Source organism: Lapidilactobacillus bayanensis (assembly GCF_003946695.1).
GTDB lineage: Bacteria > Bacillota > Bacilli > Lactobacillales > Lactobacillaceae > Lapidilactobacillus > Lapidilactobacillus bayanensis.
Map to the genome: position 1 here is coordinate 1 of NZ_RHOX01000004.1, position 111,629 is coordinate 111,629.

At 41.0% G+C, this 111,629-nt stretch carries 109 protein-coding genes, 2 tRNA genes and 1 other annotated feature; of the genes, 17 read left to right on the top strand and 94 right to left on the bottom strand.

Annotated features, from left to right (window positions below; all coding sequences use genetic code 11):
• Nucleotides 1-496: 496 nt before the first annotated feature.
• The 5 genes from EKM65_RS11140 to EKM65_RS02225 all read right to left on the bottom strand — a co-directional run bounded on the left by EKM65_RS11140 (nucleotide 497) and on the right by EKM65_RS02225 (nucleotide 3,436).
• Nucleotides 497-655 carry a hypothetical protein gene (locus EKM65_RS11140; RefSeq protein ID WP_164506780.1) on the bottom strand — a complete coding sequence of 53 codons (159 nt, stop codon included), beginning with the start codon at nucleotides 653-655 and terminating at the stop codon, nucleotides 497-499.
• Between the two features lie 110 nt (nucleotides 656-765).
• Entirely contained in the window at nucleotides 766-1,278 is a 513-nt protein-coding gene (locus EKM65_RS02210) for a GNAT family N-acetyltransferase (RefSeq protein ID WP_125605065.1), read from the bottom strand.
• Nucleotides 1,279-1,283: 5 nt separating this feature from the next.
• Nucleotides 1,284-1,946, bottom strand: a complete 663-nt coding sequence (locus tag EKM65_RS02215) for an HAD family hydrolase (protein WP_125605067.1) — start codon at nucleotides 1,944-1,946, stop codon at nucleotides 1,284-1,286.
• Nucleotides 1,947-1,967: 21 nt separating this feature from the next.
• Nucleotides 1,968-2,945 carry a DUF2785 domain-containing protein gene (locus EKM65_RS02220; RefSeq protein ID WP_125605069.1) on the bottom strand — a complete coding sequence of 326 codons (978 nt, stop codon included), beginning with the start codon at nucleotides 2,943-2,945 and terminating at the stop codon, nucleotides 1,968-1,970.
• Between the two features lie 20 nt (nucleotides 2,946-2,965).
• Nucleotides 2,966-3,436: a flavodoxin domain-containing protein gene (locus tag EKM65_RS02225; protein ID WP_125605071.1), complete on the bottom strand. Its 471-nt coding sequence runs from the start codon at nucleotides 3,434-3,436 to the stop codon at nucleotides 2,966-2,968.
• Nucleotides 3,437-3,664: 228 nt separating this feature from the next.
• Between EKM65_RS02225 and EKM65_RS02230 the strand changes: the two genes are divergently transcribed.
• Nucleotides 3,665-3,853: a hypothetical protein gene (locus EKM65_RS02230; protein ID WP_125605073.1), complete on the top strand. Its 189-nt coding sequence runs from the start codon at nucleotides 3,665-3,667 to the stop codon at nucleotides 3,851-3,853.
• A gap of 237 nt (nucleotides 3,854-4,090) precedes the next feature.
• Here the strand turns inward: EKM65_RS02230 and EKM65_RS02235 are convergent, their stop codons facing one another.
• The 13 genes from EKM65_RS02235 to EKM65_RS02295 all read right to left on the bottom strand — a co-directional run bounded on the left by EKM65_RS02235 (nucleotide 4,091) and on the right by EKM65_RS02295 (nucleotide 16,783).
• Entirely contained in the window at nucleotides 4,091-4,732 is a 642-nt protein-coding gene (locus EKM65_RS02235) for an ABC transporter ATP-binding protein (RefSeq protein WP_125605075.1), read from the bottom strand.
• Nucleotides 4,729-5,472, bottom strand: a complete 744-nt coding sequence (locus EKM65_RS02240) for a hypothetical protein (RefSeq protein WP_125605077.1) — start codon at nucleotides 5,470-5,472, stop codon at nucleotides 4,729-4,731. Before EKM65_RS02240 ends, EKM65_RS02235 begins: the two co-directional genes overlap by 4 nt.
• A complete protein-coding gene (locus EKM65_RS02245) occupies nucleotides 5,465-6,244 on the bottom strand; it encodes a hypothetical protein (protein ID WP_125605079.1) in 780 nt (259 codons plus the stop codon). The genes EKM65_RS02240 and EKM65_RS02245 overlap by 8 nt, the downstream gene beginning before the upstream one ends.
• The gene (locus EKM65_RS02250; RefSeq protein WP_125605081.1) at nucleotides 6,232-6,999 is read right to left on the bottom strand and encodes a hypothetical protein; all 768 of its coding nucleotides are present in this window, start codon (nucleotides 6,997-6,999) and stop codon (nucleotides 6,232-6,234) included. Before EKM65_RS02250 ends, EKM65_RS02245 begins: the two co-directional genes overlap by 13 nt.
• 128 nt (nucleotides 7,000-7,127) lie before the next feature.
• Nucleotides 7,128-7,523 carry a hypothetical protein gene (locus tag EKM65_RS02255; RefSeq protein WP_125605083.1) on the bottom strand — a complete coding sequence of 132 codons (396 nt, stop codon included), beginning with the start codon at nucleotides 7,521-7,523 and terminating at the stop codon, nucleotides 7,128-7,130.
• A 717-nt stretch (nucleotides 7,524-8,240) separates the two neighbouring features.
• A complete protein-coding gene (locus tag EKM65_RS02260) occupies nucleotides 8,241-9,215 on the bottom strand; it encodes an aliphatic sulfonate ABC transporter substrate-binding protein (protein WP_125605085.1) in 975 nt (324 codons plus the stop codon).
• Nucleotides 9,212-10,756 (bottom strand): AMP-binding protein, encoded by a 1,545-nt coding sequence (locus EKM65_RS02265; protein ID WP_125605087.1) that lies wholly within the window; start codon nucleotides 10,754-10,756, stop codon nucleotides 9,212-9,214. The genes EKM65_RS02260 and EKM65_RS02265 overlap by 4 nt, the downstream gene beginning before the upstream one ends.
• A 61-nt stretch (nucleotides 10,757-10,817) precedes the next feature.
• On the bottom strand, nucleotides 10,818-12,080 hold the full coding sequence (locus EKM65_RS02270; RefSeq protein WP_125605089.1) for an acyltransferase: 1,263 nt from the start codon (nucleotides 12,078-12,080) through the stop codon (nucleotides 10,818-10,820).
• Nucleotides 12,080-12,784: an ABC transporter ATP-binding protein gene (locus EKM65_RS02275; protein ID WP_125605091.1), complete on the bottom strand. Its 705-nt coding sequence runs from the start codon at nucleotides 12,782-12,784 to the stop codon at nucleotides 12,080-12,082. Before EKM65_RS02275 ends, EKM65_RS02270 begins: the two co-directional genes overlap by 1 nt.
• On the bottom strand, nucleotides 12,777-13,616 hold the full coding sequence (locus EKM65_RS02280) for an ABC transporter permease subunit (protein WP_125605093.1): 840 nt from the start codon (nucleotides 13,614-13,616) through the stop codon (nucleotides 12,777-12,779). The genes EKM65_RS02275 and EKM65_RS02280 overlap by 8 nt, the downstream gene beginning before the upstream one ends.
• 656 nt (nucleotides 13,617-14,272) lie before the next feature.
• Nucleotides 14,273-15,058, bottom strand: coding sequence for an ABC-2 family transporter protein (locus tag EKM65_RS02285; RefSeq protein ID WP_125605095.1), 786 nt, complete (start codon nucleotides 15,056-15,058; stop codon nucleotides 14,273-14,275).
• 23 nt (nucleotides 15,059-15,081) lie between these two features.
• Nucleotides 15,082-15,888: an ABC-2 family transporter protein gene (locus EKM65_RS02290; protein WP_125605097.1), complete on the bottom strand. Its 807-nt coding sequence runs from the start codon at nucleotides 15,886-15,888 to the stop codon at nucleotides 15,082-15,084.
• Complete coding sequence (locus EKM65_RS02295; RefSeq protein WP_125605099.1) at nucleotides 15,872-16,783, bottom strand: ATP-binding cassette domain-containing protein; 912 nt, start codon at nucleotides 16,781-16,783, stop codon at nucleotides 15,872-15,874. The genes EKM65_RS02290 and EKM65_RS02295 overlap by 17 nt, the downstream gene beginning before the upstream one ends.
• 369 nt (nucleotides 16,784-17,152) lie before the next feature.
• Here EKM65_RS02295 and EKM65_RS02300 point away from each other — a divergent pair, with 369 nt between their 5' ends.
• Nucleotides 17,153-17,995, top strand: a complete 843-nt coding sequence (locus tag EKM65_RS02300) for an Rgg/GadR/MutR family transcriptional regulator (protein ID WP_125605101.1) — start codon at nucleotides 17,153-17,155, stop codon at nucleotides 17,993-17,995.
• Between the two features lie 311 nt (nucleotides 17,996-18,306).
• Here the strand turns inward: EKM65_RS02300 and EKM65_RS02305 are convergent.
• From EKM65_RS02305 to EKM65_RS02345, 9 genes are all read right to left on the bottom strand, one after another.
• A tRNA-Gly gene (locus EKM65_RS02305) sits at nucleotides 18,307-18,377 on the bottom strand.
• Between the two features lie 46 nt (nucleotides 18,378-18,423).
• Nucleotides 18,424-18,507, bottom strand: a tRNA-Leu gene (locus tag EKM65_RS02310).
• Nucleotides 18,508-18,579: 72 nt separating this feature from the next.
• Complete coding sequence (locus EKM65_RS02315; RefSeq protein ID WP_125605103.1) at nucleotides 18,580-19,401, bottom strand: HAD family hydrolase; 822 nt, start codon at nucleotides 19,399-19,401, stop codon at nucleotides 18,580-18,582.
• 120 nt (nucleotides 19,402-19,521) lie between these two features.
• The gene (locus EKM65_RS02320) at nucleotides 19,522-21,255 is read right to left on the bottom strand and encodes a hypothetical protein (protein WP_125605105.1); all 1,734 of its coding nucleotides are present in this window, start codon (nucleotides 21,253-21,255) and stop codon (nucleotides 19,522-19,524) included.
• A gap of 321 nt (nucleotides 21,256-21,576) precedes the next feature.
• On the bottom strand, nucleotides 21,577-23,391 hold the full coding sequence (locus tag EKM65_RS02325; RefSeq protein ID WP_125605107.1) for a DUF2264 domain-containing protein: 1,815 nt from the start codon (nucleotides 23,389-23,391) through the stop codon (nucleotides 21,577-21,579).
• 16 nt (nucleotides 23,392-23,407) lie between these two features.
• Nucleotides 23,408-24,547 (bottom strand): glycoside hydrolase family 88 protein, encoded by a 1,140-nt coding sequence (locus tag EKM65_RS02330; protein ID WP_225420375.1) that lies wholly within the window; start codon nucleotides 24,545-24,547, stop codon nucleotides 23,408-23,410.
• A 31-nt stretch (nucleotides 24,548-24,578) separates the two neighbouring features.
• Nucleotides 24,579-25,934, bottom strand: a complete 1,356-nt coding sequence (locus EKM65_RS02335) for an extracellular solute-binding protein (RefSeq protein ID WP_125605109.1) — start codon at nucleotides 25,932-25,934, stop codon at nucleotides 24,579-24,581.
• A 24-nt stretch (nucleotides 25,935-25,958) separates the two neighbouring features.
• Nucleotides 25,959-26,816 (bottom strand): carbohydrate ABC transporter permease, encoded by an 858-nt coding sequence (locus tag EKM65_RS02340; RefSeq protein WP_125605111.1) that lies wholly within the window; start codon nucleotides 26,814-26,816, stop codon nucleotides 25,959-25,961.
• Nucleotides 26,813-27,760 (bottom strand): carbohydrate ABC transporter permease, encoded by a 948-nt coding sequence (locus EKM65_RS02345; RefSeq protein WP_125605113.1) that lies wholly within the window; start codon nucleotides 27,758-27,760, stop codon nucleotides 26,813-26,815. Before EKM65_RS02345 ends, EKM65_RS02340 begins: the two co-directional genes overlap by 4 nt.
• Before the next feature lie 357 nt (nucleotides 27,761-28,117).
• Here EKM65_RS02345 and EKM65_RS02350 point away from each other — a divergent pair, with 357 nt between their 5' ends.
• Nucleotides 28,118-29,110, top strand: coding sequence for a LacI family DNA-binding transcriptional regulator (locus EKM65_RS02350; protein WP_125605115.1), 993 nt, complete (start codon nucleotides 28,118-28,120; stop codon nucleotides 29,108-29,110).
• 193 nt (nucleotides 29,111-29,303) lie between these two features.
• Here the strand turns inward: EKM65_RS02350 and EKM65_RS11145 are convergent, their stop codons facing one another.
• Nucleotides 29,304-29,987 carry a histidine phosphatase family protein gene (locus EKM65_RS11145; RefSeq protein ID WP_164506781.1) on the bottom strand — a complete coding sequence of 228 codons (684 nt, stop codon included), beginning with the start codon at nucleotides 29,985-29,987 and terminating at the stop codon, nucleotides 29,304-29,306.
• 262 nt (nucleotides 29,988-30,249) lie between these two features.
• Here EKM65_RS11145 and EKM65_RS11150 point away from each other — a divergent pair, with 262 nt between their 5' ends.
• Nucleotides 30,250-30,450, top strand: coding sequence for a hypothetical protein (locus tag EKM65_RS11150; RefSeq protein ID WP_164506782.1), 201 nt, complete (start codon nucleotides 30,250-30,252; stop codon nucleotides 30,448-30,450).
• Between the two features lie 255 nt (nucleotides 30,451-30,705).
• On the opposite strand, the gene EKM65_RS02360 is transcribed toward EKM65_RS11150, so the two are convergent.
• A complete protein-coding gene (locus EKM65_RS02360) occupies nucleotides 30,706-31,515 on the bottom strand; it encodes a Cof-type HAD-IIB family hydrolase (RefSeq protein ID WP_125605119.1) in 810 nt (269 codons plus the stop codon).
• 200 nt (nucleotides 31,516-31,715) lie between these two features.
• Between EKM65_RS02360 and EKM65_RS02365 the strand changes: the two genes are divergently transcribed.
• On the top strand, nucleotides 31,716-32,417 hold the full coding sequence (locus EKM65_RS02365) for an SGNH/GDSL hydrolase family protein (RefSeq protein WP_125605121.1): 702 nt from the start codon (nucleotides 31,716-31,718) through the stop codon (nucleotides 32,415-32,417).
• A gap of 337 nt (nucleotides 32,418-32,754) precedes the next feature.
• Here EKM65_RS02365 and EKM65_RS02370 read toward each other — a convergent pair whose 3' ends face one another.
• A complete protein-coding gene (locus EKM65_RS02370) occupies nucleotides 32,755-33,444 on the bottom strand; it encodes a VTT domain-containing protein (RefSeq protein WP_125605123.1) in 690 nt (229 codons plus the stop codon).
• A 184-nt stretch (nucleotides 33,445-33,628) separates the two neighbouring features.
• On the opposite strand from EKM65_RS02370, the gene EKM65_RS02375 reads away from it, so the two are divergent.
• Complete coding sequence (locus EKM65_RS02375; protein ID WP_125605124.1) at nucleotides 33,629-34,501, top strand: NAD(P)H-hydrate dehydratase; 873 nt, start codon at nucleotides 33,629-33,631, stop codon at nucleotides 34,499-34,501.
• Nucleotides 34,502-34,776: 275 nt separating this feature from the next.
• Here the strand turns inward: EKM65_RS02375 and EKM65_RS11595 are convergent, their stop codons facing one another.
• From EKM65_RS11595 to leuS, 5 genes are all read right to left on the bottom strand, one after another.
• Nucleotides 34,777-34,851, bottom strand: a complete 75-nt coding sequence (locus tag EKM65_RS11595; RefSeq protein WP_404803118.1) for a putative holin-like toxin — start codon at nucleotides 34,849-34,851, stop codon at nucleotides 34,777-34,779.
• Nucleotides 34,844-34,990 (bottom strand): hypothetical protein, encoded by a 147-nt coding sequence (locus EKM65_RS11155; RefSeq protein WP_164506779.1) that lies wholly within the window; start codon nucleotides 34,988-34,990, stop codon nucleotides 34,844-34,846. The genes EKM65_RS11595 and EKM65_RS11155 overlap by 8 nt, the downstream gene beginning before the upstream one ends.
• 358 nt (nucleotides 34,991-35,348) lie before the next feature.
• Nucleotides 35,349-36,062 (bottom strand): pseudouridine synthase, encoded by a 714-nt coding sequence (locus tag EKM65_RS02385; RefSeq protein ID WP_125605128.1) that lies wholly within the window; start codon nucleotides 36,060-36,062, stop codon nucleotides 35,349-35,351.
• The gene (locus EKM65_RS02390; protein WP_125605130.1) at nucleotides 36,059-37,723 is read right to left on the bottom strand and encodes a putative polysaccharide biosynthesis protein; all 1,665 of its coding nucleotides are present in this window, start codon (nucleotides 37,721-37,723) and stop codon (nucleotides 36,059-36,061) included. The genes EKM65_RS02385 and EKM65_RS02390 overlap by 4 nt, the downstream gene beginning before the upstream one ends.
• A gap of 803 nt (nucleotides 37,724-38,526) precedes the next feature.
• Nucleotides 38,527-40,950: a leucine--tRNA ligase gene (leuS, locus tag EKM65_RS02395; RefSeq protein WP_125605132.1), complete on the bottom strand. Its 2,424-nt coding sequence runs from the start codon at nucleotides 40,948-40,950 to the stop codon at nucleotides 38,527-38,529.
• 901 nt (nucleotides 40,951-41,851) lie between these two features.
• On the opposite strand from leuS, the gene EKM65_RS02400 reads away from it, so the two are divergent.
• From EKM65_RS02400 to EKM65_RS02410, 3 genes are all read left to right on the top strand, one after another.
• Nucleotides 41,852-42,781, top strand: coding sequence for a serine hydrolase (locus EKM65_RS02400; protein ID WP_125605134.1), 930 nt, complete (start codon nucleotides 41,852-41,854; stop codon nucleotides 42,779-42,781).
• Between the two features lie 401 nt (nucleotides 42,782-43,182).
• Nucleotides 43,183-45,270, top strand: coding sequence for a serine hydrolase (locus EKM65_RS02405; protein WP_125605136.1), 2,088 nt, complete (start codon nucleotides 43,183-43,185; stop codon nucleotides 45,268-45,270).
• A 105-nt stretch (nucleotides 45,271-45,375) separates the two neighbouring features.
• Complete coding sequence (locus EKM65_RS02410) at nucleotides 45,376-45,912, top strand: sugar O-acetyltransferase (protein ID WP_164506789.1); 537 nt, start codon at nucleotides 45,376-45,378, stop codon at nucleotides 45,910-45,912.
• 316 nt (nucleotides 45,913-46,228) lie between these two features.
• Here the strand turns inward: EKM65_RS02410 and EKM65_RS02415 are convergent, their stop codons facing one another.
• The 27 genes from EKM65_RS02415 to EKM65_RS02545 form a co-directional block, all read right to left on the bottom strand.
• Nucleotides 46,229-47,305 (bottom strand): glycosyltransferase, encoded by a 1,077-nt coding sequence (locus EKM65_RS02415; RefSeq protein WP_164506784.1) that lies wholly within the window; start codon nucleotides 47,303-47,305, stop codon nucleotides 46,229-46,231.
• A gap of 230 nt (nucleotides 47,306-47,535) precedes the next feature.
• Entirely contained in the window at nucleotides 47,536-48,153 is a 618-nt protein-coding gene (locus tag EKM65_RS02420; RefSeq protein ID WP_125605141.1) for a hypothetical protein, read from the bottom strand.
• A 316-nt stretch (nucleotides 48,154-48,469) separates the two neighbouring features.
• Entirely contained in the window at nucleotides 48,470-49,912 is a 1,443-nt protein-coding gene (gene sufB, locus EKM65_RS02425; protein ID WP_125605143.1) for a Fe-S cluster assembly protein SufB, read from the bottom strand.
• Nucleotides 49,905-50,354, bottom strand: a complete 450-nt coding sequence (gene sufU / locus EKM65_RS02430; RefSeq protein WP_125605145.1) for a Fe-S cluster assembly sulfur transfer protein SufU — start codon at nucleotides 50,352-50,354, stop codon at nucleotides 49,905-49,907. The genes sufB and sufU overlap by 8 nt, the downstream gene beginning before the upstream one ends.
• Nucleotides 50,351-51,577 carry an aminotransferase class V-fold PLP-dependent enzyme gene (locus EKM65_RS02435; protein ID WP_125605147.1) on the bottom strand — a complete coding sequence of 409 codons (1,227 nt, stop codon included), beginning with the start codon at nucleotides 51,575-51,577 and terminating at the stop codon, nucleotides 50,351-50,353. The genes sufU and EKM65_RS02435 overlap by 4 nt, the downstream gene beginning before the upstream one ends.
• Nucleotides 51,546-52,832 (bottom strand): Fe-S cluster assembly protein SufD, encoded by a 1,287-nt coding sequence (gene sufD / locus EKM65_RS02440; protein ID WP_225420376.1) that lies wholly within the window; start codon nucleotides 52,830-52,832, stop codon nucleotides 51,546-51,548. The genes EKM65_RS02435 and sufD overlap by 32 nt, the downstream gene beginning before the upstream one ends.
• Before the next feature lie 12 nt (nucleotides 52,833-52,844).
• A complete protein-coding gene (sufC, locus tag EKM65_RS02445) occupies nucleotides 52,845-53,633 on the bottom strand; it encodes a Fe-S cluster assembly ATPase SufC (protein ID WP_125605149.1) in 789 nt (262 codons plus the stop codon).
• A 963-nt stretch (nucleotides 53,634-54,596) separates the two neighbouring features.
• A complete protein-coding gene (locus tag EKM65_RS02450; protein WP_125605151.1) occupies nucleotides 54,597-55,796 on the bottom strand; it encodes an FtsW/RodA/SpoVE family cell cycle protein in 1,200 nt (399 codons plus the stop codon).
• A gap of 81 nt (nucleotides 55,797-55,877) precedes the next feature.
• Entirely contained in the window at nucleotides 55,878-56,099 is a 222-nt protein-coding gene (locus EKM65_RS02455; RefSeq protein ID WP_125605153.1) for a DUF2969 family protein, read from the bottom strand.
• A 3-nt stretch (nucleotides 56,100-56,102) separates the two neighbouring features.
• The gene (gene yidD, locus EKM65_RS02460; RefSeq protein WP_125605155.1) at nucleotides 56,103-56,408 is read right to left on the bottom strand and encodes a membrane protein insertion efficiency factor YidD; all 306 of its coding nucleotides are present in this window, start codon (nucleotides 56,406-56,408) and stop codon (nucleotides 56,103-56,105) included.
• Nucleotides 56,409-56,419: 11 nt separating this feature from the next.
• Entirely contained in the window at nucleotides 56,420-56,605 is a 186-nt protein-coding gene (locus EKM65_RS02465; RefSeq protein WP_125605157.1) for a DNA-directed RNA polymerase subunit beta, read from the bottom strand.
• A gap of 30 nt (nucleotides 56,606-56,635) precedes the next feature.
• Nucleotides 56,636-57,955, bottom strand: coding sequence for a UDP-N-acetylglucosamine 1-carboxyvinyltransferase (gene murA, locus EKM65_RS02470; protein ID WP_125605159.1), 1,320 nt, complete (start codon nucleotides 57,953-57,955; stop codon nucleotides 56,636-56,638).
• Nucleotides 57,956-57,969: 14 nt separating this feature from the next.
• Nucleotides 57,970-58,200, bottom strand: a complete 231-nt coding sequence (locus EKM65_RS02475) for a DUF1146 family protein (protein WP_125605160.1) — start codon at nucleotides 58,198-58,200, stop codon at nucleotides 57,970-57,972.
• Between the two features lie 385 nt (nucleotides 58,201-58,585).
• The gene (locus tag EKM65_RS02480) at nucleotides 58,586-59,023 is read right to left on the bottom strand and encodes a F0F1 ATP synthase subunit epsilon (RefSeq protein WP_125605162.1); all 438 of its coding nucleotides are present in this window, start codon (nucleotides 59,021-59,023) and stop codon (nucleotides 58,586-58,588) included.
• 13 nt (nucleotides 59,024-59,036) lie between these two features.
• Nucleotides 59,037-60,452 (bottom strand): F0F1 ATP synthase subunit beta, encoded by a 1,416-nt coding sequence (atpD, locus tag EKM65_RS02485; RefSeq protein WP_125605164.1) that lies wholly within the window; start codon nucleotides 60,450-60,452, stop codon nucleotides 59,037-59,039.
• Nucleotides 60,453-60,484: 32 nt separating this feature from the next.
• Nucleotides 60,485-61,417: a F0F1 ATP synthase subunit gamma gene (locus tag EKM65_RS02490; RefSeq protein ID WP_125605166.1), complete on the bottom strand. Its 933-nt coding sequence runs from the start codon at nucleotides 61,415-61,417 to the stop codon at nucleotides 60,485-60,487.
• Nucleotides 61,418-61,459: 42 nt separating this feature from the next.
• Nucleotides 61,460-62,974, bottom strand: a complete 1,515-nt coding sequence (atpA, locus tag EKM65_RS02495; RefSeq protein WP_125605168.1) for a F0F1 ATP synthase subunit alpha — start codon at nucleotides 62,972-62,974, stop codon at nucleotides 61,460-61,462.
• A gap of 23 nt (nucleotides 62,975-62,997) precedes the next feature.
• Entirely contained in the window at nucleotides 62,998-63,549 is a 552-nt protein-coding gene (gene atpH / locus EKM65_RS02500; RefSeq protein ID WP_125605170.1) for an ATP synthase F1 subunit delta, read from the bottom strand.
• Entirely contained in the window at nucleotides 63,536-64,054 is a 519-nt protein-coding gene (gene atpF / locus EKM65_RS02505; RefSeq protein WP_125605172.1) for a F0F1 ATP synthase subunit B, read from the bottom strand. Before atpF ends, atpH begins: the two co-directional genes overlap by 14 nt.
• Nucleotides 64,055-64,103: 49 nt before the next feature.
• Nucleotides 64,104-64,319 carry a F0F1 ATP synthase subunit C gene (gene atpE, locus EKM65_RS02510; RefSeq protein WP_125605174.1) on the bottom strand — a complete coding sequence of 72 codons (216 nt, stop codon included), beginning with the start codon at nucleotides 64,317-64,319 and terminating at the stop codon, nucleotides 64,104-64,106.
• Between the two features lie 24 nt (nucleotides 64,320-64,343).
• Entirely contained in the window at nucleotides 64,344-65,057 is a 714-nt protein-coding gene (gene atpB, locus EKM65_RS02515) for a F0F1 ATP synthase subunit A (protein ID WP_125605175.1), read from the bottom strand.
• A gap of 252 nt (nucleotides 65,058-65,309) precedes the next feature.
• A complete protein-coding gene (gene upp, locus EKM65_RS02520; protein ID WP_125605177.1) occupies nucleotides 65,310-65,939 on the bottom strand; it encodes a uracil phosphoribosyltransferase in 630 nt (209 codons plus the stop codon).
• A gap of 68 nt (nucleotides 65,940-66,007) precedes the next feature.
• The gene (gene glyA, locus EKM65_RS02525) at nucleotides 66,008-67,246 is read right to left on the bottom strand and encodes a serine hydroxymethyltransferase (RefSeq protein WP_125605179.1); all 1,239 of its coding nucleotides are present in this window, start codon (nucleotides 67,244-67,246) and stop codon (nucleotides 66,008-66,010) included.
• Nucleotides 67,247-68,243: 997 nt separating this feature from the next.
• Entirely contained in the window at nucleotides 68,244-69,284 is a 1,041-nt protein-coding gene (locus tag EKM65_RS02530) for an L-threonylcarbamoyladenylate synthase (protein ID WP_125605253.1), read from the bottom strand.
• Between the two features lie 20 nt (nucleotides 69,285-69,304).
• Entirely contained in the window at nucleotides 69,305-70,150 is an 846-nt protein-coding gene (prmC, locus tag EKM65_RS02535; RefSeq protein ID WP_125605181.1) for a peptide chain release factor N(5)-glutamine methyltransferase, read from the bottom strand.
• On the bottom strand, nucleotides 70,131-71,225 hold the full coding sequence (gene prfA, locus EKM65_RS02540) for a peptide chain release factor 1 (RefSeq protein WP_125605182.1): 1,095 nt from the start codon (nucleotides 71,223-71,225) through the stop codon (nucleotides 70,131-70,133). The genes prmC and prfA overlap by 20 nt, the downstream gene beginning before the upstream one ends.
• Entirely contained in the window at nucleotides 71,225-71,827 is a 603-nt protein-coding gene (locus EKM65_RS02545) for a thymidine kinase (protein ID WP_125605184.1), read from the bottom strand. The genes prfA and EKM65_RS02545 overlap by 1 nt, the downstream gene beginning before the upstream one ends.
• Nucleotides 71,828-71,999: 172 nt before the next feature.
• Here EKM65_RS02545 and EKM65_RS02550 point away from each other — a divergent pair, with 172 nt between their 5' ends.
• Nucleotides 72,000-73,346: a Mur ligase family protein gene (locus EKM65_RS02550; protein WP_125605186.1), complete on the top strand. Its 1,347-nt coding sequence runs from the start codon at nucleotides 72,000-72,002 to the stop codon at nucleotides 73,344-73,346.
• A gap of 427 nt (nucleotides 73,347-73,773) precedes the next feature.
• On the opposite strand, the gene EKM65_RS02555 is transcribed toward EKM65_RS02550, so the two are convergent.
• The 6 genes from EKM65_RS02555 to recQ all read right to left on the bottom strand — a co-directional run bounded on the left by EKM65_RS02555 (nucleotide 73,774) and on the right by recQ (nucleotide 80,052).
• The gene (locus tag EKM65_RS02555) at nucleotides 73,774-73,992 is read right to left on the bottom strand and encodes a hypothetical protein (RefSeq protein WP_125605189.1); all 219 of its coding nucleotides are present in this window, start codon (nucleotides 73,990-73,992) and stop codon (nucleotides 73,774-73,776) included.
• Between the two features lie 192 nt (nucleotides 73,993-74,184).
• Nucleotides 74,185-75,198, bottom strand: coding sequence for a serine hydrolase domain-containing protein (locus tag EKM65_RS02560; RefSeq protein ID WP_125605191.1), 1,014 nt, complete (start codon nucleotides 75,196-75,198; stop codon nucleotides 74,185-74,187).
• Between the two features lie 216 nt (nucleotides 75,199-75,414).
• Nucleotides 75,415-76,305, bottom strand: coding sequence for a helix-turn-helix domain-containing protein (locus tag EKM65_RS02565; RefSeq protein WP_225420377.1), 891 nt, complete (start codon nucleotides 76,303-76,305; stop codon nucleotides 75,415-75,417).
• Between the two features lie 171 nt (nucleotides 76,306-76,476).
• Nucleotides 76,477-77,268: an alpha/beta fold hydrolase gene (locus EKM65_RS02570; RefSeq protein ID WP_125605193.1), complete on the bottom strand. Its 792-nt coding sequence runs from the start codon at nucleotides 77,266-77,268 to the stop codon at nucleotides 76,477-76,479.
• Between the two features lie 69 nt (nucleotides 77,269-77,337).
• The gene (locus tag EKM65_RS02575) at nucleotides 77,338-78,222 is read right to left on the bottom strand and encodes an RluA family pseudouridine synthase (protein WP_125605195.1); all 885 of its coding nucleotides are present in this window, start codon (nucleotides 78,220-78,222) and stop codon (nucleotides 77,338-77,340) included.
• A 39-nt stretch (nucleotides 78,223-78,261) separates the two neighbouring features.
• Nucleotides 78,262-80,052 (bottom strand): DNA helicase RecQ, encoded by a 1,791-nt coding sequence (recQ, locus tag EKM65_RS02580; protein ID WP_125605197.1) that lies wholly within the window; start codon nucleotides 80,050-80,052, stop codon nucleotides 78,262-78,264.
• A gap of 283 nt (nucleotides 80,053-80,335) precedes the next feature.
• Between recQ and EKM65_RS02585 the strand changes: the two genes are divergently transcribed.
• Nucleotides 80,336-80,686, top strand: coding sequence for a hypothetical protein (locus EKM65_RS02585; RefSeq protein WP_125605199.1), 351 nt, complete (start codon nucleotides 80,336-80,338; stop codon nucleotides 80,684-80,686).
• Between the two features lie 64 nt (nucleotides 80,687-80,750).
• Here the strand turns inward: EKM65_RS02585 and EKM65_RS11160 are convergent, their stop codons facing one another.
• The 9 genes from EKM65_RS11160 to EKM65_RS02625 all read right to left on the bottom strand — a co-directional run bounded on the left by EKM65_RS11160 (nucleotide 80,751) and on the right by EKM65_RS02625 (nucleotide 87,277).
• On the bottom strand, nucleotides 80,751-80,906 hold the full coding sequence (locus EKM65_RS11160) for a hypothetical protein (RefSeq protein ID WP_164506785.1): 156 nt from the start codon (nucleotides 80,904-80,906) through the stop codon (nucleotides 80,751-80,753).
• A 125-nt stretch (nucleotides 80,907-81,031) separates the two neighbouring features.
• Nucleotides 81,032-81,646, bottom strand: a complete 615-nt coding sequence (locus EKM65_RS02590) for an NAD(P)H-binding protein (RefSeq protein ID WP_318531107.1) — start codon at nucleotides 81,644-81,646, stop codon at nucleotides 81,032-81,034.
• Nucleotides 81,647-81,683: 37 nt separating this feature from the next.
• Nucleotides 81,684-82,484, bottom strand: a complete 801-nt coding sequence (locus EKM65_RS02595; protein WP_125605201.1) for a fumarylacetoacetate hydrolase family protein — start codon at nucleotides 82,482-82,484, stop codon at nucleotides 81,684-81,686.
• Nucleotides 82,485-82,606: 122 nt separating this feature from the next.
• Nucleotides 82,607-82,927 (bottom strand): DUF898 family protein, encoded by a 321-nt coding sequence (locus tag EKM65_RS02600; protein ID WP_125605203.1) that lies wholly within the window; start codon nucleotides 82,925-82,927, stop codon nucleotides 82,607-82,609.
• Between the two features lie 691 nt (nucleotides 82,928-83,618).
• Complete coding sequence (locus EKM65_RS02605) at nucleotides 83,619-84,383, bottom strand: ABC transporter permease (RefSeq protein WP_125605205.1); 765 nt, start codon at nucleotides 84,381-84,383, stop codon at nucleotides 83,619-83,621.
• Entirely contained in the window at nucleotides 84,380-85,285 is a 906-nt protein-coding gene (locus EKM65_RS02610) for an ABC transporter ATP-binding protein (protein ID WP_125605259.1), read from the bottom strand. The genes EKM65_RS02605 and EKM65_RS02610 overlap by 4 nt, the downstream gene beginning before the upstream one ends.
• Nucleotides 85,285-85,494, bottom strand: coding sequence for a PLD nuclease N-terminal domain-containing protein (locus EKM65_RS02615; protein WP_125605207.1), 210 nt, complete (start codon nucleotides 85,492-85,494; stop codon nucleotides 85,285-85,287). The genes EKM65_RS02610 and EKM65_RS02615 overlap by 1 nt, the downstream gene beginning before the upstream one ends.
• On the bottom strand, nucleotides 85,491-86,615 hold the full coding sequence (locus EKM65_RS02620; RefSeq protein WP_164506786.1) for a helix-turn-helix domain-containing protein: 1,125 nt from the start codon (nucleotides 86,613-86,615) through the stop codon (nucleotides 85,491-85,493). Before EKM65_RS02620 ends, EKM65_RS02615 begins: the two co-directional genes overlap by 4 nt.
• Before the next feature lie 221 nt (nucleotides 86,616-86,836).
• Nucleotides 86,837-87,277, bottom strand: coding sequence for a MerR family transcriptional regulator (locus EKM65_RS02625; RefSeq protein WP_125605211.1), 441 nt, complete (start codon nucleotides 87,275-87,277; stop codon nucleotides 86,837-86,839).
• A 227-nt stretch (nucleotides 87,278-87,504) separates the two neighbouring features.
• On the opposite strand from EKM65_RS02625, the gene EKM65_RS02630 reads away from it, so the two are divergent.
• From EKM65_RS02630 to EKM65_RS02645, 4 genes are all read left to right on the top strand, one after another.
• A complete protein-coding gene (locus tag EKM65_RS02630; RefSeq protein WP_125605213.1) occupies nucleotides 87,505-88,530 on the top strand; it encodes an NAD-dependent epimerase/dehydratase family protein in 1,026 nt (341 codons plus the stop codon).
• Nucleotides 88,531-88,761: 231 nt separating this feature from the next.
• Nucleotides 88,762-89,145: an iron-sulfur cluster biosynthesis family protein gene (locus EKM65_RS02635; RefSeq protein ID WP_125605215.1), complete on the top strand. Its 384-nt coding sequence runs from the start codon at nucleotides 88,762-88,764 to the stop codon at nucleotides 89,143-89,145.
• A 232-nt stretch (nucleotides 89,146-89,377) separates the two neighbouring features.
• Entirely contained in the window at nucleotides 89,378-90,025 is a 648-nt protein-coding gene (gene folE, locus EKM65_RS02640) for a GTP cyclohydrolase I FolE (RefSeq protein ID WP_125605217.1), read from the top strand.
• Nucleotides 90,026-90,035: 10 nt separating this feature from the next.
• On the top strand, nucleotides 90,036-90,818 hold the full coding sequence (locus tag EKM65_RS02645; protein ID WP_125605219.1) for an SDR family oxidoreductase: 783 nt from the start codon (nucleotides 90,036-90,038) through the stop codon (nucleotides 90,816-90,818).
• A 112-nt stretch (nucleotides 90,819-90,930) separates the two neighbouring features.
• Here EKM65_RS02645 and EKM65_RS02650 read toward each other — a convergent pair whose 3' ends face one another.
• The 6 genes from EKM65_RS02650 to EKM65_RS02675 all read right to left on the bottom strand — a co-directional run bounded on the left by EKM65_RS02650 (nucleotide 90,931) and on the right by EKM65_RS02675 (nucleotide 99,022).
• Nucleotides 90,931-92,937, bottom strand: coding sequence for a right-handed parallel beta-helix repeat-containing protein (locus EKM65_RS02650; protein ID WP_125605221.1), 2,007 nt, complete (start codon nucleotides 92,935-92,937; stop codon nucleotides 90,931-90,933).
• 277 nt (nucleotides 92,938-93,214) lie between these two features.
• Nucleotides 93,215-94,837: an ABC-F family ATP-binding cassette domain-containing protein gene (locus EKM65_RS02655; protein WP_125605223.1), complete on the bottom strand. Its 1,623-nt coding sequence runs from the start codon at nucleotides 94,835-94,837 to the stop codon at nucleotides 93,215-93,217.
• Between the two features lie 682 nt (nucleotides 94,838-95,519).
• A complete protein-coding gene (locus EKM65_RS02660; RefSeq protein WP_164506787.1) occupies nucleotides 95,520-96,401 on the bottom strand; it encodes a sensor histidine kinase in 882 nt (293 codons plus the stop codon).
• A gap of 15 nt (nucleotides 96,402-96,416) precedes the next feature.
• Entirely contained in the window at nucleotides 96,417-97,094 is a 678-nt protein-coding gene (locus EKM65_RS02665) for a response regulator transcription factor (RefSeq protein ID WP_125605225.1), read from the bottom strand.
• A 240-nt stretch (nucleotides 97,095-97,334) separates the two neighbouring features.
• On the bottom strand, nucleotides 97,335-98,105 hold the full coding sequence (locus EKM65_RS02670) for an ABC transporter permease (protein ID WP_125605227.1): 771 nt from the start codon (nucleotides 98,103-98,105) through the stop codon (nucleotides 97,335-97,337).
• On the bottom strand, nucleotides 98,102-99,022 hold the full coding sequence (locus tag EKM65_RS02675; protein WP_125605229.1) for an ATP-binding cassette domain-containing protein: 921 nt from the start codon (nucleotides 99,020-99,022) through the stop codon (nucleotides 98,102-98,104). The genes EKM65_RS02670 and EKM65_RS02675 overlap by 4 nt, the downstream gene beginning before the upstream one ends.
• A 366-nt stretch (nucleotides 99,023-99,388) precedes the next feature.
• Between EKM65_RS02675 and EKM65_RS02680 the strand changes: the two genes are divergently transcribed.
• Both EKM65_RS02680 and EKM65_RS02685 read left to right on the top strand, forming a co-directional pair.
• Nucleotides 99,389-99,595 carry a helix-turn-helix transcriptional regulator gene (locus EKM65_RS02680; protein ID WP_125605231.1) on the top strand — a complete coding sequence of 69 codons (207 nt, stop codon included), beginning with the start codon at nucleotides 99,389-99,391 and terminating at the stop codon, nucleotides 99,593-99,595.
• The gene (locus EKM65_RS02685) at nucleotides 99,579-100,130 is read left to right on the top strand and encodes a DUF3278 domain-containing protein (RefSeq protein ID WP_125605233.1); all 552 of its coding nucleotides are present in this window, start codon (nucleotides 99,579-99,581) and stop codon (nucleotides 100,128-100,130) included. Before EKM65_RS02680 ends, EKM65_RS02685 begins: the two co-directional genes overlap by 17 nt.
• A gap of 167 nt (nucleotides 100,131-100,297) precedes the next feature.
• Here the strand turns inward: EKM65_RS02685 and EKM65_RS02690 are convergent, their stop codons facing one another.
• From EKM65_RS02690 to EKM65_RS02730, 11 genes are all read right to left on the bottom strand, one after another.
• The gene (locus EKM65_RS02690; protein ID WP_125605235.1) at nucleotides 100,298-101,467 is read right to left on the bottom strand and encodes a trans-sulfuration enzyme family protein; all 1,170 of its coding nucleotides are present in this window, start codon (nucleotides 101,465-101,467) and stop codon (nucleotides 100,298-100,300) included.
• Nucleotides 101,468-101,481: 14 nt separating this feature from the next.
• Complete coding sequence (locus EKM65_RS02695) at nucleotides 101,482-102,681, bottom strand: MalY/PatB family protein (protein WP_225420379.1); 1,200 nt, start codon at nucleotides 102,679-102,681, stop codon at nucleotides 101,482-101,484.
• A gap of 29 nt (nucleotides 102,682-102,710) precedes the next feature.
• The gene (locus EKM65_RS02700; protein ID WP_125605237.1) at nucleotides 102,711-103,856 is read right to left on the bottom strand and encodes a 5-methyltetrahydropteroyltriglutamate--homocysteine S-methyltransferase; all 1,146 of its coding nucleotides are present in this window, start codon (nucleotides 103,854-103,856) and stop codon (nucleotides 102,711-102,713) included.
• A 230-nt stretch (nucleotides 103,857-104,086) separates the two neighbouring features.
• Nucleotides 104,087-104,325 (bottom strand) — a binding site (T-box leader).
• A 649-nt stretch (nucleotides 104,326-104,974) separates the two neighbouring features.
• On the bottom strand, nucleotides 104,975-105,961 hold the full coding sequence (locus tag EKM65_RS02705; protein WP_125605239.1) for an Abi family protein: 987 nt from the start codon (nucleotides 105,959-105,961) through the stop codon (nucleotides 104,975-104,977).
• Between the two features lie 364 nt (nucleotides 105,962-106,325).
• The gene (locus EKM65_RS02710) at nucleotides 106,326-107,159 is read right to left on the bottom strand and encodes an N-acetylmuramoyl-L-alanine amidase (protein ID WP_125605241.1); all 834 of its coding nucleotides are present in this window, start codon (nucleotides 107,157-107,159) and stop codon (nucleotides 106,326-106,328) included.
• Nucleotides 107,159-107,362, bottom strand: coding sequence for a phage holin (locus EKM65_RS02715; RefSeq protein WP_125605243.1), 204 nt, complete (start codon nucleotides 107,360-107,362; stop codon nucleotides 107,159-107,161). Before EKM65_RS02715 ends, EKM65_RS02710 begins: the two co-directional genes overlap by 1 nt.
• A 13-nt stretch (nucleotides 107,363-107,375) precedes the next feature.
• On the bottom strand, nucleotides 107,376-107,684 hold the full coding sequence (locus EKM65_RS02720; RefSeq protein WP_125604248.1) for a dsRNA-binding motif domain-containing protein: 309 nt from the start codon (nucleotides 107,682-107,684) through the stop codon (nucleotides 107,376-107,378).
• Between the two features lie 48 nt (nucleotides 107,685-107,732).
• Nucleotides 107,733-107,876 (bottom strand): hypothetical protein, encoded by a 144-nt coding sequence (locus EKM65_RS11165; protein WP_164506788.1) that lies wholly within the window; start codon nucleotides 107,874-107,876, stop codon nucleotides 107,733-107,735.
• Complete coding sequence (locus tag EKM65_RS11530) at nucleotides 107,869-108,000, bottom strand: CD1375 family protein (protein WP_263853603.1); 132 nt, start codon at nucleotides 107,998-108,000, stop codon at nucleotides 107,869-107,871. The genes EKM65_RS11165 and EKM65_RS11530 overlap by 8 nt, the downstream gene beginning before the upstream one ends.
• A complete protein-coding gene (locus tag EKM65_RS02725; protein WP_125605245.1) occupies nucleotides 107,997-108,311 on the bottom strand; it encodes a hypothetical protein in 315 nt (104 codons plus the stop codon). The genes EKM65_RS11530 and EKM65_RS02725 overlap by 4 nt, the downstream gene beginning before the upstream one ends.
• Nucleotides 108,312-108,319: 8 nt before the next feature.
• On the bottom strand, nucleotides 108,320-111,629 hold a 3,310-nt coding region (locus EKM65_RS02730), incomplete at its 5' end, for a phage tail spike protein (protein ID WP_125605247.1).

Genomic DNA, 111,629 nt, shown 5'->3' on the forward strand with positions numbered 1-111,629 from the left:
TAATAACACAGCACGCCCCGTTTCGATCAAAGCCGAAACGGGGCGTGTTTACTTTCAATGACGGTCGATTATTAACTGCTTACAACAGTTTCTTTACGGTCGTCGAAAAATACGCGGATGAAACTGCTGCGAGAAATCACAAAACCTAGAACTGTTATGCTGTGATTCTCCGTGCCTGCGGGAAATACGCTGGTGGAACGCCGCAAGCACTATTGAAATGATAAAACCTAGAACTGTCATGCTACGTTTCTTCGTGCCTGCGAGAAATACGCTGGTGGAACGCTGTGGGCTCGACTTTAAGCCAATCTGCGATTGTCTTAAAGCTCGGCCTTGTCGTAAGCGATAAATCGCAAACGACAATTTCACAGCTGACCGCGATTTCCCTCCAGCACTGACTAAAGTGCGTTAGTGCAGCTTAAATGCAAATTTGTACTTCTTAAAATTGGAAGGTGATTCAACCACTCGTTACTTTAGCGCTTGCGCAAAGGTTGCCCTCTTACCCGTCTAGTGGCGGTAAATAAATACCGCTCAGTAGTGACATTAATGTTGGCAATTTATTGCTTACATTAAGGCTCGCATTTGAGACGATTTGCACTTCAATCGGCTCAAATCGACGCCCACTACGTTCCAGCGACACGTATTTATTTGCCGCCACGGCAACGCGCACGTTCCATATGCAACCTTTGCGCAAGCGGAAGAACCGCAACAAAACAGTTTTAGTATCTAGCGTATTAACTCAGTGGCAAAAAAATATCACTCACCCACTCAAAATACTAATTCAAATGCAATACGCGGTGCGCCATCGGCCATCCAAACAGTACCGCACTGTTTAAACTGATATTTCTCAGCCAAATGGCGCATACCGTGATTCTTTTCATGGGTGTCCAGTCGTAACGACACTTTACCTTGCTGCCGTGCCATTTGAATAGCGAAGGCAAAAGCAGCATCAGCATCGCCATGACCCGCTACTGAACGAGTTACCGCAATCCGATGCAGCACTAAATAATGATTCGAAGATTGTTGCCAAGTTCCGGCTATCTTTTGGTAATTAGGGTCTGGCCCATTCATTAAGGTTAGCATCATGACGACTTGACCATTCTCCACACCAACATAAAGTGCCTGTTGGCTAATATCAGCCCTGAATACCGACTGATCTGGATAGCCATTTTGCCATTGCGGGATGCCTTGATGATGCAGAAATAGCCGTGCACCGTCAACAATATTCATAATCACCGGTAAATCAGCAGTCGTTGCTAAACGAAATTGAATCCTTGTCATGACGCTTACTCCAAATGCCCTCTCATTAAAGTTACTGCTCCTGTTAATTGGCCAAGTTTACGCAAACGATAATCTGCTTGACTCTGGTCAGTGGCAACACGCGGATCAGCAACCGCCACCGCAAAAGTAAAGATCCCAGCAGCTTTAGCAGCCGCAATTCCCATTTCTGAATCTTCGACTGCTGCAGCGTCCTTAGCATCGATCTGCAGTTTTGCTAACGCAGTCAAATAAATACTTGGATCTGGCTTACTTCGTTCGAAATCTTCACCACTTAAGGTTACTTCGAAGAACTCACCTAAACCAGTTGTCGTTAACATCGTATCAATTGTTTGACGATCACTTGATGAAGCCAACGCCATGCGAACACCTTGCTGCTGTAAATGGGTCAACGTCTTAAGCGCATCGGGCATTAAAGTCGCCTTAAAATCTTGCGGATGTTGTAATTTGAAATAACGATAGCCCTTGCGCATTTGTTCGTAATCTGTCGGTGTTCTCCCCGGTAAAAGCTGCGGTAAAACGAGCTTCATATTTCCTCCGGTCATATTAGCAATCCGCTCATCAGAAATATTAAGACCCAACAGTTTGAAGTAAGCAATCCGTTGTTGTAAATAATAAGGTTCGCTATTAATCAGAACGCCATCCATATCAAAAATAACTGCTTTTAACACCTTTTCACCCTTACCTGCCTATTAATTCGGCATTTTTTTAATAAAATCAATCAATGCTTCTGGAATATCCGGCATCACCATTAAATTAACAAAGTAATGATTTCGATTGTACCATTTCGTCCAAAAATCATAGCCGTTAGCTTGTGGATTCGCTGGTGTTCGTTTCGACCAAATCTGAAAAATACGAATTAAATAATCCGCATAAAATTTCTCTTTATCGGCCAACGCTAAAGTCGCGGTCGCCATTCGTTGATCTTCTCCAAAGGCAAATGGCTGATCGGCCTGCTGATAACCTACCATTGCACCGGTCAAGAATAATAACTTTTGGGCCCGCGTCAAGCGACTCTCAGAAACCTCTGCGAGTACATTGCCGATGTGCGTGTAAGCATGTGCCCAACCGGCATCTGGAACGAATCCACGGACGTCACGTTCGAGAAGTGTATATAAAGTCAATTGCGAAACAACCTGCCAATATTGAGCATCGGTTAAGACACCACCATAAGAACGATCGGCCACCAGAAAAACCGAGCACAACAAAACAGCCATTGAACGACTAAAGACGGCACTATTCTGTGGTTCTAAAATATGAGCAAATAAAACCTCGTCTTGTGTTAAAAATTGCAACGACGACCAGATTTGTTCCGGCCGCAAGTCACCCCGATTCATCAAACTACTGATCGTGAAAAAGATGCCGCGGTCACGAACATTCTCGTTTAACAGACCAATGTTGTGCAACAACAACGTTAATTCATCGTCGCTAATTTCAATATCGTCGTTATTTTGACTAACTGCCTGACCAACTTTCTTCAAGATTGTCTGTAGTTCTTCTACAGAACCCTTGGTCAATGGCACAACTTTAGTTCGCCGTTGGGCATAGACAATTGACTGATATAAATCAGTCATTTGGTCAGGTAAGGTTGCAAAATTCAAACCACGATTAAAATCTTTATAAAGTTGATTCAATTGCATACGGACCTTATCAATTGTTGTTACCGTCAATATGATTACCTACTCTTAATTTAAACTAAATGTTGTGCTTGTAACTGATTAAAATCAATGACTTGTTGACACAGTGCATCCAAACGCGCTAAATCAGCACGATTAGCATCCTGATCAATCTTTAGAATGGCACTGGCGCGAAAAGCCCCTAGATGAACCAACTGTTGATCTAAATAATCTAAGGCCCGCCCGAAATATTCATGTTTAATTGAACTTGAACCGGTTAATGCATAAGGCTTACCGGTTAAATCAACCGTCTGTAAATCGTCGAAAAAATCTAGAGCCTCGTCAGGAATTTGACCATCATGGTAAGTGTAACTCACAATGATGAACGAACGATAAGTCAACAACTTCTCTGTATCAAACTGCGAGATTTCGTGGCGGTCAACATCTTGACCTAACTTAGTCAACTGTTGTGCTAAATATTCAGAAATTCGTTCGTTGCGGCCCGACATACTAGCATAAATGATCCCAATCTGTGAATTCATCATATCACTCCGTTCATATTTTACGATTAAGTTTAGTTTAACATAACACCATTATAATTGAGTAAAATTACTTATTTAAACGTCAGCCACGAGAAAAAACGAATCAAAGTCGAATTACCGAGACATCATCAAATAAATTTAGCAATTAATTGATGGCATTCTTGACAAACATTCAGACAGGCGTACTATTACCATTGAAACCGATTTCAAAAAATGGACAAGGAGAATCTGATGATTAAACGTATTGGATTCGTAACTGTCTTACAGCTAATTGTCAGTACGCTGATGATACTCACAATGTGGTTACTGCCATTAGAGCTGTCACTTAGAATAAAATTGGTGATTGCTTTTATCATTATAGAAGTTGTCATCATCATTGGGACGATTTATGACTTAATTATCCACACGCGAAAAAGATAACGGTTTTCCGCTGACTACAGGATAACAGTACGTTTGAAATTAAATTCGATAAAACAAAATCGAGATAAAATACAAGACTAGGGATCTAATTCCCGAGACCATTTAACCGACAAACACCGCATAAGACGATTCCGTTAAAAACAACAGGGTCCAAATCCATCTTTCAGATTGGAACCCTGTTGTTTTTGATCATTTAGTTTTCATGATTCAAATATTTGATTGCTATCAGTACAAACACTATTGCCGGATAATGCGCCGCTCTTGAATCTCAAACACTTCTTGGCATAAACTCTTAATATCATCAGATTGATGACTGGTCAGCAATACTGCGCGATGCTCCACTGCAGCCAAATCTTGAATCACTTGCCTAGTTAACGCCGCACTGTGTTCATCAAGAGCATTCATTGGCTCATCCAAAATCACAACCGTTTGCTGTTCCATAATAGCTTGAATAATCGCAAGTTTTTTCTTCATACCCAAACTATAGGTTTTTACCGCCTGCCGATCTGTTGGTAATCCAAACTTCTGCAAATAAGCTACAATCTCTCGCTCCGTAATGAGATTTTTAATACTTGCTAGCAACAATAAATTGTCGAGACCAGATAAATTCGCGATGAAGTAAGGCTCTTCGATTAAAGAACCCACATTTGGGGGAAACCTAGTCGAACGTAACAGCTGTTCGTCATTTACAATGACATTTTTACCAGTGCCGCGAACAAATCCGGAAATAATTTTAAAGAGCACGCTTTTACCTGAACCATTTGGTCCGACTAATCCAGTCACCTTGCCATAATCAGCCTTAAAATTTGCCTCATCAAAGATTTGATTACCGCCTAACGTGACGGAAAGCTGTTCGATCAGGACTGCCGGATTTTTCATATCATTTCTCCTCCATGAATACGAAATATGGTCAAAATTGTACCAAGCAAAATGAGTACTTTGATTAAACCTAATCCAAGATAGCGACTGCTGTGAACAATCAGATCGCCTGGTGTTAAAATCATAAACTGAACTGGTGAAATAAGGTTAGCTAGATCAGGATTTAAAGCTGAAAATACAACAAATAATCCCATTAAGCATAGAAGCACTGTCAGGGAGGTACTTTTAGCAATCCCAACTGTCCGGGCTAACTCATAATCAAATACTAGAATCAGGGTCGAAACGCAATGCACTACCAACGATAAGCATGCCATGGCAATGGTCGACATCAAATTAATGCTTTCACCGATGAAAACAATTCTGAACCAAATTAACCCCAACACCGCATATAATAGCCAAAAACAAAGCGTTAATAATAACTGAGCCAAAAAGACACTCAACAACCGACTGCTATAATGCGGTAATCTCTGTGCAATTAACTCCCTGTTGCCTTCTCCATCCAAATCAATCATCAATAAATACAAAATGTAAGGAAAAATGCAAAAGATAATATCCAGTAATCTGACGGATTCTTGCCAGATCACATCTGTTAGCAGTGAACGAATAAACAGTCTTCCAGTTGTATAATAAGCTAGACGGCCAATCATAGTGAGACTAATCAATACTAACAAGGCAAAAATTCGGTTCCTGCTAACGCTCAGACGCATATTTAGTAAAATCGTCCTTTTTAAATTAACCATAAGATACCTGTTTGCGCCGCATAATCACCGCGGTTAAAACAAGAGTTAAACTAGCAAGAGCGACTAGCCAATAACTCAGTAAATTCACGATAGACTGACGAGATGCCCCAGTAAAATAATAAATATAAAAACGTGCGGGCAACCAATCTGCTTCAAATAAGCCATTTTTTAAAATCGTCGTCTGAATAAACACTAAGAGAACTGTTCCTGCAAAACTCAGGCGAATACTGACTAATGCATAGTGAATAATTTCAAAAAGCAGCCCTAATGCGGTCAAATAAGCCACTAATTGCAATGTAAAAAGGAAACATTGAAACTGTAATGGAAACGTCAGTTCAGGATTCGTTTGGAAAAAGTCTTTAAACTCATGAATCAAAAGCCGTGACCATTGCCAACCTGTGAATAAAGTAGTGGGAGCAATTAAAAACATGGTCACTAAAGAAACGCTGCCAACAATCAAAGCTGCTAGTCCAGCTGTCATAGTAGCCGATCGAACTAACGCCCATCGTCCCGGAAGGCGAGCCAAGGTGCTACTATTTAGCAAATGATTATTCTCCAGTAACGTTAGGAAAGCAACATAAATCAGTGGAATCCCATAGCCGATAATCGAAGCCGAATTGTAGTTATCTGTTAACCACAATAAATCCGATAGATGATCAGTTGTGCGCAAAAAATCGAACCGGCTAAGTAATAAAATAACGACTAACAAAGTATAAATGATCATGACCATTTTTTTACTGGTTGTTTTTAACTTAAGCCTTAAGAGAGCCATTGTTCTGCCTTTCTGATCTTAGCAACCAATAAGGTACTAGTGAGTGCTCCTACAAATAATAAGCCACCATAAACAGTCAGATAGGTTGATCCGGGATCGAGATTAATGATAAAAGTCATCGTCGGTTCAAAGCGGCTCAGTCCCAGATATGGGAAAACGAATGACGGTAAAAGATACGCCAGAAACGGGATTGCGATTACCGCATAAGTTTTCTCAATATAGAGTGAGACGACTAGGGCAAGATCCGCATAGATGAAACCAAAAAGACCTGAATGTCCAATCAGTAGTAGACAAAACAAAAGTGGCCGCGTGTTGTACAAGGATGAAAACGGCCCTGCTACAGTCATTAGATCAGGAACTTTGTTGTTCTTCAAGAAAACCAAATTAATCAACAACCACAAGAATAGGGGCAACATTAAAACCAATGCTCCTAAAATCCCCGTAACCAACATCTTCGTCCGCCAATACTGTTGTGGCGTCATCCGATTCATCACACCCCACAGAAAATGATGGTCTTTATCCTGCAAGTAAGATTGACTAAATGGTAACGCAGCAATGATTGGTGCGAAAACTGGCAATAAAGCCACCGCTCCAAAAAATAACACCGAATAGAATAAATAATAGCCGTGTGCATTCTCAATCGTAAACCGATTGTACCAGAAAGAAAACATAAAGAATGCCAAACATAACAGGCAAGCAATCCAAAAATTAAGCGATTTAAAACCGCGAACAAGCTCTCTGCTAAAGTATCTCATTATTCCCTCTCCTCAAAAATAAAAACTTGCCTATGCCAATGGCCCACATAGGCAAGAATTGTTCCATAAAAACAAGCGGTTATACGTTTGAAATCTACATTTTGAAGTTTTTTTATATAATTAAAATATTAGTTTGGAGTCCACGAGCCTGTATTATGAACTGACGATAGTTCCAGTAGTGGCGTCGATAAAGCTAACGTTGTATTCTTACCCTTAACCGTTGATGCCGCCTTGTAATCCAAAGTAACTGTCGAATCATCTTTCGATGTCTGCCGTGTACTTGTCACGTTGGCATTATTACTAGTCGTTCTAATTGCCATAACAACCGTTGAACTACCACCGATCGTTCCCACCTTATTATAAGCACTACCTGTTGTTGTTTTCTTAATAGTTCCAGTCGTCATAGAACCAAGCTTAGGAATATGAACATCGTAACCCTTATATGTGGCAGCAGATACGTTCACAGCTGCACCCACACTAACAACAATACCTGCCATAGCAAGAATTGAATCGATCTTCTTCATGAAAATCTTTCTTTTTCTATCCGTCTATTCTCAATATTAATAATATCATAACAAATTAGTTTTGCAAACGCTGTCATTACCTTATTATTAAGGAGACTTTTTATCCCCTTTTAAAAACAAAATGGTTCAAATTTTTTCAGTGGTTGCTGTTAAAGTAACCTTTTATTTGTATTTTGTGTATCCTTCGCCATGTGGGAATAAATACTAAAACTATTATTATGGTGCTTCTCCGTGCCTACGGAAAATACACTGGTGGAACGCTGCGAGCATTGGTTTGAGCCGAATCAAAACCAATTCGTCTCAAACGCAAGCTTTCTTGTAAATGGTAAACCATTAACAAGAATTCCGCGGCTGACCGCGATTTTCCTTCGGCACTGACGAAAGTGATGATATGGTGTGATTTAACCGCAAATTTTTGCTTCTAAAAATGAGAAGGCAATTCACCCACTCGTCAATTCAGCGCTTGCACAAAGGTTGCACTCTTGTTAGCTTAGTGGTGGGAAATAAATACCGCTCAGTAGTGACATTAATGTTGGCAATTTATTGCTTACATTAAGGCTTGTATTTGAGACGATTTGTATTTCAATCGGCTCAAATCAACGCCCACTACGTTCCAGCGACTAGTATTTATTTCCCACCACGGTACCTCGCACGTTCCATCCGCAACCTTTGCGCAAGCACGAAGAACCACGGCAAAAACAGTTTTAGTTGCCATCACTAATCACTCGTATAAGCAACTGCATCCTTAATCGTCAACTTCTTCTTAATCAAACCTGCTTCATAGAAGAGATCGGCAATATCTTGTTCCTCTTTAATCACAGTTTGATTAATGGCAGTCATTGAGAACGACCGCCGTGCTACCATCCGTTTAACAATTTTGGTTGATAAATTAAGCGAGTCACTCAGCATCTTCACTAATTGAGTTGAATGCTTATTCGCCCAAGTCATGTCTGCTGATAAATATTTAACTAAGAGCGCAGAAACTTCTTCATTGTTCTTAGCAAATGATGCCGTTGAGAGCACATAATCGCGGTTACTGCTGACACCATTCTCACCAGTCACCAACAACTTGGCGTTTTGTGTAAGCTCGGCAGTTGAAGTCATAGGATCCCAAGTGGCCCACGCATCAACCTTGCCTTTATTAAAAGCAACACTGGCAGCGGCGTTATCTAAGTTAACCCACTTAATATCACTGGCACTCATTCCGGCCTTCTTCAACGCACTCAAAATCAAATAGTTAGAACTTGTTCCTTTCGTATAAGCAACCCGTTTACCTTTTAAATCTTTGATGGACTTAATCGTTGAGTTCTTCTTAACCAGAATTCCCGAACCAGCAGCCTTGGTAGAACCAGCGGCGATGTAGACAAAGCTGGCACCAGCAGCTAAATTAACAACTGGTGGCGTATCACCAATCCGTGCATAATCAATACTACCTGATTTCAACGCTTGTAATTCAGCAGCGCCGTCTTGGAATTGTTTCCAAACAATCTTGTAACCTTTGGCTTTCATCTTTTTAGCTAAAACACCCCGTTGTCGCGCAATGTCAAACGGATCAGCTTTTTGATAGCCTAAGGTAATCGTTTTGAGCGTTGTTTGCTCATCGTTAACTTGTTGATAACCATAAAAAGCCACGGCTAACCAAACAAGCAGCAACAGCACCAGGCCAGTTTTACGCGTACGTTGTTTGGTCATCGCGCTTCACCGGCCGTTGTTTGCAATAGTTGTTGGCGTAATTGATTGCGGACAACTTTGCCAGTTGCATTCAATGGAAACTGGTCAACGAAATAAACTTGCGTCGGTCGTTGGTAACGGGCCAATTTTTCAGCCGCGTAGGCCAAAATTTGTTCCCGTTCGGCTTTAAAGTCATGCACCTGATCTTGAGTGGGAATAACCACTGCTGTAACGGCTTCACCATAAATATCATCGGGTAAGCCGATAACGACAACTTGACCAATAAAATCGAGTTGATTCAATTCGTTCTCAACCGTCGCTGGAGCAACTTTCTCACCACCGCGACTAATCATTTCCTTAATGCGACCTTTAATAAAAAGGTAGCCATCATGATCAAAGTAGCCTAAATCACCGGTTAAGAACCAACCGTCCATAAATGAATCATGATGAGGATCCAAGTAATCGTGAATAACATGATCACCTTTAACCGCAATCTCACCAACTTGATACGGTTGCTGAGTCAACTGACCATTAATTAAAAAGGCAATTTCCGTTCGATATGGTTTTCCTGCCGAACCAATTCTCGGGGCATCAAATGGATTAATCGTACATTGACTCGTTGTTTCCGTCATTCCGTAACCTTCCAGAATCTGCGTTTTAAAACGCCGTTCAAAAGCACAAAATTTATCTTCGGGCAATGAGAATGACGAACTACGTACGAAACGCAGATGATTAAACTGGGCATATTTATGATATTGTTCATTGGCCGTTTGATTTAACAATAAGATTGAGATAATCGTGGGAACGACCGACGTCCACGTAATTTGATTTTCAGCAATTTGTTGCCAAAAACGACTCGCACTAAATTTCGGAGCGACGACAATTTTGCCATCGACCAGTCGCATCGCTAAGACAGAAATCACTTGGGCATTAATATGGAACATTGGCATCGTAATTAACGTTGTGTCTTGTGCGGTCATCTGCTGACTCTCTGCATCATGCATGGCACCGTTATAGAGCATGCTGTGGGTTAAACCGACTCGTTTAGGCTTGCCGGTTGTTCCAGATGTGTTCAAAATCAAAGCCAAATCATCTTCTTGAATTGGCGCGGTCGGTGCAGAATTCCGCATGAGTAATTTTTCAGTAGCGGTTAAAAGTTTAAGGCCTGAAGCACTGCTTAATTGTAATGTCGTTGTATTAAGTGGTAACCGCGCCAGAATTTCTGTCTCCAAATGCGGTGCGATAATTAAGGCCAGGTAATCTTGTTCTTGCCACTCGGCTAATAACTGTGCGGCTGGCGTTGAGGCAGAAACAGGATGTACGGCAATTCCTAACGCCCACATTGCTTGCATTAATTCCGGGTAAGCACAAGAATTATCTAGGCAAACCAATACTTGATCATGATAACCAACCTTGACATTAGTCAGTGCCGACATGATACGCGTCACATCAGCCCGAAATTCACCTTTCGTCAGCCACTCAGTTGTGTTAACTGACTTGATTAAGGGCCGTTCAGGATCAGTTAGTAGTTGTTTAGTTAATGCTGTTGTTAATTTTGTCATCGTAAATCACTCCTTTAAATTTCATTAGGTACTTTTTGCAGTCAGTAAAATTGGGAAATGATTAAATTTTCTTCGTTAATAAATGATCCGTCTGTGTTCGCTGTTGCTGGGTCACGACAACGTTCGCGGTTTTAAACTTGCGTCGTTGCGGACGTCCAATTAAAATGCCAAACGGCTGCACACGATAACAGAAATAAGAAATCCCGAAAGCACTGCCTAAGACAAATAAATAACCCAACGGCAACATGATTAATAAAAACCACGCTGGTAAGTAACTCAGGTAACCCAAAATACCGTTAAGTAGTAACAAAGGAATCGTCTGGGCCAAATAAATTCCGAAAGAAATTTTTGAACCCAGCTTGATGAAATGATCGACAGCTGGGTCTAGACTCGTGGTGCGAACGTCAGCGTACTTTAATCCGATCAAGAAAACCAGCGCAATCATGACCAGCGCATAAAACATAATATATGGTTGATGAACAATTTCCGTGTGCTGAAAATCTAATTTCAAAACATTCTGATTGAAGAAGTACAGACCAACTGTCCCTACTGCCAAAATTCCTGCCAACGCCTGAATCAATCTTGTATGAGCCTTTAACCAGTGCACCACTTGTTGATAGTGGATGGCGCTAAACGCACCGCAAATAAAATATGCTTGATACACAATAAGATTCATGCCGTAAGACTTAAACCAGTATGGCCAACTGGAACGATCAACACCCGGCAACCAATATTTAATACCCACAAGTAGCACCAGTTGAATCGCCAGACTAATGATAAGAATTTGCAAATGCCGCTGCGGATGATCTTTAAATAACTTCACCAGAACAGGAAAGATTAAATACAATTGAAAAATGACGAACACATAATATAAGTAGAACTGATCACCATGAATCACTGCTTGATATAACTCAGTTAAATAAGTCGTTCCATTAAAGGCAACACCACTGCTTACAGTGACGATCAATAATAGTAATGCATTCCAAGCTAAGTACGGAATACCGACACTGGTATAACGCTTCTTCCAAAAGAGCCACCAATTCTGATGTTCACGCTGATAATAATTGAGGAAGAGAACCAGGCCGGTCATAAACATGAACCCCATACGGGTGAAGTGGAGGGCCAAATGGGTAGCATGTAATAGGAGCTGACTCCAAGAACCCGCAGCCATATGTGTAGCAAACGCTGAAGTTGTATGATTCAACAACACACCAAAGATAAAAATATTCCGCATCAAATCAACTTCATGTAAATAAGGTCGCTTCTTTTTAACTAAGGTGGTGGTGCCATCCGCCGGGACAGCTAATGTAGGTTGACTTGCCATTATGACACCTCTTCATCAATAATATGGTGCAAAATCCGATCGGCAACAACGCCAACTTGAGCAGCGTCTTCTTTTTGTGGGCCTTGTTCTTCATATAAATTCGTTCCTTTCTTAATGACAATAATGCGTTCAGCCATTCGAGCCGCTTCTTGAACATCATGGGTGACGAGAATAGTCGTTAAATGTTGGTGCTGACAAACGTCAAGAATTAAATCCTGCATCTTACGGCGCGTTAACGCGTCCAATGCGCCTAACGGTTCATCAAGTAATAATAATTGCGGTTCGGCCATCAACGCTCTTGCTAATGCAACCCGTTGTTTTTGACCACCGGATAATTGACCAGGATAATGATCGGCTAATTCGGCCAAACCAACCAAACGCAACATCTCTTGAGCACGATTCAACATTTGCGGTGCTTTCTTCTGAAATGTCACATTATCTAAAACTGTCAGCCATGGAAGTAAGCGATCATTTTGAAACATAACGCGAATAACAGGTTGGTGGGTCTTTTTAAAGGTGATCTCACCCGCAGTTGGTCGTTCTAAACCGGCGATTAAGCGTAACAAAGTACTCTTACCGCCACCACTCATGCCGACCAACGCAATAAACTCGCCTTGATTAATCGTTAAATTCACATCGTGGAGTGCAACGTTGTCGCCGTAAGTTCGGCCTAATTCATGAACGGTTAAGATTTCCTCAGTCATGAGACTTCACTTCTTTCACATCTCGCCAAGCTAATACAATACTCTCGATATTCTTGGCGATTAAATCTGATAATTTACCTAATAACGCATAGATCACGATACAAACAATAATTGTTTTCATATCCATAAAGTCTTCTGCATTCGTTGACATGTAACCAATTCCTGAATCAGAGGCAATCGTCTCGGCCACAATCAACGTTGTCCACATCACGCCTAAAGCGTAGCGAACTCCCATGAGGATAGTCGGCAAAGCGCTAGGAAAAATAATCTTGCTGAAAAGTTCGCGCTTGCTTAGTCCATAAGACTGACCCATCTCTAATAAATCGGGATCAACAGACTGGATGCCATGGAGTGTATTAATATAAATGGGAAACATCACGCCAATTGCGACTAAAGAAATCTTGGCACTTTCATCGATACCAATCGCAATAATAATTAATGGAATTAAAGACAGATGAGGAATATTGCGGAGCATTTGAATCGAGCTATCAAATAACGACCGTGAAAATCGTGATACACCATTTAAAACGCCGAAAAAGAAACCGAACGCTCCACCAATCAAAAAACCGACTGTGGCACGATATAAACTGATACTAATATTCTTCTGTAAGGTACCGTTTTGCACCAACGTCACGGTGTCTTGAAACACCGCCAGTGGTGATGGCAAAGTTGAACTCGCTAAGATACCGAACGTACTTGCAGCTTGCCAAATGACAACGACACTAACGGGAATAACCCACGGTAATAGTTGTGACCAGCCAATTGTAAGATGTCGTTTCTTAGGCGCTTTGATTTTAATTGCTGTCTTGTTGCTGGGAATTGATGAATCCATCTGTACATCTCCATTCGTAGCATTTAAATAACCTTTGTTTTGATTAATTAACAGTCTAGAACGTGAATGCGAATTTTTAGGCGCCGAACTGCGAACAATTCAGCAAGAAAATGTGATGATTTTTCGACCTTGTTCTCTGAACGCGCGAATTGCCAAGATTTAATTGAAGTTTTCTCGACGATATCAATCGCAGTGAGTGGACCAAAAAAGCCGTTAGTTCAAGTTAAAAACTTGTACTAACGGCGTAAAAAATATTAACGTTTTTAAAAATGACTAACTAGAAGTAGCCAGTGTTTGATAACTGAGTTTTTAATAGCCCCCTATTTGTGGTAAGCAAGTGGTGTTTAATTTAATTGACCAACTATACTTCAAAGAGCTAATGACCAATACGACAAGCATCATTTAACAACACGAATACATTACCGCACTATTAACCTAAATGATGTGAAACTTTTAAAACAAAAAAGAAAAATTTAGACAAAAAAATGAAGCGTTAGAATCCGTTTTTTATGAATTATTCTATTAACCAGTACTGAGACCTCAGTATTAAAATTTCTTGATCGACTCTTAAAGCAAGCCCATAATTTTATTATTCTAAGTAATTTAGTTTAATCATCAGCAGTGTACACATAAAAGACGAATACACGAGATACCACCTATGCACCTTGAGTAACGTGGTCGTGACTACCATAATGCCACGCTAACATCAAAATGGCCTGCAACAACATAACCCAGAAAAGTTGCACACACAGAAGCATCGGGAGATTTAAATCCGTGGTTTGCCCACTGAGTATTTTAGTCGGCAGATAGTAAATGTACGGCGTCGGTGTGAAAAAAGAGAGTCGTTGAATGATCTGTGGTGTCAAATCAATCGGTAAAACAAAGCCGCCTAGCAAAAAGAGCAGACTCATGATGGTATCTCGCAATACGATTACTTTTTTCAGCCAAAAAGTTAATGTGCCAATAATGAATTGAATTTGAAATAAGAGCAGAAATCCTAATAAACTACTCAAAATACCGATAAGAAAAGTTATGATAGCAAAGTGATAACCAACAAACCAGAATACGGTAAATGTGATAACTAGAGAGGCTAAAAAGTTCATTAAAAATTGGGCAATTTTTTGCGCGAAAACATACAACGGATAATAGATAGGTCGATTCAGCCAAGTAATAATCGTCCCTTGATTGATTTCTTGCCAAAGTTCGTAAGTAACATACATAGCAGAACCAAAACTGATTTGTAAAATTCCCATCACGAAATAGTAAATCAACAACGAATTAACCGTAATCAAACGGGAACTCTCACTCAAATTAAGTCGCCGCCAGAAAAAATAGGTAACCAAAATTTGAATAGGAATCGCAATGAAACTCAAATAGAAGTCCAATTTAAATAGATGAATATTTTTGATACTAAGTAAAAATGTACGGCAGTATTTAGACATGCTAGTCACCTCCTCCCTTACATTTACGAGCCGGTTGATTCATATCTTCTTAAGGCATGCTGCAGCACAACTTTGAATATGACAATAAAGATGACAAATAAGCCTAGCGCCAAAATAAAATAGCGAATCGGATTTTGATAAGTGCCCAACAATATTTTTGTCGGAATTGTGATCATTAATGAGAGCGGAACGACATACGTAAAGAAGCCCAGAATCGTTTTAGGAAAGACGTCCAGGGGATATTTTTTAGCATCCGCAAAAGAAAATAAAATTTCTCTTGCCATATAAATCTTCCCAAACCAAAATGCGAGTAGCGAAACTAGGCCATATAGCAACTGAAAGGCACAAGTTCCAATAATCATGACGGCAAATCCAATCAATGCGTGATGTAGAACTACTCTGCCAGATGCTAGCAAATAAATTAAGGAACTACTCGCTAGGATTAAACTTAAGAGACCACCAAAAAAGTTGGTTTGGCTGAGGATGTACCCCATAATTGGGTGAAGTGGTCGCACCAGAAATTGATCAAAGCTACCGTCAAGTAAATGAAATTCTAAATCACGAAAACCACGGGCGAAGCGGCTAATAACATCGGAGAAAATACTGATTGTCAAAAAGAGCAATAGTTCGTCACCCGACCATTTTCCAACAATGATTCCTAATTTGAAGAGTGACCACCAGAAGAGTGCTAATTCACCCGTCTGGAATAAAAGATCAACGAAACTCATTAAGAAGTCTAGTGGAAATTGCAAGTTTTCAACAATTGAAAGCCGTAAATAGCGATAGAATAGTCGCGCGTAGTGTTGTAAAGCGTTACTGAAAGAAGTCATAAAGGATATCCTCCAGTTCTGGCCGTAAAACTTGAATCTGTAGGTCTGACTGGCACGCCATTAATTGGGTTAGAAACTCGGTCTTACTTGCATTAGGAAGGACAAACTTGTACCACTCTGGATTTTCTTCACGTAAAAATGGCTGAGCGGTTAAGTCAGAAGTATTCTCTTCACGCCTGACCTGAATGACGGCCTGTTGAGAAATCATTGCTTGAAAATCTGTTTTAGTTGAGTCCAGTAACTTCTTACCATGATTGATTAAAACGATGCGATCACAAATCTTAGCAACATCTTGAATATCATGTGTTGTGAGGATAACAGTCGTTTGCTCAACCCGCGCTAATTCAACTAAGATAGAACGAAAATGATTCTTAGAAACGATATCTAGTCCCAAGGTTGGCTCATCTAAAATTAAAATCTTCGGTTGATGCAGGATTGTCACCAGTAACTCAATTCGAATCCGCTGGCCTAATGACATTTCTCGAACAGGCTTCTGTAAAATATCACTCACTTCAAGTATGTGGGAATATTTGTTTAAACGTTCCTTAAAAAGTGTTTGGTCAATTTGGTAAATATCTCGCATCAAATAAACCGATTCAATCGCGGGGATATTGAACCACAAGCTAGAGCGATTCCCAAACATAACTCCGATGTTTTGGGTGAGCAGATGGCGATTACGATCTGGTTGCCAGCCGAGAACTGAAATTTTTCCAAATGTCGGCGTCAGAATTCCACAAAGCAATTTAACAAACGTACTTTTTCCAGCACCGTTCGGCCCAACCAGACCGATAATTTCGCCCGGATCGGCTGTAAAATCTAAATTGACTAGTGCTTCCACAGTTTTACTTTTCTGTTTGTAATTCTTAGAAACGTCATTCAAAGTAATTGTCGGCATTGATAATCCTCCATCATACTAAAAGCACAGGATGGCTAACATAGTAGCCCCCGTGCTTTCCGATATGAACTCTTTTGAATCAAATATGCATAGTTGAAATAATGAATTTAGTTCTGTGTTATCTTGTCTAATGAAAGTGTGGGTAAATACCGACCAGAATGAGAACAGCCCAAGTTCCCCGCTGGTAAATCATTGATCGCCAATTATTTTAGGCATTCGTGATAATTGTACAATAAAAAAATCAGGAAATTTATTTTGACGAGAAATTACACACGAGTTTTATGGCAATTTTGTGTATTCTCTAGTAATATTCACATTTTGGGTTCATAATTATGTACAACAACATTCTTTCTATAAAGGAGTAAATCGATGGAGCAAAACCAATTACTGCGCAAGCTCAGAATTGAGCGAAAATTGACTCAACAACAATTATCCACGGGTATTTCTACGAGAACCACCTTGAACTCATATGAACATGATGGTTCAAAAATCTCCTTTTATATTTTGAGTCAATATTTACAACGTATGAATATTTCTTTTGAAGAATTCGAGTATATGCTGAATGATGACAACTTTAATTTTCGAAAAAAATTAGCAAATCAGACTAGAAGCGCCTTAGATTCCAAGTTTGATCCCGAATTTGCAGAAAATTTACTCTCTCTTTATCACGAGAATTATGATTTTTACTTTTACGGCCTATACGCACAGTATTACTTAGTTCGTTGGTTTAAAAAGGATAAGCTGGAAGATGACACAATTGATGAAATCAAGGACAACGTTAGGAATTATCTAGATGGAATTGACACTTGGGGAAGATTTGAACTTTCTCTATTTTCTAATTGCTTGTTCATTTTTGACCAGAACTATATTAACTTTCAGTTTAAAGAAACAATTGTCTACATGAAGCTATATTCTGACAGTTCAAATTTATCTGGAGATCGCCTCAAATTTGTTATCAATGCATCGATCTTGGCATACACGCGCAATGATTATGAGGGCATGACTATTTTTTTAAAAGAATTGAGAATAATTGCCCAGACATCTAATAGCCTAGAAGCAAGAGTCGTCATTAAGGTACTTGGTTTATTAAATGCAAATAAAAACGGATCAGATAATCAAACTGAGAAGGACAAATTACTGCGAACTTTGAATTATCTTGACGAGAAAGGATGGGCCAATTTCTTGCGCAAGCACTACATTACTCGAGATTGATAGTTGCAGTAACCGCAAATCATCTTTTAAAGCAACACAACGACTATTTACACGAATGTCTATCAAGAAGCAAGAATTGAATAATTGAAATATTTTCATGAGTCATTTTGTTAGTCAGGTAAAAGTGTTTAAAGCGATTTCTTACAATCAATCTTTTGTTCGATTCTTTTCTGTTTTTGACAATATTTTGAGTGCTGGCACTATACTGATTTTAAAAATGCTTGGTGCAATCTGACATTCAATATAATCTATTGCATTCAAAATTTTGGGCAAAAAAAATAGAACCCTGATAAATCAAGGTTCTCAACTGAAGCGGGCAACGAGAATCGGACTCGCGACTCCAGCTTGGGAAGCTAACGTTTTACCACTAAACTATGCCCGCATCATAAAACAGCTGCAATGTAAACAACTATTTTATTATTTGAAAGTGCCGCTGGCAGGGGTCGAACCTGTACATCCTTGCGAATACAGCGACCTGAACGCTGCGCGTCTGCCAATTCCGCCACAGCGGCAACAACACTCTTAATTTTAGCAGATTTTCGCTAAATGCCAAGTGTTTTCCGTTAAAATTGCCTATTTAATTGTCATAACGCGGCTGATTTTGCTAGTAAGTAATTCTCGATCCCATAGCCGACGCCATTTTCATTGTTACTCGGGACAATTGTATCGGCTACTGCTTTAATTTCTGGTAACGCATTAGCCATCACTAAAGCATGACCGACCATTTGCAGCATCGGTAAATCATTATGACCGTCCCCAAAAGCGGCTGTTTCGGCAATCGTTAATTGTTCACGCGCAATAATATAGTCAATCCCCTTAGACTTCACTGCTGCAGCATTGGTAACTTCCAAGTAAGTCGTTCCTGATTGGGCGAATGCAATGCCTGGTAAAGCTAAATCATTGAGAAACATCAATAAATCCTTCATTCGTGCTTCGCTAAAGGTGACCAACATAATCTTAAAAATTTCTCGTGATTCGGCCAAATAGTCGGTAAAGTTAACCAAGTCAGGTGAAATTTTTGTAATTTTGGCTTCGAATTTAATTGCTGCATCAATTCGATCAGTATACCAACGATTCAAGTCATAAATACTAATACTTAAATCTGGAAATTCCGCCTTCAAGTGTGTCACTAAAGTTTTAGCCGTCTTAAACGCCAGTAAGTTTTTCTCAATTACTTGCCAATCATTAGCCCCTTTTTGAAAGATCAAACCACCATTATAACCAATTTGTGGCCCAGTTAATTGCAACTGATCAATCGCCGCACTCATTTCCATTGGTGAACGAGCCGAAACTAGCGTGAAGGGAATGCCTGCCTCGCGAATAATACGCGCGTTCTCAGGAGAAACGTCACCTGCACTATTTAATAATGTCCCATCCATATCCGAAAAAATCTGTCTGATTGTCATCTGGCACCTCGCTAAAAATGATAATTTCATCATACCATGATGAGCCTCAGCTCGCATCTAGAAATTAAGGCTTTAAAACGACGGCGATTAAACAGCTATTCAAATTAAGACTAGAACCGCTCAAACTAACTTGAAAGTAATCAAAAGTGGTTCTTCTTTGACAGCAACGGTAACATTTAAATATTGAAAACCACCGGTAGGATTAAAGTGCCGCGCTAGCCCATCGGCACGACTTGTATCACGTTCAACTTTCCAATCACCTGCAATTTGCACTTGCAACTTTTGCCCTTGACGGTAGAGCAACAGCCCTTGCTGCTGCACGACACTTTGATCTGTTGCGGCAGCAATCAGTGGTAATTGTAATTGTGCGCCAATCGCCGTAGTTGCCACTTTAATTTGCATTTCAGCTGCCGTTAATGTGTAAGTTAAGGTATAACGATTCCCATCGGCAAAATAACCAGTCGCACGGATTTCTTCTTGATCACCTGCAGCAGTTTGTTGCAAGGTTGCTTGTGGATTCGTAACTGTTTGCTCACCTTGATAAATTAGCCGCATCGTCTGACAGGTGACCGGTTCATCAAGTGGGTATTGCATATTGGTTGGTTCCGGCAGACTATAGTCGGTCATTGTCGCGGCTAAAATCGGGCCAAATTGGCGATGATGCAGTAATGTCAACGACCCACCTGTTGGCGTTGAATCTTTGGTATAAACATAATCACTGACACAAGCGCTGGCTGACCAGTCACCTTTTCTTAACGTGGCAACTTGTTGGTTATTCCAAAGTTGAGTTGTTTCCGGTAAGACTAATTGCGCCGCCGACGCTGAATTAATCTCATGTCCTTCAAGTAAACATAAGGTTAAAGCTTTGGCATGACTGAAAGTATGATGAATACAAGTCGGTTGTCCTGCTGCAGTGAACATTGGTCCGCCCGTTAATAAACCATCATGTGTACAAGACTGCAACAATTGTAAATTACGAGCAGCAACTGCTTGAAATTCAGGCTCAGGAAAATAAGCATATGCCCCCTGACAACCATCAGAGGTGCGGCTCCCCCAGTAACTCCACTTAGCATTGCGATTGCCAAAACTATTATTCCAGCCACCATCTGCTAGGAAAAAATTCAAATGCGTTTTGAGGACCTTTTTAAGCGTTTCTAGTAATTCTGGGTCATTCATGAGTAAAGCATAATGAACAAGACTAGGCAGGCTCTCTTCAACGTTATAACCGACATCAAAGGCCAACGCACCTTTAGCTGACTGATCGCTTAAATGAAGATCATGGGCACGACCCTCACCGACTAATAAACCATCCGCTTGAATAAACGGTTTAATCTTACTCATCGCTTGTTGTGCCTGTTTAATTAATTCCGGCCGTTGTAAGAATTTACCTGCCAAAGCCAAGGCAAAGGTTCCTGCACACCAATAATTAATATTCGTTTCGACAGTGCTCATAAAGTTCTCAATGAAAGGTAATGACGTGTTAATTTGCGCTAAAATTGCTTGCTTAGTTTTTGCTGATAAGACATTGCCGAAATAGGTCAAACAATCGATATAATTGGTGATTGTAAAAATCGTTGTCCCTTTCCACGGGTGACCAGGATCGTTAACAAAACTACCATCATGCGCGGCAACATTACGTTGACTCCACCAGAATAAAGCTTCAGCACTCTCAAGATAAGAGGGATCATTCAATTGAACCCCAGCGTATAACAATGGCAACATCGCATCCATGCTGCGTCCATGCATTCGTAAACATGCCGGACACAAAATACCACCATCAAAAACTGAATGATGACGGCGCAACTGATGTTCTTTTAATGTTTGAGCCCAAGTCAATACTAATTCTTTATGCATAACTTCTTCTCTTCCCTTTTAGAAAAGGATTGGCGATCAAATAAGTTCTTCAACCCAACCCTTATTTTTTGTTGCACCTTGCAATGAATCTGCTATTAAGTTTTGCGCATTTCATGACAAATGGCCTTGAGAGAATCCAAAAATCCGGATTTCCTCAAGGCCACCTTCATGATCGCTGTCAAAACCGACTTTTGTCTTGAAGCTCTTTAAATGCGCTTATCCAATTTTTTTACTTATTCAGCAACGATGCTCACATCTGAATCGCTTAAAAATTTAATTAACTGAATGCAACGACAACAGTAACATTGACTAACTTAACCGTTAATTTACTAATGGTTGCAGTGGTACGGTTACTTTTTGATTGTGCCAAGTAACCTCAATCTGATCAGCGTGGCGTTCAACGATTGGTTGTTGTGTCGGCACGTTAGAACCACCATAGTAAGCACCAATTAATAAATGTTCACCAACTGCTAATTCAGCGTTGGCAGCCAAGAGCACCGTGTTGGGATAGAGCAAGTTGGTATTGGGCGCTGGAAAAACCGGTTCAACTTGATCAAAGTTAGCTAAATTAACAACTGCCGCAACCCCAACTTCAGATTGAAAAGCTAAACCATTGGAAATTTTAATAGCTGGATGCCGATCTTCATGGCTATCATTAACTGGGCTACTAAAACCACCATCGCTAACGAGTAAGGGACGTTTCGTTATGAGTTGATGAATTCGAACATGCCATTCACCTAACGGAATAATCGTGCTGCGAATTTCAACATCTGGCAATGGCGACCAGTCATGCCGCAACCAAGTATCAGTTACCACGGCCTTCTGATCCAATGGTTTATGAACGAACAAGTCTGTTCCCGCTTCTGCAACAGCTAAGACGCTGTCAAAAGCACCAGCAACTAGACCATGTTTATCATTTGCCACACTAAAACCAAACTTAGCAGAATAAACAAACTTACTATATTTCTCATCGGCATGAGCTTGGTTCGTCCATTGTGCACTGGGATATAACATCGCGTTGTAGCCAGCTTGGTTGGTAATAATCATCTTAGCGGGCTTGATATGAATCATCTCAGCACGTTCTGGCTGAACTGCTGTGGCGGACCAGAAAGGATGATCAGCAGGCACACCTAATAATACGAAAGTTTTGAAGGCCCAATATGGTGAGCCTGGACCGTTGTAGTGCTCAGACATATAAAGATTTTCGTAACCATAGCCAATGCTTAAGACACCATCAGCTTTAGTCATAGCGAATTGTTGCCAATAATTAAGGTGATCAAAGATAATCGCCTTAATTTCACCCCAAGGTAAAACTTCAACATTGGTGAAGACACAGGCTGACCAAAATGCTACCTGTGCAAAACGATACGTTAAGCTACGACCAAAGGCAACGCCGGCGCCATCTCGATCGAACCAATACTTGAAGCTCTGTGCAAATTCTTGAGCACGCTTAACAAAACGAGCGGCACGCTGAGGATCTTCGGCAGCCATATAATGTGCATATAACAAGCCATAGAAATGCATCGCCCAAGGAATATAATAATCCATTTGATATTCATTGCCGTCATAATACCAGCCTTCTGGTAAGGCCATCGATTCCAAATCCACTAAATCCTGCGTCATGCGCTGACGGTCAGCTTTGCGCCCTAACTTAATCTCAGCAACATTAACTAAAACTCGGAAGAACCGCCAATTATTTTTATGAACACCGACGTGGTTAATTTGATCAATCCAATTGTAAATATTATCTTGATCATTAACCGTTAATTTATCCCAGAACTTCTCCTTCGTCTCAATTAATGTCACTGCGAAAGCGGCCATCTCAACAATTAATTGATCAAAGTCACGAATGTCACCCCAATAATATGGGCTCTCTGGATTAACTCCGTTGAGGATTGCGTCAGCGTAATAAGCAAAGTCGGCATTGTTCAATGTGCCGGCACCATACATTGGCCCAACTGCCCATAGATTACGTAAAAAGCCTTCTATTTGTGCTTGATCAACACTGTAATGGGTTGTGCTACTACCAAGATTCAAACGTCCGTTACCTTGTTGACGATATTGCTTAGTTGGATCAAGCAAACCGTTGAAAAAAGTTAACAATGTTGCGCGATCAACAATTTTTTCTGTCTTCAATCTTTTTAGCCATCCTTTACCAAATCAAAAACGATTTATTAAGTAAGCGTAGAATTCCTTCTATTAAGAAGTAATCGCCATAAACAATCTTAACATGAGTTTCTGCTGCCTGATGATACGAATGACTGACCATGCCAACAATGCCATCTTGATTAAGATCCCAATAGCACCAATGATCAACCGTTGCTCTCAGAATCTTTTCGGCGGCATGGCGGTACAATCCTGCTTCATATTCACCTACTTGATCGGCAATTTCTAACATACCGCAGGCCGCGCACAAACCAGCACTTGAATCATATTTTTTAGTTTCGTATGGTGCACGAAAATCAACTAAAGATAAATAATCTTCCTGACTGACATTGGCAATATAATAATGAGCAATCCGCTTCGCTGCGTCTAAATAACGCTGCGCCTTAGTATGATGATAACTCAATGCATAACCATACAACGCCCAAGCTTGTCCGCGCGACCAAGCTGATTGAGCATCATAACCTTGACCACCACGCAGACCTAAAAACTCACCAGTTTGCGGATCAAATGTTGCAACATGACCGACTGAATCGTCTGAACGAACCAAGCATTCCAATAAACGGTCGGCATGCCGCATACCAATTTCTTGATAACGAGGATCGTTGGTCTCACTAGTAGCCCAGAATAACAGTGAAATATTCATGAGACTGTCAACAATCGTCCAACCAGCACGCTCTGGCTGATTCCATGAACGAATGAAATTACCATTAACATTGAAGCGTCCTGCTAAAATATCAGCAGCGTGTAACCCCCGCTTACGAGCAGTTTCATCACCAGTTAAGCGATAATCTGCAACCGCACTGTGTAAGAACATAAAACCCACATCATGTTGTAATCCGTAATAATCAGCAAATGTTTGATCTAATAATACTTCAATTTTTCGAGCGTTATCTTTGTACGCCGTTTCAGCAGTCGCATGATAAAGTTGCCATAGACTACCAGCAAAGAACCCATTCGTCCACCAAGACACGTTTTCTGTTGCCATATTGTTATAGTGACCATCACGAACAAGATAGGGAATTTGGTTTTCATTACGCCGATTAACGACGCGCATTTTCTCGTCAATGCGTTTTAGGATGGTTGTCGCCCATTGTTGGGTTGTGGTGTTTTCGTTATTCGTACTCAAGATGAACTTGTTCCCCCTGCATCAATGTCTGCTATTTATAAGCGTTTTTTACCGTTAATTCTGGATAAGCGCCTTTAACTTCGTCGCCCAATTTCTTTAGGGCTTGTTCTTTAGTAATATTGCCAGCACCATAGTCCTTGATTAAATCGCCCATAAATCCACTAACAGTTGAATCATATTTAGTAACAATGTCTTTATAAGCAGCGTCTTGAACCTTTTGTTGTTTAGCATACATATCATAAACCTTTTGTTCGCCAAGTAATGGTTCTTTGTAACCACTATCTACTAGCTTTTTAGCAGCAAGTTTGCTCGATGGATAACCAACCTTAGACTTCTGATCGTTATAAAGATTATCTGTGTTGACAGTCTGTGACTTGATGTAATTCCAAGCACTCTTCTTATGTTTAGAAGTCTTAGTCATGAAGAAGTAACTACCGCCACGTGCATAACTCATTGTTGGTTGTGTAACTCCCCAGTTACCAGCACCAGATTTGTCAGTAATTTGTGGAACTAACTTAGATGAGAAGCCCCATGTTGGTAAGAAGCTAACGAAGAACGTATTGCTATTGTAACCTGCTTGATAAGCCTCGTCTTCTGCTTGACTAACAAACATCTTATCTTGATACCAAGTCTTGGTTGTATCAAAAATTTTAGCCATATCTTTGGTAATTGTAAATGTGTTGTTCTTGACATATGGTGTTTTACGCTGTGCGAATAATAAGTTTGTTGAATCTACTGTGTTACCAAACAACTTAGTTTTGCCATCATATTTAGCCTTAAGTTTGTTATTAACTGTTTTCCATTTGTCTAAAGTATTTAAGCTCTTAGCAACCTCGGCTGGATCATCAGTACCTAAAATATCCTTAGCAATCTTACGGTTGTAGAACATCATGCCAATGGGCTCTTCACCAGTCATACCAACTAAGTTACCCTTAGGATCAAGTCCTAATTGATAAACATCATTGAATGTGTTCTTCTTATATTTGGCAGCATCAGATTTGAACGTTTCTGAATAATTAACCGTTACACTCGTTCGTGCAGCCCAGTCTTTAACGAAGTCACGTGAAACGATGAAAACATCAGGCGCGGTTGAAGGATCATTGACTTGTTGTTTTAATTTTTTGTCAAAATCAACTGTCGGAACAACGACAACTTTAACCGTTTTACCAGCTTTCTTTGCCCACTTCTCAGCACTTTCCTTCATAACGTTAGATGAAGTCCAGATTGTGATTGGACCCTTCTTATCTTCATCAGTAACTTTTGCGGCGCTAGCTGAACCTGATTTGCTACTGCTATCTTTTGAGCTACTGCTACACGCGGTTAATACTGCTGTACTCAAGAGAATTGTGCTTGCGATAATCAAATGCTTCCAAAAACTTTTTTTCATAATTAACCTCTCCTTATAAGGTGACTACCCTTTGTCGCCACCGGCATTTACACCGTCAATAATGTAACGAGAAAACATGAAGAAAACAATCATAATTGGAACAACTGAAATTGCAATTGCAAGGTACATACCACCAACCGTTCGGTCTTGAGCATCAGCGTTCAACGCACGAATAATTAATGGCAAAGTGAATTTCTTTGGATCAGAAAGTAAAATCAAAGGCATCATATAATTATTCCAACTTGCAATGAAGCCTGTAATACCCATTGTAAAAATGGCGGGAGAAAGCATTGGTAAACCAATTCTATTAAAAATCATAAACTCACTCGCACCATCAATTCTTGCTGATTCAATCGCACTTCTTGATAAGGCTGTCTCGGCATACTGTTTAATAAAGAAAACGGTTGTCGCCGAGGAAATTGATGGTAAAATCAAAGGCCAGAATGTATTAACCATATTCAACCCTTTGCACATTTTGTAGAAACCAACGATACTAACCTGCCCAGGAATCATCATGATCACAAGCAGGATTGTAAAGATAACCCCTTTACCGCGAAAATCATAAGCAACAAAACCGTAAGCAGTTAACGCTGAGAAGTAACATGTTAACAGTGTGCTAAACCCAGAAATAATCAAACTATTTTTAAATGCCGCAATGACATCAACACGTTGCTGAATTTCACGAAAGTTCTGGGCAATATTATTACCTGGGAAAAATGAAAAGCCAGAAACAATGTCACCTGTGCTACGGGTTGCGTTAGTCAGCATTAAATAAAATGGTGCAAAACTGACAAGTGCTAACAAAATCAGACAGACGTACATGCCAACTTTTCTAGAATGGATTTTTTGATGATTTAATTTAACATCTGCCTCATTATTCATGATTTTGATTTACCTCCTCTAAAGCGACCAATGAAGACAACTAAAGAAATAATGACAATGAAGAAGAATAAGTAATACGATATTGCCGCTGAATAACCATAGTTGTTATATTGGAACGCCGTATTGTAGAGATACATGACAACAGTCAATAATTTACCCTGAGGAGCACCAGAACCACCAGTCAAGATTTGTTGAACATCGAAACTTTGTAAACCACCAATCATTGATGTTAAGAAAACATACAATGTTATTGGACGAAGTAACGGCATCGTAATCTTCCAGAAAATGTTCCAAGAATTCGCACCGTCGATTCTTGCAGCTTCATACAAGCTTGGTGAAATTGCAGTCATTCCCGCCATAACCATAATCATGGTATTGCCATAATACATCCACCAGTGGATGAAACCGACGGAACCTTGTGCAAAAATTGGGTTTGACAAAAAGTTAATTGAATCATGAATCAAACCGGTTTTCAATAAGAACTGATTTAGCAAACCTGATGGATAACTTAAAAATTGGTTAAACAATGCGGAAATTGAAACGGCTGTTACTAAGCGTGGTAAATAGTACAACGCTCGCAACGCACCTTTTGCCTTAATTCGGTTATAAGAAAAAATTGCGGATAATGCAAAGGCAAAGATAAATTGTGGAATAACACCCATAACCCACATAATCAATGTATTTTTCAATGCTTCATAAAATTGTGGATCTTTAAAAACTCGCATGTAGTTTACTGACCCGATAATTTGTGGATCCGCAAAACCATCGTATGACGTAAAACTTAAGTACAATGTATAAAGGATTGGATACAATCCAAAAATTAAAAAGACAATGAAGAACGGTGCGATGAAGAAGTAGCCATAATAATTTTTATCAAGTTTACTGTGACGCTTCCGACTCACTTTTTTTTGCGACACCTTTGAAAAATTTACCGTTTGCTGCATTATAACCTCCCCTTTCGCAGCGGATGACTTTTCAAATACGAAATTATTACAGTTATCGCATAAATTAAAGCCGCTACTGCAATGATGTATCTTAGAATCTGATTGATTGGTAATTGCCATATCAGCAGTAACATGATGATAAATGTCACAATCTCGCATGGAAACTTCCAGCCCTCATATCTGTCTGGAATGATGAAGCCTGAAAGAATCAATGCAATGACGAGAAAAAAGTCATTTGTCCACCTCCACGATGTATTGAAATCGAAAATATAATTTTAAAATTTAAACGTTTAAACTATAACAGCAATTTAATGTGTTATAATTATAGCAATCAATCTTAAGGAGTACCCAGTGCTAATGACCGCCAAAAAAGCAACACTTAAACAAATCGCAAGGCTTGCAAATGTCTCTGTCGCAACTGTCTCTTATGTCATGAACGGTCGCGATATTGTAAGCAAAGTCACAAAAGAAAAAGTCCTTGCAATTGCCAATCAACTAAACTATACACCTGACATTATGGCTCAAAGTCTGCGCACACAAAACTCGAAGCTTGTTTTCGCCTTAGTCAACACACTATCAAGTGTATTTAACACGAGTATTTTGTCAGAAATAGAAGAAGACTTTGAACAACGAGGTTATCAACTTCTAGTCTTACAAGGTGAGCTACCAGCTGTACTTAAAACTAATATTTTTGATGGTGGCATCATTTTAAACCGTGATTTTCCAACTGATCAGTTAGAAACGCTAACCGATCTTTTTCAAAATAAAATAATACTATTATCTGACATCGATCGTCTTAATAACTCCAATGTTGTTCAAATGGACAATACATTGGGCATGGAATTAGCCGTGTCTGAAATCTATAAGTCACGACATCAACGAGTTTGTTTTATTCAAGGTCTGCCAACTTCGGCCAATGACATTGAACGTTATTCTAGTGCGGAAAAGGCATATCAGCAGTTGTATCAACGCGATGATTTCCAAATTCGCATTTTCGATGCGCACTTTATAACTGAAAATGCCTATTCAATTGCAAAGCATTTATTAGAAAATCAACTTTATGATGCGTTTGTTTGCTTCAACGACGGCATGGCTCTTGGTGTTTATCAAGCTGCTGCGGATCTTAATTTAACTGTGGGCAAAGACATTAGTGTAATTGGTTTCGATAACAGCTTCTTTGCTAAACACTTAACACCAGCACTAACAACCATTAACATTGATAAAAAACTATGGGCTCATGAAATTGTTAATAGTTATTTGACCGTTTCTCAGCCAAATCACCAACAAAAGATTACTGTTCCAACCACATTGATGCAGCGACATTCGATTGCCTTTGCAAAACCAAATTAATTGGTTAGTACAAAAAATGAATCAAAATCTAAGTAGTGTTGCTAATTAATAAGATCGCTCAGCTTGACCAGATTTTTGGTCGAACAGAGCGATCTCGTTAAAACCTTCGCGTTTGAGTTTTTATCCTACGGTAAGATAAACAAACAGAATTACAATTTTATCTCATTTTTTTAAACTTCATTCATGCCATTTACTAAAAGAGTTGTTCTTTGCCCTGCTCAATATAACCAACATCGTCCATAGCTGCTACTTTAATACCGTCGGCTTCTGGAACGAGAATGGAAACACTGGCGTTGTGCAATGGCTCGGTCAATTGTTGGCCTAATGTATTCAAGATGGTCGTAATCGCATTGCCATGAGAAACAATCAGAACTTTTTCATATTGACTTTGTTTTGCTGCATTGATGACAGACTGCAAGCCGTGCATCAATCGCTTTTGTAAAACAACGTAGCTTTCACCTTCTTCAGGTGTTTGCGCATTGAATTTAGTCGCAATCCCGTCAGCAAGATCGCGCATGGTTTTGTGATAAGTAGTTACTGCGGCGCGATACGAGTCGATCTTGAATAATTCTTGAGACATGACATTTGCTGTTTCGCCCTCAAAATAGCCGAAACATTCTTCTCGAAAATCCGCACTCGTTTGCAAAGTTAGCTCATCTTGGTGAATTTCATGTAAAACTAACTTAGCCGTTGTGACAGCGCGTGTTAGATCGCTGCTATAAGCAGCATCAAAACGTAAATTCTGTTGGTTTAAGCCACGGCCTAAAGCAATCGCATCCGTACGTCCCTTAGTCGTCAACAAAGCATCCGACCAGCCTTGAGCTCGATTCGTTCGATTTAATAAAGTCTGACCATGACGCGTTAAATAAATTTGCAATGAACTAAATCCCTTTCTATTATTGCTAACGTATTGAAAAATATGTGACGATACAATGACGTGCACTAAAACTGTTATTCTGTGGTTCTCCGCGCTTGCACAAAGGTTGGATACGGGGTGTAGCGCGTGCCGTGAGGGAAAATAAATACTTTTGCTGGAACGTAGTGGTAAACCCACTTGATTAGGATAGTGGCAACTAAAACTGTTTTGTTGTCGTTCTTCACGCTTACGCAAAAGTTGTATACGGAACGTGTGCGTTGCCGTGGCGGCGAAAGAATACTTAGCGCCGGAACGTAGTGGGCATTGCTTGAAGCCAATTTTTGCAAAATTGTCTTCAAGACAGGTCTTGTTTGTAAGTAATAAATTACTAACAACAATTTCACCACTGAGCGGTATTTATTTTCCCTCACTAGGCAAGCAAGAGGGCAACCTTTGCGCAAGCGCTGAATTGATGAGTGGGTGAATATGCCCCAATTTTGAGAAGCATAAACTTGAAGTTTAGTTGCACTAATGCACATTCGTCAGTGCCGGAGGAAAATCGCGGTCAGCCGCGTCATTCTTGTTAGTGGTTTACCACTTACAAGAAAGTTTGTATTTGAGACAAATTTATTTGGCTCAAATCAAACTCGCAGCGTTCCACCAGCGCATTTTCCGTAGGCACGGAGAACCGCAACATAATAGTTCTAGTTTCTAGCACCTTAAATCAGTGGATTATGGCCTACAATTCCAAATACTCTGCTAAGAACCGACCAACGCCATCTTCATCGTTACTTAATGAAAGTTGACGTGGCACACGGCCGAGAATTTTAGGATTGGCGTTTTTCATCGCTAAACCTAAACCGGCGTAATTCAACATTTCAAGATCATTATCATCGTCACCAAAAGCAATCACATCTTGTTGCTTGAAACCCAACTTTTGCGTGACAAAATCAAGCGCAACTGCCTTATTAATATGCTCGGTGACAACTTCTAGAGCCGCATTTTCACCACTCCAGGAACCCCAACTTTGTACGCTAACCGGAAATTTTTTCGCTTGAATGGCAGTCCGTAACGCTGGAACATGACTTTCTTCCACAAACATTGTCACTGAAATTGGTGCCTGTTGCAATGGATCTTTTCCTAATAAATGTTCAGGATGTGGCATGTCTGGCAAGAACGGCAAATTTGTATAAGGGCGATCCGCCAATAACATCTTTTTACCCTCAGCGACCATCACTTTAATTGGGAAATCAGCGCGCAACGACAACAACGAGCTAACAGTTTGTGTCGGCAAGGTTTGCATATACTCGTATTCCCACGCTTGATGAGGAACATGCACTAAGGCACCATTGAAATTAATCATCGGTGTCTGCAATTGTAGTTCATCATAAATCGGTTCACTAATGCTATCAGGACGGCCAGTGGCAACAATCACTTTGTGCCCTGCCGCTTGTGCTGCTTGCAAAACATTTTTCGTCAGTGGTGAAAGTCGACCTTCTTGATTAAGCGTCGTGCCGTCTAAGTCTAACGCGATTAATTTCGGTGTCAAAATGTTCCTCCTGAAAATTCTAATAGTCTTAGTTTAGCCAATAATCAATGTAACGGCAAGATTTATTCGCAAAAAGCGGACTAACACTGCAAGTTGTTTGAAAACTATTACTGAATTGTTTAAAATCGACTGCGTAAATTTAGAAAATTGCGGTAAAATAAAGCCAATAATGAAATCGATTTCTTGGGGGAATTAATAAAATGTCTCACGATAATTTAGCCGCTTTACCAGGTAACGCAGTAAAATATGCACCAAAGAATGCCGTACACTTGCCCAATTCACCATTAGCAAATCAACATGTTGCTTTTTTAGGCTCCTCAATTACACTTGGTGCTGGATCACTTGATCAATCGTTCGTCGACTACTTGGTGTCCCAAGACAATCTAATTGCCGTCAAATCGGCCGTTAATGGCACCACATTGGCCGGCAAGAGTACAAATGGTTATCTTACCCGTCTACAAGATGAAATTCCACAAAACGTCAATTACGACGCTTTTGTCTGCCAACTTTCCACTAACGATACCCGTCATGATAAACAACTGGGCCAAATTAGCGCGGGTAACCAATTAACTGACTTTGATGTTGAAACAACCACTGGCGCACTGGAATTAATTTTGGCATATGTTCAACAACATTGGCATTGTCCAGTTCTATTTTACACGTGTTTACGCACCGATAAAGACACCGATTATCAACTGTTAATCCAACAATTATATGAATTAACAGATAAATGGGATTTTGAAATATTAGATTTAAACCATGACACTGAAGTGCAACAAGAAACAACCGCCCATCCCGCCGCCATGCTCGACGACGCCCACCCCACCCAATTAGGCTATCGCGACATTTGGACACCACGATTCAGAAAAATTTTAACCGAAATGATCGCCACCAAAAACTAGAGTGCGAAAAGCAACGGGTTGGCGGTATGAATTTAAACAGGAAGATCATTGCGTGTCAACGCAAGGAGATTCATGCTTAAATTCACTTCCGCCAGTTGCTTTGAGCACGTTTCAGTCAGAGTGCGAAAAGCAACGGGTTGGCGGTATGGATTTAAACGGGAAGATCATTGCGTGTTAACGCAAGGAGATTCACGCTTAAATACATGACACCCAGTTGGCTTGAGCACGCCTCAAACAAGAAACCGACATTTTCATCCCGGCCCCAAACAAAAACGCTGAGGACATTTCAATGCTAATCCCCAGCGTCTCTTAATCATTTTTGACCAACTATGACGACTCAGCTCTGTTTACGATCTTGCTTGATTAGAATTGTCAGTGACGCCAACAAGACCATTGCCACTAAAATAAAGATTCCGACTCGTAAATCCCCGTTGTTAAATAAATTACCACCGAAGGCATAAATAAATGCAACTGGTAAACTACCAATAATCACTGGTAACCAAAGTTGGCGTAGTGTGTAATTCAAATGCAGCGCGGTGACATCGACAAATAATGTTGAAATAAACGGTACGCTGTAGCCAATTGTTAGCCCTAATAACGGTTGGTGCATTTTAGCAATGTCGTCAATAATTCGTGAATCATGAGCTGCAATTCTGCGCGATAGTCCGGTTAATTCGAAGATGCCAATAACGGCTAAATTTCCCAAACTAATACCCACCGCATTAATGAGGCCACCAATTAAACCACCATAACCGACACCAATTGCAATACAGACAATTGAAATCGGCATGAATGGTATCGCCGTCATGACCGCAATCAATGTAATAATTAACGTCAAAACGAATGGGTCGCGTTGATGTTGGCGAATCGAGCGCAATAAACGTTGACCGGTTGCTTGCTGCGTTTCTTTAGAGCTATGCAAAAACGCTTGAATCTCATTTTCAAAATGGTGATATATGCCATAGATCAAGACTAAAACCAATCCGGCTGCTAAAGCGTATAATAAGATGCGTCGCAATGTTTTCATATTTACTCCAAATCATTAATTCTTAAATCACGCTAACTTTATTTGTCACTCGCTACTGTTAATTATGGACTAGTTCTAGTCATAAATATAGCCAAATGGATAAACGACTCGTTGCTGACGATAATTTATCAGACAGCATCGTTGATAGTGTGTTGAAAAATAGATCGCAATTGGGAGGTACGTCATGATTGAGTTAACGGACCAGATTTTGACACAAGTGATTACACCACGCCAACCAGAAACCCACAAAGGTAATTATGGTCGAGTGTTAGTTATCGGTGGTGCAAAACTTTATGGTGGTGCAGGGATTTTAAGTGCCAGTGCCGCTTTATTAACTGGCGCAGGATTAATTACTCTTGCTTCGGATGCTGTTAATCGCAATGCCTTGCACGCGCGCCATCCAGAAATTATGTTTCTGGATTGGGCTGACACTGCAACGTTATTGGATCTGATCAAACAAGGTGACGTGATTGTCATTGGACCTGGATTAGGCTTAGATGCGACAGCTCAAGACTTGCTCAATTTAACACTCAGCCATGTTCACGCCATGCAAACATTGATTGTTGACGGGTCAGCCTTGACGTTGATTGCCGAACAACAGATTGACCTTGACTGCCCCGCCCAAATTATTCTGACCCCACATCAAGAAGAATGGCATCATCTTGCCAAGATTGAAATTGCTAAGCAGACTCCTGCAACTAATCAAAAAGTACTAGCAGAGAAATTTCCTGCAACAACGATTCTAGTCTTGAAACAACATCGCACCGAAATTTACGCCAATGGTGAAATTTATCAGAATACTAGCGGTACAGCAGCTATGGCAACCGGCGGAATGGGCGATACATTAACCGGAATTTTAGCTGCTCTGATTGCTCAATTTAAAGCACCATTATCGGCAACTCTCGCCGGTGTTTATTTACATGGTTTAGCTGGTCAATTAATTGGTGAAGAACAATATGTCGCCCTTCCTAGCGATTTAATCGAACAAGTTTCAGGGCTGATGAAAAAATATAGTGAAATAACTGAACAACAATCTAAAGTGGGATTTATTAATTAAAAAACTAGAACAATTGGTTTTTTGTGTCACGACAACAGCCAACCAATGAAACTCAGATATTGATCTCGATACCATTAGGTTCACGAACAAGGAATGACAAAATCGTAGTCCCTACTTGCTTAAAAGATTGTACTTCTAATACAACATGTTATAATAAAGATATAAAAAGAAGCCTTGCGCCAACAAGACTTCTTCTAGTAGATCCGTTTAAAGACGGTTAACATCCATTTGAAACGTTATAATCGCTCAAACTTCGTCAAAAATTTCTTGGGCGGTTATTTTTTATTGTCTTTGAGAAGTTCAACCACAACTTTAATTAGAGTGAGAATTAATATCCCAAAACTAATCATCAGTTGTAGTGCTTCCGATACTGACAAAGGTGCGCCTCCTTTCAACCAAAGTTTCAATACCATTCATAGGCATCAACTTCTTTCGCATCGGGATTTGCCAACCGCCTTCAACTTGTTCTACTGATTCAGATTGTAACATGGTAAGCGCTTAATTAATAGCCGCATTTAGTAACATTCTCTGCACAGCAATTATACTGAAATAACAATTAGAAAATGCTCATAACAACAAATGATCCGCAAAATTGTAGTCCTCATTGCTTAAAAGACTGTACTTCTAATACAACATGTTACAATGAAGGTATAAAAAGAAGCCTTGCGCCAACAAGATTTCTTCCAGTAGATCCGTTTAAAGACGGTTGGCTTAATTTGAATGGTAACCACCCAAACTCGTCAAAAGTTGCCTGGGCGGTTATTTTTTATTGTCTTTGAGAAGTTCAACCACAACTTTAATTGCTCAAAACAGGACTGGCAAAATTGTCAGTCCTGTTTTGATACCGTTAAATTCGGCGTAGTGCTGCTAATTCCGACTCGGTTAATTCATGAAACTGCCCTTGCGGTAAATCTGTTAAACGTAAGGGACCAAACGCTACTCGCTCCAATTGTAAAACTTCGTGGTCAAAGGCAAGTAGCATGCGCTTGACTTGATGATACTTTCCTTCAGTAATTGTTAATTCAACTTGGGTTTGTTGCTGCTTCACATCGCGTTGAATAATCTTCAACTGAGCCGGTTGCGTTGTGAAATCACTTAACTTCACACCTTTGGCCAAAATTGCAACCAACTCATCAGCAACAAGTCCAGATACTAACGCGCGATAAGTCTTCGTCACGTGGTACTTAGGTGCCAATAAACGATGTGCCAACTGACCATCATTCGTAAGTAACAACAAGCCCGTTGTGTCACGGTCCAAACGACCAACCGGTGCCAAATCACGATAATGAGGCAAATCAATTGGCACCAGATCCATTATTGTTTGTGCACGACTATCTTTAGTCGCCGTCAAATAACCAGCCGGCTTATTTAACAAATAATATTGAAATGGTTGGTATCCAACAATTGTTCCTGCTACGTTAACCACATCTGTATCTTGAACGTTGCGGCCGACATCTTTAACAATGGTCTCGTTAACCATTACTTGTCCTTTTTTAATCAGGACTTTGACCTCTTTGCGACTGCCTAAACCACTTTCACTAAGTCGGCGATCTAATCTCATTTAATATGCAACCTTTCACGTAAGCCACCAACGCGCGCACCAACAATCGCGTCGGCAATCCGGGTTCTAAGCACTAAGTAACCGTAAACTAATACACCTAACATCACTGCAATTGCCAAAACGACCGCCGAAACAATTTTACGTTCAATTGGTAAGAAGTGACCTAAAACTTGGACTGCGCCGAACGTAACCACGAACATCGCAATCGAAAAGCCCAACAACGCCAGTGCACGGCGAGCCGTTTGTTGCAGTTTAAAATGAAAATTACGGTATAGCGAATCAATCATTAACCAACAAGTGACAATCATGCCGATCGTCGTAGCAATTGTGGGGCCATAAACATTAAAAATAGCGATCATGGGATACTGCATCGCAAATTTAATCGTAATTCCAACCACCAAAAAGCCCATCGCTTTACCATTTTGATACAAGCCTTGCAAAATTGCAGCCAACGCGGTGAATAAGCCTAAGAAAATAGCCGAATACGCGCTCAGAATCAAGACGCGGGTGCCTAAAGCATCGTAACTATAGAAAAGTGTGTACAATGGTTTGGCAACGGCAGCCATTCCAAAAGCAGCGGGTAACATCACAATTAAAAATAATTGCAGAATATTCGCAATTTGTTGCGCCATATCTTTCTTATCACCACGCGCATATGCACCAGATAACAATGGAATCGCCGCTGTGGCCATGGCAGATGCAAATGAAATGACAATCATCACTAATTTATTCGCATTAAAGTTAAAAATCGCAAAGAAAATATCTAATTGCTTCTCACTGACCAGATAGAACTGATGCATCATGCCGTAAAAAGTATATTGATCAATTAATTGAAAAATACTAATGCCAGAACCAAGGATAATAAAGGGCAATGATTGTTGGACGATTTCAACAATCAACTGGCGCGGTGAAACGCGAACGTCATCATTAGAACCCGCGATCAAATGATTGAAGTTCTTACGTTCACGTAAATAAAACCAGACCAAAGTTAAAATACCAAAAATTGCACCGATAAATGCAGCGAAAGTCGATTGCACAACAGCAGCAACATAATTACCATGGCGCATTTCCATGATAATATAGGTCGCGCCTAACAGGTAAATAATCCGCGCTAACTGCTCCACAAATTGTGAAACTGCGGACGGCGCCATTTGCGAGTAGCCTTGGAAGTAACCGCGAAAAATACTTAGAAACGGAATAATCAAAACTGCAGCACTAAGCGAGCGATAGACGGGAATTTCTTGCGGGCTTTGTGCGTAAAGTGGCGCAGCAAAATACATAATGCCAGCGGACACAACCCCTAAGACCAGCATTAATTTAACGCCAGTTTTAAAGAGGCGCTGGCCAACCCGATACTCATTCAACGTGTTGTAATGTGCCACTTGTTTCGCAACAGCCCCAGGAATTCCGGCTGTGGAAATCAGCAGGAAGATACTATAAATGTTGTAACCTTTACCAAATAACGAATTCGCCAAGTTACCGGTTTGAGCATCGCCAATCATTGGCAGCCACAACATAATATAAACTGCGCCTAAAATTCGCGAAAAAATACTGCCAGCAGTAATCCAAGCAGATCCCTTAACTAAACTAGCTTGACTATCGGCAGCATTATTTTGGGCCGCTTGCGATGTTCGTGTTGAATGATCAGATTCCCGTGCCAAGTGATTACCCCTTTGATGGTTTGAAAAATTATTTTATGTTCATATTTGAATAGTCTACATTGTAACCTAAATCTCAACCTATTAAAACTTTCGTTGTGTATATTTAAGCATGTTTTAAATATGTCAGTCGATTTGGCAACTTTGAGTTGATTTTTTGTAACGACTACTTGTAATGTTAGATTTTTTTCGAGTTTGCATTACTTGTGGAACATGATGCGTTGGCGTGATGGCGAGAAGATGTTTGGTGCTAGAACGTAGTGGAAACTAAAAACTATTTTGTTGCGGTTCTTCACGCTTGCACAAAGGTTGGATACGGGGTGTAGCGCATGCCGTGAGGAAAAATAAATACTTTCGCTGGAACGTGGCGGACACTGCTTCCTCACTAAACAAGCAAGCTGGCAACCTTTGCGCAAGCGCTGAATTGACGAGTGGTTGAGTTGTCTCCTCTAAAATTTTTAGAAGTACAAATTTGAAGTTGAATCACACCACATCTCTTTTGTCAGTGCCGGAGGGAAATCGCGGTCAGCCGCGTCATTCTTGTTAATGGTTTACCATTTACAAGAAAGCTCGTATTTAAGACGAATGGGTTTTGATTCGGCTTAAATCGACGCTCGCAGCGTTCCACCAGCGTATTTCCCGTAGGCACGGAGATCAGCAACATAACAGTTCTAGGGTTTGCCACCTACAATAAAACTTGGGTTTGAGATGAATCAATTTTTATTCGGCGCAAATCAAAATCGTGCTTAAAAAAGTGCCGACGCAGCTATTCAGCTGACGTCGGCACTTTTAGTAATAGCACTATTTTATTTCACAACAATATTGACAATCTTACCGGGAATGACAATCACTCTAACAATTTGTTTACCGTCAGTGAATTTCAAAACTTTTTCGTCATTCAACGCTAAATCTTCTAACGCTTCATGATCAATATCTTTAGCAACTTGGATCTTCGACCGTAATTTACCATTGACTTGAACGATAATTTCGACCGTGTCGTCAACTAAGAATTTCTCGTCATAAGTTGGCCATGCAACATAAGTTAACGTTTCTTGATGGCCCAGTTTTTCCCAAATTTCTGCCATCATGTGTGGCGCAATTGGTGCTAACAATTTAACGAAGCCTTCCACATATTCGACGGGCAACGCGTCAACCTTATAGGCTTCATTGATAAAGACCATTAGTTGAGAAATACCGGTGTTAAAACGTAGCGCTTCGAAATCATCGGTGACTTTTTTGACCGTTTGGTTGTAAATCTTATCTAAGCGATGATCGTTAATTGTCGTAATGCGATCACGCAACTTATCATCATCATCAATAAATAAACGCCAAACACGATCTAAGAAGCGGCGTGAACCAGCTAAACCATCTTCACTCCAAACAATTGACGCATCCAATGGTCCCATGAACATTTCGTAAACCCGCAACGTATCAGCACCGTACTGTTCAACCACTTCGTCCGGATTAACGACATTGCCTTTCGACTTGGACATCTTTTCGTGGTTGTCGCCCAGAATCATGCCTTGATTGTACAATTTTTGGAATGGCTCTGGCGTTGGTACAACACCTAAGTCATAAAGAAACTTGTGCCAGAAACGTGCATACAGCAAGTGCAAAGTTGCATGTTCAGCGCCACCAATATAAAGATCAACTGGTAACCAATCTGCGAGTTTGTCAAAATCAGCTAATTTTTTAGAATTATGGGGATCAATGAAACGTAAGTAATACCATGACGAACCAGCCCATTGCGGCATCGTGTTGGTTTCACGACGTCCTTTACGACCGTTGGCGTCAACAACATTAACCCAATCTTTTAAGTTTGCCAATGGACTCTCGCCGGTACCTGATGGTTTAATATCGTCAGTCTTTGGTAAGCGTAATGGTAATTGATCTTCAGGAACAAGTGTTGTTTCGCCGTCTTCCCAATGAATAACTGGGATTGGTTCACCCCAGTAACGTTGCCGACTGAATAACCAGTCCCGCAATTTAAAGTTAATTTTGCGGCGTCCGATTTGTTTCTCTTCAAGCCAAGCAATCATTTTCTTAATTGCGGCATCTTTACCTAAGCCATTTAAGAAATCAGAATTAATATGCTGACCATCGCCGGTAAAGGCTTCTTTTGTCAGATCGCCGCCTTCAAGAACTGGTTTGATCGGCAAATTAAATTTCTGAGCAAATTCATAATCGCGCGTATCGTGAGCAGGAACGGCCATGATAGCACCAGTACCATAACTAACTAATACATAATCTGAAATCCAAATTGGTAACTTCTCACCATTAGCCGGATTAATCACGTAAGCACCGGTAAAGACGCCGGTTTTATCTTTGGCTAAATCAGTCCGTTCCAAATCACTCTTATGGCTGATTTCGTCTTTATACGCGGCAACGGCTGCTTTTTGTTCTGGAGTCGTAATCTGATCGACTAAGTCATGTTCAGGCGCCATCACAATATATGAAGCACCGAATAACGTATCAGGTCGGGTTGTAAAGACTGTAAAAGTATACTTCTGCTCGGTTGCATCGGTTGCAACGTCAAAATTAATTTCTGCACCGTCAGAACGGCCAATCCAGTTGCGTTGCATTTCTTTAATATTTTCCGGCCAATCAACTAAATCTAGATCATCGATTAATCGTTGGGCGTAAGCCGTGATCTTCAACATCCATTGACGCATTGGCTTACGATAAACTGGGAAGCCGCCACGTTCAGTCTTACCATCAATCACTTCTTCGTTCGCGACAACCGTTCCTAAATCTGGACTCCAGTTGACGGCAACTTCAGCTTCATAAGCAAGGCCTTTTTTGTACATTTGTTCAAAAATCCATTGGGTCCACTTATAGTAACTAGGATCTGTGGTATTAACTTCTCGATCCCAGTCATAAGAGAAGCCTAACGAATTAATTTGCCGCTTAAAATTGGCAATATTTTCTTCAGTGAACTTACCTGGCTCATGACCGGTTTGCAAAGCATATTGCTCAGCTGGTAAGCCAAAAGCATCCCACCCCATTGGATGTAAGACATTGTAACCTTGCGCCCGTTTCATTCGAGCCGTGATATCGGTTGCGGTATATCCCTCTGGATGACCGACGTGTAAGCCTTGTCCTGATGGATAGGGAAACATATCTAAAGCATAGTAATTCTTCTTGTTTGCATCTTCAGTGGTCTTAAATTCGTGAGCTTGTTGCCAACGGTGCTGCCACTTTTTCTCAACAACGGTGTGATTATATGTCATGTTGCGACCTCCATATTTTTAATATTTAAAGTTCAAATTAACTGAAAATTGTCACTGTGGTCTCCAGAAATCTTAGTAGAAATTATCGTTTGCGTGCTTTCGCGTCTTAAAAATGTGCTATGAAGCAACTGCTGGTGCGAAATTCAAATGGAAATCTCGCTGCATTGGCATGCATCAATCTTTCTATTTAAATTTAGACAGTCAACCCGACTTTCTTCGCACTCTACAAAAAGCGTCCTATAAGCATATGCTCATAGGACGCGCGACCGTGGTGCCACCTAGATTTGGAATTAACCCTCTCAACCATTAACGCTGGCACACGCTCGACTCTACTAATTTCAAGTTAAGATCCGCTGAACGAGTTCGCCATATTGTCTGATGAGTTCTCACTAACCACTCACTCCCTGAACAAAACCAACATAGCTACTATTTTCAGTAAGATTACACCACTTAATATACACCAGATGCTCTAAAAAAATCAAGTTCGACTTCATTTAACATTAGGTTTATGTCGTTTAACATCAGATTTAACCAATTAGTTTTTTTATCTCACTCACCAAAAGTATCATGCAGCTTAGTCAGGTTCAACATGACTGCCAAATTCACTACAACTATTCACAATATCGTCAAAAAGTCACCTAATCTTTGCAGCCCGATCACATTATCATGCCGATTAATTCATAAATCTCAGCTATTCTAATCCTAGTTAAAGTTGGCAGTGAAACGAATACCGAATTGCGTCTGCTGAATATCTAAGTTGCGCCGTTGGAAAAACTTTGGCAGCGCCAAACGGCAACACTAAGGCAATCAAACTTGGTTTTTCTCCACTGACAACGATAAGATAACAGGAATTGCCAGTTTCTTTCAATTCCCGCGATCTAATTAAAGGGATGAATTGCATTTGAGTCGAAGAAAAAGACATCAGCATAAATTATTATTGGGCCTAATCCTAGTTGTGCTCGTGACTACCGCCTTAATCTACCGTCATCAGATTCAAGCAACGAGCACTAACAGCACAACCACGAGTTCAACTAGCACGACCAAGACCGTTGTGACTAAAGTTGCACAGAAATTGACCACCAATAAATCCAGCACCGTCACCAAAAAAGCTGCCCAATTAAAAAACGCTTGGCAAAAAATTCTCGCTACCACTAACAGTCGCGTTGAAATTGCCGTTTACGATCAGAATACCGATCATACTTACCAACTGGCTAACGTCAACGCCACCACTGCAATCAAAACGGCTAGCATTGTCAAAGTCAGTGTCCTAACCGAATTGTTGAAGCAAAATATGGCAGGCACCTTAACGCTAAACAGTACTGACGAAGCCTATGCCAAACAAATGATTACCGAAAGCGACAATAATGCCACCACTTATTTATTGAGTAATCGATTGGGAGGCAACACGTCTATTCAAAATGTTTTTGCCGATTTAAAAATGACTAATTCTACGGCCAATGCTGCCGCCTGGTGTTACACAACCACCACCGCGTCAGATCAATTGAAATTACTCAACGCCATTTATTACAACGATGATAACTACCTGGCGACCAATTCCCGTGCCTATATTAAAAACCTCATGGCTGCCGTTGATACAAGTCAAGATTGGGGTGTCTCTGCAGGCGCAACCAGCTACCAGGTCAAAAATGGTTGGTTAGACGATCAGGACGGCAGTTGGATTATTAATAGTATTGGTCATATTTCCGCAACTTCAACTGACGACGCCGACTACACCATCGCCATTCTCACCGATCAAAATACAAGTGAAAGTTCTGGCATCACTTTAATCGAACAACTGGCTAAAGTCACCAATACAATCTTAAATAGCTAATTGCAAATCGACATGCTGAAGTATCTGCTGATCACTAATAGTGGCGCGACACGCCAAGTCACCTGTCCTGATGAAAACTAACAGCATGCATTAGCTGCTAAGGCTCATCAGATAATCGACGCCATCAAAAGCAGCGCGTCATTAATTATTCATGACGATATCCTAATGTTTATCCTGTTAAATCAATTAAACAGATACAAACAGACCGATATTTGCTCGCGAGCAGCCGAAACATCGGCTTGTTTGTATTTGCTTTTTTTACCTTCTTGAGTAATTATTCGGAATTGGGTGATTATTATTGTAAAAGTTACACAAATGTAACATAAAATATGCAGAAGCCTCAGAAAATTTCGTAACAATTGTTTATACTATGTTTATGATCTTATTTTGGTGGTGACGTGATGACAAAGGTTCATCGAGTAGACTTGGTAATTTTAATTTTCTTAGCGTTAATTCTGAATTATATTTTCGCGGGCAACATGTTTTCTGGTTCAATTGTGGCGGTTGACTTGATTTTCGTTTACATGGGTTATTTGATAACCGCAGCAACGATTGAACACGCACTGATTTCACCTAAAATTAATTTTGGTCGCTTATTAGGTAATCTCTTTAAATACTTTGTCTTGCCCATTATTTGCATTAGTTTATTGATTATTCCAGCTGCCTTGATCTTTGATCGCAGCCTCATTAACGAGTTGCGAGCTCAAATTATTGCCGCCTTCGGTTTTTCAAATAATTATTTCGAATTAACTAACGCGACCCGCATTAACTTCCTCAACACTCATGATGCCTTCTTTCATACTTGGATCATCGCCATTTTGGCCCAATTCTATGTCGGCTACTTCATCATTGCCGCACTGATCAAAAGGTTCAGTCGCAAGGTAAACAAGCCACTACAGCAAATGCGTTTCATGACTTATCTAGTGAGTTTGTTAGGTGTGTTGATTGGCCTGGTCATTCAAATCGTCGGTGTCTTTAATCAAATCAGTTATGCGCAACTTTATTTTTCCAGCTCAACTTATTTATTGCCTTTAGCAATTGGTGGCCTATTAGGAACGTTGTATGGTTGGCAACAAGTCCCTCAACACTTCTCAAGAATGGCGCATGCCGCTACAAAACGGCAGCCGGTATTTCTGATTGTTGGCGGCAGTATTGGTCTGTTCCTGCTCAGTCAATTCTTTACGATTGCCCATTATTGGCAATTTTTAGTGCTCAACTTACTCGGTTGTTTACTAAGCGTCATGGTGCTGCGTGGCATCAAAACTTTGCAAGCTCAACAAAATGTCTTGAGTAACGAACGTCTAGTTTTCGCGGCACATTTATTCTATTTACTGATTTGGCCAGCCTATTTAGTTCTCGACCGCTATTTTAATTCACTAATCAGTCTGGGAATTGGCACAGTTTGCGGCTTGCTCTTTATCAGTAGTTATCCCGCCATTTACCGTAATTGTGAAAAAGTACTGACATCAATCAAGCAACAAACGCGCGTGCAATTAAGTTTAGCCATGGTCGCTGTCATTTTACTCACAGCCACCTTCACGCTAATGAGCGCAACACAGTCTGTTAACGGCGCAACACCGCAGACCGTCTCATTAACAGCGCCCAAACATGATGCAGCGAATAGTTCTGCAACAACTACTGCTAATCAAAGTAGCCATGCCACTTCAACCAGCGTGCAAAAAACGACGTCCAAGTCCAGTACCAGTAATGCCAGCAAGGACAGCAAGTCAACAAAAGTCAAAAAAGCAGTGGCTAAAGAAAAAATTGCCACACAATTACAAAATGCCTGGCAAGAAATCTTGAATAGCACCAATAGTCAAGTTGAAATTGCCGTTTACAACCGTAAAACACGGCAGACCTATCATTTGGCGAATGTAGCTGAAACCACACCTTGTCGAACCGCCAGCATTGTTAAGGTGAGTGTGTTAACTGAATTACTCAAACAAAACTCACGCGGTACCAACACGTTAACTGAATCTGACAAGCTTTACGCTAAAAAGATGATCACACTCAGTGATAATGACAGCACCACTTATTTATTGAAGAAACGTTTAGGCGGCTATACCGCTATTCAGGACGTCTACGATGATTTAGGTATGACTAATAGTACTGCTAATGCCAGTGCTTGGGGTGACACAACCACCACGGCACTTGATCAAGTTAAATTGTTAAACGCGCTTTATTACAACAGTGGTAATTATTTAGATCAAACGGCTCGGACTTACGCCCAACAATTAATGGCTGGCGTTGATGCTAGCCAAGATTGGGGTGTCTCAGCGGGTGCGACCAGTTACCAACTCAAAAACGGCTGGTTGAACCAGACCGATGGCACTTGGATTGTTAACAGTATCGGTCACATCTCGGCAACTCAGGGCGCAAGGGTTGACTACACAGTAGCCATTCTCACCAACGAAAATTCCAGTGAAACCGCGGGTATTACATTGGTTGAACAACTTGCACAAGCAACAAATTCAATTTTAGGTGCTTAAAAGAATTGTTCAAAAATTCGCGCACGATTAATTCGCATCATTTTAATTAATCGATGATTTTGGAGGTAACTTTGATTGGCTATAACGGATTCAGCTTTTCAACAAATGATCTCAGGTAATTGGTATCCCGATTCAAAAACGCTCAGGGCAAAACGTAATGACACCAGATTAGCTCTTCAAGAAGCCCAACAACTTTTAAACAATGATGATCGAATTGCTAAAATTAAAAATCTCTTCGGACACACTGGGCAACATTTTTTCGTAGAAACTGGCTTTGAATGTAGTTTCGGTGAAAATATTAACGTTGGCGATGACTTTTACGCCAATCGAAATGTTTTAATCTGCGATGAAGGTTTAGTGACGATTGGCAGTCATTGTAAATTTGGTCCCGGTACAACACTACTCACGCCGATTCATCCACTTGATCCCGCAAAGCGCCAAACTGGCGTCGAAGCAACCGGCTCGATCACAATTGGTGATAACGCTTGGCTCGGTGGTAATGTCACGATTCTGCCTAACGTCACGCTCGACAAAAATGTCGTCGTTGGTGCTGGCAGCGTCGTCACCAAATCATTCCCCGACAACGTCGTCATTGTTGGCAATCCCGCTCATATTTTACGCACAATCCCAGCGGAAAATTGAAATTCTTCACTCAAAAATAGCAATCGCAAAGTTGCATTGTATTTGCTGATCAACATTGCCGTTTTATTCGATTAGATTTTAGTCGAACGAAGCAGTTTCGAAACACTTGAACTTTCACATTCAGTAACATCCAACAACATTCAAAAGAGAGGAATCAGGACAAAAATCCCGATTCCTCTCTTTATTTAAGCTGAGTTCGTTTTAGTCTAGTCTAAACAAGCACTTTCAGTGTACGATCAGTTTATTTATTTGTCATAGCCAGCATTTGCCACGTTTCCCAACTCTCTTAATAAGTATCAAAAACAGCGAACAACAATCAGGCTTTAATTTCTTGAGCGATAATTTCCGTCATTGCTTTTTCAAAGTTCGTAAAGTAATGCTGATCATAAAAGTCAGTAATACTATTTTGAACAGCCACTTCATCAACAAATTGATAACCTGATACGACTTGCTTGAGAATATGATGGAGCTTACCAATTTCGGCAATGGGGTAAAGAAAGCCAGTTTTGCCGTCTTCAATAATATCATTCGGCCCAGTAGGACAATCCGTTGAAATACAAGGCACGCCATGACTCATTGCTTCCAGCATCACCATTGGCAAACCTTCAAACTTCGAACTTAACAACAGCGCATCAGCCTGCTTAATTTCCAGCCAGGGATTTGTGACCCAGCCGTGCCAATTAACACGCGTGCGCAACTGTGGATGACGTTTAATATAAGCCTTGCACTTGACTAAGCCGGAACCGGCACCATAAAAGTCGATCACCCAATTACCGCGCAAATTTTGCAATGCGCCTAATAATAACTTAAGATTTTTTTGCCCACGATATTGAATCCGCCCGATAAAAATAAAATGCTTTGGTTCAGCCGCAGCACTACGCGGAATTAATTCTGTACTAGGCGTGACCGGATTATAAATCACATGAATCGTCGCCGGATCAACACCGTAGTGTACCATTTGCGTTGCAATACCACTACTAATGGCTAATTGAGCATCAGCGTCGGCTAAACTTGTCGGATCAAACCAGTTAACATCCGCTAACGTACTATGAATCCACGAAACAATCCGATAGTGACGCTGCAAACGCCGCCGAACTTGAGCCGCAACAAAAATCGGCCGTGAACCTAAACAAATCACCATATTTGCGTCAGTCGTGGCCATATAGTGACGCGTAAACGAACGAACAATTGCTTGATTTCGCGTTTGGTTGACCACCACTTCAACTTGTTGATCCAACCGCCGCAACCACTGCTTGTGCTGTGTTCCTTCCGTTAGTACCAACTGATAATGATCAGTTGGCCGCCGTGCTGCTAAATAATTTAACACCTTTAATAAAACAGTTTCAGTACCACCTTGCCCTGAAAGAAACGGCGTAACAAATGCAATTACCATCACGATATTCCTCCCTTTTAACACTAGCTTAAGCGTAACACAACTTAGAACCAGCAAGGTGAATAGTGACTTTAGTGTATTAGTCATCCAGATGCTCAAATTCTCGTCAAACTTAGTCGGCAAGGCTAAAATGACCTAATTCAAAAATACCTGGTCAAAAATGAAGCATCACAGCAAAATCAAATTATTTGACCAATGATGCTAACCCACTTCAATCCGACTCAGCACTTTTATAACGCGTTAAGCATTTTACGCACTCTTTTTTGTTGAGCAGCGGTCAATTCAGACCAACGTTGCTGTAATGTTGCGACAAACTCAGGCTGATTGGCTGGTGTTACCGCCGGCAAAGTCCGTTCAGCATGCTGTGGTACTTCTTTGGAACGGCAAGTTGTTAAATGTGTCAATAAAATCGGCCACAACTTCACAGCATCATCGGAATTTGCAGCACATAATTCTGCCAACACAGTCACTGCATTATCAATCGCAATGACGCTGCCTGTTTCAAGTACAGCAGTAATCAAATCGACTTGTGCAAAAATCTCAGCAGTTCTCAAATTAACAATTTCCGCCAAGGCAGTCATACTTCCCCACACAAGTCGATTATTCTTAGAAGTTAACCCATTCAAGAAAACTTGCACATTATCAGCGATCAATTCTGGTTGGCGCGCACCAACTTCATAAAGCACTTTGATACAATCGTTGGCAATTTTTTGTTTAGCCGTTAAACCGGCCACAATCTCTTGAATACCAGCTAGATCGTGACTGGCAACCAAATCCTCTGCTAGATCAATATTAAGTTGTTGACCTTTTGCACCTTGTTGACTAGCCAACTGTTCAATTCGAGACATTAATCAACCTCCGCTAATACTTTTTTAAGTCACACATAAACCAATCGAATTCTCTTTAATTATGCTCAGTTAAATAACCGATCTTTTGAAAGCTAACCTGCTTTTAGAAAAGCTAGCACTACTATCTGTTCAAGCATGATTTCTGAAATTTTGTTGTACCTAAGTGGCCCGAGAACTATTCCCTTCTGCCCATCAAATCGTACTACAAAACTAGCTATTTTTAAAAGTGTGCACTGTTGACCAGGCAAAAATAAATAGCGTCAACAATATAAAAAAACGTAACTGCTAATCTGCAGTTACGTTCTTACGTGTCGATCTAGCCAACAGAGCCTTCCATCTCGTACGAAATCAAGCGGTTCAACTCAACGGCATATTCCATTGGCAATTCTTTGGTGAACGGTTCAACGAAGCCCATGATGATCATTTCTGTTGCTTTGGCTTCGGGAATGCCACGGCTCATTAAATAATAAAGTTGTGTTTCTGAAATTTTCGAGACCTTTGCCTCATGCTCCATGGCGACATTACCGTTTAAAATCTCGTTAAACGGTACAGTATCCGACGTGGATCGTTCATCCATTAAAATCGTGTCACACTCCACATGAGCGAAAGAACCATCGCTATCGCGGCCAAAGCGAACCGTCCCACGATAATTGACAGCACCGCCATCTTTAGAAATTGACTTGGAAACAATTGAACTCGACGTATTTGGAGCCGCATGAATCATGCGGGCACCATTATCTTGAATGACGCCTTCGCCAGCAACAGCAATCGACAACATCGTGCCTCGCGCACCTTCACCATCCAAGTAAACACTCGGATACTTCATCGTTGTTTTAGAACCAAGATTACCATCGACCCACTCCATTGTGGCGTTCTTCATTGCTTGAGCGCGTTTGGTCTCAAGACTATAAACATTCTTCGACCAGTTCTGAATCGTCGTATAACGGCAATAAGCGTCATCCTCGACGAAGACTTCGACGACGGCCGCGTGTAAACTGTCAGAAGAATAGTTAGGCGCGGTACAACCCTCAACGTAATTCACACTAGCATCTTTATCGACAATAATTAACGTTCGTTCAAACTGACCCGAGTTTTCGGCATTGATGCGGAAATACGACTGAATCGGAATATCTGTCTTCACACCTTTAGGTACATAAATAAACGTACCCCCAGACCAAACGGCCGAATTCAAGGCGGCAAATTTATTATCATTCATGTGCACTAAGGTCCCGAAATATTGCTTCACCAAATCTGGATATTCTTTCAGCGCTTGATCAGTACTCATGAAGACAATTCCCAGCTTCTCGAATTCATCACGCATGTTATGATAAACCACTTCTGATTCATATTGCGCGGAAGACCCAGCCAAATATTTACGTTCGGCCTCAGGCACACCTAAGCGATCAAAAGTATTTTTGATGGTATCGGGGACTTCTTCCCAATCCCGATATTGCCGATCGGTCGCCTTTTGATAATACAACATGTGATCTAAATCCAAAGCGGATAAATCTGGGCCAAAATCTGGCATGGGCATTTTTAAATAAGTCCGATAAGCCTTCAGTCGATATTCCAGCATCCATTCTGGTTCGTTCTTTTCCGCAGAAATCTCGCGGACGGTCGCTTCAGTTAAGCCGCGGCCAGTCGAATAAACTGGCTTAACATTATCGCTGAACCCATAATCGTAGTTCTCACCGAGATCAGGGACGGTATTTTCTAACTCTTCATTATTTTTAGTGTTTTTTGTTTTTGCTTCACTCATTATTCTTGGCCTCTCCAATCGCTTGTTCTAAGGCTTTCCACGCTAACGTCGCACATTTAATCCGAGCTGGAAATTTGATAACCGTTGCTAGTACAGCAGCATCACCTAATGCATCGACATCTTCATCCTCACCAGAGTTGCCCATTAGCATCTCCAGAAATGTTGCAATTTCATGCTGAACGTCAGTCAGTGACTGACCTTTCACCAAGTCAGTCATCATACTTGCCGATGCTTGGGAAATTGAACAGCCGTCACCGCTAAACGCGATATCAGCAACACGATCATCTTTTAATTCAACCTGCAACTTAATCACATCGCCGCAAGTGGGATTGTTCAATGTTACCGTCTGATCAGCAGCAGCGAGGTCGCCGTGATGATGTGGGTGTTGTGCATGATCGAGAATTAATTGTCGGTAAAGATCACTTAAATTGCCTAAATTCATACTTGGAAGAACTCCTTTGTTTCAACAAGTGCTGCGCAGAGTCGATCAACATCAGCTTGATTGTTGTACAAACCAAAGCTGGCTCGCGTTGTCGCAGAAACACCTAGCGCCTGCATTAAAGGTTGCGCACAATGATGTCCTGCACGAACAGCAACGCCTTGTGTATCCAAAACTGTTGCCACATCATGAGGATGAACACCATTTAAATTAAAGGTGATCAAAGCTGAACGTGTTGGTCCAGCAGGCGGTCCGTAAATTGTCAAACCTTCAATAGCTGCTAGTTGCGCATAAGCAGCGTTAACTAATTCCTGTTCATGTGCTTCAATCGCTGGCCAGCCAATTGCTTCGATGTAAGCCAATGCCGCACCCAAACCAATTGCCTGGGCAATCGGCATTGTGCCTGCTTCAAACTTCTCTGGGGCAGGTTTAAAGTCAGTGATTTGACGCTGAACCAGATTAATCATTTCGCCGCCAAACTCAACTGGATTCATTAAGGTTAACAATTCCCGCTTGCCATACAGTACCCCAATACCAGTTGGTCCGTAAACTTTGTGGCCTGAAAAAGCATAAAAATCGCAATCAAGGTCCTGCATATCAACCTTAAAATGACCAACAGCCTGTGCACCATCGACGACGACGTAGGCACCGACATCATGAGCCATCTTAGTCATTTGTTTAACGGGATTAATTGTTCCCAAGACATTCGACACATGTGTAAAAGCGACAATTTTGGTTTTAGCACTTAACAAATCAGCATACTGAGCTAAATCAAGTTCACCTTGCTCATTTATTTCTACATAACGTAACTTTACACCGGCGCGTTGGGCGGCCTGTTGCCACGGCACAAGATTACTATGATGTTCCATCACTGTAATGATAATTTCATCACCAGCCTGCAAGACTTGACTCGCAAAACCTAAGGCGACCCAATTCAAACTAGTTGTCGTTCCCCGGGTGAAAATAACTTCGTCCGTTGCGGCATGAATGAACTTGGCAACGTGTTGTCGCACACCTTCGTACCCTTCAGTCGCTCGTTCAGCTAAGGTATAAACGCCACGATGAATATTGGCATTGTCATGTTCATAATAATGGGTTAATGCGTCAATCACAGCCTGCGGTTTTTGCGTCGTTGCCGCATTGTCTAAGTAGGTTAATGGCTCACCATTAATTTTTTCGTTGAGAATGGGGAAATCATTCCGCGCTATCGCGATGTTTTTGACCATCAATTAACTTCCTTTCAATGGTACGCTTCAAGGCATCACGTGCCTCAGCCGAAGGAATCTCGGCCAAAACAGAACCTAAGAATCCACGAATCACTAATCGTTCTGCCACATCTTTCGACAGACCACGGCTCATTAAATAATACATTTGTGATTGATCAACACGACCAACAGAGGCTGCGTGACCAGCACGAACATCATTTTCGTCAATTAAGAGAATAGGATTAGCATCACCGCGTGCAGTCCGCGACAACATCAAGACTCGGTTCTCTTGTTGCGCATCAGAATCACGTGCGCCACGTACAATATGCCCAATACCATTAAAGATTAACGTCGCATCCGACAAAATCACACCGTGTTGTAAAATATTACCTTCTGTATGTTGACCGTAGTTCGTAATCCGGGTCGTCACACCTTGAGACTGACTTCCGGTTGCAATCGCCACGGCCTTAAACTCTGTATGACTACCTTCACCAACCAAATCCGTATTAAAATCTGATAAAATATCGCCGTCATTCATTAAGCCGAGTGCCCAATCAAGCCGCGCATTTTTCATTAGATACGCGCGCCGAGCCAAATATGCAACCGTTTGTATGCGATCAATCGCGGTAAAGTGAACGTGAGCACCTTGCTCAAGAATTAATTCTTCAACGATATTTCCACTAATTACTTGCTCATCGTCAGATTGCCGACTTTCCAAAATCGTCAGGTCGCTATCCTCACCAGCAACGAGCAAGACATGATGGACATAAGTTTGTCCTGTTGTTGTATCTTGCTGAAAATTCAGCGTCAGTGGTTCCGTCAATTTAACATTTTGCGGAACGTAGATGAAAACACCACTATTGACCGACGCCGCGTGATAAGCCGCCAGTTGATGTGCAGATTTTGGTAATGCCAGTGTCATATAATACTTAGCAAATAACTCCGGATATTGCGCCTGGGCCGTAAAAAAGTCTAAGACAACAACGCCGGTTGCTTGCGCCTCTGCAGACAGTTTAATCGTGGCTGGTTTTGTCCCTTGTTGATCGACGTTTACTGTTATTGGTTGTTGAGCCACAACAGACGTATTATTTGCAACGAAAGGTTGACCTTCATCTAATAACCAACGGCGATAATTAATCTTGGGAAACTCTGCCAACGGTAAATCTAAATATTGTTGCAAGGCAGTCATACGGATGGCGGTCATCGCAGCAGTTTCGTGATGCGCTTGACTGAACGCCTTTAAGTCAGCTGCAGTTGTAAAAGGTTGTTTTTTCACAGAACTCACCTCCTACTCTTCATCCGTCAATTTAACATCAAGACCTAATTCATCACGTAAACCAGCGTACCCTTCATCTTCCAGTTTAGTTGCCAAACTAGCGTTACCAGATTTAACGACTTTACCACCCATCATCACGTGAACAACATCAGGCGTAATATAATCCAACAACCGTTCATAGTGTGTAATAATCAAGGCGCCAAAATCGTCACTACGCATTGAATTAACACCCTTAGCAACAACTTTCATCGCATCAATATCGAGACCAGAATCAATTTCGTCAAGAATGGCAAAGGTTGGTTTTATCATCAATAATTGCAAAATTTCATTACGTTTCTTCTCGCCGCCAGAAAAGCCTTGGTTCAAATAACGCTCAGCCATTTTTTCATTCATATCTAATATTTCAAGATTCTTATCTAGCTCTTTAATGAAAGCTCGTACAGAAATCGGATTATCTTCAGGGCGCCGAGCATTAATTGCTGACCGCATAAATTCAGCGTTAGTCACACCCATAATCTCTGCAGGATACTGCATCCCTAAGAACAAACCGGCGCGAGCGCGTTCGTCAACAGGTTTACCTAGTAAACTCTCACCGTTTAAAATAATATCGCCTTCAGTAATCGTGTAGCGCGGATTGCCCATGATTGTTTCCGAAAGTGTTGATTTACCAGTTCCATTCGGACCCATAATGGCATGAATCTCACCACTATTCATTGAAAGGTTAACACCCTTGAGGATTTCTTTGTGCTCACTCTCATCATCCACGCGGACGTGAAGATTTTTGACCGTTAAGTTTGCCATAATTTACCTCACTATTTTAATTTACGAATATACCAATTCTATATAACCACCTAATTCTATTACTGCCTAAAATCAATTGCAACCGTCAGCGGCCAATTAGAATGACTATTATCTAAATCACATCTCACCGCGAAAATTCTAAATAGTTTATTTCAAATCTAAGTTTGTTCGTCAACGATCAGTCCTAGAACTGTTATTTTGTACTTCTTCGTGCCTGCGGGAAATACGCTGGTGGAACGCTGCGAGCATCGGTTTGAGCCGAATGAAACTAATTTATCTTGAATGTGAACTTTATTCAGAGCGGTAAGCCCTAGAACTGTTATGCTGTGGTTCTTCGTGCCTGTGGGAAATGCGCTGGTGGAACGCTGCGAGCTTGGTTTGAGCCGAATAAAAACCGATTCGTCTCAAACTCAAGCTTTCTTGTAAATGGTAAACCATTAACAAGAATTCCGCGGCTGACTACGATTTTCCTCCGGCACTGACAAAAGTGCGTTAGTGCCGCCTTAACCACAATTTTGTGTTTCTAAATATTAGAAGGTAATTCAACCACACACCAATTCAGTGCTTGCGCAAAGGTTGCCATCTTGCTTGCTAAGTGGCGGCAAATAAATACCGCTCAGTAGTGACATTAATGTTAGCAATTTATTGCTTACATTAAGGCTCGTATTTGAGACGATTTGCCCTTCAATCGGCTCAAATCGACGCCCACTACGTTCCAGCGAAAGTATTTATTTGCCGCCACGATATCCACCACATCTCATCAGCAACCTTTGCACAAGCGCGAACAACCACAACATAGCAGCTTTGGTTTCCACCACTTTGATTAGTTCCAGCGAAAGTATTTATTTACCGCCACGGTATCCGCCACCATCTCATTAGCAACCTTTGTACAAGCGCGGAGAACCACAACAATTTTGTCAAAAAAAGCCACAACGAAGAAAAATTCGTCATGACTTCTTTTAATTAACGCTGATTAACGCGACTGTACATGTAGCTCTTATAATGATAGCGCATCGACATAATCAGACCAATACCAATCATATTCCCTAACAATGCCGAACCACCCTGCGATACGAACGGCAATGGAATACCCGTCAGCGGCAAGAGACCGATACTCATCCCGATGTTTTCAAAGACGTGAAACAAAATCATCATGATCACACCAGTTGAAACATAGGCGTAAAATTCATTTTTTGTATCGAACGTTACCTTGATCATTTGATAAATCAACATGAAGTACACCAGGATCAAGAAGCAACCACCGATAAAGCCAAAATTCTCACCAATCACTGAGAAAATCATATCTGATTCTCGAACGGGTACATAAACCTTTGAAACGTTAAACCCACGACCGGTCATTCGTCCGGAACCAATTGCTTTCATACTTTGCCATAATTGATAACCACTGTTACTCGTATCTTGCGAAGGATTTAACCAGTTATTAATTCGATCAAATTGATAGGCATGAAAGCCAATCATCCCCAGTAAACTTCGTCCCCAAGAAGTGGTAACTAATAAAATGGCTAAGCCACCCACTAACACTACAGCAGCAATCGCCGGCGCCAAGATTTTCCACGTTATGCCGGAAACTAAAACCACACCACTAAAAATCGCCAGAAAGACCAACATCGTCCCAAAATCATTTTGTAGTTTTAACAAAACAAGAATAGGCAATGTCCAAATTAACATTTTACCTAGGAGCCTAAAATCATTCTGAACCGTGTGTTTGAATTTCGAATTATGCTGAGTGACGACGCGTCCTAACATGATAATGAAAGCTGGTTTCATAACTTCTGATGGCTGAAAGGTAAAGCTACCAATGGCAAACCAACTTCTAGCACCATTTGACGCCGCACGTTGACGATCATACAAGAACAGAACAGAAATTAACAGAATAATTCCTAATCCATAAGCATAAGGTGCAATTTTCCAAAGTTGGCCAACGTCGAATTGCATGATGACAATCACCGCAATGCCACCAATTACGTACCAAGCCAGTTGCATGACAACGGCACGCAATGGTGTGCTAGTGGGACTGGTATCATGAACCGTCGCCACATAAATCGCCATGATACTAAAAATAGCCAAGATTAAAATCGACAAAAGAATACCGTAATCAATACGATCGGTATTTCCACTCCACGAATGTTTTCTAGCTGGCATACTAACCTACCTTTTATCGTTCTCTTTAAAAATAAACCACTAGTTAGAAACCTGTCTAGTAGCTAACTATAATCTACACCATTAGTGCTGATGTAAATTATAAGTCATTAATAAGTTTTGTGTTGCTTCACTTAACGTCTTGTGACGACCGGGGTTGGCATTGTCGGCACCATAATAACTGAGAAATCGTTTATTCTCAGCAACAATTCGACCAATCATTTGCCCCTTCGCTGTTTGTAATTCCCAATGTTCATCATCTTGATCAACTAACTTCACTTGAATTGGATCTAATTGCTTTGCCATGTATTACTCCTTAACTTTTACTTTATCTGGATGAAACTTAGCCGCGATAATTTGATCTTCATAGCGTTCAGGATGAGGATTGCGAAAAATCGTAAAATTATCTGGCACTGGATCAAATCCGCCACGAACAAAAGGATTGCAACGCAAAATTCGTGCTGTCCCCATAATTAGTCCAGCAAAAGGACCGTGTTTCTCGACTGCTTGCAACATATAATTAGAACAAGTTGGATAATAGCGACAATGTGGTCGTGACAAGGGCGAAATATATTTTTGATACCAGCGAATTAACCAAATAAAAATCTTTTTCATTTAATTTGCCTCTAACGTAAGAAATCCAAAATATGCTCCCAAGTTTTTGGTGAGAATACTGTTAAAGGACTACCGACTCCAGAAATAGCATAGCCAATTATTGCGCCAATTAAAACAGCAACCACAATGGCGATAATTAACCAACCAATTTTTTTGAGTACTGCACCTGCATATGAACCGCTCACTTTAAATCTCATTTAATCACTCCGACTATCTACGTCTTTTCTTTATACTGAAGGATAACTACTTATCACGTTCAAAACCGGACGTTCGGTACCATCTTCAGCGACATCACTACGACGAATATCAGCGCCCAACTGACTCAACTTCTGATGCAATAAATAGTAACCACGATCTAAATAATGTAATTTACTAACCCGTGTTTCCCCGGTCGCAACTAATCCCGCCAATACCAATGCAGCAGCAGCGCGCAAGTCTGTTGCTTCTACAGGCGCACCATGCAACTGTGTCGGGCCGTGAAGCAACACAGTATTACCTTCAATTTCAATTTGCGCGTTCATTCTCCGCAATTCGTTGACATGCATAAAGCGATTTTCAAACACTGTCTCATTCATCAAACTGGTGCCATCAGCCATTAACTGGGCAATCGTCATTTGCGGTTGTAAGTCCGTCGGAAAACCTGGATGAGGCATCGTCTTGACATTAACCGGCTGCAAATGTTCGGGACCAACGACGCGGACGCCTTCTGGCAATTCATCAATGGTGACACCCATTTCTAATAATTTAGAAATCAAAGGGCGATTATGAGCCGCAACAGCATCTTTGATCAAAACATTACCTTGGGTGATAGCGGCGCCAACCATGAAAGTTCCAGCCTCAATTCGATCTTGAACCACTTGATGGACCGTACCGTTTAGTTCTGATACCCCAACAATTTTGATTGTCTCGGTTCCAGCACCGGTAATTTTAGCACCCATACTTGCCAAAAAAATCGCCAAGTCAACGATTTCTGGTTCACGGGCGGCATTATCAATATAAGTTGTTCCCTCGGCTAAAGTTGCGGCCATCATAATGTTCTCGGTTGCCCCAACACTTGGAAAATCTAAATAAATCGGCGCACCAATTAATTTGCTGGCTTCAGCCTCAATAAACCCGTTATTTTGCGTAATTCGAGCGCCCAATTGGCGCAAGCCTTTTAAATGCAAATCTATCGGTCGAGAACCAATTGCACAACCGCCAGGCATTGCTACCCTAGCTTTGCCTTGGCGTGCTAGTAGTGGCCCTAAAACGACAATCGAAGCACGCATTTGTGAGACTAGCTCGAAAGGTGCTTCCTCAGAAAGTTTCCCAGTTGCGTCGATCATCAAAACGCGTTCCCGTTCATCAAATTCAGTATGCACATTTAAAGCTTCCAAAACTGAACGCATTGTCAAAACATCTGCAAGTAATGGCACGTTTTCAATTTGATTAACGCCTTCTTCAGCAAGTAATGCTGCGGCCATGATCGGCAACACCGCGTTTTTTGCACCGTCAATCTCAACGGTTCCAACCAACCGGTGACCACCGTTAATAATAATTTCTTCCATTATGGACCCCTTTATTAATAACTAAACAAAACATTCTGCAAATTCGTGATCACAGACAATAAAAACGAGCTAACCGCATAACCTAATGCAATCGCTAAAAAAATCTTCAAAATTCGACTTTTATTCTCTTGATGTGCATGGAAAAAAACATCAAAACGCACAACTGATAAGGCAGAATAAGCTAAATAAACAAAAACCAAGTGACTTAAAATCGTAAACAACGCCTGCAAATTCACAGAATTCATGCACAAGCCTCCAAGAGTAGTTTAATGCTAAGTTTACCATATCTAGCTTTTATTTTACCGTCAACCAACCTTTTTAGCAAAAAAATAATGAAATTTAAAAGAGCGCGAAAGACAACGGGTTGATTGCGTAGCCTTAAAGAAAAAGCACAGCTGGGTGTCAACCCAGATGGGATTTCTCTTTAAGCATAGCAATCAGTTGCCTTGAGCGCGTTTCAAATCAGAGCGCTCAAAGCAACGGCTTGGGTGTTTGTATTTAAACGGGAAGATTGATGCGTGCCAACGCAGCAAGATTCACGCTTAAATACACGACACACAGTTGCTTTCAGCACCACTAAACGCAAAAAACGGACCTAGGATTTTGTCCTCAGGTCCGTTATTTTTGCTATTATCCGCGATGTTTAGAAACATTGATTCGGTTGATTGCACGGTTCAAGGCAATCTGAGCACGGGCAATTTCATTAGCATCATGTTGGGCTTCAGCAGCTTTAATCTTCTGCTGAGCACGCTCACGGGCATGTTCCGCACGTGTCACGTCAATATTACGTGAACGTTCAGCACTGTCTGCCACAATTGAGGCAACATTATTGTTAACTTCCAAGAAACCGCCATTTACGGCAATTGAATCCTCATGATCAGGATCATCCGTTCGTTTAACGCGAACTTCACCAATCTTTAAAGGGGCAATAATAGGTTCATGGTTGGCCATGATACCTAAATCGCCATCAATTGCACACGCTACAAGTAAGTTAGCATGATGGTCGTAAACAACACCATCTGGCGTTACGATATTAACGGTTACTACTTTGTTGGTATTTTCCGCCATCACTCATGCCTCCCTATTTGCCTTGATGATGGTAACCCATCTTTTCTGCTTTAACAACAGCCTCTTCAATTTTACCAACGTTACGAAAAGCATCTTCAGGCAAATCATCATATTCACCATCTAAGATTGCGCCGAAACCGGCAACTGTATCTTGGACTGGTACATAAGAGCCTGGTTGACCAGTAAAGGCCTCGGCAACAAAGAAGTTCTGAGATAAGAAGAATTGGATCTTACGAGCACGGGCAACTAAGACCTTCTCGTCATCAGACAATTCATCCATACCTAAGATTGAGATAATATCTTGTAACTCACGATAGCGTTGCAAGATGTGTTGTACTTCTGTTGCAACCTGGTAATGTTTCTGACCAACAATTTCTGGATCCAAGGCACTCGAAGAACTTGCCAATGGATCGACGGCTGGATAAATACCTTGCTCAACGATTTTACGATCAAGGTTAGTTGTCGCATCCAAATGAGCAAACGTTGTTGCTGGTGCAGGGTCGGTATAATCATCGGCTGGCACATAAATGGCTTGAATTGAAGTAACGGAACCCTTCTTAGTTGAAGTGATTCGTTCCTGTAATTGACCCATTTCAGTAGCCAATGTTGGCTGATAACCAACGGCTGATGGCATCCGACCGAGTAATGCGGAAACCTCAGAACCGGCTTGAGTGAAGCGGAAGATGTTGTCAATGAATAACAAAACATCTTGACCTTCAACATCACGGAAATATTCCGCAATAGTCAAACCAGTTAAGGCAACACGCATCCGGGCACCAGGCGGCTCATTCATCTGACCAAAGACCATGGCCGTTTTCTCCAAAACACCTGATTCTTTCATTTCGAAGTAAAGGTCATTACCTTCACGCGTACGTTCACCGACTCCAGTGAAGACGGAAATACCACCATGCTCTTCAGCAATATTATGAATTAATTCCTGAATCAAGACAGTCTTGCCGACACCGGCACCACCGAATAGTCCGACTTTACCACCACGAATATATGGTTCAAGCAAGTCAATAACCTTGATACCAGTTTCCAAAATTTCTGAACTTGTGCTTAAATCTTGGAATTTAGGCGCAGGTTTATGAATGCCTTCGCGTGGAAAATCAGCTGGGAATTTAGGCCCGGCATCAATTGTGTCACCTAATACGTTAAAGACACGACCCAAAGTTTCTTTACCAACAGGTACAGAAATTGGACCGCCTGTATCTTTAACTTCGGTACCACGTTGCAGACCGTCAGTTGATTCCATAGCGATTGTCCGCATTACGCCATCGCCAAGTTCAAGCGCAACTTCCAAGACAACTGTCGTCTTATCAGACTTCGCCACTGTTAATGCTGTATTAATGTCAGGTAAACTTTCGTCTAGTGGGAACTCAACGTCCACAACTGGTCCGATAACCTGAACAATATGACCAACACTCATGCGTCTTAATTCCTCCCATCTTTAAAAATTTATCATTCTAGAGCAGCAGCGCCACCAACAATTTCGGTGATTTCTGTTGTAATCTGTGCTTGACGTGCTCGGTTTAACTTAATGGAAAGATCACGAATCATGCCGTTAGCATTGTCCGTTGCACTCTTCATTGCTGTCATTGACGAAGCATGTTCTGCAGTTTTAGCATCCATAATCGCACCGAAAATCAAACTTTCCGCATATTGCGGCAAGATCGCATTTAAGGCTGCATCAACAGATGGATCAGCTAAATATTCAGTTGCTTCTGAATTTTGAACATGATCGGTATCCAGGTCAGTAATTGGCAACATCTTTTCAGCGCGGAAAGCTGATGACAATGAGTTGACATGGTGGTTATAACAAACATAAAGTTCATCAAAAACACCATCATCAAACATCGTTACCATTGTCTTGACAATTTCCCGAACCTCATCAAAAGTAGGCGTATCACTGACACCACGATACTCATAAGCAAGTTGAATGTTGCGAGCCTTGAAAAATTCAGCACCCGTACCACCAACTGCCATCACAACATGTTCACTAGGATTCTTGTGATCGTCTAAAATTTCCATAACTGAACGTAAAACGTTACTGTTATATCCACCGACTAAACCACGATCACTAGTAATAACCAAATACCCAGTTTTTTGAACCGGACGCTCAACTAATAAGTTGTTCAAAGATAGCACATCTTCATCAGTTGTTCCGGACTTGCTCTGGGCATGTTGCCGCATCGCTGCTAGTTCCAAAACTTTGTTAGCTGCAAGATGGGTGACGATCTCACGAATTTTTTTGGCATAAACTTGATAATTTTGCGATTTATTTTCTAGCTTGATCAGCTTAGCGCCGGAGACCATCTGCATCGCACTGGTAATTTGCCCAGTGTTCTTAGTAGACGCAATCCGTCGTTTAATATCAATTAACGATTCAGCCAATTATTCACCACTCCTTGCTAACTTATAATTGAAACGACTTGATTAGTTCTTGCCTGTTGGTGTAAAGCCCTCACTGAAGGCCTTAACAGCAGATGCCATTGCATCTTCATCAGGCAAATTACCAGTTGTACGAATTGTTTCCAATAAGTCAGCGTGGCTACTATCAAAGAAATCAAATAATTCATTCTGATAACGTTCGATGTCATCAACGGGTACCGCATCTAAATAGCCTCTTGTTAAGGCATAAAGAATCACAACCTGCTTCTCAACTGGCAATGGCTTGTGTAACGGTTGTTTCAAAACTTCAACCGTTCGCCGACCACGATTCAACTTAGACTGAGTTGCCTCGTCTAAGTCAGAGCCAAATTGTGCGAATGATTCCAATTCCCGATATGAAGCTAAGTCAGTACGTAACGTACCCGCAACTTTCTTCATTGCCTTGATCTGAGCAGCACCACCGACACGTGATACTGAATTACCAGCATCAATAGCAGGACGAGTACCAGAATAGAACAGATCGCTTTCCAAGAAGATCTGACCATCAGTAATGGAAATAACGTTGGTTGGAATATAGGCAGAAATATCGCCAGCCTGTGTTTCAATAATAGGCAACGCGGTCATTGAACCACCACCAAGATCATCACTTAACTTAGCAGAACGTTCGAGTAAACGTGAATGCAAGTAGAAAATATCACCAGGGTATGCTTCACGACCAGGCGGACGACGGAGTAGCAATGATATTTCACGATAAGCAGCAGCCTGTTTCGTCAAATCATCAAAGACGATTAAGACATGTTGACCACGATACATGAAATCTTCACCCATTGCTGAACCAGCATAAGGGGCAATATATAACATAGGAGCTGGTTCACTAGGACCCGCTTCAACAACAATGGTGTAATCTAACGCACCAAATCGACGTAATGTTTCAACCTGTGTCCGAACAGTTGATTCCTTTTGACCAATTGCAACGTACACACAAATTGTGTTTTGGCCTTTTTGATTAAGAATTGTATCAATCGCAATTGATGTCTTACCTGTCTTACGGTCACCAATGACCAACTCCCGCTGACCACGGCCAATCGGTACTAGGGCATCGATTGCCTTCAAGCCTGTTTGTAAAGGTTCGGTAACTGACTGACGCTGCATAACGCCAGGTGCTGGAGATTCAATAGGACGAGTACGTGTTGTATGGATTGGTCCTAAACCATCAACTGGTTGACCTAAAGGATTAACAACACGACCAATCATTTCCTCACCAACAGGAACTTCCATAATCCGACCAGTACGTTTGACAGTATCGCCTTCACGAATATCATCAAATCGACCTAAGACGATAACACCAACATCATTAGTTTCCAAATTTTGAGCGATACCATAAGAGCCATTGGAGAATTCGAGTAGCTCACTAGACATCACGTTATCTAAACCATGTGCCCGTGCGATACCATCACCAACATAAGTTACAGTGCCGACTTCATCAACCTTAAGTTGATCTTGATAGTTAGCTAATTGTTGTTTAATTAATGCACTAATTTCTTCAGCTTTGATGCTCAACCGATTCACCTCACTTTTCTATCTTATTTCAATGGCTGAGCCAATAACTCACGAACCTGATTCAGCTTTGTCTGCACACTACCGTCAATTCGACGATCTTGCGCATCAATGACAACACCACCAATAATGCTTGGTTTAACAATATTAGTAACCGTTGCAGTTTGACCTGAGAAACGTTGCAAATAAGCTGCACCAATCTTCTCAATCTGTTCTTCAGTCATCGGTACGGCAGTTGTCGCAGTCATTTCGACACGACCATTCGCCTTATCGTACAACACTTCGAACTCATCAATGATGAATTGAAGATCATACATCCGCCGATAATCAAAAATTAATTGGAGAAAATCTTGCAACGTTTGCGAGAAGTTAGGCTTCAAAACAGCTAAAACGTCACGTTTCTCATTTAAATCTAACCGTGAATCAGTTAAAATGTTGCCTAAATCTGGATTATCAGCAAATACTTGCCGTAATGTTAATAATTCAGCATAAATATCATCTGAAATATGTTGTTCAGTCGCATACTCAAAAAGAGCTTTGGCATAACGTTTGCCGACAGTATAGTTATCTAGTTTCATCAGCAGTCGTCAACCCCTTAATGTATGAATCAATCAAGTCTTTTTGATCTGCTGCATTTAACTCTTTGCCAATCATCTTTTCAGCAATATCTACAGAAATCTGGGCAACATCCTGACGTGCGCTATTCAATGCTTCAGTACGCGCCTGCTCTGCATCATTACGAGCTTTAACCTTAACGGCAGCAGCATCGTTTTGAGCAGCTGTCAGAATTTCTTGACGACGTTTTTCGCCGTTTTCTTTAGCCGTGTTAACAATTTGCAATGCTTCAGACTTAGAATTCTTTAATTCTGACTGACGCTGTGCAGCCATCTTTTCTGCTTGTTGACGAGAAGTTGCTGCGCCATCAAGATCATCCGAGATCTTTTTAGCACGATCATCCATCATCTTAATCACTGGCCCCCAAGCAAAATGCTTAACGAGCAAGAGTAATAAGATAAATGTGACAATTAAGAACAACGAATCACCTAAACTAGCACTTGCAGCAATGACTAATCCATTCGCCATGAATAACGCTCCCTTCTTCTAAGATTGTGAATCCAAATTACTCTGAGTCTTAGACAAAGAGGATTAAGAAGGCAACGACGATAGCTAAGATAGGAACGGCTTCAATCAAGCCGACACCGACGAACATTGTACTTCTTAATTGACCAGCAACTTCTGGTTGGCGTGCCATACTTTCGACAGTCTTAGAAATAACCTTCGCGTTACCATAAGAAGTAGCTAAGGCAGCAAGTCCTGCGGCAATTGCTGCGGCGATATATTTACTCATTGATATAATTCCTCCTAAATAATATTATTCTTCACGCTCTAATTTACGTGAGAAATAAACACAAGATAATATAGAAAATACATATGCTTGGATCGCACCGATAAAGACTGAGAATCCTTGCCAAATCATTGTCATTGGTGCCGCAATGATTGCACTAACCAGTCCCATACTTTGAGCAACCATAATCAGCAAACCGATCAAAACCTCACCGGCATAGATATTACCGTAAAGTCGTAACGACAACGTCAAGAAGTTGGTAAACTCTTCGATCAAGTTGATTGGCAACAAGAAGCCAACAGGATGAACATAATTGCTCAAGTAGCCCTTGAAACCAAACTTTTGAACTGAGAAGTAATGCGACATCAATAACGTCACCATTGCTAATGGCATTGTTACCATTGGATCTGCTGTTGGTGATTTAGTAAAGGTAAAACCGCCTACTCTGACTTGGAAGAATAATCCAAGCATGTTCGAGAATAGGATGAATGTGAACAAAACAAAAATATAAAAGTAAAATGGTTTACCTTCATCACCTGGCATGATCGACTTAACAATACCGTTGGTAAAATCAATCAAATACTCTAAGACATTCTGTCGCTTTCCCGGTTTCAGTGTAAGTTTCCTTGAAAGTACAAAGACAAAAAAGAAAACCAATCCAGCTGTGATCAAAATTGACAGACAGTTTGCGAGATTAAAGCGAAGGCCTAAGAATGTTAGGTATTGATACTTGCTCTCCAAAGCGCGCCTCCTTCCCGGTCTTAAGACCTAGTCTCAAATGCACAAGTTCCATATTAGCACCATCAAATGTAAAACTCAAAGAAAATCTGTGAAAACATTTGTGGCTGCATCAACGTCAAAGAAAGTCAAATTTTATCTCTAATTTTTTTAATTGACTAAAGATTGATCTATCAACATTTCATCATCAATGATGTCGTTGAATGACAAATGAAAATATCCCATTGATTGATGAAAGCTTCTGCGCAATTTTAACTATTTAGTACCAAATAAGCGGTCGCCTGCATCACCAAGTCCAGGGAAAATATAACCATTATCCGTTAAACGTTCATCCAACGCGGCAGCATAAATATCAACATCTGGGTGTGCCTCTTGAACGGCACGAACACCTTCAGGAGCAGCAACTAAGACAACTAACCGCATATTTTTGGCACCACGCTTCTTCAAAGCGTCGATGGCCATATTTGCTGAGCCTCCGGTGGCAAGCATCGGATCAACGATGAATAAGTCGCGTTGATCAATATCCGGTGGCAATTTAACGAAATATTCATGCGGCTCCAACGTTTTTTCATCACGATACATGCCAATATGTCCAACTTTTGCAGCAGGAATCAACTGCAATACGCCGTCAACCATACCTAATCCTGCCCGCAAGATTGGCACAACAGCTAACTTCTTCCCAGCCAATTGCTTCTGGACCGTTTTACCCATTGGCGTGTCAATCTCAACATCGGCCAAAGGTAAATCTCGCGTGATCTCATACACCATTAACTCTGCAATTTCATTTGCAACCTCGCGAAAAACTTTGGTACCAGTTGACTTATCACGGATGATCGTCAATTTGTGTTGAATCAGTGGGTGATTCAAAACGGTAAACTTTCCCATACTTTTGCCACCTTTCAAATTTTAAATCATATCAATGATAAGCTAGTTAGCATTAAAATTCCACCAGATTAAGACCAATTTGTTGGAAAACTTTCTGCAAACGCATTTATTTCTTGATGAAGTTTATTAATTTGCTCAGCGTTATCGTGATTCTGAATGATGGCGATAATAAACTGTGCTACTTTTCTGACATCTGCTTCATTCATACCCCGCGTTGTAATAGCTGGTGTACCGATACGCACACCACTGGTTTTGAAAGGACCGTTAGCCTCAAAAGGTATCGTATTTTTATTTAAAGTGATCTGAACACTATCCATTAATTCTTGAACGTCACGACCGTAGAGACCAGTCTTGGTAACATCAAGCAATAACAAATGATTATCCGTTCCACCAGAAACTAACCGTAAAGTTGGATCAGCGTTAAAGACTTCTGCCATTGCTTGCGCATTCTTAATAATTTGTTGCGCATAAGTTTTGAATTCAGGCTGTAAGGCTTCACCTAGTGCAATTGCTTTAGCAGCAATCACGTGTTCCAACGGACCGCCTTGCGTGCCTGGGAAAACAGCGGAATTCAAGGCCTTACCATATTTTTCTTTTGCTAAAATCATACCGCCACGAGGACCACGTAAAGTCTTATGTGTTGTCGTCGTGACCACATCGGCATATGGTACTGGATTAGGATGAACGCCAGCGGCAACTAACCCGGCAATATGAGCCATGTCCACCATCAACATTGCGCCAACCTGATCAGCAATTTCACGGAACTTTGCAAAATCAATGGTCCGACTGTATGCCGACGCACCAGCAACAATCAATTTAGGTTGTACTCGCTCAGCAATCGCCGCAATTTCCTGATAATCCAATTGTTCTGTCTCGCAATTAACCCCATAACTATGGAACTCATAAGTTTTACCGCTAAAATTAGCCGGTGAACCGTGAGTCAGATGACCACCCGCAGTTAAATCCATTCCTAAAACGCGGTCACCTGGTTGTAATAAAGCCCGATAAACAGCTTCATTTGCTTGTGAACCAGAATGTGGTTGCACATTAGCATATTCTGCGCCAAACAACTCCTTAGCACGATCAATTGCTAACGTTTCGACCTCATCAATATATTCACAACCACCATAAAAGCGGTGTCCTGGATAACCCTCAGCATATTTATTCGTCAAAACACTGCCTTGAGCTTGACGAACTGCATCAGAAACAATATTTTCAGAAGCGATTAATTCAATATTCTGCTTCTGACGCGCCTCCTCTTGATGAATTGCGCGCCAAACTTCTCGATCTTTCTCTATAAATGTCATTGGCAAACCTCCTCATGTGCTCATTATACTCAAAATTAATTATAATTCGAAACGAAATACCCGAAACGAGTTATTTCATTAATTATTTACTTCTTGCATTAAAAAAGTCAGAAATAGCTCTGACTTCTGACTTTTCTCATTCGTTATAGGCAACCGTTTTTGTCCTTAGAAGCTTACTTGTGCGTATCTGCAGAAAATACGCCGGTAAAACTGTGAGTGTTGTTTTAAGCCGAATACAAATCAATTCTTTCTCGTAGGTGCAAAGCCCTAGAACTGTTATGTTGAATTTCTTCGTGCCTGCGGGAAATGCGCTGGTGGAACGCTGCGAGCATTGATTTGAGCCAAATCAAAACCAATTCGTCTTGAATACTAATACTAGGCCCTAGAACTGTTATGCTGCACTTCTTCGTGCCTGCGGGAAATGCGCTGGCGGAACGCTGTGGGCTCGACTTTAAGCCAATCTACGATTGTCTTAAAGTTCGGCCTTGTCGTAAATGCTAAAGCATTAACGACAATTTCACAGCTGACCGCGATTTCCCTCCGGCACTGACTAACAAGCTATGATGTGATTTAACTTTAAGTTTGTACTTCTCAAACTTAGAAAATAGTTCAACCACTCGTCAATTCAGTACTTGCGCAAAGGTTGCCATCTTACTTGTTTAGTGAGGGAAAATAAATACCGCTCAGTGGTGAAATTGTTGTTAGTAATTTATTACTTACAAACAAGACCTGTCTTGGAGACAATTTGAAAAATTGGCTTCAAGCAGTGTCCACCACGTTCCAGCGCAAAGTATTTATTTTCCCTCACGGTACTCGCTACACCCCATATGCAACCTTTGCGCAAGTGCGGAGAGCTACAACAGAACAGTTTTAGTTGCCACTATCTTAATCAGGCAGTGTCCGCCACATTCGAGCGCTAAGTATTTATTTTTCGTCACGGTACTAGCTATACCCAATGAGCAACCTTTCCGTAGGCACGGAGAAAAACATAGTTCACCTAAATCTCATCACGTAAATCCATGCCTGCCGTATAGAACTTACCACCAGCTGATTTTTTCAGACGATTCATATAGGCAATGCCTAAATCCACTTCTGGAACGCCAGCTGCTAAAATCAATTTAATTTCTGGTTGCAAATCATAATCTCGTAGACCGGCGAATAAACGATGCCCACCTGTGCTAACATCGACTCCTAATGAATATTGATCTAACCGCTCATCTTGCGGCAATTTTTCTAATTGTTGATCGAACGCCAACACCCCGAATTTCTTCGGATAATGTTGTAACGTTTCGACTACAGCAGCCGTGAAATCTTGTTCTGGTTTAACAATTAAGACTTGGGCATTGGGCGCGTAATGTTTGTACTTCATGCCAGGTGCTTTAGGCACTTCATTGGCGGCAACATGATGTTGTTCAGTATCTACCTTACCCAAAATTGGTTCCAAATCAGCAGCCGTCAGATAACCCGGACGTAAAATTGCGGCAGGTGTAACACTCAAGTCGATGACTGTCGACTCCAAACCAATTTGGGTCGGACCATCATCCAAAACGCCGGTAATTTTACCATTCAAATCATGATAAACGTGTTCAGCTAAAGTCGGGCTAGGCTTGCTAGACGTATTAGCGGATGGGCCGACAATCGGTAGCCCCGTTTCCTTAATCAATTCTAATGTTGCGGCATTATTAGGCATGCGAAAAGCACATGTATCTAAACCACCGGTAACGGCCGCCAGCAATTTTCCCGGTTGTAATGGCAAAATAATTGTTAACGGACCCGGCCAAAACTTCTCCATTAATTCGGCCGCTAAAGCATTAGGCTGTGCATATTGCCAAACCATTTCTGGTGAACAAACATGGACAATCAATGGATTATCACTCGGCCGACCCTTGGCGGCATATACTTGATGAACCGAAGCCTCGTTGTTAATGACGGCACCCAATCCATAAACTGTTTCAGTGGGAAAAGCAACCAATTTGCCGGCTCGTAACGCCGCTGCCGCTTCTGAAATATCTTGTCGTTGATAAATTTTTGTTTCCATCATAATCACCTCAAAATAAATTAATATACCCGCGCCATCCGCGGCCAATTCGCCATGTCCCGCCGAATTTCTACTTGATGGTTTGGCAGTGTTGTTTGAAATATTGATTGAATAGCTACGGCTTGTTGGTAACCGAACTCCATAAATAGGTTACCCTTTGGTTGCAAATAATGAGCCACATTAGCTGCAAGTCGTTCATAAATTGCCAAGCCCTGATGATCAGCAAAAAGCGCCGTCTGCGGTTCAAAGTTTAAAACGGAATAATCCATTACTTTTTTCTCATCAGCTGCAATATAGGGCGGATTCGAAACAATCACATCAAACAGTGGCTCATCCTTAGGCAAAGCTTGCCATAAATCACCTTGGTAAAATGTCAACGGTAATTGCAAAGCGGTCGCATTCTTACTTGCAACTTTTAACGCTTCAGAACTAATATCCGTTGCCACAACCGTACTCTGAGGGAAACGTCGCTGCAAAGCTAAGGCAATGGCACCACTTCCAGTACCAATATCCAAAAAACGCAATCTGGCGGCAGCTGGATAACATTCGCTGATCCAACTAACCAACTCTTCCGTTTCTTGCCGTGGAATTAACGTGGCGGAATCAACGCTTAGCTTGAGGCCATCAAACCAAGCATAACCTAATAAATATTGGGCTGGCAACCCAGTCGCTAATTGCGCCACGTCTTGTTGCAATTGTTGCCAAACTTTACTTGGAATTGGTTGCCGTTCATTCAATAATAAATCCGTCTTGCGCCAATCTTGCCGCTCTAATAAGACATATTCAGCCGCTTCTGGATCGCAATTAGCTTCTTGCAACAGCAAAAAAGCCCAATCCAGGGCCTCTTTATAGTTGGTCGGCGTCATCAGAGATTTGCTCCAACTTCTTCGTTTGATCAGACACAATTAATGCGTCAATCACTTCACCGAGATCACCATTCATAATCCGATCTAACTTGTTTAAAGTTAAACCAATTCGGTGATCGGTCACACGGTTTTGTGGGTAATTATAAGTCCGAATTCGTTCCGAACGGTCCCCAGTACCAACCGCTGATTTACGACTTGCGTCATATTCACTTTGGTTTTGACTCTCATAATAATCATAAACTCGGGAACGTAAAATCTGCATTGCTTTTTCCCGGTTCTGTTGTTGTGAACGTTGGTCCTGCATGGCGACCACAATACCAGAAGGAATATGGGTCATCCGAACGGCTGAAGACGTCTTATTAATATGCTGACCACCGGCACCAGATGAACGGTAGACATCGACCCGAATATCTTTAGGGTCAATATCGAGATCAACTGAATCATATTCTGGCATGACCGCAACTGTTGCAGTTGAGGTATGCACGCGACCTTGAGATTCAGTTACTGGCACTCGTTGAACACGATGGGCACCATTTTCATATTTTAATTTTGAATAAACATTTTCGCCAGTAATCATCACGGCAACTGATTTGAACCCGCCAACTTCGGTACGATTCTCATCAATTAATTCGAAATGCCAGCCCTGACGTTCAGCGTAATGATGATACATGTCCAACAAGTCCGCCGCAAATAATGACGCTTCATCACCACCAGCAGCGCCACGAATCTCCATGATAATATTTTTATCATCATTAGGATCTTTGGGTACCATCATCAACTTGATTTCGCCTTCAAGTTGATCGCGTTCTGTCGTTAAATCAGCTAACTCTTCTTTAGCTAAGTCAGCTAATTCTTTATCATCACTTTCACGCATCATTTGATCATTCTCAGCGATTTCTTTAACGACCTCGCGGTAACGTTTGTACTTGGTCACAATATCAGCCATGCCAGCTGATTCCTTCGAAGCTTCCAAATAACGTTTCGTATCTGCGATGACCTCAGGATCAGCCATCATTTCAGTTAATTCATCATAACGATCAATTAACCCATCTAATTGTGCTAAAATTTTATCCATTAGTTGCTTCCTTCCACAGAATTATCAATATTATTCAATAATGGATGATTGTAATGTTCACGACAAACCGGATAATAGGACTCATTACCACCAATTTGAATCTGATCACCTTCATAAACAGGTCGACCATTGTTAATGCGCAGATTCATAATAGCCTTGCGATGACAGAACCAGCAAACCGTTTTAATTTCTTCTATCTTATCCGCATAAAGTAACAGATATTTAGAACCTTCAAATAATTCATTACGAAAATCATTCTTCAAGCCAAACGTCATCACTGGAATGTGCAATTCATCAACAACTCGGGCCGCTTCTAAAACGTGATGCTTTTCCAAGAATTGCGCCTCATCAATCAAAACACAAGAGGCATCAGGATTCATTTGTTTAACCAGCTCGAATAAATTCGTCTCGGCAAAAATAGGATTGGCTTTACGTTTCAAGCCAATGCGGCTAGCAACGTACCCAACGCCGTCACGAGAATCCATTCCACTCGTCATGAGTAAAACTGATTTGTTTTCTTCTTCGTAATTGTGGGCAATTTTTAAAATGTCGATTGTTTTCCCAGAATTCATCGCACCATAACGAAAAAATAGTTGCGCCATATTTTTGCCTCCAGTTTTTAATTTCCGCTTTTTAGTATAACCGAAAATCGACCAATTGCCTAGATTAATTGATTTCAATATTGTGAATTAATAGACAATTCAAATTTTTCAGCTACTAGAAAGTATGGTAGAATAGACCAGTACGAATTCTGAAACGATCGAGGTTATCACTATGTCAATAAGGGCCGCCTTTGCCAGCCTTGTTGGAAAGAGCAGTTACTGGTTCCTGCACAACTTCCGCAGCGGTGGCAGTTCATTCCCAGGCAAAATCGCCACAAGAATTGATCCTAAAATTCTGGGCCATTTAGCCAAAGATTACGACGTTATCATTGTTACAGGTACTAATGGTAAAACAATGACAACTTCCTTACTCACAAAAATTCTGAAAGAACAATATGATGAGATCTTAACCAATCCTAGTGGCTCTAATATGCTGCAAGGAATTGTCACCTCATTTCTCTCTGCGCCTAAAAAAGGCAAACGTCCTCTAGCAGTTTTAGAAGTCGACGAAGCAAATGTGGCGCCGGTCTGCGAGCAATTAACACCAAAGGCATTCTTATTAACGAATATCTTTCGTGATCAAATGGATCGTTATGGTGAAATTTACACCACTTATCAAAAAATTCTTGATGGCATCAAATTAGCTCCGGAAGCAACCATTATTGCTAACGGCGATGCACCTATTTTCAACTCGACTAAATTACCTAATCCAACAATTTATTATGGTTTTGACAACAATGATGATCAAAGTAAAAACTTGCGGGCCAGCTTTAATTCTGACGGCATTTTATGCCCAGTCTGCCAGCATATTTTACACTACCACATGATCACTTATGCAAACTTAGGCGACTATTTCTGTCCCAACTGTGGCTTTAGCCGCCCAGAATTAACTGACGCGGTGACCGCGGTGCAAGAATTGCGGCCAACTTTCTCCAATTTCATTATTAACAAGCAGACTTTAACCGTCCACGTCGGTGGTATGTATAACATTTATAATGCTTTAGCAGCCTACACGATGGCTAATTTCTTGGGCATTGATCATGATAAAATCGCCAATGCCTTCAATTACGACGAACAAGTTTTTGGACGTCAGGAAGTCATCAAGTTAAACGGCAAACACGCCACTATTATCTTAGTCAAAAATCCGGTTGGCTTGAATCAAGTTTTTGATTTAATCAAAACCGACCCTCATCCCTATTCACTCGGTTTCCTATTAAACGCTCACGCAGCCGATGGTAAAGATACCAGTTGGATTTGGGACGGCGAATTCGAGGGTCTGCCATTCTCCGACATTCCAGAGGTTATCGTCGGGGGCGAACGAATGAAAGATATTAAATTACGTTTTAAAGTTGCCGGTGCTCCAGATGAAAGTGTGATTGAATCTGAATCACTCGAAGATTTCATCGCTAAAGCAGGCCAAATACCTGATGATCAACTTTATATCTTAACAACATACACCGCCATGCTTGCGCTACGTAAACAATTAGCTACTCAAGGTATTGTTTCTGCAGGCTTTTAAGCAATCAATAAACGGTCACGAGAAATTGTCGTGGCCGTTTTTATCTGCCTTGAAGCTACTTCCTTGTGTTGTATTGTTTCTCGAATTGTTATGTTGCTATTCTCCGTGCCTGCGGAAAATACGCTGGTGGAACGCTGCGAGCGTCGATTAAGCAGAACGAAAAGTACATCAATTTAAATATTATCAATACTAAATCCTAAAACTGTTATGTCGCTATTCTTCGTGCCTGCGGGAAATGCGCTGGTGGAACGCTGCGAGCATTGGTTTGAGCCAAATCAAAACCAATTTGTCTCAAACTCAAGCTTTCTTGTAAATGGTAAACCATTAACAAGAATTCCGCGGCTGACCGCGATTTCCCTCCGGCACTGACGAATGTGCGTTAGTACAACTAAACTGTAAGTTTGTACTCCTAAAATTGGAAGGTAATTCAAGCACTCATCAATTCTGCGCTTGCGCAAAGGTTGTCCTCTTGCTTGTTAAGTGGTGGCAAATAAATACCGCTCAGTAGTGACATTAATGTTGGCAATTTATTGCCTACATTAAGGCTCGCATTTGAGACGATTGGTATTTTAATCGGCTCAAATCGACGCCCACTACGTTCCAGCGAAAAGTATTTATTTGCCACCACGGCACCCGCAAGTTTCATATGCAACCTTTGTGCAAGTGCAGAGAACCGCAACATAATAGTTTTAGTTTCCACCTTTTTGATTAGTTCCAGCGAAAGTATTTATTTTCCCTCACGGTACTCGCTACACTTCCGATGCAACCTTTGCGCAAGCGCGAAGAACCACAACAAAACAGTTTTAGTTTCCGCCGTCTCAATCAGCGATATTCCAGTCTACCTTTTCTCTGGTAATTCTTGCATAAACTGCCGCACTATTCGCTCACGCCATTCGAGAAAGGCGGAATTTTGTTCACGTGGATGAACACGATTGGTTAAAACAATTAGCCCTTGTTGTAATTCATCATCTAATAACAACAGCGTTCCCGTATAGCCGGTGTGATAAAGCAACGGTTGTAACTGCAAATTCTCAGGTTGGCACAAGTCCCAAGCTAATGAACGGCCTAATTGATGGCGCGTATGATCTGCGTATAAGCCTTTAATAAACGATGGCGAAATTAATTGCGCTAAATCTGGGCGTTGCCCTAAATACCATTGTGCAAACTGAATTAAATCGTGCAAAGAGGCAAATAATCCTGCTGACCCGCAATTTTTGCCTAATGTGCGTGCTTTAGGATCATGAACAACACCTCGTAGTAACTGACCAGTCCGAGTATTCGTCGGTACACAATTTGCAGGATCAGGCGTAAATGTCGCACCACGTAATTCTAGCGGCTGCAAAACTTGTTCTTTGATAACTTGTTGAACTGGTTGCTGATAAATCGTTTCAATAATCCAACCTAAATATAATAAACCCACATCAGTATAAACAACTTTTTGCTCAAAGGTTGCAGTCACTGGCAACCTCAATAGCGCCGTCTTTAATTCCGGCGCGGCTAGTTGATCGCGGTTAGGAATATAACCAGCGACACCAGAGGTATGCGTTAATAAATGCCACACTTGAACGCGATCGTCTTGAAACTCTGGTAAATACTTCTGAACTGAATCAGATAATGATAATTTACCAGCCTCGACTAATTGAAAAATGACCGTAGCCGTCCCAATTACTTTGGTTAAACTGGCTAGGTCATATTGCAATCCAGGTCGTAACTTTTCTTTTTTGGGTGTCACTTCACGCCAGCCCGAAACCTCCGTCAAAACTTCAGAATGGTTGAGTAAAGCGTAACTAACGCCGGGAACGATCTTCTGAGTCACTAACTCTCGTAATAATTGTTGTGTTTGTGGATACATTAACTCACCTCACGCGATTACCGTAGCATTCATTAAACGATGGTTAAAACCTGCCAAAATTATATTTGCAAAGCATTACTTACATTAGCAAAGCCTAATGATAGATGAAAAGGACCCGGAACCAAATTTCCAAGTCCTTGTATTTTAAAACGTATTTAAAACTACAATCGACGACGCGCCGGAATCCAAGTGGGCATTTGTTTTACTTCTCTGCTTTTACTTGATCACTGCTTCTTGCCATTGTTTCATTAATGGTGCGGTTTTTAATTCAGTCACCACGTCGTGATTTAGCCGAGCAAAGGCCAGTGTTTCTTGATATAAACGTTGGACTAATTCATTGCTTTGTTTAGTCGTGATGGCGTTACTTAAGGCTAAGAACTTCAACCGCGCTAAATAATAAGTTAAATGCTCGTCAGCGCATAGTTGCACACCTGAATTAATTAACTGTTCACTTTCAGCAAAGCATTCTTGATTGCTCAAAAATTCTGCCGAGAAAAAAATTAAAGTTAAACGTCGCAAATAAAATTTCTTCTCATCATCACGATCAGGAATTGAAATAGGCTGGGCCAAATAATCAATGACTTTATTGAAGAAAAACTTGGCGCGTGCCTCTTCACGATGACGCAAGTAGAGAATACCTGATCCTAAATAAGCTAATTGCGTAAAAATTGTTTGATGTTTCTCATCCAGATCATCAAGAATGCGCGAAAAATCAAATAAGATATCGGCTAATTTTTGATTGGTCAAGGTTCTAACCATACCTTGCAAATAATAAAATTGCATTTGGTATAATGATGCCTCAATCTTATCGCTCTCGACATTATTCAGTTCTTTAACGGCGAATCGATAATCCTCGCGCATCAACGCATCCTCAATATCGTCTAGCTGATGACGCAGCGCCACCACCGAAACTTCCGGATCACTGTATAAATCATCGACAGTCAACCCAATCCGCGTGCACAACTGATTCAAAATATTTAGCGACGGAACCTTGCCATTATTTTCAAACTTACTCACTGTTGCTTGCGTACAAATTCCCGCGGCAATTTTAGTCTGGGACATTTTCATAGCTTTACGTTGTTTGGTAAAGACTTCAATGTTCATCATTATCTTTCGCCTCGACAAATATATTCAATATGTATCTAAATATATTATAACTTATTCCCATTAAAATATACCAAACTACCAAAATAAAGCCGACTTAGCGCGACATCACCTTGTCATTAGTTAACTTAGCCACTCACAATGCGCACACACTCAATAATATTTCAGATCAGATTAGTAAGCTCTTAATACGGTCAAAACATTTAATAAGGCGTGATTAAACGCTGCAGGAACTTCAGCCATAATATCGTGTCCACAATTAGGAACTAAAATTTCGGTCGTTCGCCGATTTTGTTGCGCGATCCATTTACCATAGCCAGGCCGATAATAGGGACTTTGGCGTGCCGAAATGAAATAAACCGGCACCGTTTCAGCAAGCGCCGTCGCACGCCAATCTGCACAAACATGATTTTTTAACAACGACAAGCACGCTGCTCTGTCAAAAGGATGCGCCTGTTTGGCATGATTGAACTGTTCAAAAACATCCTCACGAAAACCATGCAATGTTTCTTTAATTTGCGGACGACGCGCATAAGTTGTTTGCCAATTCGTTTCATCAATACCGACAAAACCATAAGGCCAAGTCACAGTATTGATCATTTTCGGCGACTGATCGACTAAAATTTCCGCTTTAATTGCAATTTCTGGGTGGCGCTGACGCAAATTCCAGATCACACTACAGCCCATTGAATGACCAATTAAAATGGGACGTTGCAATTGTAACTGATTAATCAATGCGGCTAAATCATCAGCCAATTGATCCAACGAGGTCGCAGGTTCACCCAATGACGCACCTTGTCCGCGATAATCCCAAGTAATCACTGTGAATTTTGCTTTGATTGTCGTGGCAATTTGACCGGCCCAAATTTCCTGATAGCTGCCAAAGCCGTTAACAAAAATAATTGGCTCACCACTGCCATAACAATTAACGGCAATGGTTTGCTGAGTTGTTAATGAAAGTAACATAAGTTAAACCTCTGAATGAATCAATTTAGGACCGTTTTGCTAGTGCTATGGTTTTAACCGCCCTAACTTTTAATCTAACGTACCGATGAGTGTCGCTATATCTTCGGGGATTGGTGCCGTGAATGATTGTTCTTCACCAGTATACGGTTCAACAAACGTCAATTGCCAAGCATGAAGTGCCTGTCGTTCAATACCTTGGTCCATTGGTCCCTGATATAATTCATCGCCTAATAAAGGATGTGCGATTGAAGCAAAGTGCGCGCGAATTTGATGTGTGCGCCCAGTATGCAGCTTAACTCGCACCACCGTTGCATTCGGCAATCGTTTAATGACCCAATACTCAGTGCGCGCGTCTTTACCATTTGCAGTAACGACTTGTTGGAAACTATCTTCGGCCTGAGCTAATGGTGCATCGATCACCCCATGGTCATCCGGCAGTTCACCAGCAACAACAGCTAAATAAATTTTTTCTAATCGTTGCTGCGCCTGTTCTTGAACAAATAAATTATTCGTCAAAATATCATGAGCAACCAAAACTAAACCACTACTGAAACGATCCAAGCGCGTGATAATGTGCGGTTTGCGATCTGGACTTTTAACCGCGCGCCAATGTCCTTTAACCCGATTAACTAACGTATCTGTTGAATTAGTCGGACCAGGAACTGTATTTAAGCCAGCCGGTTTATTAAGCAACAAATAATGCGATGTTTCCGCCACGATCACAATTTCACCATCACTACCTGCCACATTCGCATCAGAACCCTCCGGTGGAAAAATAACCGTCAACATTGACCCGCTTACTAAAGGAAAATCAAACGGTACAATTTGATCGTCGACTAAAATACGACCGCGCCGTTTTAATTCCGAATAAAGGCGATGACTAACTCCTTTTGCTGCTAAAAAACGTTTAATATTATTTTCTGAATCATTTTCAACTTGCCATTTAATTTCCATCTCGTTTAATTCCCTTCTCTTTCAGTAACACGATTCTAATCAAGCTTCAACTGAATTTGTTTCCGCTTCATAATCGGCAATCGCTTGCATAAACTTTTCACCGTACTTCGCCATTTTATTCTCACCGACACCCTTAACGGTCAAGAATTCGGCATCCGTATTCGGTTTCATTTCGGACATGGCGATTAACGTTTTATCTGAGAAAATAACAAATGGTGGAACATGTTCTGATTCAGCCAATTCACGACGCAACGCCCGTAATTTAGCAAACAATCCTTCGTCTGCTACCATAATTTGTTGATTTACTTTAACCACTCGATCAACCTTACGATAAACTTTACGCTGCCCTTTCAAAACCTCCACGCCAGTTGCCGTCACGGTTAACGTTGGATACTGGCCTGCACTGGGCAACAAAAAACCACTAGCCGTCAAATAATCAATCAGTTGACTGACTTCTTTTTGCGACCGGCTACTTAATAAACCATAGGTGGACAATTCATTAAAATGACTTTCTAAAACGCGTTGACTACGTGCACCGGTTAGCACTTGAGCGATCAAACCCTTACCATAGCGCTCGTCCATTCGCTTGACGCAAGATAGAACTTTTTGAACATCAACGGTGATTTCCACTGTCTCACGATCATCTAAGCAATTGCTACAACGGCCGCACGGTTCAGCTGTCTCACCAAAATAACGTTGAATAAACTGTTGTAAACAGGATTGAGTATTGGCGTAAGCTGTCATTTCCTGTAATTTACGATATTCAACCTGTTTAAGTTGATCGGACAATTCAGATTGATCGATGAAGAAGTGTTGAATTAAAACATCTTGCGGTGAGTAAAGCAAAATTGCTTCTGAAGGCAGACCATCACGGCCAGCCCGACCGGCCTCTTGATAATAAGCCTCCAAACTACCAGGAACTTGATCATGAATCACGAAGCGAACGTTACTTTTATCAATCCCCATCCCAAAAGCATTAGTAGCCACCATAATTGGCACCCGATCATAAACAAAATCCTCTTGATGTTGGCGCCGTTGCGTTTCGTTTAAGCCACCATGATAAATCGTATTTGCTAATTTACGCCGCGTTAATAGAGCACCGACACGTTCAACTTCTTTGCGCGTGCTGCAATAAATAATACCAGACTGCTCCGGATTAGCTTTTAAGTAACGCAATAAATAATCGTCGCCACTTTGATCCTTAATGACAGAAAAAGCCAAATTCTGGCGTCCAAAACCAGTTTTAATTTCATTTGCTTCCGGAATAGCCAAACGTTGGCAAATATCACGAGCAACTTGCGGGGTTGCTGTGGCTGTTAATGCAACGACTGGCGGATGTTGAGCCAGGTTGGCCAAAACCTCGCTTAAGCTCAAATAACTCGGCCGGAAATCATGCCCCCATTGTGAAATACAATGTGCTTCATCAACTGCAATTAAACTGATTTTGATTTTTTGTAAAGCGTCCATAAAGTCTGGTGCATCAAAACGTTCTGGCGCAACATAAAGTAACTTTAACCGACCTGCTTGTGCTTCACGCAATACATCCAGCATACCGGGAAAACTCAAGGAACTATTGATAAAGGCCGCCGAGATACCTAACTCATTAGCCGCATCAACTTGATCCTTCATCAAAGAAATCAAAGGTGAGACAACTAAAGTCAACCCCGGCAGCATGAGCGCTGGAATTTGATAACAAAGCGATTTACCGCCACCAGTTGGCATAATCGCCAGCGTATTATCACCCGTCAAAACATGATTGATCACTTCTTCTTGACCAGGTCGAAACTTACGATACCCGAAGGTCTGTTGTAAAACCGCCGTTGCTTCCATTCACTCACCACCTAAATTCAACTTTGCGAAAAACTCGAACATGACGCTAGTAACTTCAATTGTACGGGCAAACAACGTTCGACGCAAGCACCGCAAAAAAGTAATCAGCAGACTTCTGAATTTAATCGGCATAATAATTAACGCCCTATTCTTAAATACGAAAAAAATAAGAGTCAGAATCAAATCATTTGATCCTGACTCAAAATGAACTAGTATTATGCTTCTCCATGTTGGGGAGAAGTCGTTGGTAAGATGTCCTAGAACTGTTATGTTGCGGTTCTCCGTGCCTGCGGGAAATACGCTGGTGGAACGTTGCGAGTTTGATTTGAACAGAATAAATATCAAATTAACTTCAAATCCTAGAACCGTTATGTTGCTATTCTCCGTGCCTACGGAAAATGCGCTGGTGGAACGCTGTGAGTTTGATTTGAGCAGAATAAATATCAAATTAACTTCAAATCCTAGAACCGTTATGTTGCTATTCTCCATGCCTACGGAAAATGCGCTGGTGGAACGCTGCGAGTTTGATTTGAGCCAAATCAAAAACCGATTTGTCTCAAATACAAACTTTGTTGTAAGTGGTAAACCACTAACAACAATTCCGCGGCTGACCGCGATTTTCCTCCGGCACTGACAAATGAGATGTGTTGGTGTGATTTAACTTCAAGTTTGTACTTCTCAATATTTTAGAGAGCAATTCAACCACTCATCAATTCAGCGCTTGCGCAAAGGTTGCCATCTTTTCTGCTTAGTGAGGGAAAATAAATACCGCTCAGTGGTGAAATTGTTGTTAGTAATTTATTACTTACAAACAAGACCTGTCTTGAAGACAATTTTGCAAAAATTGGCTCCAAGCAGCGTCCACCACGTTCCAGCGCAAGTATTTATTTTCCCTCACGGTACTCGCCACATTCCATAAACAACCTTTGCGTAGGCGCGAAGAAACACAACATAACAGTTTTAGTGGCCTCTATCTTGGTCAGAAAGTCTTTCGGCTAATGCCATAGCTTTGGCGTACGCCAAAGCCAGGATCATCTGTCAATCGCATGACTAGATCAGCAATACTTTTACGCGAAATATCATGACCGACAAATGGTTCGCCTTTGCTCGTTAGTTGATAATCCGTGTCATCGCCATCATCGAACCAACCAGGACGCAAAATAACATAATTTAAACCAGACGATTCAACAATGTCCGCCGCATGTCGATAATCACGTAATACCGGCTTGTCTTTTAAATTACCTTGCGGATCAATCTCCTCAGGCACTTCATTATAAATTCCCAATGACGTTACAAAAATCAAACGACGCAACCCTGCTTCATTCATTCCATCAACCAAAGCCTGCGCCATTTTAGCCATATCACCACGAAGCGAAGCAAAAACGGCGTCAATGTTTTCCATAGCTGAAAACAAAACACCTTGATCCGTCACACTGCCTTGAATCGTTTGTTCGCGTTCTGGGTCAATATTTTGAATACTCGACACATCACGCGCCATCAAACGCAACTTATCATTTGTATGCTCAAGTAAATATTGCCGCACAACCTGACCCAACGAACCGGTTGCCCCAATAATTAAGACATTTGTCATCATCACACCTCAATCATTAAAATCAATTTCATCTTTAAACTTACGCAACATCAATTCTTAAGGAACCTAACTGATCAATGCTAGCAGTTACCACATCTTGCGCCTGCAGAAATACTTGCGGTTCGTGACCAACACCAGTTCCTTCGGGTGTGCCGGTAAATATTAAGTCACCGGGATAAAGTTCAACAATGCTAGAAAGATAGCTGATCAACTTAGGCCCATCAAAAACCAAGTTGGCCAATGCTTCATGTTGCATCGTCGCTTCATTAACTTTTGTCGTAATCAGTAACTGTTTTAAATCGGTAATTTCGTCTGGCGTTGTCAACCAAGGTCCAGTTGGCGCAAAATTTTCAAATGATTTGCCGAGTGAAAATTGTGGTTGTGGATTAGCAAATTGCACGCTGCGGTCGGATAAATCTTCACCTACCATGTAACCGGCAATAGATTGAGTCGCAACAGTTTCAGAAATATCACGGCCACCTTGACCGATCACAATCACTAACTCGGTTTCCCAGTCGGTCTGTTCACTATGGCGTTGAATGGTTGTCGTTGGTCCTGTTAAACTACTCGCAAATTTTGTGAACACATTAGGAACAGTTGGTGCGACCGCATGAATCTCTTGAGTGTGCCCTAAATAATTCATTCCAACTGCAAAAATCTGTCTTGGCTGAGGAATTGGTGCCATCAACTGGCGATGTTCAATTTCTTGAGGTGCACCTAAAACCAATCGATCTGGTCCGGCCTTAATAACGCTCAAAACATCATGGTAATTTTTAACCAACTGACCTTCTTGATCATTGATCATCAAGAAGGGACGATCCTGATACATTGCAATTTTCATATTTAAACTTCCTAACTTTATTCAATGAGCACCAATGATATGAATTAGCACCAGTTGCTATCCAAACTTAATTCTTATTACCTTTCTGTGTTGAAACCCACATTAAAAATAATCAGAACCCACTAATTAATAAAATTCGTATGGCGAACTTTCCAATCTTCAAGCTTAATTTGCACCCAAAAACTATAAATACCTAATGTGATAATGGAAAGTAATAACCACTTGATCCAATTACCGAACAGACCAACAGCAGATCCAGAAAAATGCATCCGATGACCATCAACAACTGTATGATTGATCCGCCAACCATAGATCATCGTTAATGCCCAAGGATAACAAATGCCAATGGTAAAAATCGTAATCACTGCACCTAATAGCCCCCAACCAATCAGTGATAATAAGCCGCCGTCAAAAAATGAACGTTCCCCATTGCGTGTTTCCATAATATCTCCTCCAAAGCTCATCGTTAGTTAAATTATAGCGCTGATGACAACTATGTTAAAAGTAAAATCCTAGGAAAGTACTACTAATATTAAAACAAAATTCAAAGTGCGGAGAAAGTTGGGTTGACAATGAGCATTAAGAAAGCAATGAAAAAGTTCGTATTTTGAACTTATTCATTGCTGGCTTAAGCGGAATTGTCAGACTTTCGCAGCACGTTTCAAATCAGAGTGCGCAAAGCAACGGGTTGCTGGCCCAAATTTAAATGAAAAGATTAATGCGTGTCAACGCAGCAAGATTTACACTTAAATTTCGCACCAGCAGTTGCTTGGAGCACATTTCAGACCAGAGTGTGGAGAACAACGAATTGACTGCCTTAATTTAAACGGGAAGATCGCTGCGTGTGAACGCAGAGAGATTCACGCTTAAATTATACGCAGTCAGTTGTTCGCAACACATTTCAAATTCAGAGTGCGGAGAAAGTCGGGTTGACAATGAGCATTAAGAAAGCAATGAAAAAGTTCGTTCTTTGAACTTATTCATTGCTGGCTTAAGCGGAGTTGTCAGACTTTCGTAGCACGTTTCAAATCAGAGTGCGCAAGGCAACGAGATCGGTTGCATAGCACTAACTAAGAAAGGAGCTAGGTTCCTCACCCTAGCTCCTTAATTAACCGCAAATTTATTAATGACACTTTAAAGCCGCTTATGATTGAAAATAATGATTGTCAACGTCACCAGAACAATCGTTAATCCCAATGTCAGCATTAGGGCTGGCGAAATATGAGCCAGCTTTTCAGTTCCCTGCACCAACCTTAAGTTGTCCGTCATTAACGCAACGGGATTCCAACGCTGAACTGATTTCCACATGTTTAAAATCGTCAGTGCAATAATTGAACCAGCCGCAAACAAAAAGCCGAAATAATTATTGACGGCCAAGGTTGACCCCAAAAGGAGTAATGCTGTAAAGAATAAGCCAAAAATTAATAACGGTACTAATCCCAGTAATGGTTGGGGACTTTTATTGTCGGGAAAATAATAGGCAGTATAACCCCATGTAATCACAAACGCCAACAAAATTGCACCACACCACTGCAAGTAAGCGACCAGAAATTTAGCCAACACCACAATAAAACGCGGCAATCCTTTGGCGATTAAATTGACTAGTGTTCCTTGACTAACTTCTTGGCTCATGAAGCCACTGAAAATAATAGCTAAGACATAAATGCCCATTTGCGTAATATTCTTATAAAACTGTTGCCAAGAATCAACACTGGTCGGTTGCGGGATATTGATGACTAAATTACTTCCGAATGATGAATGCAGAATATCGGGTAATATTTTGGCAATTAACGGACTCTCAATACCAAAAATCATAAAAATTAAACCGATAATCAACAAATGATGTTTGCGCCAAGCTTCAAGAATTTCTTTGTGAGTGAAATACCACATAACTTTCATTTCACCACCTCCAAAAAAATATCCTCCAAGCTAGTCTGTTGCTGATTAACCGCAAGTGGCACAATATCAGCCGCCAGCAACTGTCGCAAAACTTGACCGGTAAACTGCTGACTAGCGCCCTGGTATGGCAAACTAAATTGTGGTTGAACAACTTTTTCAGTGACTTGTAAAGTTACCGCTGCTTGCTGGGCAGAAGTCAGATCTGCAAAGGTTAATTGCAATTGCGGCCGCGCAAACTGTTGGCGTAGATTAACCAGTGTCTCATTAACCGCCAGACGACCACGGTTCAAGATTCCCACTTGATCGCAAATTCGTTCCACATCATTTAAAATATGCGTTGAAAAAATAATGGTTGTTTCACCACGTAAGCTGGCTAATAAATCCAAGAATTCACGTCGCCCTGCTGGATCCAACGCCGATGTTGGCTCATCACAAATTAATAATCGCGGACGATTTAGCAAGGCTTGGGCAATTCCTAAACGCTGTTTCATTCCTCGTGAAAAACCATGAATCCGCTGTTTATTTTGTGGCAAATCTACGGCCGCTAACATTTCTTTAATTCTTGTTGGCAGTTCACTTTTGTGCATACCAGTTAAATGACCACAAAGCATTAAATATTCTGTAGCGGTCAAGTAGCCGTAATATTCAGGAACATCTGGTAAATAGCCAATATTTTGATTGGTTTTATTTTGACCATACTTGACGGTCTGTTGCGCAACCGTAATTTGACCAGCATCTAATTTTTCGAGACCAAGAATTAATTTCATAGTAGTCGTTTTACCGGCACCGTTCTCACCGACGAACCCAAAAATCGACCCTGCCTCAACTGAGAAAGTTAAATCTGTCAAAACCTGCTTTGTCCCAAAACTTTTTTGAACATGCGCCAATTCTAATAGTGCCATCATTCAAGCTCCCGTCCAAAAACGAAGTAGGCAATCGCACCAAACGGTTGAATAAACATCACGGCTAATAACCACAGCCAGCGATTACCATGTTGATAATGTTGATGCCGGAAAATGTGAACAATCGCAGTTATCATCAAAACCAATTCTACGATGATTAAAGGAATGAAAAATGGTAAATTATCAAAGAAAAAATTTGCATCTGTCATTTGAAGCGCTCCTCTACTTTATTAAGCCGTTGTAATAGGTCTTGAAATTGCGACTCATTCTGATAAGACATCAATAAGGGATTCTCGGTTATTAAAGTGACACAATCAATTGAAACTTGATTTGCATCGCGCGGTAAACTGTTGCCCAATTCTGTTTGAGCAAGCCAATCATCAATTCGATTAAAATAATCATCACCATGCAACGTCATCGGTAACTTAACGGTTTCCAGCAAGCCAACATATTCAGTTAAACACACTAACATTAGCGAAACATTCTGCTGTTCAGCAAAACCCATTGCAGCAGAAATTAAAAAATTAATCGACACGGCCGGATTTAATTGCTTAATATGAAAACTTTCAATAAAGGTAACGCCACGGTCAAACGTCTGTTGAAATAACTTTGGTTGCTGCTTAACAAGCTGTAAATAATTCGCCAACTGACTCATGATAACGGCTAAATATTGGTACAGTGCACTTTGAGTGGTGGCAATTGCCTTTTGCGAATCACCTTTAGCTAAATAAGCCCAAGCAATTAAACTCTCGTTAGGGAAATATTCCGGCACATATTCACCGAGCTGCGCCAAAACATCATCAGGCTTGTATAAACTCAAATTGCAATAGGCCGCATAGCTCTTAGCTTTACTCAATAGTTGGGGGTCATTGGTAATTTCGACCACATGTTCAAATAGTGTCAAAGCTCGATTGAAGTAATCGGTTATCTTAGCTTGCTTCGATTCTCCAGGCAATAAATCTGCATGATTAAGCAAAAAAACACCCATTTGAAAAACCAATGGTGCACAAGAATAATAACGGTGAATCATATTGTTAATTGCCGCTAGCACGTGTTGGGAATCGTCTGTTTCTAACTGTTTAACCAGCGCTTGATAAATCCGGCGAATTTGTTCCGGCGTCAATTGCGTCTGATAATTCAACAACGCATCAATTGAAATATTAAAATACGCCGCCAATAATGGTAACAACGTAATATCAGGGAACGATTGGCCTGTTTCCCATTTTGAAACTGCCGCTTTAGAAACACCTAAAAATTCAGCCAGCTGCTGTTGTGTTACCGACTTCTCCTTACGTTCTCTTAGAATTACCGTACCAATATTTAACGCCACCGTCAGCCACCACCTATCGTCGTTAATCAACCTCTACTTAGAATTCTAGCCGATTAACAAAGTTAAGTATAGCGATACCTAGTTAATTATGTCGGTGAAAAGTTAACTGGTAGGAAACAATTGTATTCAACCCCACGCAATCAGTCTCAGGATAATCAATAAAAAGAGTGAAAAATAAATGATTTATTTTCCACTCTTTTGAACTATCAAGACAGAACCACTTAAAAACTTGGATACGGATCTGGCAACCCGTTTGCTTTTTTGTCTGCTTTGGCTGCTGCAACTTCTTGGGCAACCAGTGACGTTGCATTTGGTGCGTCGTACAACTCAATCTTATAGTCAATTCCTGCTAAGTTCCGGGCGATTTCTTCTTGTTTAGCCACAACTTCTTGGCGATGGTGTTGCAATAATTCTTTGCGCTTTTGCACTGTCGTTGGACCTTGCATCACATAAGCAATATATTTTTGAATATCTTTTATTTTCATTCCGGTATTCTTCAAGCAACAAATTGTTTCCAATAACGCCAGATCACCTTCCGTAAACACACGATAGCCGGCTTCATTACGCGCCACAAAGGGCAATAAACCTTGCTTATCATAGAAGCGCAACGTATAAATGGACAGATTAGTTTTTTCTGCCACTTCTTTAATTGAATAGGTCATTTAACTTTACCTCACTGAATTTTTAAAACTTCTCTTGCACTAGAGTTAAGTCTAGGGTTTATCGTAGTTATCATAACTTACACAAAACAAATTAGCAAAGGAAGTGTGCAAAGGGACGAGTTGTTGGTCTAAATTTAAATGGCAAGATTGCTGTATATCAATGTAACAAGATTTTTATTTGAATTTCGTACCAACAGTTACGATGCGCACATTAAGGAGTAAATAAAATGAATGAAAAAGTTTTAGTGACCGGTGGCAATGGTTTTCTTGCACTGCACCTTATTAAGAAATTATTGACGGACAACTTTCAAGTCCGTGCCACTTTGCGTCATCTTGATAAAAAGTCCGACGTTTTATCCGCCTTGAAACAGAATCAAACGCCGCACTTGGAGCAATTATCGTTTGTCCAAACCGATTTGACACAAGATGACGATTGGATAACGGCGATGAGAGATATCACTTACGTCATGAGCGTCGCCGCCCCTGTCTTTGTCAATGAACAACAATCAGACGACGAAATATGCGAAGTTGCTACTGAAGGTACCTTACGTATTATTAAAGCGGCGGAAAAAGCTCATGTCAAACGAGTTGTGATGACCGCAAACTTTGGCGCCGTAGGGTTCAGTAATAAAAATCAACAACACACAACCACCGAAAAAGATTGGACTGATCCGAACGAACCAGGACTGTCTCTCTACGAGAAATCCAAACTAATAGCCGAAAAAAGTGCTTGGAATTATCTCAAGGATTCCCAAAGTTCTCTCGAATTCACAACAATTAATCCCGGTGTAATGCTGGGGCCAACGCTAGATCGGCATATTTCTGGTAGCTTCGGTATTATTAATAGACTAATTGACGACTCTAGTAAGTTCATTCCCAACATTAAAATGAATTTAGTTGACGTTCGCGATGTTGCCGATCTACATGTGGCCGCCATGATCAATCCGCAAGCAAGTGACCAACGTTTCATTGCCGTGACAGATCAGGCAATTTCCCTACCCGAAATTGCGCAGATTATTCGAATTAACCGACCCGATCTAACTAATCAAGTTGCAACCAAAATATTGCCGGCAGGGGTAATTAAATTCGCGGCACGCTTCAATCAGCAGGCTAAAGAAGGCCGACTCTTCTTGGAAATCAATCATCACATCAGCACTCAAAAAGCACGTCAGCTCTTAAATTGGCAACCGAAATACGATAACCAAGCCATCGTCCTCAGTGCTGTTGATGCAATTTGCCACTCAAAATCATAATCTGCAGCATAGTTAACTCAAAAAAATTAACTGCAACCAACTTTTACCAACAAGATTCCCTTAGCACTATCAATTCATGATAACAACGTGTCACTGTCATGAAACGGTTACAAAACAAAAATCCAATGACGTTTGCCAACCCACTAACAGCCAACACCTTGTTTCCAAGCAATTTAATTTGAATTCGTGAAAAACAGTCTATAATAACGATTAGAAAGAGGTGTTGCAGCGATGAAAATTACAATTACAGAGACAGTTTTGCAATTGTTGAAACATAAAAAGCTAGATGACAAAGTGTTACTCTTAGTAACAGACGATGGCGGGGGTAAATATTCACTACAAGGTGGCGCTTGTAGTATCGGTGCCAAATTCACTTTAATTGTATTGGACGAGCCCGACCAACTCTACCAGATTAAACTTGAAAATAATGCTAATCTTGATTTGTATACTTCTGATTATGATCTCGTTTTCTTTACAGACGGTCTAACATTAGATCTTCAACATTATCAAATTACCTTAAAAGACAACGGTGGTATTTTGGATGGTGCCGTTCAAATTGCTAACGGCCAAGATATCATCGCTGCTTTCAACAAAGGCACGACTGCCAATAATTAATTTTTCCAGCACAGTCTGGCACTAAAAAGCGCCTAAAATCCTTGCGTTCATCGATTAACAACGCCGTTCTATTTGATCAAGTTTCTGGTCAAGTAGAACGGCGTTATTGTGTTATCAATTAACTATCCATTACCGATTAATAACTGCGTCCTCTTTCAAAATACAAAATATTTCCTAACCTGTTGTTCGTGCTGTAGACTTAAATCATCACTAAAATTAGGAGACGCTTACTATGGCAAACAACGAGGATCATTACAGCGAGGAAAAACTACTAGAGAATAACTTCCCTAACCTGACGAAAGATTCACCATTATTCCAGCAAAAGTTAACTGATATTCACGAAATCGAACATTCATTACAAACCTTAATGACCTTATGTGGACAACAAGAAAATCTACCGGACTTAGATAAAACACCGTTTAGAGTGGTCAAAGCGTTCCTTGAATACACGACTGGTTATCGTGAAAATCCTGAGGAACACTTAGCCAAGACTTTTGACATTACTCAGAATGACCCGATTATTGTTAAAGACATCGAGTTTTATTCAATGTGCGAACATCACTTTGCTCCCTTCTTCGGTGTTGCGCACGTTGCTTATATTCCTAATCAAAAAGTTACCGGACTGTCAAAAATTGCGCGAGTTGTCGAAGGTTACGCGCGCCGTTTCCAGGTTCAAGAACGTTTAACGAATCAAATTGCTGATGCTGTTGTCAACATGCTGGATCCTAAGGGTGTTATCGTTGCGATTGAAGCCAAGCACCTATGCGTTTCCAGCCGTGGGGTCAAGAAAGAAGACGCTAAGACTTTTACAATTGTCAGCCATGGCGTTTATTCAAGTAACCCGCAACTCCGCTCTGAATTCATGATGGCAATTAAATGAGGTTAGCCCAATGACTGAAGCAAAAGTAGCACTCATCACAGGAAGCTCCCGGGGTATCGGCAAACAAATAGCGAGAACGTTGGCCCATGCTGGCTACGCACTCGCATTAAACTATCACAATAATCGCGAAGAAGCGCTCGATTTAGCTCAAGAATTAAGCACGGTCACTCACGCCAACATTCAACTTTATCAAGGTGATGTTAGTGTAGAAACCGACGTTAACACAATGATAACCAAGATTCAGAATGATTTCGGCCACTTAGATATTCTGATTGCGAACGCTGGTCCCTTCATTCATGAAAATATTAAGTTAAAAGATTATTCAACGGCACAATGGCACGAGATGATTGCGACGAATTTAGATAGCTTCTTTTATCTAATCAAAGCAACATTGCCGGCAATGGAGCAGCAAAAGTGGGGTCGCATTATCGCGCTCGGTTACGACCAAATCGAGCGTCTTTCAGGATGGTCCATGCGCGGTGCTTATGCTGCTGCCAAGACCGGTGTCGCAACTGCTATCAGAACATTAGCCACAGAAGAAAGCAACACTAACATTACGGCAAATATGGTCTGCCCAGGCGATATTAAAGCCCTCGCTAAAGAAGCAACAATTGATTCGGCACGTCAGCAGCTAACCACCTTCGCTATCAACGACAAAAGAAAGGCAACAGGTGAAGATGTTGCCCGAGTGATTGCCTTTCTTTGTGCCGATGATTCTGATTACTTAACTGGTAATATTATTAATTTATCAGGTGGTGAAAACATCATCGCCAGAAAACATGATGGTATTTAATTGACATCCGTCACAATAATGTCATCTCAGCTTCAAATCAAAAGCCCACTATTTTTGGCAAGAGATTACTAGCAATGATCTGCAACAAACGTTTAGCTTGAGACTCGCAAATTTAATTAAGCGCTTGAGCGACATCATTGCTGTCAGCAAAGGGTCCCGGAAGCGTTGCTACACCACGATGATTGCCGAAATAGTCTTCTGTAAACTGGATATCGTCACCCGCCGGCGTTTCAAAACGCTGCTCTGGTTCAAACGCCTCGCCTAAATCATTAGAGGTCAGGACATTCGTTTTGAAATTAGCTAACACGTCATAAAGATTCGTCTTAATTGTTAATTTCCCATCTTGATCCATCAAGTCAAAAGCAACTTGGTGCTGATCATCCACGAATTTATTACCTTCTTTATTCCAAGCTTTAGCACCGTTTAAGTAAACATTACCACCAGCCCAAATTGGCAAATGAGCAAATTGGTGAGCGGCCAAATTATCCATATCCATTTCTTGAGCAGCCTTACCCTCTAAAGACTTAAAAGGTTGATACCACTCGTCATACGTCTGATAGTCGTCATCGAAGATTGCTGTACCAACTTCTCTATTCTCTTCATCATCTTGACCTTCAACAGGCCAGTTCTGAATAAAGATATTATTATAGAAGCGGTCATCACCATGCAGAATCGTTTGAAAACCGGCCACTTCTGTTCGATGTTGAATATGATATGGGGTATAACGCGGTTGTTTCACGCCGCGACCGGGATAATCTGTCCCTTCGCCAACACAAGTCAATGAACCCAACATTAAATTATGAACGACAGCTAATCCTTCGGTCGGCATTCTCAATGAGACTTTGGATAACATGACATTGTTGTCAATCAGAGTTGGTCCATGACTAACTTCAACAAAGATATCCTGGCTCTGCATTGCGCCAGCAATTCGATGTGCCGTTCCTGCAGGTGGATAATTGTGATCAAAAAGATTCTGGCTAATTCGCGTTCCTTGCGCTTCCCAATCACACCAAACGCCCATTGTTGTCCAGTCAAAATGATTACGACGAATAATGACGTCAATTGCAGCGTGGAGTTTAATTCCGGCAATCTCAGCACCTGCCAGTTCTTGCATGTTGTTAATGTGGTGAATATGGTTATCTTCAATTAAACTGAAAACACAGCCTTGACGGCCCACAATACCATCTTGTTCGCAATGATGAATATTACAATGACGGACAATGTGATGCCCAATATTTTCTTTTAGCCAACCATGATATTGTCCGCGGCAAACAGCGTCACGTTCCATTTGTGTCGGTGATTTAACATGCTTGTACGTAAAGTAATGATCATTGTCTGGATCGCGGTATTTGCCCAGCGAGATTCCTGCACAACGACTATGACTAATCTCACAATTCTCGATGATCCAACCTTTCGACCAATGCGGACCAACCATGCCATCCTGATAAGCTGCTGGTGGTGCCCAAGTTGTTGCCGCTTTGTTAATCTTGAATCCTGATAAGGTAATATAATTAACACCAGTTGCTTGTGGCCAAAAAACTTCACGACGTACGTTAATATCAACTTGTTCTTGATTGGGATTCTTCCCTTGAAAGTTTGCGTAGATGATCGTGTCATTACTTGTTTCATCCTGCTCGGTATACCACTTGTAGATTGAATGCTCAGGGTCCCAAGATTGTGGATAAATTTCTGCTTGCAAACAATCTGCCAAGCTTGTTGTTTCATAAAGCTGTAAATCATTCAAATAAACAGCACCGGTGTGCTTATTGACCGGTCCCATGTACCAATCACCCATTACAAATGTAGTATACGGATTATATGAACCGAAAACACTATTGTTAATCCGCACAACCCAAACATTAGCTTGATATGGTTGCCAATTAGCGACAATTTCGGCACCAGTAATTTCGGCCGCCAATGGTTCAACACTGCGATAAGTAATCCGGGCAGCTTCAGTTCCCGCCTGAATCGGATTAACGTTCTCGCGATAAGTTCCAGGCAAGACTAGAACTTCATCGCCAGGCATTGCTATTTTTGCAGCTTCATTAATTAACTTGTAAGGTCGTTCTTTCGTCCCGTCACCAGCAAAAGTCGCCTTTGCATCAACATAAATTTTCATGTGCTGTCTCCTCACTATTTCACTTAAAGCGTTTACAAAACCGAGACCATTGTATCTAAGAACCGAGCAAATGTCGATGGTGATTATTACTTTTTTAGCGGTACAAAGTTTGCTAATTATTAATCGTCAGGTACATGCTTTAAAAAGGATGAAAGACTAGCATTCTCAAAACACAAAAAATGGAACTTGGGTAAATATCCCAGTTCCATTTTTGGTATCATGGTAAAATTCAAGTCGTTTTCTGTGCCACTTCTGTCATTTAGTCGTGCTCTAAATTTTAATACAGTTCTTTAACTCGCGCCTGTGTGACATCATGCGTCAAAAATTCATCTAGCGTTGTTTCTGCACGATCAACCACACCTTTTGCAGAAACCTCGACGATGTGATTAGCAATAGTCTGAATGAATTGATGATCATGCGACGTAAAAATAATAGCGCCCTTAAAATCAACTAAGCCATCATTTAACGACGTGATTGATTCCAAATCCAGATGATTAGTCGGATCATCCATAATCAAAGTATTAGCCTTCAGCAACATCATCTTAGAAAGAATACAACGAACTTTTTCGCCACCAGACAAAACCGCAATCTTCTTCTCAATCTCATCGCCAGAGAATAACATCTTACCTAAGAAACCCCGCAAGAAAGTATTGTCATCTTCGCCCGGCTCAGCGAATTGGCGCAACCAATCGAGAATATCTAATGATTCATCATTAAAGGCCGAATTTGTATCCTTTGGTAAATAAGAACGTGTGCTCGTTACGCCCCAAGTTACAGTACCTTCGTCAGGTTCTAAATCACCAGCTAAAATCTGCATCATTGTTGTCGAAGCTAAATCGTTACGCGACATAATTGCGACTTTTTCGTCAGGGCGAACAATAAAACTAATATTGTCCAACACCTTCACACCTTCGATCGTCTTAGAAACATTTTCGACCCGCAACAAATCATTGCCTAATTGCCGATCAAAGTTAAATTTGACGAATGGATATTTCCGGGAGGATGGTTTAAGATCATCTAGCGAAATCTTATCCAATTGTTTTTTTCGCGACGTTGCCTGTTTAGATTTAGAGGCATTGGCAGAGAAACGCGCAATAAATTCTTGCAACTGCTTAATCTGCTCTTCTTTTTTACTATTCTGTTGCGCCGCCAGCTTGGTAGCTAAGCGACTTGATTCCAGCCAGAAGTCATAATTACCGACGAACATTTTAATTTGCCCGAAGTCAACATCACACATGCTTGTACAAACCTGATTCAAAAAGTGACGGTCATGAGAAACAACGATGACTAAGTTAGGGAAACTGGCCAAGAAGTTCTCCAGCCAAGACTCAGTTTGCATATCTAAACCGTTCGTTGGTTCGTCCAATAATAAAATATCAGGCTTGCCAAATAGCGCCTGCCCTAGCAGAATCTTTACTTTTTGTGGTTCAGACATTTCGCTCATCTTTTGTTGTTGCAAAGATTCGTCAATGTCTAACTCGTTTAGTAATTGTGCTGCTTCGATTTCTGCATTCCAACCATCAAGTTCAGCAAAACGCCCCTCAAGTTCGGCCGCCTTAATACCATCTGCTTCACTAAAATCCTCTTTAGCATACAAAGCATCTTTTTCCAGCATGATTGAATAAAGCTCTTTGTGCCCCTGAATAACCGTATCAATCACAGTGAAATTATCAAAAGCAAAGTGATCTTGGACCAAACTAGACATTCGCTTGTTGGTTTCAATGCTAACCGATCCAGAACTTGGTTGTAATTTACCTTCCAACAATTTAAGGAACGTCGATTTGCCGGCGCCATTAGCACCGATCACACCGTAGCAATTACCAGCAATAAACTTCAAATTCACGTCTTCATATAATTTATGGCCATCTAAAGTAAGGCTCATGTTACTAATTGTAATCAAATATTTATCCCTTTTCCTTTGTTTATACTAAAAGCCAGCAGCAACGCTGTTGGCTTAATTATTTGCACATTCTGGTCATGATATTTAGTAATTTGGCTCAATGCTATTATTCTATCCCGAGTAACATGTCTTTGTCAAAGACATTCTATCTTGATCAGGTTCTTGACCGAGCACTGGACAATATTTAATGATGAAGTATAAACGATGATGATAAAAATTGGCAAAATTTAAAAATAACTTTTATCGATTGTAACGTATTTATAAGTGTTGCTACCCTCCGGCAATGAGAGGAGGTGAGACGCTAATGCTCGAGAATTTTTGGGCGCCACTGACGATTACCTTGATTGGTATTGTTTGCCAATGGTGGCTGAACCATAAGGATGAATGACAGTGCCGTCCTGTAGCAACGTTTCAGCGCACCCGCTTTTTTAAAAAATGTCAAAAAAGCCCCCTAACTCAGACCAGTTAGGGGGCTTGGTGCATGGTGAGACATGCTCGAGATATTTCACCTTTATTATATCAGGTTACGGTTTAAAAACAAGTTCTCGCTTTTTTGAGATGTCTGTCATAGATAATAGCTGCATCTAGAATCTGTAACGCTTAAATAATCCCAGACCAATTCTAACACCAAATAGAAAGCGGAAAATAACATAAATCAATTCAAACTTAACCAGTAAAATTGCTATTCCTGATTTATTCGCAGAAACTGCAAAGTGACGCGAAACCACCCATCTTCGGCTTGTAAATTCATTTTGCCATTTAATTGTGTCATCAAGGTATTAACGATGCTTAGACCTAAACCAGTACTATCTTGACGCGCCGGATCTCCTGTGTAAAATCGATCAGTCAGCTGACTGACGTCAGGAATAGTCGCATTAGTTTGATTAGCAAAAACCACACGAACATGTTTTAAATCAGGCTCATCCAATGACACGGTTAGTGTGCCACTAGCATACTTCAACCAATTCCCAATTAAATTTTGGATAACTCGGGTCACCATTTCTTTGTCAGTATTCAGTTGAACATCAGAAGCTAAATCGGGAATCAAGGTGAGCTGGCGTTCAGTAAGCTCGTCGAAGACATCGAAAAGTTGAACCTGAATAAGTTGTGTAAGATTGATACTTTCTAGATGCAATCTTGTCGTTTGTTCTTGAATGAGATTGTAGTCCATCAAATAACGTAAATAGTAATTCACAGCGGTTAAATTATGGGCAATTCGACTAAGATGATTATCGTTTGGTGCAGATTTCTGCAGAAGTTGAACATAACCCGATGCAACTGTCAATGGCGTCTTAATGTCATGTGTGAGATTAGTTAGCATCATATGAACCTGCTGTTGCTGCCGAACGTGCTCTTCTTTCAAAGTACGATTCTGAATGAGGCTGTGATTGATTGCTTTAACTAGCCGAGTAAAGATAGGCCAACTCGTCTGTGTCGTTAATTCAGCATTGGTCTCATGGGTATTGATATAAGTCAAATCGATAATTAAGCGGCGCAATTCAAGAATCAATAATGTACTGACAGTCAATGAAAACATTAAAAGTAAAACTAAAATCCAAATCACCGACTCACCCCTTCCTTACAACAAGCGCACACCAATACCCCAGATGGTCGTAATATAAACTTGTTTTGATTCAAATTCATTGAGTTTGGTTCGTAGATTACTCAAATGAACGTTCAAGGTATTTTCAGAATCTAAATAAGGCTCTTGCCAGACTTGTTCATACAAGGCAGACTTGGAAAAGACTTGATGAGGATGTTTCATCAGAACTGCCAGTAGTGCAAATTCTTTTTTTGGCAGATCGAGAATCCGTCCGCTAATGGTGACAGTATGCATTTTAGGATCAAGACACAATTCACTAACCACTAGTTTTTCAGCACCGTCAGCAAAATTGTCTCGTTGAAGGTGACGTAGTTGCACATTGACCCGGGCAACTAACTCGTCCAGATCAAATGGCTTCGTTAAATAATCATTGGCCCCTTCATTAAGAACTGAGACAATATGTTCCTTATCCTGAACGGCTGTCAGAACGAGAACGGGAATATTTGAGGTCTTACGAATTTGCTTTAAGACACTCTCACCAGTGACACCAGGCAGCATTAAATCTAAGATCACAAGATCAATCATAGCCGTTCGAAATTCATGAAGGCCTTGAACGCCGTTTAACGCCTGAATAACAGTTGCTTGCGGTCTTAAAACCTCTGCAAGTAAATCTTGAATATCCAGATTATCTTCAACTACAAGAATTGTTGCCATCACGTCTCCACCTTTTCTATGTCCTAGTATAGCTATAAATTATGAAGTGAGCAATCAAAATTTTATTTGCTGAATGGCGGTAATTGTCAGTCATCATCAACTAATACTGGTCCCTATATGAGGTTAATAGACGTCGTCAGAACAAAACGCAACAAGTACAACGTATGTGTTTACCGATATAAGTCCGCTCGAAGTCGTGTCATCATTTCTGATCTTCTTTCTGTAATTGGCAGTACTTCTTTACAGCTCCTTACGGCGAATCAACATGGTTGAGATAAAAATACTCATGACTAGTACACAAAAACTAACCATGATATAGCCAAAGAGTTGATCACTTCTAATAAGACCAAAAGCAATTCGATTAGCAACTCCGAAAAAGTCAGCATATTCGAGCCAGTGCCAATTAGTGATCAGTGTGATCGTCCCAATAAGTATTGGCCACAGCACGACGAAGACAGCACTAATGACAAGCGAGCTAGTCGCAATGAGTACTAAAATCGCTAGGCTAAAGATAACACTCACGAAAAATGTTGTGGTCCATAGCGTTGTTCCTAGAGCTAACAGCAATTCACCTACACTAGTGCCCATAGGCCGCTGCACAATTAAGGCTGAAAGAAAGGCCGTTAAATAATAAAGACCCATAAAAATAATAAAGTTAACGACTAGCGTAAAATATTTGGCCAAAATAAATTGCAGCCGCGATAATCCTGAGACTAAAGTATTTTTATAAAGGTGATGATTAAATTCATAGCCAATCACAATCGTAAATAGACCAATGAATAAATACAGCAGAACAGTACTGGACAAAGTTGCGGCGTGAATGCTGTCTAAGATAGACCAACTTTTGTTGTCCAAAGCTTCCAAAGGTTTTTCAGTCGCGCTAACCATAACACCGCCAACTGTTTTGAAGCCAACGATTAAGATAGCGTAGATAACAATCAGTAACGCGGTAATGAATGTTCCCAATGTGTGGCGCTGACGATACAAATCGGCTCGTATTTGGGCAATCATTTTACTACCCCCTGTTCATGAATTAAAGCCATGAAATAATCTTCTAACGATCCGGCTTTCCGCGTAATTGCATTAACTTGTACACCCGCAGTCACCAACAACTGGTTTAACTGTGCAGACTCAATTTGTCCTTCTGCAATCACAATCTGTTGATCGTTCAAAACTGTAAATTGTTTAATTCCTTTCTGATCAAGAAGTTGTGACGCGTGATTGACATCATCGACATCAACTAATAAACCGGCTTGATTTTCGGCATCAAGTTCAGCTTTAGTCAACTCTTTAATCAGTGCACCTTGATGCAGAAAACCAAAACGTGTTGAAACTTGGTATAACTCGGTCAAAATATGGCTAGAAATTAAAATTGTCGTTTGCTTCTCGGTATTGAGCCGATGTAGCAATTGCCGAAACTCGATAATTCCAGCCGGGTCCAAACCATTAATCGGTTCATCAAGAATCAAAAAATCAGGATGCGCCAAAACAGCCGTTGCTAAACCCAGCCGTTGTCGCTGGCCCAAAGAAAGTTGTTTGGCCTTAGTTGTTCGCTTTTCTTTTAGTCCTACGAAGTTGATGGCATCATCAATCTCCTGCTGTTCAGAAAGACCATGTTGAATTGCAGTCACTTTCAAATTCTGTAGAACCGTCAGCTTATCGAAAGCAACTGGTGTTTCAATAATTGCGCCAATCCGACTCAAAGCATGACGATAATGTTTGGCATTTTCACCCAACAAAATAATTTCACCTTGGTTCAAAGGCGCCAAACCAGTAATTAAACGCATAAGTGTTGTTTTACCCGCACCATTTTGACCAATCAAAGCATAAACATCGCCTCGAGAAACAGACATGTTGATATGATTCAAAGCTTGATAGTGCCCAAACCGCTTGCTGACATCGTGCAGTGCTAAAACCGATTCATCCATTTTGATCACCTCTAAAATCTATCTTAGCTGATAATCATAAAGTGACGTCTTAAGTCTATCTTAAATAACTCTTAATTCTGACGTTTTGGTTGCGTTTTAATAACTAATACAGTGCAATTATTTCGTACGGAGAATCGTAATTTTAGCATAAGCAGTGTCTTAATTCAGTATTATCAATAGTTTTTTTATAATTATTCCATAACGTTTGATGGCTTTAAAAATATGGTAACAGAGCACTGAACAAATAAAATCGGCATCTTTTCAAAAAAGAAATGTCGTATATACTTGACTTTAAAAATAGGCCAGTTATACTTAGCTTATAAAAAAGTCGGTTATATACGACACATTGAATCTGGGAGGCGCAAGGTGAACAAAGTACGAGATTACCGAAAAAAGAAAGGAATCTCTCAATTAGTATTGGCACGGGAAATAGGCGTTTCGCGACAAACAATTAACATGATTGAAAACGATAAGTATAATCCAACACTTGACTTATGTTTGAAACTAGCTTGGGCTCTCGGCGTCGACCTAGATACACTATTTTGGAGGGAAGCAAATGAGCAAGAATCATGAAACACTCTGGATGATATTGATGAAACTTGTCTATGGCGTCGCGGAACCTGTAGACGAATACAAAAAGAGTGAAATCAACCGCATTGGTAATAATGCGTTCATCATCGCCTTACTATACGGCGTTATTTCAACATTTATTTATATTTTTAGCCTTGATCAAATGACTAAAGAACATTTTTTAATCGTTATTCTGGCTAACGTTTTGGTCTATTTTTTAGGGCTACCATTATATATTTCGATTGCTGCCAAACGTGCGCACTTAATGGAAATCGACCTCGACAAAAATGAATATCCCCGATATTTTCGCAGAACAATCATCCACGGTATATTCGTTGGACTAGGATATGGAATCGGTGTGTATCTCTTGAGAATAATAATTAGCTTCACCTCAAACAGAAATGTTTTTGAGACGAGTACACGAGAATTCGAAAGGTTACTCGGTTCACTGGGAATAGGTCTGCTTTTCGGTACTGCTCTGACATTGGGAAAGTTAGTTACATTGAAACGCGCTGTTGAGCAGGCTAAAAATAAATAAGTAAGTTCTTATCAAATTCTGTATCTCAAAAGAATTGAAAGAGAATCTACATTTAAATCCTTATTAATTTTGAATAAACTAAAAGAAGCCAGGATAAAAATCCCGGCTTCTTTTCAGCATGCCATTATTGCAACATGAATAAAACTTATTTAAGAACTCTCATGAACTTAACTGCGACTTCTAGCCAGGGCTTGTTGAAGGTCAGCGATAATGTCAGCCTTATTTTCGATACCGACGGCAAAGCGGACAAGTTGGTTATCAACACCAAGTTTTTCACGCTCTGCTTGTGGATAAGGCTCGTGGGTCGAGGTTGCCGGCCGACAGATGATACTCTCGACCCCACCAAGACTAACGGCCAAGTCAATCATTTGTAGTTGATTGAAGAAACGCTTCAAATCAACTTCCTCAGTCACGCGAAACGAGATTACTGAACCGTTACCACGAGCCTGACGTGCCTGGATTTCGTGTTCAACAGCGTTGCTGGAGCCGGGGAAGTAGACCTCGTCAATTGCTGGATCATTTTGTAATGCGGCGATGACAGCTTTCGCGTTTTCTTGTTGCCGATCTAGTCGTAGTGCCAAGGTCTTCGTTCCGCGAATAAGTGTGTAACTGTCAAAGGGACTGAGCGTCGCACCAAGCGTATTTTGGAAGAAATAGAATTCTTCAGCTAAGCTAGGATCATTTAACGCAATGAATCCGGCACATAAATCAGCGTGGCCACCGAAATATTTGGTCGCAGAATAGGCAACAATATCGGCCCCAAGCGCCAAAGGTCGTTGTAAGTAACTTGTCATGAAAGTATTGTCGCAAATAACTAGTGCGTGATGGCGATGCGCTAACGCGACGACTTTGGCAATATCGGTGACGCGTAACGTTGGATTAGACGGTGTTTCAATATAAACAGCCCGCGTGTTCTCTTTGAAATCAGCATCCGTCAAAGCGTTTAAATCTTGTTTGAAATTATAGGCAATCTGATTCTTCGTGAACAGATCGCTGAAGAAACGATAAGTCCCCCCGTAAATATTAGCTGAGCTGATGATATGATCGCCAGGTTTAAAATGTTCAAAAATTGTTGCTAACGCAGCCATCCCAGAACTGAAACCAAAGGCGTAGCGGGCATCTTCTAAACGAGCGATCAACCGCTCGGCCTTCTCGCGCGTTGGGTTTTGCGTCCGCACATACTCATACGTCCCTTGGTGGTCCAAATCTTCAAAACGATAAGTAGTGCTGAGAAAAATTGGCGGCATAATCGCCCCGTACTCATTTTGTCGTGCGGGCGCACCTTGTACGACCAGAGAATCGTAGTGTAGTGATGAAGTAGTCTTGTTTTCAGTCATGATCAAGCTTCTTTCTATCTGAGTAATGCTAATTGAGTGGCAAGGTGTTCGGCTGCAGTTGCGACAATCGCAGGATCTGTTGCAAGATTTAACCGAATGTAAGTTGGTGTCCGGGGTGAAAACCATCGACCGTAATCAACGGCGAGCCCACATTGACGCTGAACAAAATCTTGAATATGATCAGCAGCAATCAAAGGTGCTAAGTTAAGATAACTTAGATAAGTGCCCTCTAAAGTGCTCACTTGAATTTCAGGACAATGATCAGCTAATGTATTCGTGAGCGTCTGGTAATTATAACGAATCACCTGCAACAACTGATCAAGCCATGGCCCACCGAATTCATAAGCGGCTTGTCCGGCGATTTGCCCTAATAAACTATTTTCCGTTTGATGGATGGTTTTGATAAACGTGTCATATTGCTGACGCCATTCGGGATTGGGGATAATAACATGAGAATTGAGTAGTGAAGCCAAGTTGAACGTCTTAGATGGTGCATTGAGTACCACGACTTCGTTTTGATAACGCCCGTTGGCAATGGTCAAAACTGACGTAAACTTTTGCGAACCAATCTCAAAATCCTGATGAATTTCATCTGCAACAACAGGAACATGATAACGATGACAGAGCGCCAAGATTTGCTCTAACTCAGTTGCTGTCCAAATACGACCAACAGGATTATGCGGCGAACAAAGAATGAATAGCTTAATTTGCCCTTGACTAAGAACTGCTTCAAAGCGATCAAAGTCGATTTGCCAACCATTATCTCCAGCAATCAAATCAACACTAACAACTTGCCTGTGATTATCCTTAATTGAATTAATAAAAGGATAATAAACTGGCGTCATGATTAAGACTTGATCATTGAGTTTCGTCAGCCAATTAACCATCGCATAAAGCGAATTAACAACACCTTGATCAAAGCGTAGCCAATCTGCTTGTAAGGTCACTTGATGTCGCTTTTGTTGCCAGGCAATAAAGGTGTTGATGTACTGATCAGGTACTAGCGAATAGCCAAAGACACCATGTTCAACCTGCTGGATTAAAGCTTGCCGAACAGCTAACGGCGTCTTGAATTCCATATCTGCTACCCACAGCGGCAATAAGGATGGATCACCGAAACGTTCTGCTAAAGCGTCCCATTTAAGACTGTCTGTGTGTTGCCGATCAACCAGATGATCTTGAATAAATTCCTGTAGTGAAGGCGTCAAAACAATTGTCACATGGATCACACTTTCTATTAAACTTAAGCCTTAGTTGTATTATTTGGCCAAATCTGTTGAGCTGTTTGTACAACAAGGTCGATCTTGGCCCATTGTTGTGCTTCAGTTAATTGATTACCTTCCTCAGTTGAAGCAAAGCCACATTGTGGTGATAAGCAGAGGTCAGCTAATGGCACATATTGACTGGCATCATCCAATCGTGCCTTGAGTGTCGCAAAGCTTTCTAATTCTGGCCGCTTGGATGTAATCAAGCCCAAGACAATTTTTTGATGGCGACCATTAGCGGCAATTTTTGCCAGTGGTGCAAAGCCGCCTGATCGTTCATCGTCATATTCCAAGAAGTAACCATCAATGTGTAACTGAGCGAGATAATCTGCCACTGGATCATAAGCACCGGCACCAGCCCAATCAGAATTGTAATTACCACGGCAAACGTGCATCGTCAAGGTCAGATCAGCAGGTTTGTGATCAGCCAACTCGTTAATAATTTTGACAGCAGCGTCAGCTAATGGTTTGATCTGTGGACTCACGTCAGTCGTCAAATGTTGATCAGCCGCAAAACTAGCCCACATTCCCCAAGAAGTGTCATCAAGCTGTAAGTAACGGCAGCCTAAGTCGTAAAAGTGTTGAATTGTTTGTTGATAAGCAGCCGTCAAATCAGTATATAACTGGTCTAGATTGTCGCCATAGTAATCATCATAAATTTCAGCGGCCGTGTTCGGGAAAAATACGGACGGACTAGGAATTGTTTGCTTAGCAACAGCAGTCTTGGGTGTGATCTGTTGCAAGAATTCGAACCCTTTAAAGAAAGGATGATCAGGATTATAACGAACGCGATCAACGTAACGAATTCCGCCGGCGCGAGTTTCACCGCCATGGAAGAAATAACCTTGTTCTGGCGTGAAGTAAGTGGTGCCCAAAAGACCGGCAAAGAAATCTAAATGCCACCAACTCCGACGAAATTCGCCATCAGTCACTGCTTTTAGTCCATGTTCAAGTTGTAAATCGACTAAGTTCTTGACTGCTTCGTCCTCAGTTGCTTTAAGTTCAGCCGCAGTAATCTTTTTGGCCGCATAGTCTGCACGCACTGCCTTTAATTTTTCTGGTCGTAAGAAACTACCGACGATGTCGTAACGAAATGGTGGTTTAATAGTTGTTGTCATAAATATTGCACTCCTTAAATTTTAATCATAATTTTTTAATTTCTTCTTTAATGACGATCCACGCTTGCTTGTTACTTTAACGAGGCATTCGGTAATCACCAATGCCATCGCCGTGTAAGTAAACTGCCGTGGTCGTCTTATTAAAATGTAAATAATAAACAGTTACGTTGGCCATTGCTCCACCAGCCTTAATTAATTTTGAAAATAAAAAAAGTCCCCACTTTTGCAATTGCAAAAGTAAGGACGACTTATCGTGTTACCACCTTATTTTTGATCACGCTCACACGTGACCACTCACTAGGTACGAACTCATACCTTGACGCTTTAATGGGCGTACCCAGCAATAGCTCACCTCACGGCTCGCCATTACAATGCTTCAAGACCATTTTTGAAAGTTCATTATTACCTGCTCACACCATATCAGGCTCTCTGAGAATAATGAGAAAGTTTCTACTTATCTTTTCATTGCACTCTAATCTTTATCAATTTAATTGCTAGTATAGTCATTGCTGACAAAGTTGTCAAGCTGATTATCATATTATTTTGAATTTCATTTTGGCCTCTGCAATTTTACAACAATCACCGTTTATTTTACCCTCACTCGATCTTGTCGCGACGATTTTTCCAGAGGTAGAACCAAATTGTACTTTCAAAGTACTATCTTAAATTGTCTCAATCTTCAGCAAACTTCCGCGAAAATGAAAGATATACTTAACTGCAAATACCGGAAATATATCTTAGCAGCAGAAGGCCATTTGTTTTTCCAACTTTTATGTTGCACTTTATCGTACAACGTAACTGGTAATTAGCCGTTAAATAGTAATACCGTTGTCTCTTGATATGCTTTCAATCTTTTTACAGATGTCAACAGTCAAACCTTTATCATTGAAAAAACCATGCATTTAAGAATAAAAAAACAACCCCGTTACAACCTTTTAATCGGTTATAACGGGGCTGAATCTGTTTTAAATTTTAATGGCCTATTCCCACTCGATAGTAACTTGTTATACTATATCAAGCGATAGACGATGAATTACCACTTTTGTACCGCATTATGACTTATCCACAGGCAAATTGATCTAAAAATTAAGTTAATTGACTTCTTTCTTCTATTATATATGATATTAACTAGCCTTTTGAGACGAATGTCTATGTTTCTTTCGTGCTTTAAATTTTTTGTGTCTTACAGACGGAATTTTATTAAGAGCATCTAAATCGATAAAGCCTAAATCAATGGCTAGATTCTGATTTCTGTTAACGATACTCTTTAATGATGCTTGCACATCACCAAAATCGTATTTAGGATTTACATTTTGCATTAGTTTCATAACTATGAACACAGCAACAGCTATTCCTCTAGTATAGTCGTTACCAGTATGAACTAAGTTATTTGCGTAGGCAGTTGGTATTTTAGGAGCCGTTGTAAACTTAATATCCAATAAATCGGCATTGTGGCAGCAAATATTTCTGACAAGATTTAAACAACCACACCATGAGAGCAACTCTTCTGCGGTACAGTCAAACTTTTTACTTATAATTCTCAAGTTTCCTTTTGACAATATTTTTAACAGAGATACTATATCACCAAACGTGAGTGCATCAATCATTAGCCAAACTGTTGGAAAATTATCATTATTAAGGTTATCTGAGTACCTAATATCCGGCATATTTGATTTTTTTACTTTTTTTAACAAGTTCTTTTTAAATCGATACTGTTGTTCTTCAATTGTAAACTTAGGTTGGGTCCTATCACACCAATTAGCAAATCGAAGATATCCAAAAGCACCATATTTTTCACCAAGTAGTTTTGCTACCTCATTTCTCAAAAAGACCTCAATGTCTTCAATGGCATGCAAAATATTGATTCGTAAATTTTTGTCTTGATAATATCTTGCAATTAAAGCCTTAAATGTAAGGTTTTCAAAATGGATCTTTTCCGTTGAACCAGCAACTGGACGATTAAATGGCATTGCAAACTCTTTAAGTTTATAATACCCAATTGTTTCGATTGTTCTGATATCTCTGGCCTCTTCTTGCTGATTAAAAACGATTCCTAATTTTTCTAGTTTTTCCCTTTGTTCTTCAAAGGTAAGCTGTGGGGGCTGATTCATAATATTTTCACCTACAAAAAAACCTTCGCTTTCAGGGCTTACCTGCCACTAATTAAAGTGGACGCGAAGGGATTGACTTCTATATGTAATTTATACACCAATTCAAATTCATAATCAACAATTTTGAATAAAAAAATAAGCTTCTACATACGAAGGATAGAAGCTAGTGTCAAAAATCGCCTCGAAGAGGAAGAATGTCAGTTTTTACCTGACAATTATAAATACACGAATGAACGTAGATTTTTTTATTTTAATGCAAAAAAATAAAGCCACCTTCATCGTTAGAAGGTGGCTTTACTGGAATAGTGATGAGCATCAAAATCTCACTTCACTATGCTATTAATACAATGTTCGTTTAGCAAGCTTATTTGAAGTTACCCCAATATGATGTACGTTTATTTCCGGAAGCATTCCCGGTCGGCAAATAACCATAGCCGTTATTACGAGGTTGACGAATCCATACGTAACCGCCAGCGTAGCCATACGCGTTATATTTAACGACGCTACCTTTTGGCAAGACCGCAATCAACGGTGATTTAGTGCTCGCTGAACCAGAACGCAATTTGATACCACCCGGTGTGGTGACTGTGAACGTACCGTTCTGCTTAATCCAGCCTGTTGAAGCCGGTTTAGCTGCCGGGATACCCGCTTTACCAGGGATACCGGGTTCATCATGAGTGCCGCCATAATAATAGCCCTTGGCTAGTTGAACCACTTCATCAACGTTAATCCCACCCGGACAAGCTGTGGCAGTTACTTCTTTGTGACCTAATACGTGCTGACGATCTAACGGGATACCGTATCGTTTGCAGATGTCTGCTACCAGTTTAGCCGTGTTAATAATCGTTTTATGATCAACTTCCCACTTTGGTGCTCCTGTTTTATTAACATTCTCGATACCAATACTCCGTTGGTTAGGATATGACATTTTAGGCTTATCAGCACCACCAGTACCACCACAGTGCCAAGCAGCGTCCGATTCGCTAATGCAACCGATAATCTCGGTCGGCGTCACTTCATAGTGAGCAGATGTGTTAGCGCGACCGCCTTTTACCCAAGTGTTCATGGCCACGTTTTTATTCGTGGTTGCGTTGTGATGAATAACAATCCGGTCAATCTTGTGCCCACCACGAGAACTATAGTTCATAATCTTAGGATTGACGCTAGTAATTAACTTGCTGAAAACTTCTCCAGACATTACTTGTCCTCCTTCTTATATTGAGTTGAGCTGATCATAAATAATGAACCAGCAAACGTTGCAACCGCCGCGATCGTGGCTGTGATTGCGTCTGTATCGAAGTGGTAAATTGCGCCTAATGCTTTGATCAAAACGATCGAAGCGGGTGCCGCAATAGTTAGAGCCCATTTAAGGCTGTCGTAAACTTTATTTGGTAATTTCATAATTAACCTCTCCTTATTTAAATAACTTCACAATGACATCAATCACAACTGCAGCTAACCCACTAGCGCCAAAAATCATGCCAAACATTTTAAGCTGATTGCCTTTAGTTATTTTTTGAATTTCAAAATCATGTTGTTCAGCGCTATTGTTGCGTTTTAAAATTTCTTTCAAGATTTGATTGTTCTGCTCACGTAAATATTGATTTGAACTGTCAACTCGCTGTAATCCGGAGCGCAAATCTTCACGCAAGTTCTGAACGTCCTTCTCAACTCTATTAAGTCGGTCACCGTGATCTTTAACTTCTTCTTTTAAATCTTCCAAGTGCATCACTTCCTATTAATATGATGGAACCGGCTACTAATACGGCGACTATTCTGCGTCGCCACTTGATAAACCCAAGATTCTCTCGACTTCTGGTCTGATAATAGCTGGGACTTCATCAATCGTCCGACCGCCGTCCAATACGTTTGCAGCATATAAAGCTGCTAAAGAACTAAGTTTATATTTAAGCATTATCTTTTCTCTCCTTTATGATTGTTAATACTTGTTCACGCAATATTTCAGGAACAGACTCTAGCGTCCGTTCGCCTGATAGCACTGCATCTGCATACAGCTTAGTAACGAATTCTAGCTTCATGATAAGCCTCCTGATAGCAAAATATCTGACAACTCTAGCAGTGCTGACTGCAACTCATCATTCTGCTGTTTGAGTGCAGTTACCTGTTCGGCCGGTGATGGTTCTTGTTGCTGTGGTGGCTCCGGTTCTTGATAGTCAGAGTCTAATACGAATACACCATTAATCAAATGAGTATGACCGCCAACCAGCTGACTTGTATCGTTGACTTCATAGACAGTTAAACCGTTATGTTCTTCACCAACGGCACGCTCATCACTGGCATAGCCCCAGCCGGTCAGTAAACCATCTTCTACTTTTGCATTTATCTTCATACATTCACCTACTTTGCGTCATTATAAGGATAATCATCGTATGTTACATAGCTTACTGTCCCCTGAAAAGTACCATTACCTTGACCAGTCGTTGGGATTAATCGCCAACCATCACTGTTTGGATAAACAACACATGAGTAGCCTCGGTATGATAGTGAAGGACATGTAATACCCACACTTGCTAGGCTTGCCGGCGTATAGCCTTTAGGAATTGCCGATAGGCCAACCCACCCAGTATCACTTAACAACATAAATGAAAAACCAACATTAACCTGCATTCCTTTACGTGAGTATCTGACCACAGCTCCTTTGAAATTAGCCGTATCATTTATGGTATCTTTTCGTTCATATGTGGCTGCGTCTCCAGCTTTTAAATAAGATGAAACAAAGCCATCGTTTGCTGTGACATCACTATGCCACTCAGATAGAAACATTGATCCAAACGATATATCAGTTTGATACAGTGGTTTAGAAGCGTCCGGTGTTGAGATAATATTTGAAAACCCTTGTGGCGACACTAATGTTTTCACCCATTGCGGTGTCTTGTTTGTTCCATCAGTTAGGTTAGCGGAAATTTCCAAATTAGACGTTAGTTTAGTCGTGCCGCTAACTAGCTGTGCATAAGGCGAATCGGCTGGTTCATCAGGATTGGCTGTTACATTATTGAACGGAACATTGATATTCGGTGAGTTGATAGTTGAACCGTTAATGGTGACACCATTGATAGTCATACCATTTAGCGTGTTTGCGCTGATTGCGTCGGCGTTAACCGGTACGGCCACCCACTTAGAACCGTCATATTGGAATAGTCCTTTTGGCTTGCCATTTGCATCGGTCAACCAGTGTTGCTGCCCTTTTTTCGGATTAGATGGATAATTAATACCGGAAGATGGAGGCGGAATGATTGCATCGATTTTTTCATCAGTATCTCCGGGAGCTGGTTCCCAGTCAGTCGCAACATTTCCTTTTTGTAGCGTTATTCTTGACATCCAAACTGTTCCCTTACCATTTGGCCCAAAGCCAACATAGATATTTGTGGTTTCAGCATCATTGCCAACCTTAAATGTATAGCTAAGTGTATCCATTCCAGATGTCGGCTTAACTATTTCTTTGGCTTGCCATGCATCAGTTCCACCATTACCATGTTGAAGTGCTACTTTAGTTCCCTGTGTTCCTATAACAACAGCAGATATTGTATACGTTCCACCTTTGGCGACTTTAATATCGTCTTGAGCATAGCCCCACTGGCCACCGTTCGGATTAACTAAATGTATTACACCACCAGTGTTTGCTGGCCAATCAGTGCCCGGCTTTGAAATTTCACGTGTAGCTCCTGTTGCACCATTCCAGTCACGCCAATGCGTGCTTGTTTGATTGATGAAATTACCATTGCGAATTAAATTCTCGCCACCAACTTCCATTGCGCCAACTAATTCTGTCCAACGATATTGGGTTGGATCAGTGCTGCCAGCCAATATGAAGTCGGTGTATGTTCCCAAATACTTTTTACCTAACGAGACCGTTGTAGAGAAGTTAGTTTTTCCATCCTGACTATCTGCCCACGCTTGATGAAAATAAGGCGTCTTGCCATCTGCACCATCTTTACCGTTAGCACCGTTCTTACCGGCTTTAGCAACAGAGTAGCCAGTCTCATTAGTACCGTCGGTATATGACCACGTTGTACGCGTCCACATAAATTGACCAGCCGCCACGTCAGGAATTGACGCTGACCAACCTGTCGTTGGCTTAGTGACGCCACTTGAAGAGACTGCATACTCAATCACTGTTGACCTGATACCTGTACCGTCTTTGCCCGGTAAACCGTCGGAACCTGAATTACCGTCTTTGGCCACATAAGCAACAGAATAGCCAACTTCACTTGATTTATCCGTATAAGTCCAAATAGTCCGTGTCCAGAGATACTGACCTTTGGTGACGGTTGGCACACTAGCTGACCATGTGCCACTTGGAACGGTTGTACCACTCGTTGATGCCTGATAAGTGACCACGGTTGTAGCAATACCGACACCATCTTTACCAGGTAAACCGTCACTGCCTTTATCGCCCTTATCGCCTTTTACGAGTTGCCAAAGATATTTAGCTGGGTCGGTTGAATCGGCCTTAGTGAAGTCATTGTACGTACCGAGATATGCTTTGCCACTTGGATCAGTGATACTAAAGCCAGTCTTACCATCAGAGCTATTCGCATAGGCTTTGTGGAAGTACGTTGTTTGGCCGTCATCACCCTTGGGGCCTTCGATACCATCAGTCCCGTCTTGACCATCATTCCCCAGTGTCTTCTGCCACTTTCCAGCATAATCAGCGACATTATCGCTAGGTGTGCTGACTTTACCGAACACAACTGCCATATAAGCCTTACCCTGTGGCAACGTACTGAACCCATTCCCTTGGTCGTCATCTGCATAGCGAACCCACGGATAGTAGGTAATTGATTTAGGCATTTCTTTTAAATTGTCAGCAAGTTCTTTTAGTCTTTCGTCCACGGTACTTACTTCAATCAAGTAATCGCCTAGTGTAGCCGTATATTGTTCAAGCGCATAATCGTACTTTAATTCCAAGACACGTGCTGATAAATACAAGTCCTCGTTATCATCAACGATATGAACTGTGTCACCAACCGCAATATTATCGGGCATTACAGCGATATCAATCTCATAATTGACCGCTGGATTAGCGGCTTTCTTCAAACCACCTAGCGCTGATTGGAGTAATGACGCTTGTGTGGTTGCTTCATACGATTTAACACGTTGCAGATGATGAGCCTCTGGGTTAGGATTATTGTTACTCTTAATCCGTGACCACAAACGAACCGCGACGGTATCGCGTAAGATACCATCTGTGCCCAGCGTGTAACGTCCGTCTGGGTCAGTCCATTTATACCCTTTTAACGTGATTGGCTTGTCTGACCCTTCGGGCGTACCACCAGACGCAACAACAGACGTGTACAAATCATAGGTATTACCAGTGGTAACGATATTGTTAATATCCTTATTAAGGTACAATCTGACCTGCTTATCAGAACCGCGCTTCTTGTAAATGTTGATGTAGCGGTGTACAACGTTAGTACCGTCAATCTTGAATGAGAAATCCAGCTCTGCGTCAAACTGCGTGGCGACTGATAGAATTCGCGCCAATGCTGTTTCGTCAGTGCCTTCCCATTCTAGTTTCCGTGAAAGCGTACTAATCTCATTGACACCAATCTCAAAGCCACTATCAACCGTGAATTTCTCGATATAATAAGCAACGTTATAGGCTTTATCAGCTGTGTAAGCGCCAACCGTTTCATTGATTAAATCC

Bases quoted from the DNA above. Each gene is read 5' to 3' on its own strand.
- sufC (WP_125605149.1), bottom strand. From the start codon at position 53,633: ATGGCAAACTTAACGGTCAAAAATCTTCACGTCCGCGTGGATGATGAG.
- EKM65_RS02375 (WP_125605124.1), top strand. From the start codon at position 33,629: ATGATTGAGTTAACGGACCAGATTTTGACACAAGTGATTACACCACGC.
- atpH (WP_125605170.1), bottom strand. From the start codon at position 63,549: ATGAAACTAGATAACTATACTGTCGGCAAACGTTATGCCAAAGCTCTT.
- EKM65_RS02265 (WP_125605087.1), bottom strand. From the start codon at position 10,756: ATGACAAAATTAACAACAGCATTAACTAAACAACTACTAACTGATCCT.
- EKM65_RS02550 (WP_125605186.1), top strand. From the start codon at position 72,000: ATGTCAATAAGGGCCGCCTTTGCCAGCCTTGTTGGAAAGAGCAGTTAC.
- EKM65_RS11155 (WP_164506779.1), bottom strand. From the start codon at position 34,990: ATGTTACAATCTGAATCAGTAGAACAAGTTGAAGGCGGTTGGCAAATC.
- EKM65_RS02350 (WP_125605115.1), top strand. From the start codon at position 28,118: ATGACCGCCAAAAAAGCAACACTTAAACAAATCGCAAGGCTTGCAAAT.
- EKM65_RS02345 (WP_125605113.1), bottom strand. From the start codon at position 27,760: ATGCAGCAAACGGTAAATTTTTCAAAGGTGTCGCAAAAAAAAGTGAGT.
- EKM65_RS02645 (WP_125605219.1), top strand. From the start codon at position 90,036: ATGACTGAAGCAAAAGTAGCACTCATCACAGGAAGCTCCCGGGGTATC.
- EKM65_RS02635 (WP_125605215.1), top strand. From the start codon at position 88,762: ATGAAAATTACAATTACAGAGACAGTTTTGCAATTGTTGAAACATAAA.
- murA (WP_125605159.1), bottom strand. From the start codon at position 57,955: ATGGAAGAAATTATTATTAACGGTGGTCACCGGTTGGTTGGAACCGTT.
- EKM65_RS02530 (WP_125605253.1), bottom strand. From the start codon at position 69,284: ATGGAAACAAAAATTTATCAACGACAAGATATTTCAGAAGCGGCAGCG.
- EKM65_RS11530 (WP_263853603.1), bottom strand. From the start codon at position 108,000: ATGAAGCTAGAATTCGTTACTAAGCTGTATGCAGATGCAGTGCTATCA.
- EKM65_RS02605 (WP_125605205.1), bottom strand. From the start codon at position 84,383: ATGAAAGTTATGTGGTATTTCACTCACAAAGAAATTCTTGAAGCTTGG.
- EKM65_RS02260 (WP_125605085.1), bottom strand. From the start codon at position 9,215: ATGACCAAACAACGTACGCGTAAAACTGGCCTGGTGCTGTTGCTGCTT.
- EKM65_RS02410 (WP_164506789.1), top strand. From the start codon at position 45,376: ATGATCTCAGGTAATTGGTATCCCGATTCAAAAACGCTCAGGGCAAAA.
- EKM65_RS02245 (WP_125605079.1), bottom strand. From the start codon at position 6,244: ATGGCTCTCTTAAGGCTTAAGTTAAAAACAACCAGTAAAAAAATGGTC.
- upp (WP_125605177.1), bottom strand. From the start codon at position 65,939: ATGGGAAAGTTTACCGTTTTGAATCACCCACTGATTCAACACAAATTG.
- folE (WP_125605217.1), top strand. From the start codon at position 89,378: ATGGCAAACAACGAGGATCATTACAGCGAGGAAAAACTACTAGAGAAT.
- EKM65_RS02210 (WP_125605065.1), bottom strand. From the start codon at position 1,278: ATGACAAGGATTCAATTTCGTTTAGCAACGACTGCTGATTTACCGGTG.
- EKM65_RS11165 (WP_164506788.1), bottom strand. From the start codon at position 107,876: ATGCTTAAATATAAACTTAGTTCTTTAGCAGCTTTATATGCTGCAAAC.
- EKM65_RS02665 (WP_125605225.1), bottom strand. From the start codon at position 97,094: ATGGCAACAATTCTTGTAGTTGAAGATAATCTGGATATTCAAGATTTA.
- EKM65_RS02555 (WP_125605189.1), bottom strand. From the start codon at position 73,992: ATGAAACTTGCGGGTGCCGTGGTGGCAAATAAATACTTTTCGCTGGAA.
- EKM65_RS02240 (WP_125605077.1), bottom strand. From the start codon at position 5,472: ATGGTTAATTTAAAAAGGACGATTTTACTAAATATGCGTCTGAGCGTT.
- EKM65_RS02370 (WP_125605123.1), bottom strand. From the start codon at position 33,444: ATGAAAACATTGCGACGCATCTTATTATACGCTTTAGCAGCCGGATTG.
- EKM65_RS02705 (WP_125605239.1), bottom strand. From the start codon at position 105,961: ATGAATCAGCCCCCACAGCTTACCTTTGAAGAACAAAGGGAAAAACTA.
- EKM65_RS02650 (WP_125605221.1), bottom strand. From the start codon at position 92,937: ATGAAAATTTATGTTGATGCAAAGGCGACTTTTGCTGGTGACGGGACG.
- EKM65_RS02465 (WP_125605157.1), bottom strand. From the start codon at position 56,605: ATGAGATTTAAAGTGAGCGGTTCATATGCAGGTGCAGTACTCAAAAAA.
- EKM65_RS02250 (WP_125605081.1), bottom strand. From the start codon at position 6,999: ATGAGATACTTTAGCAGAGAGCTTGTTCGCGGTTTTAAATCGCTTAAT.
- EKM65_RS02625 (WP_125605211.1), bottom strand. From the start codon at position 87,277: ATGACCTATTCAATTAAAGAAGTGGCAGAAAAAACTAATCTGTCCATT.
- EKM65_RS02630 (WP_125605213.1), top strand. From the start codon at position 87,505: ATGAATGAAAAAGTTTTAGTGACCGGTGGCAATGGTTTTCTTGCACTG.
- EKM65_RS02475 (WP_125605160.1), bottom strand. From the start codon at position 58,200: ATGAATTCTGTGAATTTGCAGGCGTTGTTTACGATTTTAAGTCACTTG.
- EKM65_RS02575 (WP_125605195.1), bottom strand. From the start codon at position 78,222: ATGGAAATTAAATGGCAAGTTGAAAATGATTCAGAAAATAATATTAAA.
- EKM65_RS02435 (WP_125605147.1), bottom strand. From the start codon at position 51,577: ATGGTCAAAAACATCGCGATAGCGCGGAATGATTTCCCCATTCTCAAC.
- EKM65_RS02315 (WP_125605103.1), bottom strand. From the start codon at position 19,401: ATGACAATCAGACAGATTTTTTCGGATATGGATGGGACATTATTAAAT.
- EKM65_RS02725 (WP_125605245.1), bottom strand. From the start codon at position 108,311: ATGAAGATAAATGCAAAAGTAGAAGATGGTTTACTGACCGGCTGGGGC.
- sufB (WP_125605143.1), bottom strand. From the start codon at position 49,912: ATGAGTGAAGCAAAAACAAAAAACACTAAAAATAATGAAGAGTTAGAA.
- EKM65_RS02690 (WP_125605235.1), bottom strand. From the start codon at position 101,467: ATGACTGAAAACAAGACTACTTCATCACTACACTACGATTCTCTGGTC.
- prfA (WP_125605182.1), bottom strand. From the start codon at position 71,225: ATGGATAAAATTTTAGCACAATTAGATGGGTTAATTGATCGTTATGAT.
- EKM65_RS02610 (WP_125605259.1), bottom strand. From the start codon at position 85,285: ATGGCACTATTAGAATTGGCGCATGTTCAAAAAAGTTTTGGGACAAAG.
- yidD (WP_125605155.1), bottom strand. From the start codon at position 56,408: ATGAAAAAGATTTTTATTTGGTTAATTCGCTGGTATCAAAAATATATT.
- EKM65_RS02275 (WP_125605091.1), bottom strand. From the start codon at position 12,784: ATGACTGAGGAAATCTTAACCGTTCATGAATTAGGCCGAACTTACGGC.
- recQ (WP_125605197.1), bottom strand. From the start codon at position 80,052: ATGGAAGCAACGGCGGTTTTACAACAGACCTTCGGGTATCGTAAGTTT.
- EKM65_RS02615 (WP_125605207.1), bottom strand. From the start codon at position 85,494: ATGACAGATGCAAATTTTTTCTTTGATAATTTACCATTTTTCATTCCT.
- EKM65_RS02685 (WP_125605233.1), top strand. From the start codon at position 99,579: ATGAGCAAGAATCATGAAACACTCTGGATGATATTGATGAAACTTGTC.
- EKM65_RS02570 (WP_125605193.1), bottom strand. From the start codon at position 77,268: ATGTTACTTTCATTAACAACTCAGCAAACCATTGCCGTTAATTGTTAT.
- EKM65_RS02670 (WP_125605227.1), bottom strand. From the start codon at position 98,105: ATGATTGCCCAAATACGAGCCGATTTGTATCGTCAGCGCCACACATTG.
- EKM65_RS02225 (WP_125605071.1), bottom strand. From the start codon at position 3,436: ATGATGAATTCACAGATTGGGATCATTTATGCTAGTATGTCGGGCCGC.
- EKM65_RS02295 (WP_125605099.1), bottom strand. From the start codon at position 16,783: ATGCCGACAATTACTTTGAATGACGTTTCTAAGAATTACAAACAGAAA.
- EKM65_RS02595 (WP_125605201.1), bottom strand. From the start codon at position 82,484: ATGAAAATTGCAATGTATCAGGATCGTCCCTTCTTGATGATCAATGAT.
- EKM65_RS02715 (WP_125605243.1), bottom strand. From the start codon at position 107,362: ATGAAATTACCAAATAAAGTTTACGACAGCCTTAAATGGGCTCTAACT.
- EKM65_RS02405 (WP_125605136.1), top strand. From the start codon at position 43,183: ATGACAAAGGTTCATCGAGTAGACTTGGTAATTTTAATTTTCTTAGCG.
- EKM65_RS02320 (WP_125605105.1), bottom strand. From the start codon at position 21,255: ATGCATAAAGAATTAGTATTGACTTGGGCTCAAACATTAAAAGAACAT.
- atpF (WP_125605172.1), bottom strand. From the start codon at position 64,054: ATGGCGAATGGATTAGTCATTGCTGCAAGTGCTAGTTTAGGTGATTCG.
- EKM65_RS02420 (WP_125605141.1), bottom strand. From the start codon at position 48,153: ATGTCTCGAATTGAACAGTTGGCTAGTCAACAAGGTGCAAAAGGTCAA.
- EKM65_RS02455 (WP_125605153.1), bottom strand. From the start codon at position 56,099: ATGGCAAAGCAATTAGATCCAATTCAAGTGAAGTTAGTTGATCAAGAT.
- EKM65_RS02480 (WP_125605162.1), bottom strand. From the start codon at position 59,023: ATGGCGGAAAATACCAACAAAGTAGTAACCGTTAATATCGTAACGCCA.
- EKM65_RS02590 (WP_318531107.1), bottom strand. From the start codon at position 81,646: ATGATGACAAATGTCTTAATTATTGGGGCAACCGGTTCGTTGGGTCAG.
- EKM65_RS02560 (WP_125605191.1), bottom strand. From the start codon at position 75,198: ATGTATCCACAAACACAACAATTATTACGAGAGTTAGTGACTCAGAAG.
- EKM65_RS02675 (WP_125605229.1), bottom strand. From the start codon at position 99,022: ATGGATGAATCGGTTTTAGCACTGCACGATGTCAGCAAGCGGTTTGGG.
- EKM65_RS02340 (WP_125605111.1), bottom strand. From the start codon at position 26,816: ATGAATAATGAGGCAGATGTTAAATTAAATCATCAAAAAATCCATTCT.
- EKM65_RS02415 (WP_164506784.1), bottom strand. From the start codon at position 47,305: ATGGTAATTGCATTTGTTACGCCGTTTCTTTCAGGGCAAGGTGGTACT.
- EKM65_RS02290 (WP_125605097.1), bottom strand. From the start codon at position 15,888: ATGACTTCTTTCAGTAACGCTTTACAACACTACGCGCGACTATTCTAT.
- EKM65_RS02285 (WP_125605095.1), bottom strand. From the start codon at position 15,058: ATGTCTAAATACTGCCGTACATTTTTACTTAGTATCAAAAATATTCAT.
- EKM65_RS02365 (WP_125605121.1), top strand. From the start codon at position 31,716: ATGTCTCACGATAATTTAGCCGCTTTACCAGGTAACGCAGTAAAATAT.
- EKM65_RS02280 (WP_125605093.1), bottom strand. From the start codon at position 13,616: ATGGATTCATCAATTCCCAGCAACAAGACAGCAATTAAAATCAAAGCG.
- EKM65_RS02235 (WP_125605075.1), bottom strand. From the start codon at position 4,732: ATGAAAAATCCGGCAGTCCTGATCGAACAGCTTTCCGTCACGTTAGGC.
- EKM65_RS02270 (WP_125605089.1), bottom strand. From the start codon at position 12,080: ATGGCAAGTCAACCTACATTAGCTGTCCCGGCGGATGGCACCACCACC.
- glyA (WP_125605179.1), bottom strand. From the start codon at position 67,246: ATGACATTTATAGAGAAAGATCGAGAAGTTTGGCGCGCAATTCATCAA.
- EKM65_RS02335 (WP_125605109.1), bottom strand. From the start codon at position 25,934: ATGAAAAAAAGTTTTTGGAAGCATTTGATTATCGCAAGCACAATTCTC.
- prmC (WP_125605181.1), bottom strand. From the start codon at position 70,150: ATGACGCCGACCAACTATAAAGAGGCCCTGGATTGGGCTTTTTTGCTG.
- EKM65_RS02300 (WP_125605101.1), top strand. From the start codon at position 17,153: ATGGAGCAAAACCAATTACTGCGCAAGCTCAGAATTGAGCGAAAATTG.
- EKM65_RS02565 (WP_225420377.1), bottom strand. From the start codon at position 76,305: ATGATGAACATTGAAGTCTTTACCAAACAACGTAAAGCTATGAAAATG.
- sufU (WP_125605145.1), bottom strand. From the start codon at position 50,354: ATGAATTTAGGCAATTTAAGTGATCTTTACCGACAATTAATTCTCGAT.
- EKM65_RS02600 (WP_125605203.1), bottom strand. From the start codon at position 82,927: ATGGAAACACGCAATGGGGAACGTTCATTTTTTGACGGCGGCTTATTA.
- EKM65_RS02545 (WP_125605184.1), bottom strand. From the start codon at position 71,827: ATGGCGCAACTATTTTTTCGTTATGGTGCGATGAATTCTGGGAAAACA.
- EKM65_RS02450 (WP_125605151.1), bottom strand. From the start codon at position 55,796: ATGCCAGCTAGAAAACATTCGTGGAGTGGAAATACCGATCGTATTGAT.
- leuS (WP_125605132.1), bottom strand. From the start codon at position 40,950: ATGACATATAATCACACCGTTGTTGAGAAAAAGTGGCAGCACCGTTGG.
- atpE (WP_125605174.1), bottom strand. From the start codon at position 64,319: ATGAGTAAATATATCGCCGCAGCAATTGCCGCAGGACTTGCTGCCTTA.
- atpD (WP_125605164.1), bottom strand. From the start codon at position 60,452: ATGAGTGTTGGTCATATTGTTCAGGTTATCGGACCAGTTGTGGACGTT.
- EKM65_RS02230 (WP_125605073.1), top strand. From the start codon at position 3,665: ATGATTAAACGTATTGGATTCGTAACTGTCTTACAGCTAATTGTCAGT.
- EKM65_RS02710 (WP_125605241.1), bottom strand. From the start codon at position 107,159: ATGTCTGGAGAAGTTTTCAGCAAGTTAATTACTAGCGTCAATCCTAAG.
- EKM65_RS02255 (WP_125605083.1), bottom strand. From the start codon at position 7,523: ATGAAGAAGATCGATTCAATTCTTGCTATGGCAGGTATTGTTGTTAGT.
- EKM65_RS02385 (WP_125605128.1), bottom strand. From the start codon at position 36,062: ATGAGATTAGATCGCCGACTTAGTGAAAGTGGTTTAGGCAGTCGCAAA.